Raw genomic sequence first — 115,343 nt, 5'->3', positions numbered from 1 at the left:
AGTTACATGAACCGCAATCATTTTCTTTGAAATACCGATTTGCGGAGCCGCTAATCCGATTCCGGGGCGTAAATTATATTTTTCAGCCATTTCAGGGTCCTGGCTATTTATTACAAATTCAATCATTTCTTTAAGAGTATTTGTATCTTCCTCGCTAGCAGGTAAGGAGACCTCTTCTGCGACGTCGCGCAAAATAGGATTTCCTTCACGAATTACCTCATTCATTGTAAGCATATGTAATCTCTCCTTTCTCCTTTAGTCTACCAAAGGAGATAAAAAAAGTCATCGGCAAGTAAGGAAGAGCTACTTGGAAACAAATCTTCTACAGATAAGTTATGTAATAAAAAGAAAAGACGGCAAAGCCGTCTGTTTCTTTCCATAGTTGTTTCATTTTACATTAATTAGCGAATGCAAGCAGCACCAACGATAATTAAAAGGATAAACAACACAACGATTAAGGCGAAGCCGCTTCCAGATCCGCCACAAGAACCGCCATAACCGTAGGAAGGATATGAACAAGTTGTTGGATAGCAATATGAGTATCCGTACATGAGATGACCTCCTTTATCATTTCCCGCTAATACTGCGGTTACTATAATGTATGGAGGAATGATCAGAAATGTATAGGTATTTACCTATAAAAGGAAGAAGTGTTTGTATAATTTTCTTGAGAAGAGAGAAAAACTAAGGAGAATTAAATCGTTTACATATTATTCTAAGAGAAAAAATAAGTTAAAAAGGGAATAATATAACAGCGGGTTATTGCTTACTAATACAGATGTGAAAAATAAAAACACGTTTGTGTAGAGGAAACCGGCATATTATTTATAAAAAAACGTATTCAAAGTAATTGACATCGTAATTAGAATAGTTGTAAACTAAAAAACGTGATCAAGATTGTATTAATATGTTTTTGAAAAAACATTAGTACAGATTGTTAGGTACACAAAATTATTCTCAACCGACAAACAAATTTGTTGGTTTACATTGTTGCGCTTTCAGTCTAGCTAATAGATAGTGAAAGCGTTTCAGAATATGGTTCAAGAGAGGAAGAGGTGAACGGAATGGGTACTAAAACAAAAAAGACCCTATTTAATGTTGATGAGCAAATGAAAGCTATCGCAGCTCAATTTGAAACATTACAAATTTTAAATGAAAAAGGCGAAGTTGTGAATGAAGCAGCTATGCCTGAATTATCTGATGATCAATTAAAAGAATTAATGCGCCGTATGGTGTATACTCGCGTACTAGATCAACGTTCTATTTCTTTAAACCGTCAAGGACGTTTAGGTTTCTACGCACCAACTGCTGGACAAGAGGCTTCTCAATTAGCAAGTCATTTCGCACTTGAAGCAGAAGATTTCATCTTACCAGGATATCGTGACGTTCCACAATTAGTGTGGCACGGTCTACCATTATACCAAGCATTCTTATTCTCTCGTGGACATTTCATGGGTAACCAAATGCCTGAGAATGTAAATGCACTTGCTCCACAAATCATTATCGGTGCGCAAATCATCCAAACTGCTGGTGTTGCGTTAGGTATGAAATTACGTGGTAAAAAATCTGTTGCAATTACTTACACTGGTGACGGTGGTGCTTCACAAGGTGACTTCTACGAAGGTATGAACTTTGCGGGTGCATTCAAAGCTCCAGCAATCTTCGTTGTACAAAACAACCGTTATGCAATCTCTACTCCAGTAGAAAAGCAATCTGCAGCTAAAACTGTAGCACAAAAAGCAGTAGCAGCAGGTATTTACGGAATTCAAGTAGACGGTATGGATCCATTAGCTGTATACGCAGCAACTGCTTTCGCTCGTGAGCGCGCAGTAAATGGCGAAGGTCCTACTTTAATCGAGACTTTAACATTCCGTTATGGTCCACATACAATGGCTGGTGATGACCCAACTCGTTACCGTACAAAAGATATCGAAAACGAATGGGAACAAAAAGATCCAATCGTACGCTTCCGTGCATTCTTAGAAAACAAAGGCCTATGGTCTCAAGAAGTTGAAGAGAAAGTTATCGAAGAAGCAAAAGAAGATATCAAACAAGCAATTGCTAAGGCTGACCAAGCTCCAAAACAAAAAGTTACTGATTTAATGGAAATCATGTACGAAAAAATGCCTTACAACTTAGCTGAACAATATGAAATTTACAAAGAAAAGGAGTCGAAGTAAGCCATGGCTCAAATGACAATGATTCAAGCAATCACTGATGCTTTACGCGTTGAAATGAAAAATGATCCTAACGTACTTGTGTTTGGTGAAGACGTTGGTGTAAACGGCGGAGTATTCCGTGCTACTGAAGGTTTACAAGCTGAATTCGGTGAAGATCGTGTAATGGATACTCCACTTGCAGAGTCTGGTATTGGTGGACTTGCAGTTGGACTTGCACTTGAAGGCTTCCGTCCAGTTCCAGAAATCCAATTCTTCGGTTTCATTTTTGAAGTAATGGATTCAGTTTCTGGTCAATTAGCTCGTATGCGTTACCGTTCTGGTGGACGTTGGACTGCTCCAGTAACAATTCGTTCTCCATTCGGTGGTGGTGTTCATACTCCTGAACTACATGCTGATAGCTTAGAAGGATTAGTGGCACAACAACCTGGTCTAAAAGTTGTTATTCCATCTACTCCATACGATGCAAAAGGTCTTTTAATCTCTGCGATTCGTGACAACGATCCAGTTATCTACTTAGAGCATATGAAATTGTACCGTTCATTCCGTCAAGATGTACCAGAAGGTGATTACACAATTGATTTAGGCAAAGCTGACATCAAACGTGAAGGTACAGATGTATCTGTTATCGCTTATGGTGCTATGGTTCATGCTGCATTAAAAGCTGCTGAAGAACTTGAAAAAGAAGGTATCTCTTTAGAGGTTGTTGACTTACGTACAGTTCAACCATTAGATATCGAAACAATCATCGCTTCTGTTGAAAAAACAGGCCGCGTAGTTGTAGTTCAAGAAGCTCAAAAACAAGCTGGTATTGCAGCTAACGTTGTAGCGGAAATTAACGACCGTGCAATCTTAAACTTAGAAGCTCCAGTTGTACGTGTTGCAGCTGCTGATACAGTATTCCCATTCTCTCAAGCTGAGAGCGTATGGTTACCAAACCATAAAGATATTGTTGAAGCTGTTAACAAAGTAATGAACTTCTAATTTTTAGTTTTTCATGTGCAAAAGAAATCAGCACATGCTGGTTTCTTTTGTACATATTCCATAATAATGAAATGAATCAGGGGGCTGAATTCCGTGGCATTTGAATTTAAACTACCAGATATCGGTGAAGGTATCCACGAAGGTGAAATCGTAAAATGGTTTATTAAACCAGGCGATGAAGTAAATGAAGATGATGTACTTCTTGAAGTACAAAATGATAAAGCAGTAGTGGAAATCCCTTCTCCTGTTAAAGGTAAAGTACTTGAAGTACTTGTAGAAGAAGGAACAGTTGCAATTGTAGGAGATACATTAATTAAATTTGATGCTCCTGGATACGAAAACCTTAAATTTAAAGGTGACGATCATGATGAAGCTCCAAAAGCTGAAGAAGCAGCAGTAGAAGCTCCAGCAGCGGAAACTACTCCAGCAGCAACTGCAGAAGTAGTAAATGAGCGTGTAATCGCTATGCCATCTGTTCGTAAATATGCTCGTGAAAAAGGTGTAGATATTCATAAAGTAGCTGGTTCTGGTAAGAACGGCCGTGTTGTGAAAACTGACATCGATGCATTTGCAAATGGTGGACAAACTGTAGCAGCAACTGAGGCTCCAGCAGCAGTAGAAGCTACTCCAGCAGCAGCAGCGAAAGAAGAAGCACCAAAAGCACAACCAATCCCAGCTGGTGAATATCCAGAAACTCGTGAGAAAATGAGTGGTATCCGTAAAGCGATTGCGAAAGCAATGGTTAACTCTAAGCATACAGCTCCTCACGTAACATTAATGGATGAAGTAGATGTAACAGAACTTGTTGCTCACCGTAAGAAGTTCAAAGCTGTTGCAGCTGACAAAGGTATTAAATTAACTTACCTTCCATACGTTGTAAAAGCTTTAACATCTGCATTACGTGAATTCCCAATGTTGAATACTGCTTTAGACGATGCTTCTCAAGAAATCGTTCATAAACATTACTTCAACATCGGTATCGCAGCTGATACAGACAAAGGTCTATTAGTACCAGTTGTTAAAGATACAGATCGTAAATCTATCTTTACTATTTCTAACGAGATCAATGAACTTGCTGGTAAAGCACGTGATGGTCGTTTAGCTCCAACTGAAATGAAAGGTGCTTCTTGCACAATTACAAACATTGGTTCTGCAGGTGGACAATGGTTCACTCCAGTTATCAATCACCCAGAAGTAGCAATCCTTGGTATCGGCCGTATCGCTGAGAAACCAGTTGTGAAAAACGGTGAAATCGTTGCAGCTCCAGTATTAGCATTATCTCTAAGCTTTGACCATCGTTTAATTGACGGCGCAACTGCTCAAAAAGCATTAAACCAAATTAAACGTCTATTGAATGACCCACAATTATTAGTAATGGAGGCGTAATAACAATGGTAGTAGGAGATTTCCCAATTGAATTAGATACAGTCGTTGTTGGTGCAGGTCCTGGTGGATACGTTGCGGCAATTCGTGCAGCACAATTAGGTCAAAAGGTAGCGATTATTGAAAAATCTAACCTTGGTGGCGTATGCTTAAACGTTGGATGTATTCCTTCAAAAGCGTTAATCAATGCAGGTCATCGTTATGAGAATGCAATGCATTCTGATGACATGGGTATCACTGCAGAGAACGTAAAAGTTGACTTTACAAAAGTTCAAGAATGGAAAAACGGCGTAGTTAAGAAATTAACTGGCGGTGTTGAAGGCCTTCTTAAAGGTAACAAAGTTGAAATCATTCGCGGTGAAGCTTACTTCGTAGATGCTAACACATTACGCGTAATGACTGAAGATGCAGCACAAACTTATACGTTTAAAAATGCTGTTCTTGCAACTGGTTCTACACCAATCGAAATTCCAGGATTCAAATACTCTAAACGTGTTATCAACTCTACAGGCGCTTTAAGCTTACCTGAAATTCCTAAAAAACTTGTTGTAATCGGCGGCGGTTACATCGGTATGGAATTAGGTACTGCATATGCTAACTTCGGTACAGAAGTTACTGTAGTAGAAGCTGGCGACGAAATCTTAGCTGGTTTCGAAAAAGCTATGAGCTCTGTTGTTAAACGTGCTCTACAGAAAAAAGGTAACGTAAATATCCATACAAAAGCTATGGCTAAAGGCGTTGAAGAAACAGAAACTGGCGTAAAAGTTAGCTTTGAAGTTAACGGTGAAATCCAAACTGTAGAAGCAGATTACGTATTAGTAACTGTAGGTCGTCGTCCAAACACTCAAGAAATCGGTCTTGAGCAAGTTGGAATTAAAATGACTGACCGTGGCATTATCGAAATTGATGAGCAATGCCGTACAAATATTTCAAACATCTATGCAATCGGTGATATCGTTCCTGGACCACCATTAGCTCACAAAGCTTCTTACGAAGGTAAAGTAGCTGTTGAAGTAATTAGTGGTCATGCATCAGCAATCGATTACATCGGAATTCCTGCAGTATGCTTCACTGATCCAGAATTAGCATCTGTTGGTTACACTAAGAAACAAGCTGAAGAAGCAGGAATGACAGTAGCTGTATCTAAGTTCCCATTCGCTGCAAACGGTCGTGCGTTATCATTAAACAGCACTGACGGTTTCTTACAACTTGTAACGCGTAAAGAAGATGGTCTTCTTGTAGGTGCACAAGTTGCAGGTGCAGGTGCTTCTGATATTATCTCTGAGATTGGTTTAGCTATCGAAGCTGGAATGACAGCTGAAGATATCGCTCAAACAATCCATGCTCACCCAACATTAGGTGAAATCACAATGGAAGCAGCTGAAGTTGCTCTTGGAATGCCAATTCACATTGTAAAATAATTTAAGTAATGTAAATACCCCATCTCTTATTTAAAGAGATGGGGTATTTTTATTTTCATAAAATGACTTGCAAGGTCTTTATATGTACTTGTCGAATGAATATATAATACTTTAAATGAACCGTTAGCATATATGCCGTTATATAATATGTAATTGATTCAAACTTAATCCCATATATTAATAAAATAGAGCATGTCAAAGGAGAAGGTTCCATGAGAATATTACATGTTATATTTTATCATTTTCTATTATGGAGTGGTTTTTCCATTGTATTAACATTATCGAATGGTGATAAGTTTCATTATAAAGTAATTCTCTTTTTCGTATTTCTTTATTTGGCATATGTGATTGCATGTTTTGTATTACACGTAAGAAAGCAGGCATTATTCCTTACGTGTTCAAATTGCATACTTTTTTTAATCATATTCTCTATTTTTTAAATTAACGTTTATAGAAATACATTGTTCTTCCATTAAATAGTTGTAACTCTCCTTCTAATTTCTTCGCTAGAAAACGGCTAAATTCATTTGCTTTTCCTTTATCACCAAATGTTGCTGTAGTAGGCAAAGAAACCTGAATAAAAGATTGTTCCTTTTCTATTCCAATCCCAACATAAATAGAATCATATCGATCGTGACTCGATTGGAGTTTTAATGTTGTTGCTGATGTATCTAATATTTCATAAGGAAAAGCTGTATTTGTATAAGCATAATTAATTTGATCACCAGTCTTGGAAGTAACGGTTTTATAGTTATGAAAAAGGTGTTTAACATCTTCTATTGAAACAGATTGTTGATTGGATTTAGGTACAAGTGTGATAAAGGCGTGTTGCATACAAATTCCTCCTTAGCTTAGTAGAATAATATCATTCTACATCCTACTGAATTTTTTGACAATTAAAAGGAGTATTACTTTTTTTGTTTAATATATTAATGAGTAGGAAGTGTTATTTAGAAAGGTGGAAACTCATGTTTGAAAAATTGTATGATGAGCATGAAAGTGTGAAGGTACGATTTTTAGGATTTATGACGCATGATACACGTTATGATTTTGGAGTTATTTATACAAATATGTTTTTTGGAAAGCCACTTATTGTTTGTATGCAAACAGGGAGATCTACTTTGCTTGGGAGAGATGATGTAGAAAATGTTCCATATATACAGGAAACTTTTAAGTTAGGATCGGAAGAGGAGGCGGAGGAGTTAGCTCAGTTTTTTAAATTTCTTGTTCCGTCTACTTCTTTGCATGCGGAGTATGAAGAATAATTAACAAGAAACAGTCGTACGTATGAGATATGGCTGTTTTTTTGTGTTAATATCGCATACTAATTTAATTTTAAAATATTTAATGTGTTATACTAAAAACCTATTGACGTAAAAAGTATAACATATTAAAATAAAGACAGAAAGTTAAGCGGTTACAAAAGTTTTTGGGATTATAAACTTAGGGGGAAATGAAAAATGGGAACAATCGTATGTCAAGATTGTGAAGGTACAATTGCACACTTCGAGGATGAGAAAGTAACGGTACTTTACGGGAAATGTGGATCTTGCGGATGTGATCACACAGAACATACAAAAGCCCAATAATTGATAGGAAATTGACAGCTAAAAGTTTTTAGGACCATAAACTTAGGGGGAAATGAAAAATGGGAACAATCGTATGCCAAGTTTGTGAAGGAACAATCGGACATTTTGAAGATGAGAAAACGACAGTACTTTATGGGAAATGTGGTTCCAATTGTGACTGTGCTAGTAGAGAAAATGCGAAAGCTTAATCATATATAAGTAGATTATTCTTTAAACTCAGGGGGAAATGAAAATGGGAACAATCGTATGCCAAGTTTGTGAAGGAACAATCGCACATTTTGAAGATGAAAAATCAACAGTACTTTATGGGAAATGTGGATCTCATTGCGAATGTGACCATACAGAACATACAAAAGCTTAATAATTAAGAAAAAACGCCTACACATGTAGGCGTTTTTTTAATAGATTGTAGTTGTATGCCCGACTGTTGCAACAATTGCATCATCTCTAATAGGAATAAATCCTATTGATGTTTGTGGCGTGTTAGGAGGGGCATATTGACTCATCATACGGCTATCAATACGAGTAATAAAATCGGTTAAATAAGCTGAAATAAAAGCATAAGGAATCCTTCGTTCATTTAATGAATAAATAATTTCCTCTTTCGTTTTTACGCCTACGCCATGTCCGTAAAAAAAGAAGTTTCCTAGATAGATTGTATTTTCTCCTTGCCACTCAATCGTAGCTGGATTAACTTGTGGATTTTTAAAGTAAACGAGGTCACCTGGAACGATATCGCCACTCGTTTTTGTTATGAGCTTTAAGTCGCGATCGTAGTCCCATGTATAAAGTAAGAGGTTTGCGAATAGACGGTTGAAAGTTTTTTCCTCATATAATGATAGTAATGCTTTGTAAAAAATGATAATCATTGCGGTGGCACATTCAGTTCCATATAGTTTTCCGTTTTTAAAAATATCTTGGATGGCAATGGAAGGGGCTATGTTTGGGAGTAGTTGAAATCCGCCAAGTGATGTTCTTTCCCAAAACTGAGGATTGCAAAAAGATTGTTGAAACGTACGAAACTGAAATCCACTTTGAAAAAGTTCTAGCGCGGAAGTAATAATATTAACTCGTAAATTAAGATCAAAGCTGAGTTCATCGGCTGTTCGGAAGGAATAAACTTCTTGATTTCCCGCCATTATGGATAAAATCTGTTGTTTTTCAGCTGCAAATGGCTCATATTCATTTGTGATATAAGGGTGTACAATAGAACGGCCTATCACAATCATAATGGTATCCCCACCTATACGTTACAGATTTCGCGATACGGGAAAGCCTATATTGGACTTTAGACATAGGATGAAAGTATCGCTTTTTCATAGAAAACATTTATCCCGCTATTTGCGGGCAGTAAGAATTCCACCTCAAAATTCGGCTGGAGCCCTGCTACCCGTAAACGCCCGATTGGTGAAGGCTAATAATCAGTGGGGATGAACAAAACCCCACTGATTAAAGTTTCACTTTATATTTTGGTAGACTTTAACTACAGACAAGTACAAGTCTTTAAAACGCCAATGTGTTCTTTGAAAAAAGATAGCATAGGGAGTTCGATAGCCGAATTCAAGCTATCGGTAAAATGATATGTGTCGTCAAGAACAAGACGCTAAAACACCTGAACACGAATCTGTACGGTATGGTATAAGTACCGTAGCTCACGAACCTATACGGTCTGTTGTGAGAGTGGTGATGGCACACCGCAATCTTGCACGTCAGCGATACCAGAAATGGACTTCGCCTTAGGTAGCAAGAATTCCACTGATGTTAGTCAGCTTGCCCCATTAGGGTGGGAATGTCAAATTCTTTAGTATCGTATGAAAAAAAGAGAAAAAAGGTGAAAGAAAAGCCTATCAACTGATAGGCTTGTACTCTTTAATAACACGTAATGTTTGTAATGTCATATCTTCAGGACCTTGTACAGGTAACCCAGCTTCTAAATTTTTAAGAATATACTCTAAGTTATCTTGTGTAATAATTTCCCCCGGAGTAAAGATTGGAATCCCTGGCGGATAAACCATAACAAAATCAGCTATAATACGACCTGCTGCGTTTTCAAATGGAATGACTTCTGTTTCTGAATAAAAAGCATCTCTAGGAGAAAGTGCTAGCACAGGTATTTCAGGTATTTCTACTTGTACTTGAACACCTTTGTCTGCTCTATTTCTATATGTTGCTGCTAAATCTTGTAATGCTGTAATAAGTGTATCTGTTTCACTTTCTGTATCTCCAAATGTGATAAGACAAAGTATGTTATATAAATCAGAGAGTTCTACTTCAATGTTGTAATGTTCTCTAAGCCATACTTCAGCCTGATGGCCTGTAATACCTAAATCTTTTACAGATACAATTATCTTTGTAGGATCATAGTTAAAAGTAGCATCTGTTCCTAGCATTTCTTTTCCAGGACAATAAAGATGCTCAATAACATTTATAGCATCACGAACATGCTCAGCTAATTGTATTGTTTGTTCTATGAGAGCTGTTCCTTCTGTAGCAAGACGTTTTCTAGCAACATCAAGGGATGCTAACAAAATGTAAGAAGTTGATGTAGTCGTAAGCATGCTAATAATGGATTGGACATGCTTTACGTTCACAAGACCTTCTTTTACATTAAGAATAGAGCTTTGGGTTAAAGACCCACCTAATTTGTGAACACTTGTTGCTGCCATATCTGCACCTGCTTGCATAGCTGATATTGGTAGTTCATCATGAAAATGGATATGAACACCGTGAGCCTCATCAACAAGTACAGGAATATCGTAAGAATGAGCTAATTCTACAATCTGCTCTAAATCTGCAGCAAACCCAAAATATGTTGGATTTATAACAAGTAAGCCTTTCGCATCTGAGTGCTCTTCAAGAGCCTTTTTGACAGATTGAATTGTGATCCCATGTGAAATACCGAGCTTCGGATCAATCTCAGGATGCATGAAAATTGGTTTTGCACCTGAGAAAATAATAGCTGACATTACTGATTTATGCACATTCCGTGGCACGAGGATTTTATCCCCAGGACCGCACACGCTCATCACCATTGTCATAATTGCACCACTTGTACCTTGAATAGAAAAGAAAGTATGATCTGCACCGAAAGCAGCGGCTGCTAAATCCTGTGCTTCTTTAATCATACCTTTTGGATGATGTAAATCATCGAGCGGCGCAATATTAATTAAATCAATTGCTAATGCATTATGCCCAATAAATTCGCGAAATGTAGGATCCATGCCCTGTCCTTTTTTATGACCAGGAATATGGAATTGAACTGGATTTCGCTTACTGTGCTCAACTAAAGCGGTAAACAATGGTGTTTCGTATTGGGACAATCTATACACCCCTTCTTCTTCGTAATATTTATTAGAGTTTGTTTTATATGATTTCATCTCATTCTAAAAGGAAATTAAGATGACAAACTTTTAGAACTTGACTTGTTTTTCTGCCATTCGCAAAAGCCTTTTTGGGGATGGTAGTCTCACTTTATTCTCTATAAAACAAAAGCATTATATCACCAATAATTATAGATGTATAGAAAAATCGCATTTTCAAGGTGAGTATGTTTAATAGTTATATTTTAAATACTGCAAAGAGGAAGACAATTCCATTGAAATGGATAAATGGTGTATAATGCAGAGTGGCTATAGTGAAGAATAAAAAGTTGTCTTAAAGGTAGCATAATGGAAAAAGAAAGAATACTGAATGAGGTGCAAAAATGGAATATCAATATCCACTTGATTACAATTGGTCAAATGAAGAAATGGTAGCAGTTGTAAAGTTTTATGAAGCGATTGAAAAGGTATACGAAAAAGGAGTTTTGAGAGAAGATTTGATGGAATTATATCGTCGTTTTAAAGAGATTGTGCCATCGAAGGCAGCGGAGAAAAAAATTGATAAAGAATTTCAAGAAGTAAGTGGATATTCTATATATCGTACGATTCAAAAAGCAAAGGAAGTAGCAGAAAAAAAGATTGTTAAAATGTAAAAATATTTTGAAAAATAAAATATGAAGTGCTATAATGTGATAACAACTAAAAACGGACAATATAAATTGTCCGTTTTCTACTATCGATTACAAAGTGCATATAAAGGAAGGAGTGGTTGCATCGTAGATTCAATCTTAGCAAGGAATTGTTCGTTGGTCATTGCTGAAAACTCCTCTGGTGATATATGAATACCGACTAATAACTCTGCTTTTTTCACAGTAGCTAAACGTTCAATCATCTTTTGTAAGTCTTCCGTTTCAAGCGTTTTATGTAGTTTTACACCTGGTTTAGTATGGTCAATGGACCAAACGAAGTCATTTGGAATATTTGTTTTTAAATCATTTAAATGTTCTAAGAAGGCGTGAGCCGTCTCCACTTTTTGTGGACACTCATAGATTAAACCAAAGTATATGAAGGCGTGAGTACCCCATAAACCAATTTGAAAGTGTGGTAACATTTTATATCCACGTTTATTTGTTGAAAAAGCAACCCAAGTATCGTTTGGTGGATTGACTTTGCGGCGTGCATGTTTTGCTACATGGTAGAAAAAGTTTTCATCAGTTTGTTGTGATAAATATTCTGCAAATTGTTCCCCTAAAGCTTCTAGCTTAGGATGAATATTCGTTTTAATTGCGCTCATTCGTTCTTCAAGACCATCAACAGTAAAGACTTCAAAATCAGTTGATGTGAATGTTTGTAGTGTCATGATTGTTCCTCCAACTCCTATTTTGTTTTAATTTTAGCATAGCTTGTACTATTCATAAAAAAAACAGCACAAAAAAATTTAAATAAAAAAATATAATTTTGTTGCATAGATGATTTATCCAACATAGTATAGTATAAAACAAAAAATCAGAAAATTGAATCAATTCTAGTCCGAGGGCAGACGAATATTGGGAGGAGGCAAAAAAATGAGACAGGTGATTAATGCGTTAAAGAGAACAGATGCTGAAAAGAGAATTCCGGTGCTACGTTTGGAGCTAGATTATGAATTAGCAACTTTATATGATGCTATGATGGATAACGACAAACAGAAAAAAGAAGAGTGCGTACAAAAATTAGAAGTGTTAAGACTTGAAATGATCCGTTTAGAAGCGTAATAATAGTATATGTATAAATAATTAGTTGGTGCGAACCTTATAAAGGGTTCGTTTTTTCTGTGAACAGTATAGATCGGAGTGTTTAAACATGCAAGAAGTATGGAAAGACATCGATACACACGCGAAACAGTGGATTCGAGAAGCCGGAGAACATTTAATGGCATCACTGAAAAAAACACTTATTATAGAAACAAAGTCAAATGCAGCTGATTTAGTAACAAACATGGACCGAGAAACGGAGCAGTTTTTAATTGGGAAAATTAAAGAAACATTCCCGGCTCATAATATTTTAGGAGAAGAAGGCTATGGAGATGAGATTACCTCTTCTAATGGGGTTGTTTGGTTAATTGATCCAATTGATGGCACGATGAACTTTGTTCATCAAAAAAGAAATTTCGCAATCTCAATCGGGATTTATGAGAACGGTATCGGAAAGATTGGTCTTATTTATGATCCAGTTCATGACGAACTATATCATGCGGTAAAGGGAGAAGGGGCTTTTTGCAATGATTTAGCTATTCCCATGTTGGAAAAAGGAACGGTAGAGCACGGAGTTATAGCTTTGAATGCGATATGGCTTACTGATAATCCATTGCTTAATATGGAAAAAATGATGATGCTCGTTAAGAAGGCGAGAGGTACGAGGTCATATGGTTGTGCAGCGTTAGAAATGGTATATGTTGCCACGGGAAGATTAGACGCATATGTAACACCGCGCTTATCGCCATGGGACTTTGGCGGGGGACAGATTATTGTAGAGGAAGTTGGCGGTAAAGTGACAACGTTCTTGGGAACGCCTCTTTCTATTGTAGAGAAAAGCAGTGTGTTAGTTGCAAAACCAGGAGTATACGAAGAATTATTACCATTTGTATCGCAATAATGAAAAAAAGTAAGAGGCATAAAGAAGCTTCTTACTTTTTAATGTTATTGCGATTTACGCATTTTTCTTTTTGTTACAAAACCGTATCCAACTGTAACAAATGTGCCGATTATGCAAATAATAATGCCGATGGGACTATTTTCAGCAATCATAATTCCGATACCAATTAAGAAGATAACACCGATAATTGCTGTTAATAAAAAGCGATATTGAATGTGTTCCATTTCTTCACCCTCCAATCTTATTTTACTTTCACAAAAGTAAGAATACAACTATATTTTCATTCTTGATTTTATTTTGATTGCCATTGTATCCCCTTCGCTCTTATAATAGAGAAGGATTAAAAAGACATTAGGAGTTGGACATGTTGAAAAAACGACAAGATTTACGAAATATAGCAATTATTGCCCACGTTGACCATGGTAAAACAACACTTGTTGACCAGTTATTACGTCAAGCGGGGACGTTCCGTGCGAATGAACATATTGAAGAACGCGCAATGGACTCAAATGATCTAGAAAGAGAACGTGGTATTACAATTTTAGCGAAGAATACTGCGATTCACTATGAAGATAAAAGAATTAACATTTTAGATACACCTGGTCACGCTGACTTCGGTGGAGAAGTAGAACGTATCATGAAAATGGTTGATGGTGTTCTACTTGTAGTTGATGCATATGAAGGTTGTATGCCACAAACACGATTTGTTTTAAAGAAAGCTCTTGAGCAAAACTTAACTCCAATCGTTGTTGTAAACAAAATTGACCGTGACTTCGCTCGCCCTGATGAAGTAGTTGATGAAGTAGTTGACTTATTCATCGAACTTGGTGCAAACGAAGATCAATTAGAGTTCCCAGTTGTATTTGCATCAGCAATGAACGGAACAGCAAGCTTAGATTCAAATCCAGCAAATCAAGAAGAGAATATGAAATCATTGTTTGACACAATCATTGAACATATTCCAGCACCAATTGATAACAGCGAAGAGCCACTTCAATTCCAAGTAGCACTTCTTGATTACAATGACTATGTTGGTCGTATTGGGGTTGGACGCGTATTCCGCGGTACAATGAAAGTAGGACAACAAGTTGCATTAATGAAAGTTGACGGAAGTGTAAAACAATTCCGTGTAACTAAATTATTTGGTTACATTGGATTAAAACGTCAAGAAATTGAAGAAGCAAAAGCTGGAGATTTAGTAGCTGTTTCAGGTATGGAAGACATTAACGTAGGTGAAACAGTATGTCCGGTTGAGCATGAAGAGGCTTTACCATTATTACGTATTGATGAGCCAACATTACAAATGACATTCCTTGTAAATAACAGCCCATTTGCAGGTCGTGAAGGTAAATTCATTACTTCTCGTAAAATTGAAGAGCGTCTTCGTTCACAATTAGAGACAGATGTAAGTTTACGTGTAGATAATACAGATTCTCCTGATGCATGGATCGTATCTGGACGCGGAGAGTTACATTTATCTATCTTAATTGAAAACATGCGTCGTGAAGGTTATGAACTACAAGTATCTAAGCCTGAAGTAATTATTAAAGATGTCGATGGCGTAAGAAGTGAGCCTGTAGAGCGCGTACAAATCGATGTTCCTGAAGAATACACTGGTTCTATTATGGAATCAATGGGCGCACGTAAAGGTGAAATGTTAGATATGGTGAATAACGGAAACGGTCAAGTTCGCCTTACTTTCATGGTTCCAGCACGTGGGTTAATTGGTTACACAACAGAATTCCTAACATTAACTCGTGGTTATGGTATTTTAAACCACACATTTGATTGCTACCAACCAGTACATGCTGGACAAGTGGGTGGACGTCGTCAAGGTGTTCTAGTTTCACTTGAAGCAGGAAAAGCATCACAATACGGTATTATGCAAGTTGAAGACCGTGGTGTAATCTTCGTTGAACCAGGTACAGAAGTATATGCTGGTATGATCGTTGGAGAACATACACGTGAGAATGATTTAACAGTTAACGTTGTAAAAATGAAACAACAAACGAATATTCGTTCTGCAACGAAAGATCAAACTTCAACAATGAAAAAACCACGCTTAATGACTTTAGAAGAGTCATTAGAGTACTTAAACGATGATGAGTTCTGTGAAGTAACTCCAGAATCAATTCGTCTACGTAAAAAGATTCTTGATAAGAGTGAGCGCGAAAGAGCTGCTAAGAAAAAGAAATCTGTAGAAGCGTAAAAATAAAAAAACAACTACCTTTATAAAAGGTAGTTGTTTTTTTATTTTGTTTATTTTTAGAATATTTATTCTTTTTTGTGGACAGTATTTTTTTTGCGAGTTACTCTTGTATTAAGTACATAAAGAAAATTTGTTTTTATGAGAAGGGAGGAAAGATAGTGTTAGAAAGAATGTCATTTTTCGCGAAATTGTGCAAAGTTGATGAAAATCCAGAACTAGGGATGTGGTTACTTTATGGAACAATTATTATATTGAGTGCACTTGTATATAATTTAGGATTTGCAAGGAAGCTATCAGTGCTAAAAAATATAGTAATATACATATCTTTAGCAATTGGATGCACGGTATTAACTTTCTTTGCAGTTTTTTTACCAGTTGGAGAGGGGCTCGTTGTAGCGGCGATTGTACTTGGAATTTATAGATTACGTTTACGTCAAGCGAAACAACAAAAGGCAGGGTGAAAAGGGGGAGTTTCATGCGCTCGGTACAAGATGCACTATATAATTGGTTAACAATTAAAACTGTTGCGGAAGCGCGTCCAGATGATAGAGCTGCAGAAGAAACGTATGTATTATTTCAAAATATGATATATGAAGAGCATAAATTACGAAATGTAGAAGTTGAAAAGAACGAGGAAATGTATTTGATTACATATGAAATTGATGGAGAAATAAGGTGTGCAAGATTTCCGGTAGAAGCCATTGATTGTTTTTTGGATCAGATGAATCGTGAACCAGAAAAATACAAATAAGTCCTTATCTATATGATTAAGGACTTATTTCCGGTTTACCAATCGTCTTCTACTTTTTTATCACGATATAATCGGAAATTACCACTCGCATGGCGTTCCATAGTACGCTCTGCAATTCGTTCCGTACATTCCATGCACATATATGTATGAATAGGGCGATTACGCAGTTTTTTTGCCATAGGATTTTCGTCATCTAACATATCTTTTTTATCACAAATCATACATCTGACTCTCATTTCGTCACCTCAATACGAATTCTATCAGTATAAGTATATCATGGAAGCATAATGTTTTTGAATAATAGCGGGAAAAAATAATATTTTCGCAATTCGAAAAATAGGTTATGATAAGGATATATAAATAATATTTGGAGGTGGAAATATGGCGAATGTAGTTGAGCCTACATTGACAGGTGATTTAGTACAATCTTTGCGTAAAGAGTGTATCGTTATGATAGCAACAACAGATTTCGAAAAACAAATTCCTAACGTAAGTGCTATTTCTTGGGTATATGCAGTGAGTGAAACTAGTATTCGATTTGCGGTAGATCAACGCTCACGTATTGTGGGGAATATACGGCATAGTGCAGGGGTTGTATTGACTATAATGGCGAATGAATCCGTATTTTCCATAAGTGGTGAAAGTGAAATTTTAACAGATAGAATGGAAGGGATTCCTCTAAAATTAACGGTAGTAGAAGTGAATGTACAAGAAGTTCGTGATGTTATGTTTTATGGTGCGAAACTTGCTACTGAACCAACATATGAAAAAACATATGATCTTCGAGCAGCTAAAAAGCTTGATAACCAAGTATTAGTAGGAATGAAAGAATTATAAAGGAGATGAATAGGAACATCGTTCATAAACTTTTACAAGTGAGTATTGTGATTTAATGTGAAAAATTATAATAAAAAGTAATATATTGAATAGAAATGAATAAAAAATAAAGAAAAGGTTTAATTTCTATGAATTTCGATTCTACCTCGTTTTTACGGTACATATAATTATAACAATGGTTCGTCCATATTTTATGGATGAAACCCTTGTTCTACAAATTTAAAAGTGGAGTCAGGGGGTAACAGGTTGGATAAAATTTATGTGTTAGATACGAATGTACTTTTGCAGGATCCTTTATCTATTTTTTCATTTGCAACAAATGAAGTAGTGATTCCAGCAGTTGTATTAGAAGAGGTTGATTCGAAAAAACGTTATATGGATGAAGTAGGACGAAATGCTCGCTATGTATCTAAGTTAATCGACAAATTTCGCGAAATAGGAAAGCTGCATGAAAGTATTCCGTTAGAAAACGGCGGTACATTTCGTATTGAATTAAATCATCGCTCATTTGTTCAACTGCAAGATATTTTTGTAGAAAAAACAAATGATAATCGAATTTTAGCGGTAGCGAAAAACCTCTCTTTAGAAGAACAAGAAAAAGAGGACGGGAAATCAGTTATTTTAGTAAGTAAAGATGTACTCGTAAGGGTAAAAGCTGATGCAATCGGATTGCAGGCCGAAGATTATTTAAGTGACCGAGTAATCGAAGTGGAAAATATATATTCAGGATTTTTAGAAGGGTATATATCAAAAGAACAGTTAGATTATTTTTATGAAAAAGGTGAACTACCTTTATCTGAAATCGCAAATCATCCTTTTTATCCAAATCAGTTTGTTGTAATGAAAGATGCACTAGGGGGTTCTAGTTCTGCACTTGGGATTGTGGATCATTTAGGTAAGAAGGTAAAAAAACTTATTTTTCACAATGAACAAGTGTGGGGGATACGCCCACGAAACGTGCAGCAAATTATGGGATTAGAATTGCTACTTCGGGAAGATATTCCACTTGTAACGTTAACAGGGAAAGCCGGTACAGGAAAAACGTTACTTGCATTAGCTTCGGGACTAATGCAAACGGAAGATTTAGGGTTATATAAAAAACTACTTGTCGCGAGACCAATTGTACCGGTAGGGAAAGATATAGGCTATTTACCAGGAGAGAAAGAGGAAAAATTAAGACCGTGGATGCAGCCGATTTTTGATAATCTAGAGTATTTATTCAATACGAAAAAGCCTGGGGAGCTAGATGCTATTTTAGCTGGAATGGGTTCGATTGAAGTAGAAGCGCTTACCTATATACGCGGGAGAAGTATTCCAGACCAGTTCATTATAATTGACGAGGCACAAAATTTAACGAAGCATGAAGTAAAGACGATATTAACAAGGGTAGGCGAAAAAAGTAAGATTGTATTAATGGGGGATCCTCAGCAAATTGATCACCCGTATTTAGATGAATATAATAACGGTTTAACATATGTTGTAGAGAAGTTTAAAGAACAACGTATTAGTGGTCATGTAAAGTTTGTTAAAGGAGAGCGTTCTAATTTAGCACAACTAGCAGCGGATTTATTATAAAAAGGAGTGAGCTTAAGCTCACTCCTTTTTTGCTTTTTAATTATACAATTTAAATGATTGTAAATTTACGGATGTTACGAATCGGATTTTGTCTATTAGATCCATCATGGAAATATAGATGAACAGGCCCGTCTTCTCGTAATGGTTTACCTTCTTTTGAAAAACCGAGAATAGCTTTATGGGCTGTTTCTAACGGAAGTGTAATTGTATTGTTTGTGGTTTCAATTTCGACATGAGTAGCATCTTCTAAAATTTCAGCATTTTTTAGAAATGGATGAAGTGGTATGCCAAAGGTCCCGTTAATAAGCTGTTCTTTTTTATATTTCTTTACACTTTGTTGTATTGGCGGGAAGGCAGCACCATCACGGATTTCGCGATCCCAATGCTCTGAAGTATGTTTTAAGTATGTTTCTAATTCGGATGATGCTTCTCTAGTTTCATCAAAGTAGGTTGTCAAATCTATTTTTCGATCATCGAAAATCCATACAGTTGGATCGATAGTGATTGGAAAACGAACTTTTCCATTAATAAATAAAATTTCGCTCATTGTTGTTCCCCCATTTGTGTTATACTCCCACTTTTCAGTATAATAGTATTAGGCACTGTTGTCACAAAAAATGTTTCTATTGCAATTTATTAAAACTATCGCTAATATTAATAGATATGAGAGAGTAGGACGGAAACGGAGGGAATCAATTTGGCGTCTGAGACAGTATCAAATCATCAGGAAAAGGCACTAGCCCTTCTACAAGCGGATGCAGAGAAGATTTTAAGACTTATTAAGGTACAAATGGACAATCTTACAATGCCGCAATGTCCATTATATGAAGAAGTTTTAGACACACAAATGTTTGGACTATCCCGCGAGGTCGATTTTGCGGTTCGCCTTGGTCTTATTGGAGAAGAACAAGGGAAAGCAATGTTAGGAGAGCTCGAACGTGAGTTGTCTGCACTTCATGAAGCATTTACAAACAAACAACAATAACGGGTTCAAATATGGGGGCTCAAACTGAAATAGTTTGGGCTTTTTATTTGTATAATAAAGAAGGAAGAACCTATATACATATGGAATACAACAATAATTAAATTGAAACAGAAAGAGGAAATGAAATGAAAAAAGTATGGAAATCGATGGATTATTCCTTATTACTTCCTCTTGTTATCTTATGTGTGCTGGGAGTAATAATGGTATATAGTTCTAGTTCCATTGTTGCGATTTCGAAGCATGGGAAACCAGCGGATTTCTTTTTTAATAGGCAAGTATTAATTCTAGCTGTTGGAGCGATAATGTTAGCGATTATCATTGCTATTCCTTATAAACTTTGGAGGAAGCGAATAGTTTTAATAGCAATGGGAATAGGTAGTATTGGTTTATTAGCAGCAGCCTTGTTTTTCGGTAAGGAAGTAAACGGTGCAAAAGGGTGGATATTAGGTATACAGCCCGCTGAATTTGTTAAAATATCGATTATTATTATATTAGCTCGTTTTTTTGCGAGAAGACAAGAGACAGATACTCCTGTTTTTAAAGGATCGGGACTTACGCTTGGTTTTGTTGGATTGGCAATGTTTTTAATTTTAAAGCAAAATGACTTAGGTACCGATTTATTAATTGCGGGAACGGTTGGAATTATGTTTCTTTGCTCGGGGGTACGGATTAATTTATGGATAAAACGAATCGTTTTAACTGCCATAGTGTGGATTCCCGCACTATATTTTCTCGGGAATTATGCATTAAGCAAGTATCAAAAGGCACGTTTTTCCGTTTTTCTTGATCCATTTAATGATCCTCAGAATGATGGATTCCAATTAATAAATTCTTTTATTGGAATTGCTTCAGGAGGGCTAAATGGTCGAGGATTAGGGAACAGTGTGCAAAAATATGGATACTTACCAGAACCGCAAACAGATTTTATTATGGCAATTATATCTGAAGAGCTTGGTTTTATAGGTGTAGCTGTCATTTTAATCTGTTTATTACTTATTATTATTCGGGCATTTAGAATTGCACAAAAGTGTAAAGATCCATTTGGAAGTTTAATTGCAATTGGAATTGCAAGTTTGTTTGGAGTTCAAACTTTTGTTAATGTCGGTGGTATGTCTGGGTTAATACCGCTTACAGGGGTGCCATTACCATTTGTTAGTTATGGTGGGAGTTCTTTGTTAGCTAATCTGCTTGCAATGGGTATACTGTTAAATATTGCTAGTTATGTAAAACGACAAGAGAAACAACAAAACAAATTGACTAACGAAATAGAACAAGGTGGACCGCATCTTGTTGTTGTAAAATAAAAAACACATTGAGCTCTAGAGTTCAATGTGTTTTTTATTTTGTTAGATTTTAAATGTGATACAATATTGATTGTTTTAAAACGAAAAGTATATTACATTTAAGTGAATGTGATATACAATATTGTTGTTAGAAAAGGAAGAGGTATGCTATACTATTTTTGTGAAACAAATTGATCAGAAAACTTATCATTTGTTGAAAAATAAGGTATGATGGATAAAAATAAAGTGAAGCTTTCTAAGTATAATATAATGTAGAAAGTGAAGAACTTCACGCTCTTTAGAGTGTGTATGTATTTTATCTCTAGAGTGGTAGGAAAATAGAGGGGGAAAATCATGACAAAGCTGCAACGTATTCAAAAAGTATTGGTAGCTAACCGTGGAGAGATAGCAATTCGTGTGTTCCGAGCATGTTCAGAACTTGGATTAAACACAGTTGCGATCTATTCTAAAGAGGATAGCGGTTCTTATCATCGCTATAAAGCCGATGAGTCCTATTTAGTTGGGGAAGGGAAAAAGCCAATTGATGCTTATCTAGATATTGAAGGCATTATTGAGATTGCGAAAAGTAATCATGTAGATGCAATCCACCCTGGATATGGTTTCTTGTCAGAAAATATTCAATTTGCAAAACGTTGTGAAGAAGAAGGGATTATCTTTATCGGTCCAAAAAGTAAGCATTTAGACATGTTTGGAGATAAAGTTAAAGCAAGAACACAAGCGCAGCTAGCACAAATTCCAATTATTCCTGGTAGTGATGGTCCAGTAAATTCAATAGAAGAAGTTGAAGAATTTGCTGAAAAGTATGATTACCCGATTATTATTAAAGCATCCCTTGGTGGCGGCGGTCGCGGTATGCGTATTGTACGTGCTAGTGAAGAATTAAGAGAATCGTATAATCGCGCGAAATCAGAAGCAAAAGCAGCCTTTGGTAATGATGAAGTGTACGTTGAAAAATTCGTTGAAAAACCTAAACATATAGAAGTACAAATTTTAGCAGATGAAGAAGGTAATGTTGTTCATTTGTATGAGCGTGATTGCTCTGTACAACGACGCCATCAAAAAGTAGTTGAAATTGCACCGAGCGTGTCGCTTTCAGATGATTTGCGTCAGCGTATTTGTGATGCTGCAGTAAAGTTAACGAAAAATGTAAATTATTTAAATGCTGGAACGGTAGAATTCCTTGTAAAAGGTGATGAGTTTTACTTCATTGAAGTAAACCCACGTGTTCAAGTTGAACATACGATTACAGAGATGATTACAGGAGTGGATATCGTTCAATCGCAAATTTTAATAGCTGATGGACATGCATTACATAGCAAAATGATAGGTGTTCCTAAGCAAGAGGAAGTGGTTGTGCATGGATTTGCAATCCAATCTCGTGTAACGACAGAAGACCCACTTAATAACTTTATGCCTGATACAGGAAAAATTATGGCGTACCGATCAGGCGGTGGTTTTGGTGTTCGTCTTGATACAGGTAATAGTTTCCAAGGTGCAGTTATTACACCGTACTACGATTCTTTACTTGTAAAAGTTACTACTTGGGCACTTACTTTTGAACAAGCCGCTGCAAAAATGGAACGTAACTTAAAAGAATTCCGTATTCGTGGTATTAAAACGAATATTCCATTCCTAGAGAATGTAGTAAAACATAAAAACTTCTTATCAGGAGAATATGACACTTCATTTATTGACGCGTCACCTGAACTATTCTTGTTCCCGAAACGTAAAGACCGCGGAACAAAAATGTTAAATTATATTGGTACAGTAACAGTAAATGGCTTCCCAGGAGTAGGGAAAAAAGAGAAACCAATTTTCCCAGATGCTCGTATACCAAATGTGATACACTCAGAGCCAATGCAAAATGGAACGAAACAAATTTTGGATGAGCGTGGAGCGGATGGATTAGTAAAGTGGGTACAAGATCAAAAGCGTGTACTTTTAACTGATACAACATTCCGTGATGCACATCAGTCATTACTTGCAACTCGTGTTCGTACAAAAGATTTACATCACATTGCAGAGCCGACAGCGAGAATGTTACCAAACTTATTCTCAGCAGAAATGTGGGGCGGTGCAACGTTTGATGTTGCATATCGTTTCTTGAAAGAAGATCCATGGGAACGATTACTAGATCTTCGTGAAAAAATGCCAAACGTTTTATTCCAAATGTTACTTCGTTCTTCAAACGCAGTTGGATACAAAAACTATCCAGATAATTTAATTCAAAAATTTGTAGAATGTTCCGCGCAAGCCGGAATTGATGTGTTCCGTATTTTTGATAGCTTAAATTGGGTAGAAGGCATGAGAGTTGCAATTGATGCTGTACGAGATACTGGTAAGATTGCAGAAGCAACAATGTGTTACACAGGAGACATTCATGATCCGTTACGCAGTAAATATGATTTAAATTATTATAAAAATTTAGCAAAAGAGTTGGAAGCATCAGGAGCTCACATTTTAGGAATTAAAGATATGGCGGGCTTACTAAAGCCAAACGCAGCATATGATTTAGTTTCAGCATTAAAAGAGACGGTGTCGATTCCAATTCACCTGCACACACACGATACGAGCGGAAATGGTATTTTAACGTATACAAAGGCAATTGAAGCGGGTGTTGATATTGTCGATGTAGCGGTGAGTTCAATGGCTGGTCAAACGTCACAACCAAGTGCGAATACACTATACTATGCGTTAGGTGGAAACGAAAGACAGCCAGATGTTAATATAGACTCATTAGAAAAACTATCTCATTATTGGGAAGATGTACGAAAATATTATGCTCCATTTGAAAGTGGTATGAATGCTCCTCACACAGAGGTATATATGCATGAAATGCCGGGTGGACAGTATAGTAATCTTCAACAACAAGCAAAAGCGGTTGGCTTAGGAGATCGCTTTGATGAAGTTAAAGTGATGTATCGCCGTGTTAATGATATGTTTGGCGACATTGTAAAAGTAACACCATCATCTAAAGTTGTCGGTGATATGGCATTATTTATGGTTCAAAATCACCTAACAGAACAAGATATTTTAGAACGTGGACATGCTATGGACTTCCCAGGATCTGTTGTTGAAATGTTCTCTGGAGATTTAGGACAACCATATGGTGGTTTCCCGAAAGAATTACAAAAAATTATTTTAAAAGGGAAAGAGCCATTAACAGTAAGACCGGGTGAATTATTAGAACCAGTAGATTTCGATGCTTTAAAAGAAGAGTTATTCCACAAACTTGGACGCGAAGTAACAATTTTTGATGTAGTCGCATATGCATTGTATCCAAAAGTATTTATGGACTACGAAAAAGTTGCTGGGATTTATGGAAATGTATCTGTGCTTGATACACCGACATTCTTCTATGGTATGAGACTTGGTGAAGAAATTGATGTGGAAATCGAGCAAGGTAAAACATTGATGGTTAAACTAGTTTCCATTGGGGAGCCACAGCCAGATGGAAATCGTGTACTTTACCTGGAGTTTAATGGACAACCGCGTGAAATCGTAGTGAAAGATGAAAGCGTGAAATCAACTGTTGCACAGCGTGTGAAGGGGAATCGTGAAAATCCAAATCATATTAGCGCAACGATGCCGGGAACTGTTATTAAAGTAGTTGTAAAAGAAGGCGATGAAGTGAAAAAAGGTGATTCCATGGCAATTACAGAAGCTATGAAAATGGAAACGACGGTTCAAGCGCCATTTAGTGGTAAAGTGAAAAAAGTATATGTAAATGATGGGGATGCAATTCAAACGGGAGATTTACTCATTGAATTAGATCATTAAAATAAAGAAAAAGAGCTGTGCGAAAGCAGCTCTTTTTTGTGTGTAAATAATACCTTGCCGAATTGGCAAGGTATTATAGTTTTACTTTGTTTGCTTAGAAGTTGATTCAGTTTCTTTTGCATTGACTGTACTTCTTGTACCTATCATAACTAAATAGCATAGTACAGCAAACAGGCAAGAAATGAAGAGCGAATGTAATAATGCCATTGCTAAACTAGCATTTGTAAATACGACTAAAATCCCTACTATAGCTTGAAGTGTAACAAGGATAAATGAAATAATCCATCCCCAGTATACTACACGCTGCTGCTTGTAATGGCGAATAGCGATAATCATCGCATATAGTATCCAAGCGAAAATTAACATCGCTGCAACTCTATGTCCCATTTGAACCCACTCATGTAGTTGAGTTGGCATAGGTCTATTTTTGCTACATAAAGGGAAGTCTGGACAGGCTAAGGTAGCTCGTTCGTGACGTACTAAAGCTCCTGTGTAGACAACGATATAACTGTAAATTGTTACACCATAAATATGAAATTTCATTTTTTTGTCCATAATAAGTGAACGTGCATCAAATTTCTGATCAATTTCAAAAATAAGACACGTTAACAAGATGACAGAAGCAAATGAAATTAAGGAAATACCGAAATGAATAGCTAATACAGCAGGCATTTGACCCCAAACAACCGCCGCCGCCCCCATTAATGCTTGTGCAACTAAAAATACGAAGGATAAAATTGCTAACGTCTTTGTTTCGCGCACATGTTTATAATATTTCCAGGACAAGATACAAAGAAGAGTAACAAGGATTCCTGCTGATCCAGATGTTAAGCGGTGACTTAGCTCAATAATAGTCTCCATTGATAAATTAGATGGAACAAATTCACCGTTACAAAGAGGCCATGATTTGCCGCATCCTTGGCCTGAACCCGTTTTTGTAACTAAAGCGCCTCCTAGTAAAACTACTAATAAATCGAGACTTGTAATGACTGCTAACCATTTAATAAAGCGTTGCAATCTCTTTCACCATCTTTCTGCTATGAAGTTATTGCGAAATATTTTCATTCCATTATGTATAGAATAAAACGTGCTACAGTCCTATGATATATAAAAAATAATAAAATAGCAAAGAAATGGAGGGCGAGGACAACGTACGTATTATAAAGAAAAAAATGGGATTTTAAATACATATTTTAGGAGGAATTTAGGCTATTTTGAAAAGAAATGGGGAGAATACATGCTAAATATGACAAAATAGTTTATTATAGAAGATAACATCATGTTATGATAAGGATAAATTAGAATAAAGTTTTTTAACGTTCGACACAAAAAGTTCATGTTTTCTTCACAAAATGTTCGGGAAATGTGATTTAATATATTGGAGTATGGGCGTAGATTAGTAGTAGAATGGGTTAACAATATTTCTACTGTAATAATATTGCTATATAGAAGCGAAATATTTCACATGAAATATATGCTTAGAAAGATGATAGGTTTAAGAGGGGGTTAAAGTGATGAACCATGCAACAAGTGAGCTGCATGATGAGTCAGCTGTTTCAATTGTACCGGAAACAACTCGGTTACAAGATTTATCAGCGCTCGTTAAAATGGGGATTGTAAACTCAAATACACTTACTGTATTTACAGGATTTTGGTTGGCTTTACATTTTAATGGATTGAGTGTTATGGACAATCTAGATAAGTTATTTTTCACAATCGTTGGTTCGGCATTAATTATGGCAGGGGTATGTTGTTTAAATAACTACATTGACCGAGATATCGATCCATTAATGGAAAGAACAAAAAACCGTCCAACGGTAACAGGTAAATATAAACCTGGCTTTGCACTTGCATTTGGACTTGTAATTTTACTTCTTGGCTTTGCATTTTTATTACTTACTACACCGATGGCAGTGTTAATCTCATTTATTGGTGCCTTCACATATGTTGTTTTATATACGTTATGGACGAAGAGAAAATATACGTTAAATACTGTTGTAGGTAGTATATCAGGAGCAGTTCCACCTTTAATTGGATGGGCGGCAATTGATCCGTCTTTAAATCATCCAATTGCTTGGATGTTATTTTTAATTATGTTTATTTGGCAAATCCCACATTTCCTCGCATTAGCGATGAAGCGTGTTGATGAATATCGAAATGCAGGAATCCCAATGCTTCCTGTTGTACAGGGATTTGATATTACGAAACGTCAGATTATGATTTGGACAGTATGTTTATTACCACTACCATTTTATATGAGTGGACTTGGAATAACATTCATGGTAATTGCAACATTGCTTAACATCGGATGGATCGCATTAGGGCTTTATGGCTTCCGTCAGCAAGATGACATCAAGTGGTCCGTAAAAATGTTTGTTTATTCCCTGAATTACTTAACAATCTTATTTGTGTCAATGATTGTAGTTACATTCTTCTAAGACAACGACATGATTGGATTTCTTTACGTTGAGATTTACTTTACTTAACTATAAAGTACAATCTAATTCACAAAGAAAGTGGGGGTTGTTTGTATGAAGAAACAGTGGCGACTGCTTTCGTTCGTTTCACTGCTGGCTTTACTGTTAGGGGGATGCGGTAAAGCTTTTCAGTCTACTTTAATTCCGCAAGGGGAAGTAGCAAAAATGCAATATGATTTGCTCTTACTAGCGAGTGCAATCATGGTAGGAGTAGTACTTGTAGTTACTATTATTTTCTTATATGTAATTGTGCGTTTCCGACAAAAAAAGGGTGAGGAAGATTATATTCCAGAGCAAGTTGAAGGAAATCACAAACTAGAAATTATATGGACAGTCATTCCGATTATTCTTTTGTTAATCTTGGCTGTTCCGACTGTTACATATACATTCAAGCTTGCTGATGTAAGTGCGATGGAGAAAAAGAATATTGATAAAGATACTATCGTTGTTGATGTAACAGCGAATCTTTATTGGTGGGAATTTTCTTATAAATCAGAAAAAATAGTAACTTCTCAAGATTTAGTTATCCCCACAGGTAAGAAAGTGTATTTGAATTTGAAGGGTGCCGATATTAAACATTCGTTTTGGGTTCCATCTTTAGCTGGGAAAATGGATACAAATACAGATAATGTAAACAAAATGTGGTTAAAGGCAGATAAATCGGGCACTTATAATGGTTTTTGTACAGAATTTTGTGGCCCATCACATTCTTTAATGCAGTTCAAAGTGAAAGCTCTGGATGAAAGCGAGTACAAAAAGTGGCTTGCTGACATGAAGAAGATTGATGGAAAAAAAGAAGTAGCTTCTACAAAGGCGCAAGAGGGTCAAGAAATATTTAATAAAAGCTGTATTGGTTGTCATGCAGTTGGATCAAATGATAGTAGACCACCTTCTGCTCGTATCGCACCGAACTTAGCAAACTTCGCAGATCGCGATATGGTTGCTGGTATTGCCGAAAATAATGAAGAGAACTTAAAAAAATGGCTCAAAGATCCTGAAAATATGAAACCAGGTAATAAAATGACTGGTAAATATGGCAACTTAACGGATGATCAAATTAATGCATTAAATGCATATTTACAAACGTTAAAGATTGAAAAATAAAGAGGGATCATTTGCGAAGGGGAGGTTGAAAACGTGAGTTCTGTAGCAAAAAAACAGGGGATGGGTGCTGTCATATGGGATTATTTAACGACAGTAGACCATAAAAAGATTGCCATTCTCTATTTAATTGCAGGTGGATTGTTTTTTGTAATAGGTGGAATAGAAGCACTATTTATTCGCCTGCAGTTAGCGATTCCTAACAATGCTTTTCTTGTTGGGGATGCTTATAATCAAGTATTAACGATGCACGGTACAACAATGATTTTCCTCGCAGCTATGCCACTCGTGTTTGCATTTATGAACGCCGCTGTACCACTTCAAATTGGAGCACGTGATGTGGCGTTCCCGTTTTTGAATTCGCTCGGATTTTGGTTATTTTTCTTTGGTGGATTATTTTTAAATTTAAGTTGGTTTTTAGGAGGAGCGCCTGATGCAGGGTGGACATCGTATGCATCTTTAGCTTTAGCTTCTAAAGGACATGGTGTTGATTTTTATGTACTCGGCTTGCAAATATCAGGTATTGGTACATTAATTGGAGGTATTAACTTCCTTGTTACAATTATTAATATGCGCGCGCCAGGGATGACGTACATGCGCATGCCGATGTTTACATGGACAACATTTGTAACATCTTCACTTATTTTATTTGCATTTCCACCATTAACTGTAGGATTAGGACTTTTAATGTTAGATCGTTTATTTGGCACAAGTTTCTTTAATCCGGCACTAGGTGGGAACACGATTATATGGGAGCATTTATTCTGGATCTTCGGTCATCCGGAAGTATACATTCTTATACTCCCAGCTTTCGGAATATTCTCAGAAATCTTCGCCACATTTTCGAAAAAACGATTATTCGGTTATTCCTCTATGGTGTTCGCGACAGTATTAATAGGGTTTTTAGGATTTATGGTATGGGCGCATCATATGTTTACTGTTGGTCTTGGGCCTGTTGCAAATGCTATCTTCTCGGTTGCAACAATGGCGATTGCAGTTCCAACGGGTATTAAAATATTTAACTGGCTCTTTACAATGTGGGGTGGAAGTATTAGGTTTACAACACCAATGATGTGGGCGGTAGCTTTTATTCCATCCTTCGTTATGGGTGGAGTTACAGGTGTTATGCTTGCTTCTGCACCAGCTGATTATCAGTTTCATGATAATTATTTCGTAGTAGCACACTTTCATTATGTAATTGTTGGTGGTGTTGTATTTGGTTTACTTGCAGGTGCGCATTATTATTGGCCACTTATGTTTAATAAAGTATTAAATGAAACATTAGGTAAGATAACATTTTGGTTATTCTTTATCGGTTTCCATTTAACATTCTTTATTCAGCATTTCCTAGGTCTAATCGGTATGCCGCGTCGTTACTACACATATCTTGAGGGCCAAGGGTTGGAAATGGGGAATATGATTAGTTCTATCGGAGCTGTGTTTATGGCTCTTGGAACGATTGTTCTTTTATTCAATGTAATAAAAACAACGGTATCAAAAGAGAAGGCTGGCCGTGATCCATGGGATGGACGTACATTAGAATGGACAATGCCAGCACCTACACCGGAATACAATTTTAAGCAATTGCCATTTGTTCGCGGGTTAGATCCGTTTTGGATTGAAAAACGTGAAGGTAATAAAGAGATGACAGCAGCGGAACCGGCCGGTGATATTCATATGCCAAATGCTTCATTTTCACCATTTATCATTTCTCTAGGCTTATTCATAGCAGCATTCGGTGCGATGTATATGCAGGGTGGCAAAGATAAATTTTGGTTATTAGTAGCGATTATCGGTTTAATCATTACGTTTGGTACAATGTTCCTTCGTTCAGTAATTGATGATCATGGATATCATATTCATAAGGAAGATTTAGATGATAAGGGGGGCAAGGCGTAATGCATGTAGATGAGAAATTAACGAATGAAACATTTCCAGCAGAGCCTGAAAAAGCAACCCTTGAGGGGAAAAATAAGTTTGTTGGTTTTTGGTTATTTCTTGGAGGCGAAACAGTGTTGTTCGCTTCCTTATTTGGCACATATTTAGCGTTAAAGAACTCTACAAATGGTGGACCAACATCTCAAGAGATGTTTCAAATGCCACTCGTTTTCATTATGACGATGCTTTTGTTAACAAGTAGTTTAACGAGTGTATACGCAATGTATCATATGAAAAATTTTAACTTTAAGAAAATGCAACTTTGGTTACTTGTAACAGTGTTGCTTGGCTTAGGATTTTTGGGGTTTGAAATATATGAGTTTTATCATTATACGCATGAATTTAAGCATACTATGAGAAGTAGTGCATTTGGTTCTGCATTTTATGCTCTTGTTGGTACACACGGGCTCCACGTGTTGTTTGGATTATGTTGGATTTTAACATTAATCTTTAGAAACGCGAAGAGAGGCTTAAATTTATACAACGCACCAAAGTTTTATGTTGCATCAATTTATTGGCACTTTATTGACGTAGTTTGGGTGTTTATTTTCACTGTAGTATATTTGATGGGAATGGTGGGATAAACAATGGCGGTTAAGCAAACGAATAATCCTAAGGTGGATCTTGTTTATCGGAAGAGAAAAAGTGCAGAGGAAATGAAGCACCAAGTTGTTACATTTTCACTAATGATTTTTTTAACATTAGTTGCATTTGCAGCGGTGGCATATCCGAAAACATTTAGCCCGATTTTTTCGGTTCCATTTATATTATTGTTAGCAGTCATTCAAGTTATATTTCAGTTATATTATTTCATGCATATGAGTCATAAAGGGCATGAAGCGGCGAGTTTCTTCTTGTACTCTGGATTGTTAATTGGTTTATTAACAATATTAGCCTTTATGACAATTGTGTGGATTTAAACAGTGATAGTAGGGGGCTCTGATATATCAAAGCCCTCTTTTTATATGAAATATAAGAATTTTGAAAAGGTAGGTGTGGAAATGGAAAACTTATGGGTATTTGGTTTTCAAGCTTTATGGAGTCCAATTTTTTTATTATTTATGATCTCGATTCTTATTAGTTATTTTTTAATTATTGGACCGTATAGAACGCGATTTGAAAATGCGACGAAGGTAAGTAAGAAGCAAATTTTTTATTTTACGACCGGGATTGTTCTTTTGTATGTTGTAAAGGGAGGACCTATTGATTTAATTGGTCATATCATATTTAGTGCACATATGTTTGAGATGGCAGTAATGTATATTGCGGTGCCTCCGTTATTACTGCTTGGTATACCTGTTTGGTTATATCGTTATATTACTTCTTTTAAGTTCGTTCAAATTGTGATAAAGTTTTTTGCTAAGCCGCTTATTGCGTTGTTTGTATTTAATGGCCTGTTTTCCTTTTATCATTTGCCAATTGTTTTTGATGCAGTAAAACAAAGTCAAATAGCGCATCCTATTTGCCTTGCTATATTGTTTTTTGCAGCAATGATGATGTGGTGGCCGATGTTAAATCCACTGCCAGAATATCAAACTTTAAGTGATATTAAGAAGCTTGGTTACATGTTTGCTAATGGTATTTTATTAACGCCAGCTTGTGCGTTAATAATTTTTGCGACTGCACCATTATTTGCAACATATACAGATTCGGCCGCTTGGATGAAGGCAATGGAACTCTGTGTACCGGCGGGTACTTTATCAGATTTAAATATAACTGGACCAGAATTTTTACATTGGATGCCGGTAGTACAAGACCAGCAAACAGGTGGTATTATTATGAAAATTGTCCAGGAAATAGTGTACGGTACGATTATCGGTTATGTGTTCTTTAAATGGGCACGTAGAGAGCGTGAAAAGGATAAAGAGCAGCTGCAAGAGTTACCTCCTTATTTGCAGACGAAATAAAAACTAGCGCATCGTGTTAATGCGCTAGTTTTTTTGTTATTCAATAATTTGAAATTCTTTTAACTCTTTTTCAATATTTTGTAGGAGTTGTTCGCTTTTTTGAAGTACATTCGTTGGGAAAATCTCATCATCGCCATATTCAACGCCATGAGGATAATAATGTTTTCCTAATAAGGGTGGCAATAGTTTTACTTGAGCGTGTCTGCCGCCGATGTCACCTTCAACAGCAAATCCTTGTACACGTAAATAATAAATATCCTTTAATATTTCAAATTTATAATCATATGTAACGCGTTCGTAATCCCATTGTCCGGCAAGTACAAAATGATTGTTTTCCATAATCTCAGTTAAAAGAGTTAGATCAACGACTGCATCAGTAAAGTTTGTATTTGTAAATTGCATAGAATACCTCCTTATTTTAATGTTAGTTCATTATTTTTATAATAGTACGAATAATAAGAAAGTGCAATTCATATTGCGAGAAAAGGGATAATCCAGACTTTTTTCGTGAAAATATGATATAGTGAAAAGAGTACGGTACACACAAAAAAAGGAAATAAAAGGATTTGTGTATATCTCGATTTTATGCTTTGTTCAGGAGGTATATCGTTTGAAGAAATTATTGCGTATCGTAATGATTACATTTTTAATTTTAGCTGTTGATTTATACGGGAAGTTACTCGTGTCACAATATATATTAACTCCATCTCACTCTAAGCAAGAAAATAAAATTGTGAAAAAGAAGAAGCAAGTAAATGAAGAATCCACAGACACTGTTTTAAATATGATTGGTGGGGACTCTGAGAATTTATTAGCGAAGTGGGGCGAACCATCTCGAATAGAGCCGTCTGCTTATGGATATGAATGGTGGGTGTATAATCAAGATTTAGCTCAGTATGTTCAATTTGGGGTTGCTGAACGTAAAGTTGTAACGGCGTATGTTGCTGGTGAGCAAGTTAAGGTGGCTCCCTATTATATAAATGAAAAGTATGAAGAGGTATATAAAAAGAATCCACTTTCACATGAGATTTCATTAAAAAGAGGAAAGAATAGTTATCAATTTGAGTTATCTGATACGGAAGTAATGGAACAACCGCTAGTACCTGTAGAAGATGGATGGGCACAATTATACTTTGATCACTTTACACATGAGCTTGTTGGTCTTCGTTATATGGATGATGAAACGTTATTACGACAAAGACCATATCAACTTGTTTATTCAGGTGAATTAATAGCGGAACAGCCGCTGACGCCAGAAAAAATGAAGCAAGTAGAAAATGGAAATATGCAACAAATTCTCGATTTAACAAATATTATTCGGAGTCGTCATCAATTACCGTTGTTAACATTGGATCAACAAACTGCAGATGTTGCATTTGGCCATAGTAAAGATATGAAGGATAATAATTATTTTTCGCACGATTCACCTACTTTTGGTACGTTAGGAGATCGCTTGCAACGTGGGCAAGTGGCTTTTCAACTTGCTGGTGAGAATATAGCGGCGCAACATAGTGATGGAATTGCGGCGGTACAGGGTTGGTTAAATAGTGAGGGGCATAGAAAGAATTTATTAAACGAACAATTTACTGGATTAGGTGTTGGGGTATATGATAAATTTTATACTCAAAACTTTATCCGAAAATAAAATGAAACTTTAATCAGTCGGGGCATCCTTCATTGATTATTAGTCTTCACCAATCGGGCTTTAATTGTCCACAAATAGGAAGATAAAAAGGTGCATGAATCGTCTAAAAATAGGCGAACCATGTGCCTTTTTTTTCTTACAATATAGTAGATATACATGAAGAGGTGAGGATTATGCCAACAACAAAAGGGCCGTTACATCCATCGGTTCAACAGTTTAAAGAGTTTGTAAACCATCACCCTAAAATGGTTCATGAGGTTAGAGGTGGTCAAAAAACTTGGCAGCAATTTTATGAAGAATGGTACTTACTTGGTGAAGAAGATCAAATATGGACAGCATATAGACCTGATGGAGCACCTGCTTTTTCTTCGGTAAAAGAAAATAAAGAAGAAAAAGAAAATCGAACAGAAGAGGAAAAAACTGCTGATGTGATGGGGCAAATGCTTTCTTTCTTTAAAAAGCTAGATGTAGAACAAATGCAACATCATTTAGCAAATGTAACGAGTGCGATTGGTAGCGTGCAACAAGTTATTCAACAATTTCAAGGAAACCGTGCGCAGCAAGAACAAAGTACTTCTGAAAATAATCCTTTTTTCTTTCAAAAGGATTAGGGGGAAAGAGAATGAGAGCAGAGCTTATGGAGTTTATAAAAGCTGATGAGGATTTAGCTCGCTATATTCGGGAACAGCCATACTGGTACCGGAAATTGACGCGTAACCCAGAAGAAAAAGAAGCTTTTGAGTTAGCTGCCATGCAGCATTTCAAAAAAACGATACCAGATAAAGTGGAAAAATTTCAAAATCAATTGGCCGTTGCTTCAATTATGATTGATATGTTCCAGTATATGAAGCAGCAAAATACGACGTAATTGGAAGGGAAAACTATGTCCGTTATGCAAAACTTTTGTTACAATAGAATCGGATTATTTAAAAAAGGAGTTGCAGCATGACGGAAATTTGTTTAGTACGACATGGACAAACTGATTGGAACTTTCAAGAGATTATTCAAGGGCGCGAAGATATTCCACTCAATGAAGTTGGGAAGAAGCAAGCGAGTCAAAGTGCAGCTGCCTTGCAAGCGGAATCGTGGGATATAATTATAAGTAGCCCGTTAATTAGAGCGCAAGAAACAGCTAAGGAAATTGCTGGGGCTATTGGATTACCATCTATTTTATTAGATGAGCGATTTATGGAACGTAATTTTGGGGAAGCTTCTGGGAAACCAGTTGCGGCCGTTAGAGAGTTAATTACAGAAGGTAATGTAGAAGGAATGGAACAGGATGAAGAAATCGTAGAGCGTTGTTTTACGGCTTTACAACAGGTTGCAGCAGCACATGGAGATAAACGTATTATCATTGTTGCGCATTCACATGCAATAAAAGCTATTTTACACGCAATTGCACCAAATGAAATTACATTTAAAACGCCGTTAAAAAACGCATGTATTAGCTACGTGAAAGAGAATAGCGGGAAATGGGATGTTCTTAAATATAATATTGCGGAGCATATTAGTGTATAAGAGTGCAAGGAGATTGTATGAAAAGTAATTAGAATCATATCTTTCTTTTAGGTGAGACACTTCAATTAGTAGTTCTGTTCCAAATGTGTTATGATGAATACTCGGAGGTGTCTCTCATGATTGTAGCGACGCTGGAAAGCGTATTGATTTTAGATAAGGCAGAGCAGCTTGCAAAAGCGATCATCTGTTCAGATATAGCAGAAGATTACCGTAAGTATTATAAGGATTTACAAGAAGATATAGAAGTCCAGACGCTAATTCAGCAATTTACAGCGATGAAAGAGCGATACGAAGAAGTGCAACGTTTTGGTAAATATCATCCTGATTATACTTTCGTTTCGACGAAAATGAGGGAATTAAAGCGTTCTGTAGATATGCATGATAAGGTTGCAACTTTTAAAAGAGCAGAAACAGCTTTACAGAAGTTATTAGATGAAGTTAGTGTAGCAATTGGTTCTGAGGTATCTTCTTCCGTTAAAGTTCCAACAGGAAATCCGTTTTTTGATGCGGGTGGCTGTGGCGGTGGTTGTGGTACCGGAGGCGGTTGTGGTTGTAAAAAAACGGGGTAATTTACCCCGTTTTTTAGAATATAGAAGAAAACGTATACAGAGTTTGTTCTTTAATGTCATAAATTTATGATTGGTTTTCATAAAATATAAGAATATAAGTTTTTAAAAGGAGAAGATGGAGAAGATTATGTTCGGGCAACGACAAAGTATGATTGTTTATTTACATTCATTGAAACATGCCAAGATTTTAAGGAAATATGGTAACATTCATTACATATCAAAACGTTTGAAATATGCCGTTGTATATTGTGATATGGAACAAGTTGAGCATATGATGCAAAAATTGAATAAACTTCCTTTTGTAAAAAAAGTAGAACAGTCGTATCGCCCATTTTTAAAAACGGAATTCGAAAATTCGCGTCCTGATCGGGCAAAAGAATACGATTATAGCTAAGTAAAAAAATCCCCTGCTAAATTTAGCAGGGGATTTTTTACTTGAAATAACGTGTTATTTCATTGGAGGAATGAAATTGTTCATTCGTAAAATACCGATTAGATGATTAAAAAATAGTTCTTTTTCAGGGAAAGTTGTTGATGGTTTTACAGTAAAGGGAGTAACTTTTTTCCCTATTTGTTCCGCCATTTCTTCAAATAAAACGACACGTTTACTTTTTTTATTTTCAAGTACAGGAATGCCTTCACGACATATGTATAATGGTTGGAAGTCACCAGTAGTTGTCGGTTTTAGTATTACAACAAGTGAACACACTTTTTTTTCGTTTTTTACAGTTTCGAATTGTAACATATGTGTTACACGTTCTTGGTTTGTTTTGGTAATTTCAAGTAATTCATATAAGTCAGAGTAGCCTTCTCCGAGTTCTATAAAGCGTTGAATCATATTTTTTCCTCCTCTTTCTTTTACTGTACCACCTCACTTTTTAAATGAAAAGTAGACAAATAAAAAAAACCCTGCAAAGCAGGGTCCTTCTAATACTAGTATGTACTACTAGTAAGAAGGCAAAGGGAGAGGAGAAACCGGAGGAAGAACTTATGGGGAAACGTAAGTCTTCTCCGCGGTTGGCAACAACATCGAAAATGATGTTGTTATATTTATTTATGTCCAATCTAAAATGAAGATATACATAATGAAATTTAAATTTATGTTAGGCTTTTTATTTTTCTTTTTTTTATTTTATGATAGGATAAAAAAGGTAAAGTGGAACTGATGTACATAGAGGGTTGTTGCTTGCAAATAGTGAAATGGATATGAAAGAAATAGCGAGCGATTATTTTAACTGAGGTTTTCAATTAGTTAAATAACAGATTAATGAAAAAATGTATGAAATAGTATGAATCGGTAGCGGTTACCGAATTGAAATGAATTTGCTGTAATCGCTCTATAGATTGAAATAAAGGTAGTGACAACAGATGAGAGTAGTTTCAGGAAAATGTAAAGGGCACCCACTTAAAGCGGTACCTGGTAATACAACGCGTCCAACGACAGATAAAGTGAAAGAATCTATTTTTAATATGATAGGTCCTTATTATGATGGTGGTATCGCTCTTGATTTATTTGGTGGTAGCGGTGGTCTTGGAATTGAGGCCATAAGTAGAGGGATTGATAAAGCGATTTTTGTTGACCGAGATAGTAAAGCGATAAAAGTCATTCATCAAAATTTAGAAAGCTGTAGACTACAAGAACAAGCTGAAGTGTACCGAAATGATGCAGAGCGTGCGGTAAAGGCGCTTATAAAGCGTGAAATATCATTCGATCTTATACTAATAGACCCTCCATATAAAGCTCAAAAAATTGTGTCTTTAGTTAGTGTAATGGATCAACATGGATTGTTAAATAAAGATGGCATCATTATGGCAGAGCATGGGGATGACGTGGTTTTACCTGATTCTATAGGAGAACTTGTAAAAGTACGGGCAGAAAACTACGGGATTACAGCAATTTCGATTTATAAGTATGAAGGTGAGGGGACAGAATGACAAGTATAGCTATTTCTTCAGGGAGTTTTGATCCAATTACCCTTGGACATTTGGATATTATTAAAAGGGGAGCAAAAGTATTTGATGAAGTATATGTAGTTGTTTTAAACAATTCATCAAAAAAACCATTCTTTTCGGTAGAAGAACGCCTAGAGTTAATTCGGGAGGCGACAAAGGATATTCCGAATGTAAAAATTGATTCACATAGTGGATTATTGGTGGAATATGCAAAAATGCGTAATGCAAATGCAATATTACGTGGTTTACGAGCAGTTTCTGATTTTGAATATGAGATGCAAATTACTTCAATGAATCGAAAACTAGACGAAAGTATCGAAACCTTCTTCATTATGACAAATAATCAATATTCATTTTTAAGTTCAAGTATTGTGAAAGAAGTTGCGAGATATGGTGGGAGTGTAGTAGACCTTGTTCCTCCGATTGTAGAGCGTGCTTTAAAAGAAAAGTTTAAAACCCCGTTAAAGTGAACGGGGTTTTTCTTTATGAATGCGTAAAAATAATAAGATGACATACAAATATAAACAAAATAAGGTGAAGATTGGTCCGTAGTGTATAAATGATGTCCAAATATCAGTTAGTGTATAAGAATGATTCAATAAAAATACCGGAAGATCTTCTTGCGTAGGCGAGAAAGAATGAACTTTTTCATAAAATGGTCCCCAAAATATAAAAGTGAAAATAGGAGCGAGAATACTTTGGATAATTCGAGCTAAAAAATATGGTTTAAAGCGGATATCTGTCTCCGCTAATATGCTTGCTACTTGTGCCTGAATAGAAAGACCGCTAAATGCTAAAATGAAGCTTGTTACCATCGCTTGTTGAAGAAGTGTTGATTCATTAATTTGACTAATCATTTGGCTTCCGAGCGTCATTTCAAAAATACCGGATAATATCGGAATACTAAATTGGGATGTAAGTTGGAAGAATGATAAAATATGTTGCATAATAAAAGAAAGCGCTTCTGTAATTTTGAAAACAGTAATCATTTTATTTAAAACAGAGAATAAAATAATAAACCCACCAATCATGAGCAATGTTTGAATAGAAGAAACGATAGCGTCACCGAGTAGTTTTCCGATTGGTCTTTTTTCTTGCATACGTGTTTGGTGGAGGATGGAAAAAGGGTTTTGAAAGGCACGCTTTTGATTCGTATGTTTGTCTTTTATGTAAGTATCGTTATTACCATAAAAGCGCATAAGTAATCCGACGATAAAGTTACTTATATAATGTGCTGCTGCTAATACGAGTCCTAATTTCGGATTATTGAAAAAACCAATAGAAACCGCTCCGAAAATAAAAAGTGGATTAGAAGAATTTGTGAAAGATACGAGTCGTTCCGCTTCAATTTGTGTTAGTTGATTGCTCTTGCGTAGTCTAGCGCTTAATTTGGCGCCAGCGGGGAATCCTGAAGCCATTCCCATTGCCCAAACAAATCCGCCTACCCCTGGAACACGAAACAGTGGACGCATTAGTGGTTCTAATATAACACCGATAAATTTTACAATACCAATACTGATTAGAAGTTCCGCAATGATGAAAAACGGTAGTAGTGAAGGGAATACAACTTCCCACCATATATTTAACCCGCGAATTGAAGCTTGCAAAGCATCTTGGGGGTGAAGTACAAGAGAAAAGGTTAAAAACAACATTGATATGGTAAGAAAAGCAGTTTTCCATTTTTCGTACATGTAAGAAAATCCCCCTTTGTCCCAAAAACGTTCATTTCAGTATACGTGGATATGTGGTGAATTTAGACCATAAGTATGAAAAAGGAATGAAAAAAATTAAAGGGTGAGAAAAATGAAGGAACCAAAAATCGGTTTAGCGCTTGGATCCGGAGGTGCAAAAGGTTTTGCTCACATAGGGGTAATAAAAGTGTTAAGGGAAGCTGGCATCCCTATTCACATGATAGCAGGTAGTAGTATAGGAGCGTTAATTGGTACATTTTATGCAGCGAGTTGTGACGTTGAAAGACTGTATAGATTGGCCGCTGTTTTTAAAAGGAAATATTATTTGGATTTTACAGTTCCTAAAATGGGATTTATTGCTGGAAAACGTATTAAAGATATGATTAAAATGTTTACATATAATAAAAATTTAGAAGAGTTAGATATCCCGACAGCTGTTGTGGCTACTGACATTTTGAAGGGGGAGAAAGTTGTTTTTACAAGTGGTCCGATTGCGGAGGCGGTTCGAGCTAGTATATCTGTACCAGGGGTGTTTGTTCCAGAAAAAATAGATGGCCGCTTATTAGTGGATGGAGGGGTAATTGACCGTATTCCCGTATCGGTTGTAAAAGATTTAGGTGCTGATATTGTTATTGCTGTTGATGTATCTCCAATTAAGGTGAATGGAGAGGTTACATCGATTTATGATGTAATTATGCAAAGTATTGAAATTATGCAACATGAACTTGTGATGAATCGGCAAATAGCATCAGATTTAATGATGCGGCCAGCAGTGGAACAATTTAGTTCGCGTGCTTTTACACATATTGAAGACATTATTAGGGTCGGAGAAGTGGAAGCGGAACAACATATTTCAAACATTTATTTACTAATTGAGCAGTGGAAGGAGAAACATAATGTTTAAGCGTTTTCGGTTTATATATGCAATTTTAATAGGGGTTATATTGGCGATGCTACTTGTTTATGTGCGCTTGCCGTATTATGTGACAAAACCAGGTATGGCCGCGAAATTAGCGCCGTACGTGCAAGTTGACGGTGGAACTAAAGAGTCTGGTGATTTCATGCTTGTCACTGTCTCAATGGGACCTGCTAATGTGGTGAACTTAATAGCCGCGCAATTTAATAAATATACACACGTTTCGAAGGCGGAAGAAATATTGCAAAAAGGCGAGAGTGATGAAGAATATCAATTTCGCCAAAATTATGCAATGAAAGATTCGCAAAATGCAGCAATCTATAATGCTTATAAACGTGCAAATCGCTCTGTTTCTTTTGAAAATAAAGGTGTACTAGTTGCTGGTGTAGCAAAGGGTATGCCGTCAGAGGGAAAGCTTAAGCTTGGAGATGTTATTATAGCTGTCGATGGAAAAATATTCGACAAGACGGAACAATTTATTGAGTATATGACAGGGAAAAAAGAAGGGGACACAGTAAATATTGAATACAAGCGGGGCGGAAAACAGTTTAAAGAAAATTTAAATGTAAAGACGATCCCTAATGGGAATGGACGCGTCGGTATAGGGGTCTCTATCGTTACGGAAAGAGAGTTAGTAGTAGATCCGAAAGTGAAAATTGATTCCCATGAAATAGGCGGTCCATCAGCGGGGTTAATGTTTACACTAGAAATTTATAATCAGCTCGTTGAAGAAGATTTAACAAACGGACATGAAATAGCTGGAACAGGTACAATCAATGATAAAGGAGAAATTGGTCCAATTGGTGGTATTCAGCAAAAAGTAGTAGCTGCTAGTGATGCGGGAGCTGAAGTGTTTTTTGCGCCAAATGAAAAAGGTGTAGAGAAATCGAATTATAAAGATGCTCTTGAAGCTGCGAAAGATATTAAAACGAAGATGAAAATTGTACCGGTGGACACACTGGATGATGCATTAACGTATTTGGAAAAAATGGGTGAAACAAAGTAAACCTCTCTGAAGAAGAGAGGTTTTTCTTATAGGAATTTTTTCGTTATTTCATCATAACGAATTGGATGATGCGTTGCGTCTTGTTTTAGCAGTTGTGTCCGCAAAGGTTCTTGCATTATGGAGAAATATACAGCATTTGATTTTCGTTCTATGTCTAAAGTTGGATGTTCGAATGTTTTTGTATGAGTAAGGATTGGGAGTTCTATTTTTTTCTTATTTCTAGAAAGATAAGTTTGTCCTTTTTGTGACATTCCGAGAAGACGGATATACGGCGCATGTTGCTCTATATTTGCTTTGTGTATTTCTTCCTTCGTTGTATTTGTTAAAATATGTGTACAAGCTCTTTGCAATCTAGTCCATGTATAACGTTTTGTTTTTAATGCTTCCATGAATGAATAGAAAGATGAACTGTTTTGTATTTTTGATAAAATACGATGCTCTAAACCTTCTTCCATTTCATATATATGTTGTAAGTCCTCTGAAGACATCGTCATAAGTTTGTATTTAAAAAATGAAAAGTATTTTTCCCAGTTATGTAACGTCCCGTAGTTTTGCTTGTAGTTTTCTAAAAGAGAAGCAGTCATTTTCGGGATAAAAGGCTCAATAGTTGTAGAGGAACTGTTTTCATTAAATAGCTGTTTGCGAATACTTGTTGCACTCGCAATATGTTGATCGTGAAATGTTTCATCATGATAATGAGAGGCGAATCTTTTTATAGTTTGTGCTTGCATCGAACTGTTTTGTAAGAGAATTGCTTTAATGTACTGTAAGCCTAAAATGTTATTTGGTTGTGACATATCCACGTTTTTTTCGGGTGGTAAGATGTGTAGAAAGGCTTCAGATGTAGCTTTCGCATAACTATTACCTGCATTCATAAGTTGCTTCACAAGACGATTAAAAGTCTCTTCTTCATTTTTTTGTATAGCGATGGTATTGTAGAAATTTTCAGCTTGTCCATCTTCACTACCGAAACAAATTTCAGAAACACCAAGGGCGTTTAAAATCGAAATTGCGCCATTTGCGAAAGTTTCGGCCTTTTGTGTTGCGAATGCATATGGAAGCTCTACAACGAGGTCTACGCCGTTTGTTAAGGCCATTTTGGTACGATACCATTTGGAGATGAGTGCGGGCTCACCACGCTGCAAAAAAGGACCACTCATAACGGCGATAATAATATCAGACTGTGTTAACTTTTTTGTTTGTTGCACATGATAAGCATGACCGTTATGAAAAGGGTTATATTCAACAACAATACCACTGGATTTTATGGTAATCTCTCCTTTCGATGTAGCATCTTTTTGGAAAACGTGATAGTCTATATATTATTTCCTATGATGACTTCATTATAGTGTAAAGAAAAAACATTGACAAATATAAAATGGCTAGCTATAATTTTGTTTGTTGCCTTGAGGTGATATGATATGAAATGGTCCATCCATCAATTGAATAAATTGAGAAATAAAGGATTGACATTAAATGAAATGGTAGATGTAAGTGAGCTAAAAGAGGTCGAGAAAGATATTCGTGAAATTAATCCTGCTCATGTAACAGGAAGAGTTGATTTTGGCTCCGGTAAGTTTACGTTTCATCTACATATAACTGGAAGCATGGTTTTACCATGTTCTCGCTCTTTAGTAGATGTGACATTACCATTTGACATTAAAACAACTGAGGTGTTCCAAACTTCGGAAGAAGAATTTGAAACAGAAGCTGAAATTCATTGTTTAGAAGGAGAAGTACTTGACTTACTGCCCGTAATCAAGGAAAATATACTTTTGGAGATTCCAATGCAAATTTTCAGTGATGATGTTTCTGGTGGAGCACCGATGCAAGGTCAAGACTGGCAAGTGATTTCGGAAGAAAACAAAGAAAAGACTGTTGATCCACGATTAGCAGGACTTGCAAAGTTTTTTGACAAATAATCGGAAGACTGGTTTAGGCCTTCATATGAAAATAACTATTTCTTTTAAGGAGGTGGGAAGAATGGCTGTACCTTTTAGAAGAACTTCTAAAACAGTAAAAAGAAAGCGTCGTACGCATTTCAAATTATCAGTACCTGGTATGGTAGAGTGCCCAAGCTGTGGTGAAGCGAAATTAGCTCACCGTGTATGTAAAGCATGCGGTACTTACAAAGGTAAAGAAGTAATCAGCAAGTAATTGCGGGAAAATAAACGTAGAAGATATCTTCTACGTTTATTTTTTTTGTCTTATTCTTTATTTGTTGTATTCTATCTTTTCTAGTAACTGCATATGCTTAATAAAAAATGCATAGGGAGGACTAGAGAGATGGCGACAACAAGACAAGACGCTTGGACTGATGATGAAGATTTGCTTCTGGCAGAAGTGGTACTCCGGCATATTCAAGAAGGTGGAACGCAACTTTCTGCCTTTAAAGAAGTGGGGAGACATTTGTCTCGCACACCAGCAGCATGTGGATTTAGGTGGAATTCTTATGTTAGAAAGCAATACAAAGAACGTATTGAAGAAGCAAAGCAACTTCGTAAAGTAGAAAATTATGAAGTGAAAGAGACAAAGGTATTAGAGCCTACATCAATTACATTGAATGATGTTATTGAATTTTTGCGAAATTATAAAGATGAAAGCTCTTTAATGGTGTTGCAACAACAAATTGAATCGTTGCAAACAGAGAAAGAACATCTTCTGGAGCGATTATCAGTATATGAGGAAGAATATAGAACATTACTTGATTATATCGATCAAAAAAGAAGTGTAATGGTAGCGGAAAGAAATGGCGCTCGCTCGAATGGAGAATTAGAAAAATTAAAGAAATAAAAACAGCTGCGTAACAGCTGTTTTTTTTGTTTCTTATGCAGATTCTTCGTTTGTAATCGCATTCGAATTTGTTTCTGGATGCCAAATATAAAAATCACCATCAGTTACTGATACTGGCTGGAAACTTAATTTATCCCAAAAACCAGATGACTGGATACGTGCTATCGTTTTAATTGGGAATTTTAGTTGTTTCGCATAATTAACAAGCATTTGTCCGAATCCTTGTTTTTGAAAAGTCGGCAATACTTCAAGTTTATAAAGTTCTAGGTAAGTACCTGTAATTTCAAATGGTTCTCCACCGTTCCTTTTCATATATAGACTCATACGTGCGATTAGCGATCCACCATAATAAATACCGTAAAATGGAGACTCACTATCATTTTCAATAATGTTTGCTTGTAATTCTTCCAACATGGATAGTTCTTGAGCTCCGCACCCTTTAAATTTTTTAAATTCATCTAATGTTTTATAATTGATGAGCAAGCGTTCAACTTTTGGGAATCCCATTACATCACGTCCTTTTCTTATCTTGTTGAATGCAGAAAAGTTAAAATATTTATAATAATATTATAACTCATTTTTAAATTTTTATGAAGAAGATAGAATATTTCTTTCATTATTTTTTTGAGGATTTGCTAAACTAAGAATAGAACTATGTATATAGGTAGTATATACGTAGTGAAAGAAGAGGTTGCATTTGTTAAAAGATAATTGAATCCTCAACTATGTAATTGTAATTTAATAAGATATAAAGGGGGAAAGGCAAGGGAACTTATATCACTTGTTAATATGAGTTCTTTGTGTGAAGATGAAAATTGGAATTGTTGGACCGGGAGCTATTGGTCTCCTATATACATTTTATTTACAAAAAAGTAATCAAGATGTTACGTTGTTTACAAGAAACGATAAGCAAGCAGAAGAATTAAACTTAACGGGTGTAACTTGTATTAGGAATGGAGAACGTGAAACGGTATTTCCATCTATTTTACCGATAGAAAGTATGCTGGATAAACAGTTAGATTATATATTTATTGCTGTAAAGCAATATCATGTAACTGATATATTACCTTTTGTGCAGGGAGAATCGTCATTAATCTTTTTGCAAAATGGAATGTCACATCTTCACGTTATGCGGAAAATAGGAAATGAACGTATAGCAGTCGGGATTGTGGAGCATGGTGCAAAAAAAGAGGATGGACATACAGTTCGTCATACTGGAATAGGTGTTACAAAGTTTGGTGTAGTGCGTGGTCAATCTAGTTGTTTTAAAAAGGTATTTAATTGTTTTCCTTTTGATTATTTTCCGATTCAGATAGAAGATGATTGGAAGGGGATTATGCGTAATAAATTAGTAGTCAATGTATGTATTAATCCGTTGACGGCATTATTGCGGGTTGAGAACGGGGAGTTAATTTCAAACCCGCTTTTTTATCAAATGATGGAGCAAGTATTTCAGGAAGTTGCATTTCTTGTTAAAGAAGAAGATAAGGAAATGCTATGGAAAATGGTATGCCAAGTATGTGAAAAAACATCCCATAATACTTCATCTATGTTAGCGGACGTAAGAGCGAATAGACAAACGGAAGTTAATGCGATTGTTGGATATGTATTAGAAGAAGCTAAGGAACAACAACAATCTGTTCCGACACTTCAATTTTTGTTCAATGCAATAAAAGGAATGGAATTATAAGTGTTTTTCTTTGCTTTTACGTGAAACATTGAATACAATGTGGGTTGGTGAGAGAACAGGATACGAAAGGAAGAATTATATGGAGATAAAAGAAATCTCTGTTCCACTACAAGGTGTTGTAGCGGACTATATGAACGGTAAAAAAGAGATACAGTCATGTTTTGATTATCTGTTAACAGAGGATGCTTTTAAACAGCGTTTACATGATTTACGTGAGAGAGAGTTTTTCCGTCAAGATTTAGTAACGCATTTATTAGAATATAATACACAATTGCAAGCGGGAGAATTTACAATTCAAAATATAAAAGCGCTTGAAGATGAAAATACATATGTAGTTATAGCTGGACAACAAGCTGGGTTATTAACTGGTCCGCTTTATACAGTTCATAAGATCATTTCAATTTTACAGCTTGCAAAAGAAAAAGAAGAGAGCTTAGGGGTTCGGGTTGTTCCTGTCTTTTGGATTGCTGGTGAAGACCATGATATGGATGAAATTAATCATACATTTGTAATGAAAAATAAAAAAATAAAAAAGACCATTTTTCATGATCGTTATCCGAAAAAGGCGAGTGCTTCTGAGTCTGAGTTTTCTATTGAAGACTGTAGAAAATGGGTCGAAGAGATTTTTAAAACATATCCGGAAACGAATTTTACAAAGGATGTATTACAATTTGTTGATGATGCTTTAGGTAAATCGCATACATATGTAGATTTCTTTGCGCACCTTATTACGAAAATGTTCGCAAATTCTGGTTTAATTCTTGTAGATTCACATCATCCTGCATTAAGAAAATTAGAAGTGCCGTTTTTACAACAAATTATAAGTAAATATAAAGAAATTCAAGTAGGACTTCGTAATCAACAGGAAGTACTTAAGGAATTAGGATTTAAACCGATTATTGAAACGAAGACAAATGCAGTGCATATATTTATGGAAATTGATAATGAGCGAGTATTGCTTGAAGAGAATCAAGGGAAGTTTATTGGAAAAGATGGAGTGCATTCATTTTCGTATGAAGAATTGATGGAAGAGATGGAAAGAAGTCCAGAACGTTTTAGTAATAATGTTGTAACGCGCCCTCTTATGCAAGAATATGTGTTTCCTACGTTAGCGTTTATTGGCGGTCCAGGGGAGTTAGCTTATTGGAGTGAATTGCAACAAGTGTTTCATACGGTAGGTTTCCAAATGCCACCTGTTGTTCCGCGGCTTACAATTACTTATATGGAGCGAGATATAGCGACAGATTTATATGATTTAGATTTGCAAGAAATTGATCCATTTCTAAATAATATAGATAATCTGCGTGACAATTGGCTTTCTAATCAAATAGAGGAACCGATAGACGAGCGATTTATAGAAGCGAAAAAAGAAATAATGGATATTCATACATCATTACAACAATTCGTGAAAAAAATAGATCCAGGGTTAAATGAGTTTGCGGGGAAAAATGAACTGAAAATTAATGAGCAAATTGAACTGTTAGAAAAAATGTTGAAAAGAAATGTTGAGAAGAAACATGAGGTTCAACTGAATAAATTCCGCCGTTTACAATTCGCGCTTCGTCCATTAGGAGCACCGCAAGAACGTGTGTGGAATGTGTGTTATTATTTAAATCAGTTCGGCCTTGATTTTGTTGACCGGGTAATGGAACAATCTTTTTCGTGGGATGGAAAACATCATGTAATAAAACTATAGAATCTTGCTCTTTTGAGCAGGATTTTATTTTTATTCTGTTGAATTAACTGTGAAGTGAAATATTTCTGAATTATCCATCTTATGTTAATGTAATGAATCGCTATGTATCAGGTATATATATATGACAAAATAGCACAAAATGTAAACGGATTAATATCTTTTTCGACAGGTTTTTGTTTAAATTCCCGCAAAAAATGATAAAATTTAGTATATAATAAAATAAAATAGCGATTTGTATAGCGTACTACCTTGTTGGAAGTTAAATGAGTCGTTCTTTAGTAGCATTTCATCCTCTAGTAGTAAATTGTGTTTGTAGAGTGAGAAATGTATTTAACATAATTAATTGGAAAAAGAGTAGGTGCAGCAATGTTCAAACACGTAACAGTACTTTTGAAAGAAACAGTAGATGGCTTAGATATAAAACCGAGTGGTACATATGTAGATTGTACACTGGGTGGAGGAGGACATAGTTCTTATTTATTATCTCAGCTAACAGATGGTGGAAAGTTAATAGCATTTGATCAAGATGAAATAGCGATTCAAAATGCGAAGGAAAAATTTTCTTCTTATGGTGAACAATTTGTAACAGTGAAGAGCAACTTCCGTTATTTATCTGAAAAACTACATGAATTAGGTATCACAGAAGTAGACGGGATTTTATTCGATTTAGGTGTTTCATCCCCACAATTAGATACACCAGAGCGTGGCTTTAGTTATCATCATGATGCACCGTTAGATATGCGGATGGATCAAGATGCCCCATTAACAGCATATGATGTTGTGAACAGCTGGTCATATGAACAACTCGTAAGAATTTTCTTCCAATACGGAGAAGAAAAATTTTCAAAGCAAATAACAAGGAAAATTGAAGCTTATCGCGAGAATAAGGCTATTGAAACGACAGGAGAATTAGTGGAATTAATTAAAGAAGGTATTCCAGCTCCGGCACGTAGAACAGGTGGACATCCTGCGAAGCGAGTATTTCAAGCGATTCGTATTGCTGTAAATGATGAATTAAAAGTATTTGAAGAAGCGTTGGAATCTGCAATTGATATGGTCAAGCCTGGTGGAAGAGTTAGTGTTATAACATTCCATTCTTTAGAAGATCGTATTTGTAAAACGACGTTTAAGCGAAATAGCACAACGCCGCAATTACCACAGGGACTACCGATTATTCCGGATGAATTTAAGCCGAAATTAAAGCTTATTACAAGGAAACCGATTTTACCTTCTGACATTGAATTAGAAGAAAATAATCGAGCGCGTTCTGCGAAGTTGAGAATCGCTGAAAAACGATAAAAAGGAGAGAGAGGTATGACTAATTTAGCTGTAAAGTATAAACAACAGGCGCAAGAAGAGGTACAAATTCAAGCGCCGCCACAGCAGATGGTTAAGCCAAAAGTTAAAACGAAAATTACAAGAATTGAAAAGCTATTGTACGTAACGTTTATTGGATTTTTATTATATGCTTGTGTAGCTTTTATTGGGAATAAAGCGGGTCTATATCAAGTTAATGTAGAAGCAGCGACGATAGAAGAACAAATTGTGAAAAAACAAAAGGAAAATCAAGAATTGCAGGCTGAAGTAGAAAAGTTAAGTCGTTATGAACGTATCGCTGAAGTTGCAAAAAAACACGGGCTAGAAATTAATGCGAATAATGTGAAAGGCCTAAAGTAAGGCAAATAGGTGTGAAGAAAAGATGAAGAGAAATATGACTAAATTTCATACCAATAAGGGAGCAGGTTATTTTATGATATTTTTCCTCCTGCTCTTTTTGCTGTTATTAGCCCGATTTTTTTACATACAAGCAACAGGAACAGTGGACAATCATGATTTGAAGAAACTTGCTGAGCAGAAACATAGTAAAAAAGGAGTTCTCGAAGCGAATCGAGGAACAATTTATGATCAAAATGGTCATGTACTAGCGCAAGACGCAAATTCTTATAAACTTGTAGCCGAGTTAAAAGGAGCTAACGCCGTTAAGGATAAAGAGGATACTGCAAAGAAAATCGCAGGAGTACTCGGAAAAGATGAAGATAAAATTTTAGCTACTTTAAATAAAGAAGGCAAAAGTCAAGTGGAATTTGGAACATTGGGTAAAGACTTGACGAAAGAAAAGAAAGAACAAATAGAAGCATTGAAATTGCCGGGAATATCTTTTATTACCGAAAATGCGAGAGTGTATCCAAACGGTGATTTCGCATCTTACGTCATAGGTCATGCGAAACCTGATGAAAATGGAATCTCAGTCGGTCAATTTGGCTTAGAAAAGAGTTTGGATAAATATTTAGGTGCTTCTAATGGTGAGGTAGCTTATACAGGTGACCGTAAAGGAGTATCTCTTGACGGTGGGAAAGTGAATGTAAAGGCACCTAAAAATGGAGATAATGTGTATTTAACGCTTGACCAACGTATTCAAAGTTATTTAGAAGACGCAATGAAAGAAGCGAGTAAACATTATGAACCAGAAAATTTAATAGGGATTGTTGCGGATCCGAAGACAGGGAAAATATTAGCGATGTCTAGTAAACCTAGTTATGACCCTAATGATCGTCAAATTAAATATTTCTTCAACGACGCCATTGCAAATGCGTTTGAACCGGGATCAACAATGAAGATTTTCACATTAGCGGCGGCCATTAATGAAGGTGTATACAATGGGCAAGACTTTTATCAGTCTGGTACATATCAAGTTGGTAATCGCAAAATAAAAGATCATAACGGCGGCGCCGGATGGGGTTCTATTACTTTTGATGAAGGGGTAGAGCGATCTTCAAACGTAGCGTTCGCAATTTTAGGGGATCAAAAACTTGGTCCAGAGCGTTTTCGAAAATATATTCACGGTTTTGGATTAGATGAAAAAACAAACATTGATTTATCTGGTGAAGGGTCAAATACAATTTTATTTGATCAACAAATACAACAAGTAACAACGGCATTTGGACAAGGTTCTACAGTTACACCAATTCAACTTGTACAAGCTGCAACAGCAATTGCAAATGATGGTAAAATGATGAAACCTTATACAATTGATAAAATTGTGGATCCAATAACAGGTAAAGTACAGCTAGAGCATAAACCAGAAGAAGTAGGAAAACCTGTTACCAAAGAGACAGCCGCACAAGTAAGGCAATTACTAGAACGTGTTGTTACATCACCGAAAGGAACAGGAACTGCATATAAAGTTGATGGGTATTCAGTCGGGGGGAAAACAGGTACAGCACAAATTCCTGACGGGAAAGGTGGCTATATGACGGGAAGAGAGAATTATATATTCTCATTCTTAGGTATGGCACCGATGGACGATCCGCAACTTGTTGTGTATGTGGCCGTTAAACAACCAAAATTAAAAGATGATGAAAACGGGGCTAAACCTTTAGCTGATATCTTTAAATATGTAACGAAAAATAGCTTAGAGTACTTAAAGATTAAGCCGAATGAAGTAAAAGACCCGAAAAAATATGTGAAAGAACAACAAACTGTCGTTCCAGATGTAACCGGAAAAACGATGGAAGAAGCGAAAAAAACAATTGATAAAGCAAAACTTCGTCCAATCGTATTAGGTGAAGGTAAAGTGCAGCAGCAAGTGCCAAAAGCAACTGAACAAACATTAAAGGGTGATCGAGTCTTCTTAGTAGGAGATAAGCCTACAATGCCAAATATACAGGGATGGGCACTGCGTGATGTTATGAATTTAGCAAAAACATTAAAGCTTAACTTAAAACCTTCTGGTACAGGGTATGTAACGGAACAAAGTGTGGCGGAAGGGACATTGTTGCAACCTGGTACAGAATTAGGTGTAACACTCGTACCACCACTTGAACCGCAACAAGAAGCAGAAAAGCCATAATGGTAATAGGGAAGAAGTTCTAATTAAATAAGTACAAGCATATATTGGAACAAGCTAGGCGTAAGGGAGGCTTGTTCCAATATGCGTGTATCAAATGTAACAGTTAGAAAACGACTTATTTTTATACTTATATCGGGTATACTCATTTTCACCATTATCGATATTCGTCTTGGATATGTGCAATTTTTTCTTGGAAATATGTTAACGGATCGTGCGAAGGATTCATGGAGTCGTAATATTACTTTTGAACCAGAGCGAGGGAAAATTTTAGATCGAAATGGTGTGGAGCTTGCTACGAATAAAAGTGCACCGACCGTCTTTGTTGTGCCGAGGCAAATTGAAAAACCAGCAGAGACTGCAGAGAAGTTAGCTGCAGTATTAGGTGTGGAAAAAGATGATGTTTATAAGCGGATTACAAAAAAAGAATCGATTGTAAGGCTTGATAAAGGCGGAAGGAAAATATCGCATGACAAAGCGAAAGAAGTACGCGGATTAAGTTTAAAGGGTGTCTACATTGCAGAGGATTCTATCCGGTACTATCCATTCGGTAATTTTTTATCACACGTATTAGGATTTGCGGGCAGTGATAATCAAGGGCTTATGGGACTAGAGAAATATTATGATAAAGAGCTAAATGGTGATAAAGGTCATGTGCGATTTTTTGCAGACGCGAAAGGACAGAGAATGCCTAACGTTGGAGATGATTTCAAAAAACCAGAAGCCGGCTTGAATTTAGGATTAACAATTGATTCACGCATTACGAGGATTATGGAAAGAGAAATGAATATTGCGGAATCAACGTATAATCCTGACGGTATGATAGCAATTGCAATGAATCCGAAAAATGGTGAAATTTTAGGTATGTCAAGTCGACCAAGTTTTGATCCAGCAGATTTCCAAAGTGTTTCTCCGGAAGTATATAACAGAAACTTACCTGTATGGAGTACGTATGAGCCGGGGTCAACATTTAAGATTATTACATTAGCTGCAGCCTTGAATGAAAATTTAGTAGACTTAGAGAAAGATACATTTTATGATGATGGGGCAGCTGAAGTTGGCGGAGCTAGATTGCGGTGTTGGAAAGCTGGAGGCCATGGTAGCCAAACGTTTTTAGAGGTAGTTCAAAACTCTTGTAACCCAGGATTTATTGAACTCGGTGATCGTCTTGGTAAAGATCGATTGTTTAAATACATTCGCAATTTCGGGTTTGGACAGAAGACCGGAATTGATTTACAAGGTGAAGGTAGCGGTATTTTATTTAATTTAGATAAAGTTGGTCCAGTCGAGCAAGCGACGACTTCATTTGGGCAAGGTGTTTCTGTTACACCGATTCAACAAGTAGCAGCTGTAGCGGCCGCTGTAAATGGTGGAACTTTGTATCAGCCATATATAGCGAAGGAATTTATTGATCCGAAGAATAATCAAGTTGTCAGCAAAAAGACACCTGTTGCGAAAAGGGAAGTTATTTCCAAGGAAACTTCAGAGAAAGTTCGTTACGCATTAGAGAATGTTGTAGCGAAAGGTTCGGGTAAAGGGGCTTATATTGATGGATATCGTGTAGGTGGAAAAACTGGAACTGCTCAAAAGGTGAAAGATGGAAAATATTTAGATAATAACTATATTGTATCATTTATCGGTTTTGCTCCAGCTGACGATCCGCAAATTGTTGTTTATGTAGCAGTGGATAATCCAAAAGGAGTCACTCAATTTGGTGGAGTTGTAGCAGCACCTATTGTTGGGAATATTCTTCGTGACGCACTTCCTGTAATGGGAGTGGAACCGAGAAAAGAGCAAGTTGAGAAAGAATATAAATGGGGCGATACACCAACTGTGGAAGTTCCGAATTTAATTGGTATGAAAAAGAAAGATTTACAAACGCAACTTGTAGACTTGAAGCTTGATATAAGTGGTGATGGTGGGAAAGTAATTAAACAATCACCAGAAGCAGGAGCTAAAGTAAAAGAGGGTTCAAAAGTTAGAATTTACTTCGGGAATTAAAGGTAACTGATTGTGTTTTATGGTACAATTGGTGGAAGTGAGTTCTTTATAGAAAAATTGCTTTACTTGAGACGATAAGTGTCTCATTAATAAATAAATCTATTGATTAGACTATAGTAGCACTTACCTCCTATTTTTATATAACTAGGAGGTAACGTGTTACTTGCTAAAATAAGAGATAAATAAACAATGTAGAGAGGGTTTAGTGAAATGAAGTTGCATACACTTGTATCATGTTTGCATGATTTTCCAGTTGTTCCAACAGAAAATCCAGAAATAACATCTATTGAAGCGGATTCACGTAAAGTGAAAGAGGGAAGCTTATTTATATGTATGAAAGGATATACGGTTGATAGCCATGACTTTGCTAAGCAAGCAGCCGCACAAGGAGCGGCTGCTATTGTTGCGGAAAGACCAATTGATGTTGACGTTCCAGTTGTACTTGTGAAAAATACTTTTCGTTCGCTAGCGGTTTTAGCTGATTATTTTTATGGCCAACCAACGCACAAGTTACATTTAATCGGTATTACAGGTACAAATGGAAAGACAACAACATCGCATATTATGGATGAAATTATGCGCGCATATGGTCATAAAACAGGGCTAATTGGAACGATTAATATGAAAATCGGTGATGAAACATTTGAGGTGAAAAATACAACACCAGATGCACTAACACTTCAACAGACATTTTCAAAAATGGTTGAACAAGGTGTGGATAGCACAGTAATGGAAGTTTCGTCTCATGCTTTAGATCTTGGCCGTGTACACGGGTGCGATTATGATGTTGCAGTATTTACGAATTTAACACAAGATCATTTAGACTATCATAAAACGATGGAAGAATATAAACATGCGAAAGGGTTGCTTTTCGCACAGCTTGGCAATAGTTATCATCATAATCGTGAAAAATACGCTATATTAAACAGTGATGATCCAGTAGCAGAAGAGTATATGAGAAGTACAGCAGCTACTGTTGTAACATACGGTATAGATGTTGCAAGCGACATTATGGCACGAGATATCGTAATGACGAGTGGCGGTACAACATTTACACTTGTAACACCGTATGAAACTGTAAATGTTACGATGAAATTAATTGGTAAGTTTAATGTATACAACGTGTTAGCTGCTACAGCAGCAGGTCTTGTTTCAGGAGTGAGCTTACAAACAATTATTGATGTAATTAAAGAGCTTGCTGGCGTTCCTGGACGTTTTGAAGTTGTTGATGGTGGACAAAATTACACAGTTATTGTTGACTATGCGCATACACCTGATAGCTTAGAGAACGTACTAAAGACAGCAAAACAGTTTGCAAAAGGCGATGTATATTGTATCGTTGGTTGCGGTGGTGATAGAGATAGAACGAAAAGACCAATAATGGCAAGTGTCGCAACCGAATATGCAACTCATGCAATTTATACATCAGATAATCCAAGAAGTGAAGATCCGAAGGCTATTTTAGATGATATGGTAAATGATGTGAATGGGAATAATTATGAAGTAATTGTCGATCGAAAAGAAGCGATACGTTCCGCTATCTCGAAAGTAAAAGCAGAAGATATTATTATTATTGCTGGTAAAGGGCATGAAACGTATCAAATTATTGGTAAAGAAGTTCATCATTTTGACGATCGTGAAGTTGCTAAAGAAGCAATCACGGAGCGTTTAAACAACGAAGTGTAACAGCATGAGAGGAGGACTACATGTGCTTGAACAAGGTTTATTAGTAACGGCTGGGGTAGCATTTTTAATTTCTGTTGCCCTTTCGCCATTATTTATTCCATTTTTAAGAAAGTTAAAGTTCGGACAGAGTATTCGTGACGAAGGACCGAAGTCACACCAAAAGAAATCAGGGACACCAACGATGGGTGGTATTGTCATATATGTATCTATGATGGTGACTACGCTTATTATGGCGATTAAATTTAACAATTTAGGTGCAGAAGTATCATTGTTATTATTAGTTACATTTGGGTACGGATTAATCGGATTTTTAGATGACTACATAAAAGTAGTAAAGAAAAGAAATCTTGGTTTAACATCAAAACAAAAATTGATTGGTCAACTTGTAATTGCTATTGCGTTCTTTTTAATTGGAAAAGGGCAAGCATTTCACACGTATATCATGATTCCAGGAACTGATGTTAAATTTGAATTAGGCTGGGCGTATTTTGTTCTCGTATTATTTATGCTTATTGGTGGATCAAATGCGGTTAATTTAACAGATGGTTTAGATGGTTTATTATCAGGAACAGCTGCTATTGCATTCGGAGCATTTAGTATTATTGCTGTAGCTCAAGAACAATTTGGGGTAGCGATTTTCTGTATGGCAGTTGTAGGAGCTGTACTTGGATTTTTAGTATTCAATGCGAATCCAGCGAAAGTATTTATGGGGGATACAGGTTCTCTAGCTTTAGGTGGTGCTATCGCAGCTGTAGCGATTTTGTTAAAACAAGAATTGTTACTCGTTATTATTGGCGGTGTATTCGTAGCGGAAACGTTATCTGTTATTATCCAAGTTATTTCGTTCAAAACAACAGGAAAGCGTGTTTTTAAAATGAGTCCATTACATCATCATTATGAATTATGTGGTTGGTCAGAGTGGCGCGTTGTTGTAACGTTTTGGTCTGTAGGATTTTTATTAGCTGTGCTAGGAATTTATATCGGGGTGTGGATGTAATTGAAAACTGTAACTGAATATCAAAATAAAAATGTTCTTGTATTAGGTATTGCTAAAAGTGGTTATGCAGCAGCTACTTTATTAAAAAAGTTAGGGGCAAACGTCATTGTAAATGATGGGAAACCATTAGCGGGTAATGTGCTTGCAGCTGAGTTACAAGCGGAAGGAATGGATGTTGTGTGTGGTGGGCATCCATTAGAATTGCTGGAGAGAAACATTTCACTTGTCGTAAAAAATCCAGGAATTCCATATTCTAATCCACTCTTAGTGGCGGCGAAAGAAAAACAAATTCCAATTGTAACTGAGGTTGAATTAGCATATTCCATTTCAGCAGCACCGTTTGTTGGGATTACGGGATCTAACGGTAAAACAACAACGACAATGTTAACGTTTGAAATGTTAAAAGAAGGACAAAAGCACCCAGTTATTGCGGGGAATATAGGTACTGTAGCTTGTGAAGTTGCACAATTGGCGAAGGAAAATGAAGTTGTCGTTACGGAACTTTCATCGTTTCAATTGATGGGAGTGGAATCGTTCCAACCAAAAATTGCAGCCTTTTTAAATTTATTTGAAGCGCATTTAGATTATCACGGGACGAAGAAAGAGTATGGTTTGGCAAAAGCGAATATTTTCAAAAACCAAACTGAAGCAGATTATAGTATAATTAACGCAGATGATGCAGATGTCATGGCGTTATCGGCATATAGTAAAGGACAGAAAGTATTATTTTCGACGACGAAAGAAATTGAAGATGGTGCGTATATAAAAGATAACGCTCTTTATTTTAAAGGCGAAAAAGTAGTTAAAGTAAGTGATATTGTTTTACCTGGTAAGCACAATTTAGAAAATATTTTAGCAGCAATGAGTATTGCTAAATTACTAGGTGTTTCTAATGAAGCAATTACTGCTGTGTTAAAAATTTTTACAGGTGTAAAACATCGCTTAGAATATGTAACAACGATTAATAATCGTAAATTTTATAATGATTCAAAAGCGACGAATATGCTAGCGACAGAAAAAGCATTATCTGCATTTACACAACCGATTGTATTATTGGCTGGTGGACTTGATCGTGGTAATGAATTTGATGATTTAATTCCATATTTTAAACATGTCAAAGCGATTGTGACATTTGGACAAACTGCACCAAAATTAGTAAGAGCGGCAGAAAAAGCAGGATTAGATGTAATTGAAAGTGTCGATACTTTAGATGATGCAGTAGTGAAAGCTTATGCTCATTCTACCGATGGTGATGTAATTCTTCTTTCACCAGCATGTGCAAGCTGGGATCAATTTAAAACATTTGAAGAAAGAGGAGACATTTTTATACAAGCTGTGCATAAACTTATATAAAGTAAATCAAAACATCAGTAGGCTAACACCTACTGATGTTTTGTTACATAGGGCAAAGGTTCTGCCCAAAGAGGTGGTGTTCATGGGTAATGAAGAAAACGCCTGATTTTATTCTCATCATCGTTACACTTGCGTTGTTAACAATCGGAATGATTATGGTTTATAGTGCGAGTGCGGTTTGGGCCTCTTATAAAATGGGGGATTCATTCTTTTTTGCAAAAAGACAATTGTTATTTGCAAGTCTTGGGGTAGTAGCTATGTTTTTTCTGATGAAAATTGATTATTGGGTATGGCGTACGTATTCAAAAGTAATTTTACTAGTTTGTTTCGTTCTTCTTATTCTAGTTCTTATTCCTGGAGTAGGTCTCGTTCGTGGAGGGGCGCGAAGTTGGATTGGAATCGGGGCATTTTCTATCCAACCGTCAGAGTTTATGAAATTCGCGATGATTATTTTCTTAGCAAAATTTTTAGCGGAACGACAAAAATTAATTACATCTTTTAAACGAGGTTTACTACCGGCTCTTAGTTTTGTATTTCTTGCTTTTGGGATAATTATGTTACAGCCAGATCTTGGTACGGGAACGGTAATGATTGGGACATGTATTATTATGATATTTATTTCGGGAGCAAGGGTCTTTCACTTTGCAATGTTTGGTTTGCTTGGTGCAGCGGGATTTGTAGGGTTAATTGCATCAGCGCCATATCGAATGAAACGCATCACATCATATTTAGATCCGTGGTCGGATCCGCTCGGAAGTGGATTTCAAATTATCCAATCGTTACTCGCAATTGGACCTGGTGGTTTATTTGGGCTTGGACTTGGACAAAGTAGACAAAAATTTCTTTATTTACCTGAACCACAAACAGACTTTATATTTGCAATCTTATCCGAGGAATTAGGTTTTATTGGTGGTTCATTTGTGTTATTATTATTTAGTCTATTATTATGGCGTGGGATTCGTATAGCATTAGGAGCGCCAGATTTATATGGTACGTTTTTAGCAGTAGGTATTGTGGCGATGATTGCGATTCAAGTAATGATTAATGTTGGTGTTGTAACAGGACTGATGCCTGTTACCGGTATTACTTTGCCATTTTTAAGTTATGGTGGATCAAGTTTGACCTTAATGTTAATGGCAGTAGGTGTATTATTGAATATAAGTCGCCATTCTCGCTATTAAACCCTGTTTAAAAGACAGGGTTTTTCGTGTGTGTGTGAAAATACAATATGTATATAGAAATAAATACGATTGAATAAGAACAGGGAAGTGGAGGAATCAGTAGTGCGAGTATTAGTAAGTGGTGGGGGTACTGGAGGACATATTTATCCAGCTCTTGCTTTAATTAGAGAAATAAAAAAACTAAATCCGGAAGCAAGATTTTTATACATTGGTACAGAGAATGGATTAGAGAGTACCATCGTACCGAAAGCGGGTATTCCGTTCCAATCTATTGTTATAAGTGGATTTAAACGAAAAATATCTCTTGATAATGTAAAAACAGTGATGCGTTTCCTAAAAGGTGTTCAAGATAGTAAACGATATATTCGTCGTTTTAACCCTGATATTGTGATTGGTACGGGTGGATACGTATGTGGGCCAGTTGTATATGCTGCGGCTAAATTAGGTATTCCGACTATTGTCCATGAACAAAATAGTGTACCTGGTGTAACGAATAAATTTTTAAGTCGTTATGTCGATAAAGTTGCAGTTTGTTTTGAAGCAGCTGCAGAACATTTTCCACAGTCAAAAGTGGTTATGACAGGTAATCCACGTGCATCAGAAGTAATGGACCAAAATGGAATGAAAGGAAAACGTTCGGTAGGACTATCCCTTTCTAAAAAATCCGTGCTTATTTTTGGTGGGAGCCGCGGGGCTAGACCGATTAACGATGCTTTTGTAGAAGCGATTGAACAATTTGGGAATAAAAGTTACGAAGTATTATATGTAACAGGCGAAGTACATTATGATAAAGTTATGGAAGTCGTGAAACAAAAAGGGAATCCGAATAATGTTATTATTAAACCTTTTATTCATAATATGCCAGAGGTACTGACGGGTGTAGATCTTGTTGTTTCAAGGGCAGGGGCTACAACGCTTGCAGAATTAACAGCGTTAGGAAAGCCGAGTGTATTAATTCCAAGTCCGTACGTAACAAATAACCATCAAGAAAAAAATGCACGATCAGTTGTTGATAAAGGAGCAGCTAAAATGCTACTTGAAAAAGATTTAACATCTGAAACGCTTATTCGTGACATTGATGAGATTTTATTGGATACACAAACATTACAAAATATGAAACTGGCTACTAAGCAACTTGGTATTCCAGATGCAGCAAATAAGCTATATGAAGTAATGAACAAGCTTATTAAAAAATAACATTAGGTGAACGCCCCGCATATTACTGTAATAAGGAGACTTGATATGGGGGAGATTGTCTATGGAACAATTAGTAAAAGAGCTTTTAGAAGCAAATGTTGGTCGCGTGTTAGTTAATGAACCGTTAGCGCGTTACACGACTATGAAAATAGGCGGACCAGCTGATATTTTAATTGTACCAAAGCATGTTGCTGGTATTGAGAAGACTCTAGAGTTAGTAAAGAAGTACAAGACAAGGTGGACTGCAATTGGTCGTGGTTCAAATCTTCTCGTATCTGATCAAGGTATAGAAGGTGTGGTTATTCGTTTAGGAGAAGGATTAGACCATTTAGAAGTCGAAAAACATAGAGTAAGAGTCGGTGCTGGATATCCCCTTATTAAATTATCAACTTTACTTAGTCGACAGGGATTAGCGGGCCTGGAATTTGCAAGTGGTATTCCAGGAAGTGTTGGCGGTGCAGTGTATATGAATGCAGGCGCTCATAAGTCCGACATATCGAGTGTATTAACGAAAGCTCGTATTTTGTTTGACAATGGAACAATTAATTGGTTGACGAATACCGAAATGGGCTTTTCTTATCGCACATCTGTATTGCAAATGAAACGCCCTGGTATTGTTTTGGAAGCTGAATTCCAATTGGAGGTAGGCGAACGCGAGGAAATTGTAAGAAGCATGCAAAAGAATAAAGAGTATCGCCGTGAAACGCAGCCTTGGAATCACCCTTGTGCAGGAAGTATATTTCGAAATCCAGTCCCCTATTTTGCAGGAGATTTAATAGAAAAATCAGGGCTTCGTGGTTATACAATAGGTGGAGCTCAAATTTCTGAAATGCATGGGAATTTTATTGTTAATACTGGTGTGGCCTCAGCGCAAGATGTATTAGACTTAATCGCATTGGTAAAGCGTACAATTAAAGATAAATTTGGTGTTGATATGCATACAGAAGTAGAAATAATTGGAAGATAACGGTTGTTCGTTCCGCTCATTATCATTTATGTTATAATAAGAAGATAAGAACGGCATGAGGAACATGCCGTTCTTTATGTTACATAGGGGGATCGTACATGAAAAATAGTAAAGTGATTAAACTACAAGATCGTGTACCAAAATTAAAGAATCAAAATAAAAAAAATAAGAAACCTGTTAATCATCGGTTAATTTTATACATATCGATTTTATTTTTATTAGTACTCTTTTTAATTTATTTTCGGTCTCCGCTTAGTAATATAAAAAAGATAAGTGTCTTTGGAAATCATTATATGACAGATGAACAAGTTATGAAGGAATCAGGTGTGACATATGATACGAGTTATTTCCGAGTAACAGCACATAAAGCAGAAGAAAACTTAACGAAACGAAAAGAAATTAAAGAGGTAAATGTAAAAAAACGTTTCCCAAACAAAATTGATGTTCATATCGAAGAATATTTAACAATTGGCTATATAAACAAAGATGGGAAATTACAACCGTTATTAGAAAATGGGAAAACACTCGATGTACTTCCGAACGGAAAGCTTCCAGTTGCAGCACCAATTTTTGAACCATTTAAAGAGGAAAAAATGAAGGAATTAATTGCAGAACTAGAAAAATTAACGCCAACTATTTTAAGGTCTATTTCTGAAATTCGTTATACACCAACGAACGCAAATGAAGATCATCTTACTTTATATATGAATGAAGGATATGAAGTGAGCACCACTATTCAAAATTTCGCAAAGCGAATGGAAGCTTATCCACTTATTTTAAAAACAATTGAACCTGGTAAGAAGGTTTTAATTGACTTAGAAGTGGGTGCATATACGAAGGAACTAGGTGCTGAAGAAAAGAAAGAATAGAATGATAGTTTTTACTGCGTTATTACGTATGAAATGAAACAAACGTTCTTTTATATGGATGCTAATTTGCAAGAATGCTTAATTTGATGAAAAAAATGTAAATTTTCTTAGATTCATACTAGGATTGGTACAAGTTTCACTTTTCTACAAGTACATCTTAGTGTAGACTTATACTTGGCGGTAATCTTTACACTTGAAATATAATTATTTCAAGATAGAGCAGTTATTCACAGGTTACTGCGATATTCTTAAATGAATGTTAAATAAAAATAAGAAAAATATAGGGTTAAAAAAGGGAAACGTACAAAGACGTTGAATATTTTTCTTATAAATAGTAAAGTTGCGATTGTTGTTCCATATATTGAGTTGTATGGTATAAATAAAGAAGGAGGTGCCAAAGAATGAACAGCAATGAAATATATGTTAGTCTTGACATCGGTACATCCAATGTTAAAGTCATCATTGGTGAAATGGTTAATGATAGCTTAAACATTATTGGTGTTGGAAACGTAAAATCAAATGGTTTGAAAAAGGGATCGATAGTTGATATAGATGAAACTGTTCGATCAATTAAAAAAGCAATTGAACAAGCTGAGCGCATGGTGGGTATCCACATTGAGCAAGTTGTAGTAGGTGTCAATGCAAACCAGGTACAGTTGCTCCCGTGTCACGGAGTAGTCGCTGTTTCAAATGAAGATCGTGAAATCGGGAATGAAGATGTCTTACGCGTTCTAGATGCAGCGCAAGTTGTGTCAATTGCTCCTGAACGTGAATTTATTGATGTGGTACCTCGACAGTTCATTGTAGACGGTCTTGACGAGATTAACGATCCACGCGGGATGATCGGTGTAAGATTAGAAATGGAAGGTACACTTATTACAGGCTCGAGAACTTTACTACATAACCTACTTCGTTGTGTAGAAAAAGCAGGTCTTGAAATTGTTGATATTTGTCTGCAACCTTTAGCGGCAGCGACAGTTGCGTTATCTTCGGATGAAAGAAATAGAGGGGTAGCCCTTGTTGATATGGGTGGAGGATCTACAACCTTATCTATTTTTAAAGATGGAGAGTTGCAAGCAACGAGCGTATTGCCATTAGGTGGAGATCATATAACGAAGGATATAGCGATTGGGCTGAAAACTTCAACAGAAAATGCAGATCAAATTAAGCTGAAATATGGACATGCTTTTTATGATACAGCATCTGAAGAAGAGATGTTTACGGTTCCTATTATGGGAAGCGATCAAACAGAACAATATTCTCAGTTGGAATTATCGGATATAATAGAGGCTCGTGTAGAGGAAATTTTAATGTTTGTTCAAGATGAAGTGCATAAGTTAGGAGTAAAGCAAGCTGCTTCTGGATATGTACTAACTGGTGGGATAGCTTCTATGCCAGGTGTTCTTGATCTTGCATACGATATTTTACATGAAAATGTTCGTATAGCAACTCCTGATTATATTGGTGTTCGTGAGCCTCAATATACAAGTGGAGTTGGATTAATTAAACATTCTTATCAAAAAGCTAAATTACGTGGGAAAAATGTGCAGGAAAAGCAAGAACATTTTGAACCAGTACCAGCACCAATGCCGGTACAACAGCAACCTGCGAAACAAAAAACTCGTAATCAAAACAATACTAATCAAAATGATGACCGCATGATGTCAAAAGTAAAACGTGCATTCCGTTATTTATGGGATTAAAATTGGACACGAAAAATGAGGTTCTAGGGGGATTTCGACATGTTAGAGTTTGATACTACTCAAGATCAATTAGCGAATATAAAAGTTATCGGTGTCGGCGGTGGCGGAAACAACGCTGTAAACCGTATGATTGAACACGGTGTACAAGGTGTAGACTTTATCGCTGTGAATACTGATGCACAAGCATTAAATCTATCAAAAGCTGAAACGAAAATGCAAATTGGTGGAAAATTAACGCGTGGACTTGGTGCAGGCGCAAACCCTGAAGTAGGGAAAAAAGCTGCAGAAGAAAGTAAAGAACAGATTCAAGAAGCGCTTCGTGGCGCGGATATGGTCTTCGTAACTGCTGGTATGGGCGGCGGAACTGGAACTGGTGCAGCTCCAGTTGTTGCTCAAGTTGCAAAAGAACTAGGCGCGTTAACAGTTGGTGTTGTAACACGTCCATTTACATTTGAAGGGCGTAAACGTGCAACTCAAGCTGCATCTGGTATTGCGTCATTTAAAGAAAATGTAGATACACTTATCGTAATTCCAAATGATCGCTTATTAGAGATTGTTGATAAAAATACGCCAATGTTAGAAGCGTTCCGTGAAGCAGATAACGTATTACGTCAAGGTGTTCAAGGTATTTCTGATTTAATTGCTACACCAGGTCTAATTAACTTAGACTTTGCAGATGTAAAAACAATTATGTCTAATAGAGGTTCTGCTTTAATGGGTATCGGTTCTGGTAATGGTGAAAATCGTGCTGCTGAAGCTGCGAAAAAAGCGATTTCTAGTCCATTACTAGAAACATCTATTGATGGAGCTCAAGGTGTTATTATGAACATTACGGGCGGCGCAAACTTAAGTTTATATGAAGTACAAGAAGCAGCAGACATTGTAGCTTCAGCTTCGGATCCAGAAGTAAATATGATCTTCGGTTCTGTTATTAATGAAGGATTAAAAGATGATATCGTTGTCACTGTAATTGCAACTGGTTTTGATGATAGTGCTTCGACACAACCACCAAAACCAATTATCCGTCCGACTGCGAATCACACACAACAGCAACAACAACCAGTAGCTCAACCTTCAAAACAACGTGAAGTTAAGCGTGAAATGAAACGTGAAGAGCCGGTTGTGCATGATCGTCATACAGATTCAGATGACATCGATATTCCAGCATTCTTACGTAACCGTCGTAGACGATAAAAGAAAAGGAGCTTTCATGCTCCTTTTTTTTGTTGTCTAAATGGAAAAGATCTGCTAATCAGATCTTTTTTTATTATTTTGCATATGGAGAGCCCAGTCCTATTTTTAAGCCATAAGCTGTGATAAATTGAAACTTTAATTAATCGGGGGTGTTCATCCGAAAATGATTGTTAGCCCGACTCCCACTTAACTTCTGTACTTTTTTATAGTTGAATTTTGAGGCAGGGTCTTACTGCCCGCAAATAGCAAGATAAACTTTGTATATATATAATTCAATTATTATGTATACAAGTAAGAAATTTATATTATTCTATGAAAAATACATTTTTATTTTTTACCGACAGATTATGTCTAGAAATCACAAAATAACAAAAAAACCCCTCCACCAATTGACACACTTTCCTATTGGATATGCATTATACTAGTCTCAACTTAAAAAAAGAGGTGAATTGTTTGGTTGTTTACGCCGACATTGTCTGGTTGTTAAACGCCTGCATTGATTTTCTTTTACTTTTATTAACAGCCACCGTGTTAAAAAAGAGAATCAAAAGATGGAGGCTTGTGTTAGGGGCATTTATAGGTTCAACTATTGTTATTTTCGCCTTTACGCCTTTTGCTTCTATGATGGTACATCCAATTATGAAACTATTGTACTCGTTACTTATTGTGTATACAGCATTTGGGTTTTCGACATTTAGAAATTATACACAAACTGTTTTTACTTTCTATTTTGTAACCTTTATGGTTGGTGGAGGATTAATTGGAACGCATTACTTTTTGCAAACGAACGAAATGGTAAATGGATTAGTTCAATCTAAATCAGTTTCTTACGGTGATCCAATTAGTTGGGTATTTGTTATTTTTGGTTTTCCAGTAATTTATTATTTTTCTAAAAAGCGTATAGAAAGCGTAGAGGTCACAAAGATACACTATGATCAAATCGTGAAAGTGGAAATTCAATTAGCTGGAGAGGAACTAGAATTAGCAGGTCTAATTGATAGTGGGAACCAACTTTATGACCCGTTAACGAAAACACCCGTTATGATTATGCATATTTCATCATTAGAACATTGTTTGCCAGCTTGGTTAACAGAACAAATTTATTCCAAAACAGAAATTCCTCAAATACCAGAAAATGATTCTGGATGGGCGACGAAACTACGTTTAATTCCTTTCCGAGCAGTAGGAGTAGAGAATCAATTTTTATGGGCAATTAAGCCAGATTGTGTGCGAGTTTATCATGAAGGTAGTTCGGTTGTTGTAAACAAAGTACTGATTGGATTAAATACACAACAATTATCTACTAATGGAGAGTATCAATGCATTGTACATCCGAAAATGTTGATTTTGCAAAAGATGGTAATTGCTTAATTATGAGAGGCGGGATAATATGGTGAAATTTAAATTTTATTTGGTATACCTTTGGTATAAAGTATTGCTGAAATTAGGAATTAAGACCGATGAAATTTATTATATTGGTGGAAGTGAAGCGTTGCCACCGCCGTTAACGAAAGAAGAAGAGGCAGTTCTTTTGAATAAATTACCAAATGGAGATCAAGCTGCGAGGTCGATGCTTATTGAACGTAACCTAAGGCTTGTTGTATATATAGCAAGAAAATTTGAAAATACAGGGATCAATATTGAGGATTTGATTAGTATAGGAACAATTGGTCTTATTAAGGCAGTGAATACATTTAATCCAGAAAAGAAAATTAAATTAGCAACATATGCATCTCGTTGTATAGAAAATGAAATTTTAATGCATTTGCGTCGAAATAATAAAAATCGTTCGGAAGTTTCTTTTGATGAACCGCTTAACATTGATTGGGACGGAAATGAACTGTTACTATCAGATGTTTTAGGTACAGATGATGACATTATTACAAAAGATTTAGAAGCTACTGTAGATCGTCATCTTTTAATGAAAGCATTGCATCAATTAAATGACCGTGAAAAACAAATTATGGAGCTTCGGTTTGGACTCGCTGGTGGCGAAGAGAAGACACAAAAAGATGTGGCTGATATGCTTGGAATTTCACAGTCTTATATTTCTCGTTTGGAAAAAAGAATTATAAAAAGATTACGAAAAGAATTTAATAAAATGGTGTGAAGAATAAGACCAGTCGGTATCTAGACTGGTCTTATTCTTTTTTTGTGCATTAGGAAATATGATATTTGTGAAAAATGATGGAAAAACCGTATGCATAAAATCCCCTTCAAAGGAAATACTTTACACTGTACAGCAACTCCCGATAGGAGGGAACACTTTGACGAGAAACAAAGTAGAAATTTGCGGTGTTGATACAGCTAAACTTCCAGTACTAAAAAATGAAGAGATGCGTAAATTATTTCGTGAAATGCAAAGTGGAGAGATAAGCGCCAGAGAGAAATTAGTAAATGGAAACTTACGTCTTGTACTGAGCGTCATCCAAAGATTTAATAACAGAGGAGAATATGTTGATGATTTATTTCAAGTTGGTTGCATTGGACTTATGAAATCCATTGATAACTTTGATTTAGGCCAAAATGTAAAGTTTTCAACGTATGCTGTGCCGATGATTATTGGAGAAATACGTAGATATTTGCGTGATAACAATCCAATTCGTGTATCTCGCTCATTACGAGATATTGCGTATAAAGCGTTGCAAGTAAGAGAAAAATTGATTGCTGAAAATTCAAAAGAACCAACAGCAATGGATATTGCGAAAGTTCTTGAAGTGACACATGAAGAGATTGTTTTTGCACTAGATGCGATTCAAGATCCGGTTTCATTATTTGAACCGATTTATAACGATGGAGGAGATCCTATCTTTGTTATGGATCAATTAAAGGATGAAAAACAAAAGGACGAGCAGTGGGTTGAAGAACTGGCGTTGAAAGAAGGAATGAAGCGTTTAAATGATCGTGAAAAAATGATTATTCGAAAACGTTTCTTTCAAGGAAAGACGCAGATGGAAGTTGCCGAAGAAATTGGGATTTCTCAAGCGCAAGTATCACGTTTGGAGAAGTCTGCTATTAAGCAAATGAATAAGACGATTCAAGGATAAGCTCCTCACCAGTTATGGTGAGGTCTTTTTTATATATAATATTTTGCGCTCATAGTAGATTGGGTAGGTTCATATAATGAAAATAAAATGGATGTTCTATTAGTAGCGGTTATATACTGTTTATCCGCTTCGAAATTAGGCTGAAGTAAAAAGTTAGATGGAAGCGGGACTGCCCGTAAAAGTCCGATTGGCATGGGTTAATAATCAGTAGGGATGGGGATAATCCCACTGATTAAGGTTTCACTTTATTTGAGAGCGTACTTACGATTCATGATATAAGGGAGAGGATGAATATGATACGGATTTCGGAGTTTCAAATGAAGGATGTTGTAAATGTTTCAGATGGAAAGAGGCTTGGGAATATTGGAGATATTGATATTGATATAGACACAGGAAAGATTAGGGCGGTTATTATTTCTAAGCAGGCACGAATGCTTGGACTCTTTGGGAAGGAAGTAGAATTTGTGATTCCTTGGGAGCAAATTATGAAAATTGGAGAAGATGTCATACTTGTAAAAGTAGATCATGTTAATTCTGTAACAGAATCAATACAAACACCGACAATTTCATAAAGAATATTACAAATTCCTCTTTTTTTTCTGTTGTCATTATGAAAAAATAAAAGTATGGTAAAATAGACAGGAAGTACCATACTTTTTTCTGTTATTTTAATTAAAAGGAGTCGCTTTATGAGAGAACCATTTAAATATGCGGACGGTATACTGTATTTACAAGCGTGGAAAGAACTTGGAAACATTACTGTTGGATTTACGACAAAAGATGGTGGAGTAAGTACAGGCTCCTTTCATGCGATGAATTTAGGATTACATGTGAATGATATCGTGGAGAATGTTCATGAAAACAGACGCATTTTAGCGAATAAGTTACAAAAACCATTAGAAAAATGGATTTGCTCTGAACAAGTTCATGACCATCATGTTGAGAAAGTAGGACTGCAAGAAAAAGGGAAAGGCGTTTATTCATATGAAGACGGTATTCCAAAAACGGATGGCATTTATACGACTAACAAAGATGTTCTCTTAACATCTTGTTACGCTGATTGTGTTCCGCTCTATTTTTATGCACCATCACATGATATGATAGGACTTGCGCATGCTGGGTGGAAAGGGACTGTAACAGAGATTGCGAAAGAAATGATTCAAAAGTGGAATGCAGAAGGTGTTTCAAGTGATGAAATTCATGTCGCAATTGGTCCTGCAATCGGATCATGTTGTTATGTTGTTGATGATCGTGTATTAACAGCAGCACAGCAAGTAGTAAACGGATCTGTTCCTCATAAAGTAATTTCTGATGGTCAGTATGCAATTAATTTAAAAGAAGTTAATCGTATATTATGTGTACAAGCAGGCATAAAAGAAGAACATATTGTAATGTCATCTCTTTGTACAAGCTGTGAAGAACAATTATTTTTCTCTCATCGTCGTGATCAAGGTAAGACGGGGAGAATGTTGAGTTTCATAGGTTTTAAGGAGGAGTGAAGTAAGTGACAGTGCAAGGGAATTTAGCAGATGTAAACGAAGTAATTAAAGAATCTTGTGTACGAGCTGGACGTTCGATGAAAGATATTAAGCTCGTTGCAGTTACAAAAACTGTAGGGATTGAAAAAACAAGCGAAGTAATTGAAACAGGAATTATTGATTTAGGTGAAAATAGAAATGAAGGTTTCTTACAAAAATACGAGCATTTCGGTTCAAAAGTGAATTGGCATTTTATTGGATCATTGCAAACGAGAAAAGTAAAAGAAATCATTAATGAGATTGATTATTTACATTCATTAGATCGTCTTTCGCTTGCAAAAGAAATTCAAAAACGTGCTGATAAGAAAGTTAAATGCTTTATTCAAGTGAAAACATCATCTGAAGAATCAAAGCAAGGATTGGCGATAGAAGAAACAATTTCTTTTATTCAAAGTTTGCAAGAATTGGATAAGATTGAAGTGGTAGGATTGATGACAATGGCTCCGTTTACAGGAGAAGAGGAAGAGATTCGTCGCTGCTTTAAGGAATTGCGCATGCTACAAACAGAGGTGCAGGAGCTAGAATTATTACATGCACCATGTAAAGAATTATCAATGGGAATGTCAAATGATTACACGATTGCAATTGAGGAAGGCGCTACATATATTCGTTTGGGAACGGTTTTAGTAGGAAAAGCGTAGGAGGAAGGAGAAAGTTATTATGAGTTGGTCAAAAGTAAAATACTTCTTTTTTGACACACCGGAAGAAAAAGAAGCAGCTCAATATAGTTATGAAAAGGAGCAAACAGACATGAAAAAGCAACAAGATCCCCCAGAACAACAAGATGTTCCGTTTGCGAAAGTGCAACCGAAGCAAAATGTAGTGAGTATTGAAACAGCGAAGCAATCTTCAAAAGTTGTTTTACTAGAACCACGTACATATTCGGAAGCGCAAGGCATTTCGGATCACTTAAAAGGTAGACGAGCTGTTGTAATTAATTTGCAAAGAATGTCTACAGATCAAGCTGTACGTATCGTTGACTTTTTAAGTGGTACTGTATACGCTATAGGCGGGGATATTCAAAAAATAGGCCCGAAAACATTTATGTGTACACCTGAAAATGTTGATATCGTTGGTGCGATTTCAGAGTTATTCGGTGAAGAAGAAGAGACAAATATAAAGAGGTGGTAATACGCCATGACAACAGTTTTAACAGTGTTACTTACTGCTATCGAGATTTACTCGTGGGCACTAATTATTTACATTCTCCTATCATGGTTTCCTGGCGCAAAGGAATCAGCTTTTGGAGATTTTCTTGCGCGTATTTGCGAACCGTATTTAGAGCCGTTTAGAAGGTTTATTCCACCATTTGGTATGATTGATATTTCTCCACTTGTTGCTATTGTTGCCTTGAAACTTGCTAGAGGTGGTTTAGTGAGTTTATTCAACTATTTTTTATAGTGTGAGGTTAAATACATGAGCATCTATGAGCATTTTAGACCTGATGAAGAGGTCTTTGTGGATAAAGTATTAGAGTGGAAACAGGCTGCTGAGTACCATCAAGTTAAGTTAACAGATTTTCTTGATCCAAGACAGCAACAAATTGTTTCTATGGTAATAGGGCAAGGAGATGTAGCTGTACGGTTTGATGGTGCGATGCCTGAAGCCGAACGGAAAAGAGCACTAATTTATCCAGATTATCTAGAATTAAATGAAGAGGAATTTCAAGTAGAAGTATTAGAAATTGACTATCCTTCCAAGTTTTTTACGCTAGAACATAGGAAAATATTAGGTGCATTCATGTCGCTTGGTTTAACAAGGGAAAAATGTGGTGATATTTTGCTTCAAGAAGACCGTGCCCAAATTGCAGTTGCCAAAGAAGTTGTATCGTATATTGAAATGAACTTACAATCAATAGGGAAAATGAAAGTCACACTCTCTCCTATACAAGTAGAGAAAATTTTGCGTGTAGGTGAAAAATGGGGAGAAAAATCTGGGACTGTTTCGTCACTTCGTCTAGATGTTTTATTAGCTGAAATGCTACATATATCTAGGCAGAAGGTACAGCCTCTTATAAAAGGTGGCTTAGTAAAAGTCAATTGGAAAACAGTAGAGCAAACTTCGTATGAATGTTTTCCGGGGGATGTTTTCTCGGTTAGAGGGTATGGACGAAGTAAATTATTTTCTGTAGAAGGTAAAACGAAGCGCGACAAATGGAGAGTTTTGTATGGTATACTAAAATGATTGGTTTTTTAGAAGGAAATTCTCTTATTTTGTCGAAGAAAAGATATAATTGAAAGAGGAAATTTAGATAACTACTTGGAGGTGGCGTTGTGCCGTTAACACCATTAGATATTCATAACAAAGAATTTGGTCGCGGGTTTCGTGGCTACGATGAAGATCAAGTAAATGAGTTTCTTGATCAAATCATCAAAGATTATGAATTAGTCATTCGTGAGAAAAAAGCTTTAGAAGAAAAGGTTGCACAATTAGAAGGAAAGTTAGATCATTTTTCTAATATTGAAGATACGCTGAACAAATCTATCATTGTCGCACAAGAAGCTGCTGAAGAAGTGAAGCGTAATGCACAAAAAGAAGCAAAATTAATTGTACGTGAAGCAGAAAAAAATGCAGATCGTATCATTAATGAAGCGTTAGTGAAATCAAGAAAAGTTGCTTTTGATATTGAAGAGTTGAAGAAACAAGCGAAAGTATTCCGAACTCGTTTCCGTATGTTATTAGAAACACAACTTGAAATGTTAAACAACGATGATTGGGATAAACTAATTGAATTAGAAGACGAAGTGGACGAACTGTTGAAAAAAGAAGAAACAGTGTAAGCTTGACGTTTTTCTCATTATTACATATAATTTTAAACAGCATATTTATTAAGAAAAACGAAGATAGGGATAAGTACCTTTTTCATACCTTATATAGCGAACTGAGGATGGTGTAAGCTCAGGATAAGGAGATAATGGGAATATCACCCTGGAGTTCCGCGCTGAACAAATTTAGTAAGCGTAGGCGTATATTCGCGTTAAGAATATAAAGAGGACCTTATGCATTTGTATATGGTCTACTAGGGTGGTACCGCGGGAGACTTTCTCGTCCCTTTTTGGGGATGAGAGGTCTCTTTTTTATTCCTTTTTTTAAGGTCTGTCGTTTATATATTTAAGGAGGAATTGAGCATGGAGTACAAAAATACATTACTAATGCCAAAAACAGAATTCCCGATGCGTGGGAATTTACCGAAACGTGAGCCTGCAATGCAAGAAAAATGGGCTGAAATGAATATTTATGAAAAGGTACAAGAACATACGAAAGGCCGTCCTTTATTTGTACTACATGATGGACCTCCATATGCAAATGGTGACATCCATATGGGACACGCACTAAATAAAGTGTTAAAAGACTTTATTGTTCGTTTTAAATCAATGACTGGATACTGTGCACCATATGTACCAGGTTGGGATACACACGGTTTACCAATTGAACAAGCTTTAACAAATAAAGGTGTAAAGCGTAAAGAAATGACAGTTGCTGAGTTCCGTAAGTTATGTGCAGAGTATGCATATGAGCAAGTGGAACGTCAACGTGAACAATTTAAGCGTTTAGGTGTACGTGCAGATTGGGATAATCCATATATTACTTTAGAGCCAGCTTATGAAGCACAACAAATTAAAGTGTTTGGTGACATGGCGAAAAAAGGTTATATCTATAAAGGACAAAAACCAGTTTACTGGTCTCCAACAAGTGAATCAGCTTTAGCAGAAGCTGAAATTGAATATCAAGATAAAAAATCAGCATCTATTTACGTAGCATTCCCTGTAAAAGATGGAAAGAACGTATTAGAAGGTGATGAGAAATACATTATTTGGACAACAACGCCTTGGACGTTACCTGCAAACTTAGGTATTTCTGTTCACCCAGAACTTGAATATGCTATTGTGAAAGTAAATGATGAGAAATATATCATCGCTTCTGAACTATTTGAGACAGTTGCAAAAACGTTAGAGTGGGAAAATGCTGAAGTTGTGAAAACGGTAAAAGGTAGCGAACTTGAGTATACAGTTGCAAAACATCCATTCTACGATCGTGACTCATTAGTTATGCTAGGAGAGCACGTAACAACAGATGCAGGTACAGGTTGTGTTCATACAGCACCAGGACACGGGGAAGATGACTTCGTTGTTGGTAAAAAGTATGGCTTAGAAGTACTTTGCCCAGTTGATGATAAAGGTGTATTAACAAATGAAGCACCTGGATTTGAAGGCTTATTCTATGATAAAGCTAACAAGCCAATTACGGAAAAATTAGAAGAAGTAGGCGCGTTACTGAAACTAACATTCATTACGCATTCATACCCACATGATTGGAGAACGAAAAAACCAATTATTTTCCGTGCGACAGCGCAGTGGTTTGCATCTATTGAAGCGTTCCGTAAAGAATTATTAGAAGCTGTTGCGGAAACAAAATGGGTACCAGCATGGGGAGAAACTCGTCTTCATAATATGGTTCGTGACCGTGGTGACTGGTGTATTTCTCGTCAGCGTGCATGGGGTGTGCCAATTCCTGTATTCTATGCAGAAAATGGTGATCCAATTATTACAGATGAAACAATTAATCATGTAGCAGATTTATTCCGTGAGCACGGTTCTAACGTATGGTTCGAGCGTGAAGCGAAAGATTTATTACCAGAAGGATTTACACATACAGGTAGCCCAAATGGTGAATTCCGTAAAGAAACAGACATCATGGATGTATGGTTCGATTCAGGTTCTTCTCACCAAGCGGTATTAGAAGAGCGCGAAGACTTACAACGTCCAGCTGATTTATATTTAGAAGGATCTGACCAGTATCGTGGTTGGTTTAACTCTTCATTATCAACAGCAGTTGCTGTAACTGGTAAAGCTCCGTATAAAGGCGTACTAAGCCATGGTTTCGTACTAGATGGTGACGGACGTAAAATGAGTAAGTCGATTGGAAACATCGTCGTACCGAAGAAAATTATGGATCAATTAGGCGGAGACATTTTACGCTTATGGGTATCTTCTGTTGACTATCAATCTGATGTACGTATTTCAGATGATATTTTAAAACAAGTAGCAGAAGTGTATCGTAAAATCCGTAACACATTCCGTTTCTTATTAGGAAACTTAGATGATTTTAATCCAAGTGAAAATACAGTAGCGGTAGCTGAACTTCGTGAAGTAGATCGTTACATGTTAGTGAAGTTAAATGACTTAATTACAAAAGTAAAAGATGCATATGAAACATATGACTTTGCTGCTGTATATCATGCAATTCACAACTTCTGTACAATTGATCTAAGTTCATTCTACTTAGACTTTGCAAAAGACATTTTATACATTGAAGGTGCAGATCACGCGGATCGTCGTGCAATTCAAACTGTATTATATGATGTTCTTGTTGCATTAACGAAACTTGTAACGCCAATCTTACCTCATACAGCTGATGAAGTATGGCCATATGTTCCTGGTGCAGAAGAAGAAAGCGTACAGTTAACTAATATGCCAGAAGCTACAGAAGTAGAGGGTTCAGAAGCGTTAAGAGCAAAATGGGATGCATTTATGACATTACGTGATGACGTTTTAAAAGCGTTAGAAGTAGCTCGTAATGAGAAAGTAATTGGTAAGTCATTAAATGCGAGCATTACGCTATATCCGACTGCAGAAATGAAGGCTATGTTAGAGTCTATTAGCGAAGACTTAAAGCAATTATTCATCGTCTCTGAGTATAAACTTGGTGGTACAATTGAAGAAGCACCAACAGATGCACCAAAGTATGAGCATACAGCTGTAGTTGTAGCACAGGCGACAGGTGAGACGTGTGAACGTTGTTGGGTTGTTTCAGAAACAATTGGTAAAGATGCAGAACATGAAACATTATGTGAGCGTTGTGCAACGGTTGTTAAAGAAAATTATGTAAAATAATGAAAAAAAGCTGACTGCTCATAATAGCAGTCAGTTTTTTGTTGATGATATATCAAAATAACTTTCACTCTCTTTCCTATGAAGGAAAAATGTGTGTGAGGTAAGCGTGGAAATTTCGGACACACTAATTGTACATTGCAGCTGGGAGGAATGTACACGTGAATGAAATTTATATGGAAATAAAAGAAGAATTACAATTGATGAGAAAAGAGTTGCAAGATAGATTGGCGAAAGAAGTAATGCACACATACTATATGGAATTTGGGCAAGAACTTGGATACGAAATAAAGGAAGAGACAAAGAAAAAATTACTATTACATGATATAAAAGAGGATTTAAAAGATGTAGAACGTGCATTGTTTAAAATGGAAATAGATATGTACGGTATTTGTGAAGAAACTGGAAGAGCGATTTCTACAAAACAAATGAAAACAATGCCGACTGCTCGTACTATTCATGAATTTTTCTATGAAAAGGTAAATGTATGAATACGCACAACGATATTATGTTACCTTTTTTTAATTTATTTTATTCTTCTACAAAGGTTCATTGTGAAAAGGTAGCAGCTATGCTAAAATTTTGAGGTACACTGTCTTTGTGGGGGAAATGAAAATGATATATTATGTAATAGCGTTATTTGTCATTGCCATCGATCAAATATCGAAGTGGCTAATTGTAAAGAACATGGAATTGGGTACGAGCATTCCGATTATCGATAATGTATTATACATAACATCTCATCGAAATAGAGGAGCTGCCTGGGGTATTTTAGAAAATAAAATGTGGTTTTTCTACATTATTACAGTCATTTTCGTAGCATTTATCGTATTTTATATGAAAAAATATGCGAAAACGGACAAGCTTCTAGGTATTTCATTAGGTCTAATTTTAGGCGGAGCAATTGGCAATTTTATTGATCGTGTATTTAGACAAGAAGTAGTGGATTTCATTCACGTGTATATTTTCTCGTACAACTATCCGGTATTCAATATAGCTGACTCAGCATTATGTATTGGAGTTGTATTAATTATTATTCAAACAGTATTAGAAGGAAAGAAAGCGAAGGAGTAATTGAATGAGTGAAGTAGTACAAGTAACAGTTGCAGAAGAACAAAAAAGCGAGCGAATTGATAAATTCGTTGCAGAAATAAACAGTGAATGGTCACGTTCACAAGTGCAGCAATGGATTAAAGATGCTGTTGTGACAGTAAATGGGAAATCAGTTAAAGGGAATTATAAAGTAAAAGGAAATGATGAAATTACAGTAACAATTCCCGAGCCAGAAGAGTTAGATATTCAACCGGAAGATATGAATTTAGAAGTTTATTATGAAGATGCCGATGTACTAGTTGTAAATAAGCCGCGTGGCATGGTAGTACATCCAGCACCAGGGCATACGAAGGGTACGCTTGTAAACGGACTTATGCATCATTGTACAGACCTATCAGGTATTAACGGTGTAATGCGTCCTGGTATAGTACACCGTATTGATAAGGATACATCTGGATTATTAATGGTTGCTAAAAATGATATGGCGCATGAATCACTTGTAAATCAACTTGTAGCAAAAACGGTAACAAGACGTTATAAAGCGATTGTACATGGTGTAATTCCACATGATAAAGGAATAATTGACGCTCCAATTGGTCGTGATAAAAAAGAACGTCAAAGTATGACTGTTGATGAAAATGGTAAGAATGCAGTTACACATTTCCAAGTGTTAGAGCGATTTAAGGATTTCACACTTGTAGAATGCCGCTTAGAAACGGGACGTACACACCAAATTCGTGTTCATATGAAATATATTGGTTATCCACTTGCAGGGGATCCAAAGTATGGTCCGAAGAAAACATTAGATATGAATGGACAAGCACTTCATGCAGGGATTTTAGGTTTCGATCACCCTCGTACTGGTGAATATATTGAGTTTGAGGCACCGATTCCAGAAGTGTTTGAAGAAGCGCTAAATATTTTACGGAAATAGTATTGACAAATCATAAGAAAACTGAGATACTGACAACAGTTAAATAATGATCCTTTAACACAGCCCCGTGAGGTTGAGAAGGTAACGCTTTGAAATACTTAGGGTATGTTGTACCCTTTTTCAAAAGTCCTCTCGCACACGCTGAGAGGACTTTTTTTATACCATTCTCTCACGCAAGAAAAAAACTTGGAGGTGTAGAGCATGCAAGAGAAAGCTATCGTTTTAGATGACCAAATGATTCGCCGCGCTTTAACACGAATTAGTCATGAAATCGTGGAACGAAATAAAGGTGTCGATAATTGTGTTCTTGTCGGAATAAAAACACGTGGAATTTTTATTGCACAACGTTTGGCAGAACGAATTGGTCAAATTGAAGGAAAAGAGATGGAAGTAGGAGAGTTAGATATTACGTTATATCGTGATGATTTAACACTACAATCGAAACATAAAGAACCACTTGTAAAAGGTTCTGATATTCCTGTAGATATTACGAAGAAAAAAGTTATCCTTGTGGATGATGTGTTATATACAGGTAGAACAGTTCGAGCAGCAATGGATGCTCTTATGGATTTAGGTAGACCATCACAAATCCAATTGGCTGTTCTTGTTGATAGAGGTCATCGTGAATTACCAATTCGCGCTGATTATGTAGGAAAGAACATTCCAACATCTAGTGAAGAGCGTATCGAAGTTGATTTGCAAGAGACAGATCAACAAGATCGAGTAAGCATATACGATAAGTAAAGCCCTTTTAAATGTAGTCCTGTGAGGCTGCCAAAGGGTCTTGGCTTTCATATGTCAAATTTGGCATACGAAAGTGTAGGACTCTTTGTGCACAGGCACAAAGAGTTTTTTTATTGCAAAAATTAAAACTGAAGGAGGATGTAACAATGGAGCAAAAGCCAGTGTTAGACATTCATGAAGTACCGAAACCGGGAAAATGGTTATTATTAAGTATACAACATTTGTTCGCGATGTTTGGATCAACAGTGCTTGTTCCGTTTTTAACAGGACTGAATCCATCAGTAGCTTTAATATCAAGTGGATTAGGAACGCTAGCGTTTCTTCTAATAACGAAAGGTCAAGTACCAGCATATTTAGGATCATCATTCGCCTTTATTGCACCAATTATTACAGCGAAAACAGCAGGTGGACCTGGAGCAGCGATGCTTGGAGGAATGCTTGCGGGACTTGTTTACATCTTAATCTCACTCGGAATTAAGAAATCTGGGTCAGAATGGATTATGAAATTACTTCCGCCAATCGTAGTTGGGCCAGTCGTAATGGTAATCGGTTTATCTTTAGCACATACAGCAGTGAACATGGCGATGAACGGTGCGGATGGTAAGTATAGCATTACACACTTTTCAGTAGCATTAGTAACATTAGCAATTACAATCATTTGCTCCATATTCGGGAGAGGATTTTTCAGTATCATACCAGTGCTACTTGGAATCATCGGCGGGTATATATTCGCTTACTTCCAAGGGCTAGTAGATTTAAAGCCAGTAGCTGAGGCAAAATGGTTTGTCATACCAGACTTCACAGTACCGTTTGTAACATATACTCCGGAGTTTTCATGGAAAATTGTACTCTTAATGGTGCCAGTTGCACTTGTAACAATTTCAGAACATATCGGACATCAAATTGTACTTGGAAATGTTATTAAAAGAGATTTAATTGAAAAACCAGGTTTACATCGTTCAATCTTCGGTGATGGGATAGCAACATTGATCGCATCACTAATAGGAGGACCACCGAATACAACGTACGGTGAAAACATCGGTGTGCTAGCAATTACGAGAGCATACAGTGTATACTTATTCATCGGTTCAGCAGTGTTCGCAATCATGTTTGGATTTATCGGGAAGATTTCAGCACTGATTCATTCGATTCCAACACCAGTTATGGGTGGTGTATCAATCTTACTCTTCGGTGTAATCGCATCAAGTGGTTTACGTATGATGGTAGACGATAAAACAGACTTAGGTGACAAACGAAACTTAATGATTGCATCAGTTATACTAGTAATCGGTATTGGCGGAGCGGTACTGCACGTAGGTGAATCGTTCCAAGTAGAAGGAATGGCGCTAGCAGCAATTGTAGGTGTACTATTAAATCTACTACTACCAGAGACAAAACAAACAAATAAAACAAAACAATCTAAGCAGATTGCTTCATAAAAATAACCTTTTAATTCAGTCCTGTGAGATAGAAAAGGGTGGCTACTTTAACGCACCCTAGTCTCAAAGACTAGGGTATTTTTATACAGTTATTGTTATATAAATTCAATGGTGTTATCATAAAAAACAGAAAGATGAGGGATGACGATGAGCCATTTGTTAACGATGAGTGAATTATCGGAACAAGAAATTTCAGAAATCCTAAAAGACGCAGAAGATTTCGCGAATGGAAAAGAGAGAAAAACGACAGAGCAAACATTTGTTGCGAACTTGTTCTTTGAGAATAGTACGAGGACGAGATTTAGCTTTGAAGTTGCTGAGAAGAGATTAGGACTTGAAGTATTAGACTTTTCCGCAGATGCATCTAGCGTACAAAAAGGAGAAACTTTATACGATACGATAAGAACACTAGAATCAATCGGAACAAAAGCGGTAGTCATCCGCCATGAGCAAGATCGTTACTTCGATGAATTAAAAGATCAGGTGAATATCCCTATCTTGAACGCTGGAGATGGATGTGGAAATCATCCAACGCAATGTCTACTCGATCTTCTAACAATTAAACAAGAGTTTGGAAGATTTGAAGGTTTGAAGATTGCAATAGTTGGGGATGTTCGTCATAGCCGAGTAGCACGTTCTAATGCAGAAGCATTAACGAAACTGGGCGCGACAATTTACTTTGCAAGCCCAGAAGAGTGGAAAGATGAAGAGAACACATTTGGAACGTACAAGAGTTTAGATGAACTTGTTCCAGAAGTGGATGTGATGATGTTACTTCGTGTACAACATGAGCGTCATGACCATTATGAAACAGACATTATGAAAGAGTATCACGAGCAACATGGGTTAACAGTTGAAAGAGAACAACGTATGAAAGAAGGAAGCATTATTATGCATCCAGCCCCTGTAAACCGTGATGTTGAAATTGCGAGTGAACTTGTCGAGTGTGAACGCTCACGCATATTCAAGCAAATGGAAAACGGGGTCTACGTAAGAATGGCTGTACTAAAACGCGCATTACCAAATGTATTAGGAGGAATGAAACATGAATTATTTGTTTAAAAATGGTCGTTATATGAATGCAGAAGGAACAATTGTAGCAACAGATCTTCTCGTACAAGACGGTAAAATTGCGAAGGTAGCAGAAAATATTACGGCAGATAATGCTGAAGTAATCGATGTAAATGGAAAGTTAATCGCACCTGGATTAGTAGATGTACACGTTCATCTTCGTGAACCAGGTGGTGAACATAAAGAAACAATTGAAACAGGAACACTTGCAGCAGCAAAAGGTGGATTTACTACAATTTGCGCAATGCCAAACACACGCCCAGTACCAGATTGTAAAGAACATATGGAAGACCTGCAAAAGCGTATTAAAGAAAAAGCACATGTAAATGTATTACCATATGGAGCAATTACAGTACGTCAAGCAGGTTCTGAAATGACCGATTTTGAAACGTTAAAAGAACTTGGAGCGTTTGCTTTCACTGATGATGGCGTAGGCGTGCAAGATGCAAGCATGATGTTAGCTGCAATGAAGCGTGCATCGAAATTAAATATGGCAGTTGTTGCACACTGTGAAGAGAACACACTTATTAATAAAGGATGTGTACATGAAGGGAAGTTTTCTGAGAAACACGGATTAAACGGTATCCCATCAGTATGTGAATCCGTACATATTGCCCGGGACATCTTACTTGCGGAAGCTGCAAATTGTCACTACCACGTATGTCATGTAAGTACAAAAGGATCTGTACGTGTAATCCGTGACGCGAAACGTGCTGGAATTAAGGTGACAGCAGAAGTAACACCGCATCACTTAGTATTATGTGAAGATGATATCCCATCGGCTGATCCTAACTTTAAAATGAATCCACCGCTTCGAGGAAAAGAAGATCATGCAGCGTTAATTGAAGGACTATTAGATGGAACAATTGATATGATCGCAACTGACCATGCACCGCATACTGCAGAAGAGAAAGCGCAAGGGATTGAAAGAGCACCGTTCGGAATTACTGGTTTTGAAACAGCATTCCCGCTTTTATATACGAACCTTGTGAAAAAAGGAATCATTACATTAGAGCAACTGATTCAATTCTTAACAGAAAAACCAGCTGACACATTCGGTTTAGAAGCAGGGCGCCTAACAGAAGGTAGAACAGCTGATATTACAATTATCGATTTAGAACAAGAAGAAGAAATTGATCCAACAACATTCTTATCAAAAGGAAAAAACACACCATTCGCAGGTTGGAAATGCCAAGGTTGGCCGGTTATGACAATCGTTGGTGGTAAGATCGCATGGCAAAAGGAGAGTGCATTAGTATGAAAAGACAACTTATCTTAGAAGATGGAACAGTATTAATTGGAAAAGGTTTCGGAGGAGAAATAGAAAAGTCAGGTGAGGTTGTATTTACAACTGGGATGACTGGATATCAAGAAACTTTATCTGATCCATCATACTGCGGTCAAATCGTAACATTTACGTATCCATTAATCGGGAACTACGGCATTAACCGTGATGATTTTGAATCAATTCACCCATCTGTAAATGGTTTAATCGTAAACGAAATTTGTGATCACCCATCAAACTTCCGTAATGAAATTTCGCTAAATGATTACTTGAAAGAAAGAAATATCCCAGGATTAGCAGGAATTGATACGAGAAAATTAACAAGAAAAATTCGTCAATATGGAACTTTACGCGGACGTCTTTGCAATATGGATGTGGATGTAGAGGACATCGTTAGCCAATTGAAAGCAACTGTCTTTACAGATCATGTGAAACGCGTATCAACAAAAGATCCATATCCAAGTCCAGGCCGTGGACACCGAGTTGTACTTGTAGACTTCGGAATGAAACATGGTATTTTACGAGAATTAAATAAGCGTGATTGTGATGTAATTGTTGTACCTTACAATACAACAGCAGAAGAAATTCTACGCCTTAGCCCAGATGGAATTATGTTAAGTAATGGACCTGGGGACCCAAAAGATGTACCAGAAGCAATTGAAATGTTAAAAGAAATTATTGGTAAAGTTCCTTTATTCGGGATTTGCCTAGGACATCAATTGTTCGCCCTGGCATCTGGTGCGAATACAAGTAAGTTAAAATTCGGTCACCGTGGTTTAAATCATCCAGTAAAAAATCTTGCAACTGGAAAAGTAGCAATTACATCTCAAAACCATGGTTACGCAGTAGAAGAAGAATCAGTTGGAAATACAGAACTGGAAATTACACATGTTGCTTTAAATGATGGAACAGTAGAAGGTCTTCGTCATACGAAGCTCCCAGCATTTACAGTGCAATACCATCCAGAAGCTTCTGCAGGACCAGAAGATGCAAATGATTTATTCGAAGATTTCTTAGCAATGATTGAAAACTTCAAGAAAGAAGGGGAAGAGTTATGCCAAAACGCCTAGACATTAACACAATTTTAGTAATCGGATCAGGACCAATTGTAATTGGGCAAGCAGCAGAGTTTGATTACTCTGGTACACAAGCTTGTCAATCTCTTAGAGAAGAAGGTTACAAAGTAATCCTTGTTAACTCTAACCCAGCAACAATTATGACAGATACTGCAACAGCAGATAAAGTATATATAGAACCATTAACATTAGAATTCGTAAGCCGTATCATTCGTAAAGAACGTCCAGATGCACTCCTACCAACATTAGGTGGTCAAACAGGCCTAAACATGGCTGTTGAACTTGCGAAATCAGGCATACTTGAAGAGTGCGGAGTTGAAATTTTAGGAACAAAATTATCAGCAATCGAGCAAGCCGAGGATCGTGATTTATTCCGTACATTAATGCAGGAATTAAATGAACCAATTCCATCTAGCACGATTATTCATACGCTGGAAGAAGCACATGAATTTGTAAAAGAAATTGGTTATCCAGTTATTGTTCGCCCAGCATTTACAATGGGGGGAACAGGTGGCGGAATCTGTAATAATGAAGAAGAACTAATTGAAATCGTATCAGGTGGATTAAAACATAGTCCAGTAACACAATGTTTATTAGAAAAGAGTATTGCCGGTTGTAAGGAAATTGAATATGAAGTAATGCGTGATTCGAATGATAACGCGATTGTAGTATGTAACATGGAAAATATCGATCCGGTTGGGGTTCACACAGGTGATTCTATCGTTGTAGCACCGAGCCAAACATTAAGTGACCGTGAGTATCAAATGTTACGAAACACTTCATTAAGAATTATTCGTGCATTAGGAATTGAAGGTGGATGTAACGTTCAGCTTGCACTTGATCCACATAGCTTCCAATACTATGTAATCGAAGTAAACCCGCGTGTGAGTCGTTCGTCTGCACTAGCATCTAAAGCAACTGGATATCCAATTGCGAAGCTAGCGGCGAAAATTGCAGTCGGTTTAACATTAGATGAAATTATAAACCCAGTAACACAAAAAACATATGCTTGCTTCGAGCCAGCATTAGACTATGTTGTTTCAAAAATTCCACGTTGGCCATTTGATAAGTTTGAATCAGCAAACAGAACACTTGGTACACAAATGAAGGCAACTGGTGAAGTTATGTCAATCGGACGTAACTTAGAACAATCATTATTAAAAGCGATTCGTTCTTTAGAGCTTGGCGTTTATCACCTAGAGTTAGACCACTTAAAAGAGCTTGATAAAGAAACGATGAAAAAGCGTATTATAAAAGCTGATGACGAGCGTCTGTTCGTTGTAGCAGAAGCAATCCGTCAAGGTGTAACGAAAGAAGAAATCAACGAATGGTGTGAAATGGACTTCTTCTTCTTACAAAAAATTGAAAATATCGTAAACATGGAACGCGAAGTAAAAGCGAATGTAGGAAATATGGAAGTGTTACAATCTGCTAAAGAAATGGGCTTCAGTGACCATTACATCGCCAATGCTTGGAACAAAACAGAGCGTGAAATTTACGATATGCGTAAAGAAAGCAATATGACTCCTGTTTATAAGATGGTAGATACTTGTGCGGCAGAGTTTGAATCTGCAACACCATACTACTACAGCACATATGGTGACGAGAATGAATCGATTGTAACAGATCGTAAGAGTGTAGTTGTACTAGGATCTGGTCCAATCCGTATTGGTCAAGGTGTTGAGTTTGATTATGCAACAGTTCACTCTGTATGGGCAATAAAAGAAGCTGGATATGAGGCAATCATTGTTAATAACAACCCAGAAACAGTTTCAACAGACTTCAGTATTTCTGACAAATTATACTTTGAACCATTAACAATCGAAGATGTAATGCACATTATCGATTTAGAAAAGCCAGAAGGTGTTATCGTCCAATTCGGCGGACAAACGGCAATTAACTTAGCGGCTAAATTAGAAGCACACGGTGTGAAAATCTTAGGAACATCACTTGAAGATTTAGACCGTGCAGAAGATCGTGATAAGTTTGAAGCAGCTTTAACAAAGCTTGGTATCCCGCAACCAGTTGGTAAAACAGCAACGACTGTAGAGCAAGCAGTAGCGATCGCTGACAAAATTGGTTACCCAGTATTAGTAAGACCATCTTACGTACTAGGTGGACGTGCGATGGAAATCGTATATCGTCAAGAAGAATTACTGCACTACATGAAAAATGCGGTTAAAGTTCACGCAGATCACCCAGTATTAATCGACCGTTATATGGTTGGTAAAGAAATTGAAGTAGATGCAATTTCAGACGGTGAGAATGTATTCATTCCAGGTATTATGGAACATATCGAACGCGCTGGAGTTCACTCTGGGGATTCAATTGGAGTATATCCACCACAGAGCTTATCTGAAAAACTAAAAGAACAAATTATTGAACATACAATTGGGCTTGGAAAAGGTTTAAACATTGTTGGATTACTAAATATTCAGTTTGTAGTATTCAAAGATGAAGTGTATGTAATTGAAGTAAATCCACGTGCGAGCCGTACAGTACCATTCTTAAGTAAAATTACAGGCGTACCGATGGCAAATATCGCAACGAAAGTTATTTTAGGTCAAAATCTTGTAGAACAAGGATATGGAACTGGCTATCACCCAGAAGAGAAGGAAGTGTATGTAAAAGCACCGGTATTCTCATTTGCGAAACTACGCTCAGTTGATACAACATTAGGGCCTGAAATGAAATCAACAGGGGAAGTAATGGGTAAAGATTTAACGCTTGAAAAAGCATTATATAAAGGACTTGTTGCTTCAGGAATTAACATTCCAACGCACGGATCAGTAATCATCACTGTAGCGGATAAAGATAAAGAAGAAGCACTGGAAATTGCAAAACGCTTCCATGAAATCGGCTATAACTTATTAGCAACAGCAGGAACAGCACAATCGCTAACAGAACAAAACATTCCGGTGCAAGTTGTAAACAAAATTGATTCTGAAGACTACAACTTACTTGATATTATCCGTCAAGGGAAAGCGCAGTTTGTAATCAATACATTAACAAAAGGAAAACAACCAGCGCGTGATGGTTTCCGCATTCGCCGTGAATCAGTAGAAAATGGTGTGGCTTGCTTAACATCACTTGATACAACGAGAGCAATCTTGAGAGTATTAGAATCTATGACATTCTCAGCTCATTCAATGAAAGAAATTACGCAAACGAAGCGTCACGAGGTGGTACATGCATGATGCAAAAGCAAAATATGATCGTCGTTAACCAAAAAGAAATCGCAAAAAACATTTACGAATTAGTGCTTCAAGGGGATTTAGTGCAGCAAATGAACGATCCAGGGCAGTTTGTACACATTAAGGTAGCAGAGGGCATTACGCCCCTTCTGCGCCGCCCAATTAGTATTTGTAATGTCGATCAAGACAAGAACGAATTTACAATGCTATATCGTGCGGAAGGACAAGGGACAAAAACATTAGCGAAAAGAAAACAAGGTGAACTTGTAGATGTGTTAGGACCACTTGGTCATGGATTTCCTGTAGAAGAAGCGGAATCTGGACAAACGGCTCTATTAGTTGGTGGGGGAATTGGTGTACCACCACTATATGAATTGTCACAGCGTCTTGTAGCAAAAGGAGTACGCGTTATTCACATCTTAGGTTTCCAAACGAAAGATGTTGTCTTCTATGAAGAGAAATTCGCAGAACTTGGTGATACGTATGTTGCAACAGTTGATGGTACACATGGTACAAAAGGGTTTGTAACAGATGTAATTGATAGCTATGGAATTGACTTTGACATTCTCTACTCATGTGGACCTTTAGCGATGCTTCGTGCATTAGAAGGACGCTATAAGGAGAGAAAAGCCTACATTTCATTAGAAGAACGTATGGGCTGTGGTATCGGAGCATGTTTCGCATGTGTATGCCATTTGCAAGCAGATCCGAGTGGACATTCTTACAAGAAGGTGTGTAGCGACGGACCAGTATTTCCAATCGGGGAGGTTGTACTATGAACAGATTGCAAGTTGAATTACCAGGGTTATCATTAAAAAATCCAATCATCCCAGCATCTGGTTGCTTCGGATTTGGTCGTGAGTATGCACAGTTCTATGATTTAAGTGTACTTGGATCAATTATGATTAAAGCGACAACAGAACAACCTCGTTATGGAAACCCAACGCCTCGTGTTGCTGAAACACCAGGCGGAATGCTAAATGCAATCGGGCTTCAAAATCCTGGATTAGAAAAGGTAATGAATTCTGAATTACCTTTTCTCGAGCAATTTGATCTTCCGATTATTGCAAACGTTGCGGGTTCACAAGCTGAGGATTACGTAGCGGTTGCGAAGGCGATTTCAAAGGCACCTAATGTTCATGCACTAGAATTAAATATTTCTTGTCCAAACGTAAAAACGGGTGGTATCGCTTTTGGTACAAATCCTGAAATTGCTGCTGATTTAACGAAGCGAGTAAAAGAGGTTTCTGAAGTACCGGTATATGTGAAATTGTCACCGAACGTGGCAAACATTGTGGAAATTGCAAAAGCAATTGAAAATGCGGGTGCGGACGGTTTAACGATGATTAATACATTGCTTGGTATGCGTCTAGATTTAAAAACTGCAAAACCAATTTTAGCAAACCGTACGGGCGGACTATCCGGGCCTGCGATTAAGCCAGTAGCAATTCGTATGGTACATGAAGTAAGTCAAGCTGTTAACATTCCGATCATCGGAATGGGTGGTATTGAAACAGCGGAAGATGTAATTGAATTCTTCTATGCTGGCGCAAGCGCGGTTGCAGTTGGAACGGCGAACTTTATCGATCCGTTCGTATGTCCGACAATTATTGAAGAATTACCAGCATTACTAGATGAATTAGGATTTGATCATATTTCGGAATGTCAAGGAAGGAGCTGGAAGCAAACATGTCACAGTCGTTAATCGTTGCACTAGATTTTCCAGGGAAACAAGAGGTAGAACAATTCTTACACCACTTTGAAGGGGAAGAGTTATTTGTCAAAGTTGGTATGGAGTTGTTTTACAAAGAAGGTCCTGCAATTATTACGTACTTAAAAGAAAAAGGACATAAAATCTTCCTAGATTTAAAACTTCATGATATTCCGAATACGGTAAAAAGCGCTATGCGTAGCCTAGCTAGTCTAGATGTAGATATGGTAAATGTTCATGCTGCTGGGGGAAGCAGTATGATGAAAGCTGCGATTGAGGGATTAGAGGAAGGTAAGCAAGAAGGAAAAGAGAGACCGATTTGTATTGCCGTTACACAATTAACAAGCACTTCGGAAGCTATGATGAAAAAAGAGATTGGCATTGAGAAAACGTTAGAAGAAGCGGTTGCTCATTATGCAAAATTAACGAAAGAAAGTGGACTTGATGGAGTTGTTTGTTCAACACTTGAAGTACCAAAATTACGTGAAGTATGCGGAAATGAATTTGTAACAGTAACACCGGGGATTCGTCTTGCAAGCGATGATGTAAATGACCAAGTGCGCGTAGCAACACCGAAACGTGCGAGGGAACTTGGTTCAAGCTACATCGTAGTTGGACGTAGTATTACAAAAGCAGAAAATCCGCTTGAAGCGTATAAAACAGTAAAACAACAGTGGGAAGGTGTAACAGTATGAAAAAAGAAATCGCATCGCATTTATTAGAAATTGGAGCAGTATTTTTACAACCGAATGACCCATTTACTTGGTCTTCTGGTATAAAATCACCAATTTATTGTGATAATCGTTTAACTTTATCTTATCCAAAAGTACGCCAAGCGATTGCAGCTGGATTAGAAGAGTTAATTAAAGAGCACTTCCCAACTGTAGAAGTTATTGCAGGAACAGCAACTGCTGGTATTGCGCACGCTGCATGGGTAAGCGATCGTATGGATTTACCAATGTGCTACGTGCGTAGTAAAGCAAAAGGTCACGGTAAAGGGAACCAAATCGAAGGAAAAGCTGAAAAAGGTCAAAAAGTAGTAGTAGTAGAAGACTTAATTTCAACTGGCGGTAGTGCAATTACATGTGTAGAAGCACTTCGCGAAGCTGGCTGTGAAGTATTAGGAATCGTATCAATCTTCACATACGAGCTTGAGTCAGGAAAAGAGAAACTAGAAGCAGCAAACGTAGCATCATATTCTTTAAGTGATTACAGTGCATTAACTGAAGTTGCAGCAGAAAAAGGTATGATCGGACAAGCTGAAACGAAAAAATTACAAGAGTGGCGTAAAAATCCAGCAAACGAAGCTTGGATTACAGCGTAACACGAAAAAAGACGACCGCGGGGGAACGTGGTCGTCTTTTTTATATCATTGCTAAAATTTTATGTAAAGTTCCATCGATATCAAAGAAAATCATATTACAATCTCCTCACTAATAACTACTTATTGTTTTCTGCAACTTCATATCCTCTCACAAACAATAGAGTCATATAAGAAATAATAAATGAGAAGATACTATACATACCGACCCAAAAGAAAAACTTTGGAGGGAAGGCGATAGCACCTACTATTAAAAAACTAGCAAACGTTACAATTGGCATTACATAGTACGTTCTCGTTCTACGTGTTCCAATAACAGAAACGATAAAGATAAGTAATGGACAAATTAATAAGACAAAAATCAATTCATTCATAGTTATGTCCCCTTTTCTAATTGAAGTAATCTGTTTCTCGTAAACGTTTTGAAATAAATACTCTCCTAATATAACTTCGCTAACATATACATAATCCCTTTTGAAAGTCAGTAATAAATGATTGATTTCACAATAAAAAACGTAAGCAAGAGAATACTCGCTTACGCTATAGAATAAACATCGCAACGATCGTGGTGACGATTAAGCCAATCACAACTGGTAAAAAGTTTCGGCGCGCAAGTTCAAACGGATCTACTTTGCATATGGCAGCGGCAGGAATAAGCGCCCAAGGAATTAAAGTGCCACCGCCGGTCCAGATTGCTGCAATTTGCCCAAGTGCTGTTAATGTAGCGGTTCCATGCCCAAGTGCTGTTCCGAAAAGGTTTGCAATCGAACCAGCAAGTGATATACCGGAAAAACCAGATCCATCTAAGCCTGTTATGACACCAACAATAGTTAATGTTCCTGCCGATACATATTGATTTAAAGGTACAGTTTGGGATAAGGCGATTCCTAAGTCGTTAATGATTCCATGTGAACCTTTCGGTAAATAGTCTCCGATAATTTTTATAAAGCCGCTATCTCCTAAATAAAAGAGTGCAGCAATTGGGATAACTGGACCAAAGATTTTAAATCCAAATTGGAGCCCTTCTATAAAATAATCGGTCGTTTTATTCAGTCCATTACCTTTGTAGGCGATGAGAGAAATGATGATAATCATAATAACAGTCGTCCCGCCGATAAGTGCAGTTGCATTGCTTCCTTGTAGTTTAAATTGAATCATGCAAAGAATATCTATGGTATATACGATCGGAATACAAATAGCGAGCCATTTTTTTGTCTGAGGAGATAATGAAGTGAGCGTTTTAGAAGACTCAGTTGATGGAATAGATTCTTGTATAGATAAGCCTGTATGAAATTCTTTTCGTAAGAAGAAAAATGCGACGGAAGTTGTCACAATACCCATAACGATAACGAGGGGAACACTGGCTGAAACAACGCTGGAAACAGGAAGACCAGCAGCATCTGCAGTTAATTTCGGTGCACCTTGAATAACGAAGTCACCAGATAAGGCGATGCCGTGTCCGAATAAGTTCATAGCGATTGCGACTCCAATTGGCGGAAGGCCGACGCGTACAGCGACTGGTAATAAAATGGCCCCCATTAAGGCGACAGCTGGAGAAGGCCAAAAGAAAAAGGAAATTGTCATCATTAAAAGACCGATAATCCAGTAGGCATGTGCAGGTGTCCGAATCATCTTTGTAAATGGTGAAATCATCGTATCATTTATGCCGGTATGAACGAGTAGGTTGCTCATTGATACGATAATGGAGATGATTAATATAGTTGGTAATAGTTCGGTAATGGCGTAAATGAAACTTTGAAAGATACCACTAATGGCAAGAGGGATAGAACTTGTAGCGGTTAATGCTAATAAAAAGATAAAAACGATACAAATGATCGTCGTATCTTTTCTAAAAATAAAAAAGGTAATAATAGTGAGTAAACAAAGAACATAGAGAGCATGTAAAAGCGTTAATTCAACTCCCATAACATTCACATCCTTTAGGCATTCGTGTAGTTCATTGTATGGAAGCAGTGAAAGTATGTGAGTATAGGAAAAAGAAAAAAAGTGAAATTTCATGTACTGTAATGGTAAGAACAATAAATGGATGTTACAATGCAATTAATCCTAAAAATGGAATTAAATGAGGACTTATGCGCAAAGAAATTGGTTTTTGGGGATTTATCATATCTTGTAGTCTATTAATCATTTTAAATCTGCTTACAAACAATGAATGGATAAGTATCATACCTGTTTTTGGGTTTGTTTTTATACTGTTATATCGTTGGGATGACATGAAACAACATGGTAAGAAAAGTATTGGAATTATGATAGGTATCATTGTTGTTTGTTCATTTGTCGTAGGGGTTATTTTAATAGAGGGCGAAAAGAAAATGGAGAAAATGTCTATGTTTCAAGATTGGATGTCTTCTGCAAAAGGTCTTTATCTTGTAATTATAGTCGTTATGTTTCTAAGAGTCATGATAAGAATAGGGAGTTACATATTAAAGAGAGGGTAGAATGGAGGTAGTACGAATGAGAGAGAAAATAGGGTATTACGGTGTGCTCGCTTGTTTACTATTATCAGTTATTTCAGGGCAATTTCTTAAAAGTGAATGGGTACCAGTTATATTATGTATAGGAGTATTGATTTTTGCACCTATGTATCGCTGGAATGAATGGAAAGCATATAGTCGAAAAAAGAAAATTATTTTTAGTATTGAGTTTGTCATTATAATTAGTACGATCCCGTTTTTGCTAATAAAAGGTTATGAACAAATAAATGAAATAGCGATTTTTCAAGGGTGGTTACTTTTGACAAAATGGTTATATTTAATATTCATTTTAATAGCGGTAACAGTGGTCGCTAAAAAAGTAAACGGAAAAATATTTGCGAATGAGTAGAAGAAAGTGCCACCGGATAAGGTGGCACTTTCTTATTTCACTGCATGAACTTTTTGCATCTTCTTAATCAAACGAATTTGTCCGCGGTGATTGATCTCATCTTCAAATACGTGAAACCATTTGAAATAATTGTTAGCTGGTTTGTCATACCAAAAATCTGTCGTTTTAAATAACCATTCATCGGGTAACGATTGAAAAGTTTCAATTGTTTTAGAGCGTACTTCTTGTAATGTATTGATGTAAAATTCTATAGAGTTTCCTTTTATTTTCTCACGTCCAAGATTCCCTAGTTCAACAGCAGGTAACCACCGCTCTAATTCAGCATCTGTCGGTTCACGATCTTCAAAGGTATGAATTTGGTAGTAAAATTCAATAGCAGCCATGTGATATAATAGCATGCCAATTGAATTTGCTTCATCATCATATAAATAATCAAGTTCTTCAATTGTTAAACCTTCCACCGCTTGCATCGTTGTGTAACGAGCGTAATTCATCATGGAAACAAGTTTTGAAAATTCAACTTGTAAACCATCTATTTTATCAATTACAAAATTCAATTAAAATTCCCCCTCTTTAAACGAATACTCCAGAGAAAGAATTCTATGTGCAGGGAAAAAATCCTGTTAAAAATTTTATAATATTAACAAGGAATAACAATTAGCTCTCTATTTGATTTTGTAATAACTTCATATCCTTCTTTTGTAATTACGATATCGTCTTCAATTCTACAACCGCCCCAGTTTGGTATGTAAATACCTGGTTCAACTGTAACAACCATACCTTCTTCTAAAGTAGCTTTACTTTCTTGGGATAGGCGAAGAGGTTCATGTATTTCTAAGCCAAGACCGTGCCCTGTAGAGTGACCAAAATATTGACCATATCCATGTTCTGTAATGTAATTTCTCGTTACATCATCGATACTTTTCGCAGTTTCTCCAGGTTTAATCGCTTCAGTTCCACGCTTTAATGCTTCTAAGACAACATTATATATTTTTTTAAATTCTTCTGATGGCTCGCCGATTGCTACAGTACGTGTAATATCGGAACAATATCCATTATAAAGGGCACCGAAATCTAATGTAACGATATCGCCGCGTTCGATTATTTTATTCGATGCGACTCCATGAGGAAGGGAAGAACGAACACCAGAAGCTACAATGATTTGAAACGACGAAGATGCAGCTCCTTTTTTTCGCATGAAAAATTCTAATTCGTCTCGGACAGCAGTCTCACTTATTCCTGGTTTTAGAAACTGAAGGATGTGGTGAAATGCTTCGTCAGCGATATTAGCTGCAATTTTCATTGTTTCTATTTCAGGTGTGTCTTTAATAAGGCGAATATTTTCAATGATTTCGCAAACTGGAACCATTTCCGTATGTATATATTTTTGTAGTTTCTTAAATTGTTGCAGAGTTATATTGTTTTCTTCAATTCCAAGTTTTTGGATATTTAATTTTGATACTTGATTGGCAACTTCCTTTTCTAAATTCCCATTATGCATAATGATTTCAGCTTTTTTTATTTGTGATTTTGCTTGATCTACATAGCGGAAATCGGTTATAAAAACAGCTGTATCCGCAGAGATTAAGACGACGCCAGCACTACCTGTAAATCCTGTTGCATATTGGCGATTTTCTTTTTTTGTAATGAGTAACCCGTCAATCCCATAGTTTTGTAGTTGTTTTTGGATTTTATTAATTTGTAAAGTCATGTTAATTCCTCCCCCTATTCACAGTATTGAATAAAGCAAATAGCATGCCAAAAAATATCTTTAGAGAAAAGATAGTGGGAATTACATATGTTTTAGAGAAAATAAGAAATTTAGCCCATTATTTGTGGGCGGTGGGCTGTTCGTGAAATACAGATTCCTTCAATTAGCAGTGGGAGAATGAAAAAAACATCAACTCAAGACTCAATTTCTTTACACACTGTAAAAAAATTTATACAAATACGAAATAGAACTGTCAAATTTTTTGATAATATTGAAGTTAGGAAAGGAAAATATAAGCGACTTTTAGATTAAATATTTGAAAAGTATATTATTTGTTTTATTTGAATATAAAATTAAATGTATAAGGAAATGATGATTATTGATACAATAGGTAATTGTTGGGTTTCTCTCGAAGATAGGGATACGTAACGAATAAATAGGATTAAGGAATGTGAGTATATGAAAAAATTAAGTAAAGTAATGTCATTTTGCTTGGTAGTTAGTATGTTTGTTCTAGCAGGTTGTGAAAAAAGTGAAAACAAAGTTCAAGTAAATGAAAAGATTGAACAGCTTGATGAAGCACCAGAAGTGACAGGAAAAGAAGCGAAAAAGATTGTACGAAAGAGCGTAGATAGGATAGCAAACGCTTTTAGTGAGATGGAAAAAGAAAATGGATGGAGCCGAAATAATCCTGAAGATATGGAGACAGCGAAAAAAGGAGTTAAGGGATTAGTTACAGATAAGTTTGTAGAAAATCAGCTTCCTAAGTCGCTTGACACATTTAATAGGTCTAGAGAGACGGATATGTTGCCATTCCCAATTCATATTGAGCCAGACGTGAGAATAACTTGTTCACAGAAAAATGATGTTTTAAAGATTGAGACGCTTATCCTTGCAAATGATATGGGGAATGAAGCGGAGACGTGGGAATTTGTTTTAGTTTATACCGATGGAAAATGGTTAATGGATAAATGGTCATCAAATACGCCAGTAGATTTAAAGTTAACTAAAGAAGAAGCTAACGAAATTCTTAGAGTTCAAGGTTTCAAGAATGTCTCTTTCGTTAGAGAAGAGAATAGTGGAAATAAGAAATATATTTTTAAAGAAAGTAACGGAGTAGTTGCTGTGGATGCCCAAACATCTGTTATTACTCACAATGTAGATGATGAAGAGCAAGAGAAGGTAACGAAACAGGATTTTATTCAAGAGCAAGAAACAGCTAAGGGAAATGATTCCAGTACGTATACTAGTTCAAAAGAAGAGAAGCAGCCAAAAAAAGAATCTTCTTCAGTATTAGGTAAAACTAAGGCTCTAAATGAGTTAGTTGCTCTAGAAAACGAAGAAAAACATACAAATGTTATGTCAACAAATGACATAGTAAATGAAATAGAAGGAAATTATCAACTATGGGATAATAAACTAAATGAAATTTACAGTACATTAAAAAATACGATGTCAGCTGATGCATTTCAGTCATTAAAAACAAAACAGATTGCATGGGTTAAAGAAAAAGAAAGTAAAGTTATAGCGATTGGTACAGATCTAAATAATGGAACGATGAGACGTATAGAGGCTTCGGAAGAGAAATATAAGATGACAAAAGAAAGATGTTACGAATTAGTTAATGGATATATGAACTAAATTAAAGAATGCGTTGCTAGCAAGCAACGCATTTTTTAATTTACGCTTTTAATTTCATTACTGTATCAGCATCTGGTGTTACATATAATGTTTGTTGATTGTCATATGTAACAAATCCAAGTTTTGCACCGCTCGGTTTTTTGACATGGCGTACCTTTGTGAAATCTACAGGAACAGAACTAGAATCTTTTGCTTTACTGTAATAAGCAGCGATTTTAGCGGCCTCTTGTAAAGTCTCTTCCGTAGGTTCAAGAGAACGAATGACAACGTGGGACCCAGGTATGTCTTTCGTATGTAACCAAATTTCATCACGACGGGAGAATTTCGTTGTTAAATAATCATTTTGCTTATTGTTTTTACCGACGAAAATTTCTGTGCCATCACTAGCTAAATATTTGTCCAATACTGGTTTTGTCGGTTTTTTCTTTGAGTTTTTCTTCTTACGATTACGTACATAACCTTCTTCGGTCAGTTCTTCACGAATCTCTTCAATATCTTTTGAAGAAGCAACCTCCATTTGTTGAAGTAAGCTATCGAAATAAAGAATTTCTTCATTTGTTTTTACGATTTGTTCTTCTACAATAGCAACTGAATTTTTCGCTTTTTGGTACTTTTGGAAATAGCGTTGTGCATTTTCAGATGGTGTTTTTAAAGGATTTAATGTGATTTTTACAGTCCCACCATTTTCGTCGTAATAGTTAACGACTTCTATCTCTTTATCACCTTTTTTCAAAGCGTACATATTGGCTGTAAGTAGCTCTCCAAATAGTTGATATTTATCTGCTTTTCCGGCATCTTGTAATGTTTTTTCTAGTTTAATTAGCTTCTTTTCGTTTTTTGTTTTTTCATTTTGCATAAAGCGTTCTAAATCGTGAGCTTGTTGTTTTACACGATCGCGCTCTGCTTTACCAAAGAAGAAACGATCTAATAATTCACTAACAGATGAAAATGTTTTTTCGTTTCCTTGTAAGTGAGAAAGAGGGAATAGGTAAAAGAACTCTTTTCCATTTGCTGTTATCATTGCTGGCACGTACTGATGTGTTAGCAAAGGTTTTTGCAAGCTGAAGAAAGCTTCAGATAATGCTTTTTCATTTGCCATACCTGCTTTTTTTACAACTTCTTTTGCAAATAATGGGGAAATTCCCATGAATGCTCCGACAAGTTGTTTGTCCATGTTGCCAGATAAAAAGTCTAGCGGTTTAATAAAATCATCTTCTGTTTCGATAAGAAGCGGATTAACTTTATGTTGTGCCGGTGGGGCAACATATTCAGCTCCAGCATATACAGTACGATGTCGGTTTACCGCTAAAGAAACGTGTTTTAAGCTATCTAAAATAACATTTGTTTTCGTATCTACTAAGATAATATTACTGTGTCGTCCCATTATTTCGATTACTAATGTTTTTACTGATTCGTCACCGATTTCATTGCGACTGCGGACTGTAATTTGAATAATACGTTCTAAGTCAATTTGTTCAATTTTTTCAATAAATCCACCTTCTAAATGTTTGCGAAGAAGCATACAAAACATCGGCGGTAGCGCTGGTGAATTGTAGTTTTGATTTGTTAAGTGCATACGCGCATATGTAGGGTGAGATGAAAGAATTAGTTTTTGGTTTTTTCCGTTTGCTCGAATATGTAATAAAACTTCATATTTTGAGGGTTGATATATTTTTGAAATTCTTCCTGTTTGAAGAGAATTTGCAATTTCATGTGTAATTGCTCTTGTAAATAATCCATCGAATGCCATGAATGAACACTCCTTTCTAACTAAAAGTTAATTATAGCATTTTTTTGGACGAGGCTGAATAAGCTTTCATTAGAGTATGTCTGGAATCAGGAGGTCGATGGCAGGATGAACTGGTATGAAATGCGAGCACATGAAGTGGAGGAAAGAACGAATACGAATGTGGAGGTAGGTCTTACAGAGCAAGAAGCAGAGGGCCGATTAAAGAAATTTGGCACAAATGAATTGCAAGAAGCAAAGCGGCCTTCTGCGCTTATGGTGTTTTTAGCGCAATTTAAAGATTTTATGGTACTTGTTTTATTTGGTGCTACAATTATTTCAGCTTTTTTAGGAGAGTATATTGATTCGATTGCAATTGTTGCAATTGTTATTATTAATGGTGTCCTCGGTTTCTTCCAAGAGAGGAAAGCTGAAAAATCGTTGGAAGCTTTAAAAGAATTGGCAGCTCCTCAAGTTACTGTACTAAGAAATGGGAAGTGGATAAAAGCGCCGTCAAAAGCGCTTGTACTGGGTGATATTATTAAATTTTCTAGTGGTGACCGTATTGGCGCGGATGTTCGCCTTGTGGAATCTTCAAGTTTATATATTGAAGAATCGGCTCTTACAGGAGAGTCATTGCCTGTACAAAAGAAGGTAGATGCGTTACAAGGTCAAGATGTTTCAATTGGTGATCAAAAAAACATGGCATTTATGGGGACGATGATAACGAGAGGTGCTGGAACAGGGGTAGTCGTAGCAACTGGAATGAATACAGCTATGGGGCAAATTGCAAATATGTTGCAAAATGCTGAGCAGATGGAAACGCCATTACAAAGAAGATTAGAACAGCTTGGAAAAATTTTAATTATTGTTGCTCTTATTTTGACGGCTCTTGTTGTACTAGCTGGTGTATATCAAGGGAATGAAGTGTATCACATGTTTTTGGCTGGGGTTTCGCTTGCTGTTGCAGCTATTCCAGAAGGATTGCCAGCTATCGTTACGGTTGCGCTATCACTTGGTGTACAGCGTATGATTAAAAAGAGGGCAATTGTGCGAAAGTTGCCAGCTGTAGAAACGTTAGGCTGTGCTTCTGTTATTTGCTCAGATAAAACAGGAACAATGACACAAAATAAAATGATGGTAACACATATGTGGTCAGGCGGAGAATTGTGGAAAGTAACAGGTCAAGGCTATGAGCCAACAGGTTCGTTTATGAAAGGTGAAGAAGTAATTGACCCTACTAAGACGAAATCACTGTATCAACTACTTACATTTGGCTGTTTATGTAATAATGCGAATGTTATTCAAAAGAAAAAGACGTATGTGTTAGATGGAGATCCAACAGAGGGAGCTCTCGTTGCTGCTGCAATGAAGGCGGGAATATCACGTGAAGCTCTTAAAGGAAAGTTTGAAGTCATTCGTGAATTTCCTTTTGATTCAACTAGAAAAATGATGAGCGTTATCGTTCGTGATCGTGAAGGTAAAAAATTTGTTATTACAAAAGGAGCACCAGATGTTCTTTTGCAGATGAGTCAAACAATTTTGTGGGGAAATAAGCAGCAGCCTTTAAGTGAAATGTATCGAAAAGAAGTGCAGGCAGCGATTCATAGTTTAGGAAGTCAAGCTTTACGAACGATTGCAGTGGCATTTAAACCGTTAAAAGCTACAGATTCAATTGAACATGAAAGAGAAGTCGAGCAGGATTTTATGCTTGTTGGAATACAAGGAATGATAGATCCGCCAAGACTAGAAGTGGCGCAAGCGGTGAAAGAGTGTAAGGAAGCTGGTATTAGAACGGTAATGATTACGGGAGATCATAAAGTGACGGCAATGGCAATTGCGGAACAGCTAGGGGTTTTACCGGCGGGTGGACGCGTTGTTGAAGGTGTAGAACTTGCGAATATGGATGTAGAGGCATTAGAAGATATTGTAGAAGATACGTATGTATTCGCTCGTGTGTCTCCTGAGCATAAATTGAAAATCGTTAAGGCACTGCAAAATAAGGGACATATAGTAGCTATGACAGGTGATGGAGTGAACGATGCTCCAGCTATTAAAACAGCTGATATAGGGATTGCGATGGGAATTACAGGGACAGATGTTGCAAAAGAAGCTTCTTCACTTGTGTTGTTAGATGATAACTTTGCTACGATTAAATCGGCGATTAAAGAAGGTAGAAACATATATGAAAATATTCGGAAGTTTATTCGGTATTTGTTAGCATCTAACGTTGGTGAAATTTTAGTTATGCTATTTGCGATGTTACTTGCACTGCCATTGCCGATGGTTCCAATTCAAATTTTATGGGTGAACTTAGTTACTGACGGTTTACCAGCGATGGCATTAGGTTTGGATAAGGCTGAAGGAGATGTGATGAAGAGAACACCACGCCATCCGAAAGAAGGGGTGTTCGCTAGAGGGCTTGCGTGGAAAATTATAAGTCGTGGTTTTTTAATCGGAGCAGTGACATTAGTAGCGTTTATTATTGCATTTAACCAGCATCCGAATGAATTGAAGTATGCACAAACGGTAGCCTTCGCAACATTAGTACTGGCTCAGCTTATTCATGTATTTGATTGTCGTAGTGAACATTCTATATTTCACCGCAACCCGTTTGGAAATATATATTTAGTAGGGGCGGTTATTATTTCTTTACTGTTAATGCTTGTAGTTATATATTATCCACCATTACAGCCGATTTTTAGCACAATGCCGATACAAGCACGAGATTGGTTGTTAATTGGAGGATTATCATCTATTCCGACCTTCTTATTAGTAGGATCCTTATTAACAAGAAAAAAGGGGAAAAAGAAAAAGCCGCTGTTATATAAGAAGGGATTAAACTTGAAATAGTCAATGATATGAAAATATGATATAATTTACAGAAGGTAGTAGAGCCTTGTCTCTATTGCCTTTTTCATTGAGTTATTTCATGGCTTGGATGTGATAAAGATGATTTGTAGTATGACAGGATTTGGAAGATCGAAGGTAGAAAACGATACTTTTCAAATAACAGTAGAAATGAAGTCGGTGAACCATCGTTTTTTAGAAATGAGTATTCGGCTTCCGAAGCAAATGATGGCGTTTGAAGACAAGATTCGTAAAATAATTGCAAAGCAAGTTCGCCGTGGACGTATTGAAGTGTCTATTAGTATAACAGGCGAAGGGCTTGTTGAAAGAAAATTAACTGTGAATTGGGAACTTCTCAAGCAGTACCAATCCATTATGGAAGATATAAAAGGGAAATTTCAATTACAAGATTCTATTACACTCGGGCAACTAATGGGAATGCCAGAAGTAACGGCAGTTGAAGAAATAGAAAATGTAAATGAACAATTTGAAACCGGTTTATATGAAGCTGTTCGCCAAGCTGCTCATATGTTGAAAACGATGAGAGATGGCGAAGGAGAACGATTACATAAAGATATAGCATATCGTTTGCAAGAGATTCATAATTGTGTAAATGCAATTATTCCACATGCACCAATTGTTACACAAAAATATCGTGAACGATTAGAAAATCGCTTAAAAGAATTACATAACCAAGATTTAGATGAACAACGATTGTTGACAGAAGTAGCAATATTTGCAGAGCGTTCAGATATTCACGAAGAATTAGTTCGATTACAAAGTCATTTAGATCAATTTCGTGAAGCACTGCAAATTACAGAGCCTGTTGGAAGGAAAATGGACTTCATCGTGCAAGAGATGCATAGGGAAGTTAATACGATAGGTTCTAAGGCAAATGACTTAACAATTTCAAAATATGTCGTAGAAATGAAAAATAACCTTGAAAAAATTCGTGAACAAGTACAAAATATTGAGTAGCTTTCAAAAAATATATAAAGTTATACGTGGTGGAGAAATCGGATAGACTTACTAGGAGGCGCAAACTATGGCCATGCGGTTTTTAAATATTGGATACGGAAATATTGTATCTGCTCATCGAATTATTGCTATTGTAAGTCCGGAGTCAGCTCCTATTAAACGGACAGTACAGGAAGCACGTGAACATAATGCTTTGCTTGACGCTACGTATGGGAGAAAAACAAGGGCGGTTATTGTTATGGATGATGGGCATGTAGTATTAAGTCCAATTCAGCCAGAGACGATTGCACATCGTTTGAATAATAAAGAAGATTTAAGTGAGGAAGGGTAGGTTTTACATATTTATGAGAAGTAGAAGAGGATTGCTCATCGTTCTTTCGGGACCTTCTGGTGTCGGGAAAGGAACGGTTCGAAAAGAGCTGTTTAGCCATGAAGACACACGTTTTCAGTACTCTATTTCAGTAACGACACGTAAACCGCGTGAAGGTGAAGTAGATGGTGTGGATTATTTCTTTAAAGAGAGAGAAGAATTTGAAGAAATGATTCGTAATGAAAAGTTACTTGAATGGGCTGAGTTCGTTGGTAATTATTACGGAACACCGATTGATTATGTTGAAAAAACGTTACAAGAAGGAAAAGATGTGTTCTTAGAAATTGAAGTGCAAGGAGCAATTCAAGTTAAGAAAGCCTTCCCAGCAGGTGTATTTATTTTCTTAGCACCTCCAAGTTTATCTGAACTAAAGAACCGAATTGTCGGCCGTGGTACAGAAACTGAAGATGTTATTGAAAATCGTTTAACTGTAGCGAAAGAAGAAATCGAAATGATGGACGCTTATGACTATGTTGTAGAAAACGATCAAGTTGAATTAGCTTGCGACCGAATTAAAGCAATTGTGGTTGGTGAACATTGCCGCCGCGAAAGAGTGGCAAAATACTATAAAGAAATGACGGAGGGTCTATAATTATGTTAAATCCATCAATTGACTCATTATTAACAAAAATCGATTCTAAATATACACTTGTAACAGTAGCTGCAAAGCGTGCACGTGAAATGCAAATTGCTGACAATTGTGTTATTGAAAAGCCTGTTTCTCATAAATGTGTAGGTAAATCATTAGAAGAAATCGATGCAGAAGTATTAAAATATGTACCAAGCGATGACACAATAATTGATTAAGACATTCTTTTCGACAAATTAAAACATAGACTTTATAATTTTCTATGTAACGGTAACAACCTATTTACAAGTAGGTTGTTATTTTTTTATGATAGGGAAGAAATAATCGTAAAAAGGTGGAACAACATATTGGTACTGACGAGCTGAAAATTCTATTTCAGTAGAATAAGTTTGAAAAAGAAAGAGGACGAGTCATATGCTAAAAGGGAAAAAGATACTTCTATGTGTAACAGGAGGCATTGCAGTTTTTAAGGCAGCTGCGTTAACGAGTAAATTGACACAAGCGGGTGCTACTGTAAAAGTAATGATGAGTGAATCGGCAATGAAGTTTGTTACACCTCTTACATTTCAAGCGCTTTCTCGCCACGATGTATATACGGATACGTTTGATGAAAAAGACTCAGCAGTTATCGCTCACATTGATTTAGCGGATTGGGCAGATGTTGTACTTGTGGCACCTGCTACAGCGAATTGCATTGGGAAGTTAGCGAATGGTATTGCGGATGATATGATTACAACTACTTTGTTGGCTACTACAGCTCCAGTTTGGATTGCGCCTGCTATGAATGTGCATATGTATGAAAATAAAATTGTTCAAAAAAATATGATGACGTTAAAAGCGTTAGGATATACATTTATTGAGCCTGGCGAAGGCTTTTTAGCATGTGGTTATGTAGCTAAGGGAAGACTGGAAGAACCTGAAGTGATTATTGGAAGGTTAGAAGAGGTTTTCTCAGAACAAAAACCATTGCAAGGAAAGCGAATATTAATAACGGCTGGCCCGACACGTGAAAAGATTGACCCAGTCCGTTTTATGACGAATTTTTCTTCTGGAAAGATGGGGTATGCGATTGCAGAAGTTGCAGCAAGCTTAGGTGCTGATGTCGTACTTGTGTCAGGACCGACAGCATTAGAGTCACCATTACATGTCACAACAATACAAGTAGAATCTGCACAAGATATGTTAGAGGCAGTCCTTCAGCATTATCAGAGTGTGGATGTTGTCATCAAAACAGCAGCCGTTGCAGATTACCGTCCGAAATATGTTCATGATAATAAAATGAAAAAGAAAAATGGCGATGCTGTAATTGAATTAGAAAGAACAGTGGATATTTTAAAAACGTTAGGTGAGAAGAAGGACCGACAGTTACTTATCGGTTTCGCAGCTGAAACGACAAACATAGAGGAATACGCAACGAGAAAATTACGTGAGAAAAATGCAAATATGATTGTTGCGAATGACGTGAAAGCGCAAGGAGCTGGGTTTGGTACGGATACAAATATTGTGACAATGTATAGAAAAGATGGAGAAATCATTGAGCTGCCACTTTTAACGAAGAAAGAAGTGGCTCGTGAAATATTAAAGCAAATAGAAATGATGTTAGAAGATGATTATGTATGAAGTTTGCAAGTGTAATTGTTGATGTACCTGCACGTCAAACAGATCGACCGTTTGATTATATTATCCCTAAAAAATGGGAAGATATCGTGCAAACAGGAATGCGTGTAGTAGTCCCATTCGGTCCGAGGAAATTGCAAGGTTTTATTATTGGCATAAAGGATTCGGTTGAACTAGAAAGTAAAAAGTTAAAAGCGTTGTATGAAATATTAGATGTCACTCCGGTTTTAAATGATGAATTATTAAAACTTGGGTATTGGCTTACAAGTGAAACGTTATGTTATATGATTTCAGCTTTTCAGGTGATGCTTCCGACGGCGATTAAAGCAACATATAAAAAGCGTCTGCAACTTCGTAACCGAGAAGAAGTAGCACCAGAAATTCTTTCTTTATTTCAAGGGAAGGAAACGATAGATTGGGAAGTTATCGAAGCACAGCCGCACCTATATCGCACTATTCAACAAGAAATTAAAAATGGTACGACTGAAGTGGTTTATCAAGTAAAGGATAAAGTGCAGAAGAAGAAACAAAGAGTAGTTCAACCGGAGTTGCCGGCAGATAAATTGGAATTAGCAGCATTTGAACTGAAAAGTAAAAAACAACAAGATGTACTCTATTATTTTGTAGAAAACTACAAAAGTGTACCGTTAAAAAATTTAACAGAAGAATTACAAATAACAGATGCTCCAATAAAAGCACTTGTTAAAAAGGGTCTAATCTCAGAAAAATATGTAGAGGTATACCGGAGTCCGTATGACGATGATGATTTTGAACAAACGAAACCATTTCCGCTTACTGAGGAACAAAAACAAGTAATTACACCGATTTTGTCATCAATTACAAATGAAACTTACAATCCATTTTTACTATATGGTGTTACAGGAAGTGGTAAGACTGAAGTGTATTTACAATCTATAGCAGCGGTGCTCGAGAAAGGAAAAGAAGCAATTGTGCTTGTTCCTGAAATTGCGCTAACGCCCCAGATGGTAGATCGCTTTAAAGGTAGGTTCGGTTCGCAAGTTGCAGTTCTTCACAGTGCGCTTTCTGTTGGCGAGAAATATGATGAATGGCGAAAGATATTAAGAAAAGAAGTGAAAGTTGTAGTTGGTGCGCGTTCAGCTATTTTTGCTCCATTCGAAAATTTAGGAATCATTATTATTGATGAAGAGCATGAATCAAGTTATAAGCAAGAGGATAACCCAAAGTATCATGCAAGAGATGTAGCAGTGTGGAGAGGACAATACCATAAGTGTCCAATCGTTCTCGGAAGTGCAACGCCGACACTTGAATCGTTTGCTAGAGCGAAAAAAGGTGTCTATGGGTTGCTTACAATGGAAAAACGTATGAACAAACAAGCTTTGCCGACTGTAAAAATTGTTGATATGCGTGAAGAGCTTCGTGATGGAAATCGCTCAATGTTTTCAAAGGCACTGCATGAAAAAATAGCAGATCGATTAGAAAAGAAAGAACAAATGGTTCTCTTTTTAAATAGAAGGGGTCATTCTACGTTTGTGATGTGTCGTGATTGTGGGTATGTCGTACAATGTCCGCATTGTGATATTTCGTTGACATATCACAAAATGAACCATCGTTTAAAGTGTCATTATTGTAGTCATGAGGAAAATATGCCAACGGAGTGTCCTGCTTGTAATAGTACGTATATTCGTTTCTTTGGTACAGGGACGCAAAAGGTTGAAGAAGAAATCACAAAACTATTCCCTGAGGCGCGGGTCATTCGAATGGATGTGGATACAACAAGCCGTAAAGGAATGCATGAAAAATTATTAAAGGCGTTTGGTGAAGAGAAAGCAGATATATTACTTGGAACACAAATGATTGCAAAAGGGCTTGATTTTCCGAAGGTGACGCTTGTTGGCGTTTTAACGGCGGATACGATGCTTCATCTACCTGATTTTCGGGCGAGTGAAAAGACGTATCAGCTATTGACACAAGTGAGTGGACGTGCAGGAAGACATGAATTGCCAGGTGAAGTTGTAATTCAAACGTATACGCCGGAACATTACAGTGTAGAATTAGCAAAGAATCAACAATATGATGTATTTTATGAGCACGAAATGCAAATGAGGCAAATGAGACAATATCCGCCATATTACTACGTTGTACTTGTAACTGTATCTCATCCGGAGTTATTAAAGGCAGTCCAAGTGACGGAAAAAATTGTCGGTCATTTACGAACGCATTGTTCAAGGCAAACAATGGTGTTAGGGCCGGTTGCTTCAGCAATTCCAAGGATAAAAGATAGATATCGTTACCAATGCATGATAAAATACAAACGGGAACCAAACTTAAAGAACGTGCTCAAAATGGTAAATGAACATTATCAAGCAGAAATGCAAAAAGAGCTACAAATCTCAATTGATTTTAATCCAACAATGTTAATGTAGCGGAGGGAAATATGGCAGTTTTAGAAATTGTAAAGCATCCAAATGAAGTGTTAGAAACACCATGCGAAAGAGTAATTAACTTTGATAAAAAGTTAGTGAAATTGTTAAAAGATATGCATGAAACAATGTTAATTGCAGACGGAGTTGGTCTAGCTGCGCCACAAGTGGGTGTAAGCTTACAAGTTGCTGTTGTTGATATAGGTGATGATACGGGTAAAATTGAATTAATTAATCCTGTTATTTTAGAAAAACGTGGTGAACAAGTAGGTCCCGAAGGCTGCTTAAGCTTTCCGGGACTTTATGGTGAAGTGGAGCGTGCAGATTACATTAAAGTACGTGCACAAAATCGTCGCGGTAAAATATTTTTATTAGAAGCGGATGACTTCTTAGCGCGTGCAATTCAGCATGAAATCGATCATTTACACGGTGTTTTATTTACATCTAAAGTGAAAAGGTATTATGAAGCAGGCGAATTAGAATAGGTTTAAAAGGAGCGGTTTTTGAATGATGAAAGTAGTATTTATGGGGACACCGGACTTTTCTGTGCCGGTGCTTCGTCGTCTTATCGAGGACGGATATGACGTAGTTGGTGTTGTAACGCAACCTGATCGTCCAGTTGGTAGAAAAAAGGTTTTAACACCTACTCCTGTTAAAGTAGAAGCGGAGAAACATGGTATTCCAGTAGTACAGCCGTTAAAAATTCGTGAAAAAGACGAATATGAAAAAGTATTAGCACTAGAGCCAGACTTAATTGTAACAGCAGCATTTGGACAAATCGTACCGAATGAAATTTTAGAAGCGCCAAAGTATGGATGTATTAATGTCCACGCATCATTACTTCCAGAACTTCGCGGTGGTGCACCAATTCATTATGCGATCATGGAAGGTAAAGAGAAAACTGGTATTACAATTATGTATATGGTAGAAAAATTAGATGCGGGCGATATATTAACGCAAGTAGAAGTAGAAATTGAAGAGCGTGAAACAACAGGTTCATTATTTGATAAGTTAAGCGAAGCAGGAGCACACCTTTTATCTAAAACGGTTCCTTTACTAATTCAGGGTAAACTAGAACCAATTAAACAAAGTGAAGCTGAAGTGACGTTTGCATATAATATAAAACGTGAGCAAGAGATAATTGATTGGACAAAAACAGGTGAAGAAGTATACAATCACATTCGCGGATTGAATCCATGGCCAGTTGCTTATACGACTTTGGCAGGACAAGTTATTAAAGTATGGTGGGGAGAGAAGGTCTCTATTACAGAGAAAGCTGAACCAGGTACAATAGTAGTTCTTGAAGAAGATGGATTTGTTGTTGCAACAGGGAACGAGACAGGCGTTAAAATCACTGAATTGCAACCATCTGGTAAAAAGCGTATGAGTTGTTCACAATTTTTACGTGGAACAAAACCTGAAATTGGTACGAAGTTAGGAGAAAATGCATGAGACAAAATGTTCGTGAGTTAGCTCTTGATGGCTTAATTCAAGTAGAAAAAAGTGGTGCATATAGCAACTTACTTTTAAATAATTTGATTGAAAAAAATACAATTGACAGAAAAGATATTGGTTTATTAACTGAAATGGTATATGGAACAATTCAACGTCGTGACACACTGGATTATTATTTACAACCATTTTTAAGAAAAAAGGTTGAAGCGTGGGTAAGAGTGTTGCTTCGCCTATCTCTATATCAAATGCTATATTTAGACCGAGTTCCAGAAAGAGCGGCTATTCATGAAGCAGTTGAGATTGCAAAGCGTCGTGGGCATAAAGGGATTTCAGGCATGGTGAACGGAGTATTGCGTTCAATTCAGCGAGAAGGTGTACCTTCGTTAGAAGAAATCGAAAATCCAGTAGAACGTCTTGCGATTGCAACGAGTCATCCAATGTGGCTTGTACAAGAATGGGCATCCGAATATGGTTTAGAGACAGCAGAGAAAATGTGTGAAGTAAATATGTTGCCACCTGTACCAACAGCACGTGTAAATGTTGATAAAGTAACGGTAGAAGAAGCGGTTGCGTTATTAGCTGATGAGGGTATAGAAGCAAAACGTGGCGAATTGTCAGAGGATGCAATTCAAATTGAAAGAGGTAATGTCGCACATACAGAAGCGTTCAAAAAAGGTTTCCTTTCTATTCAAGATGAAAGCTCAATGCTTGTAGCACGTGCTTTAGAACCGAATAAAGGAGATACAGTTCTAGATAGTTGTGCTGCTCCTGGCGGAAAAACAACTCATATTGCAGAGCGTTTGGACGGAACTGGTAAGGTAATGTCGCTTGATTTACACGCACATAAAGTACGTTTAATTGAACAACAGGCGAAGAGACTTGGTTTAGAAAATGTAGAAACGATGGCTTTAGATGCTAGAAAAGTTCAAGAGCATTTTGCAAATGAATCTTTTGACAAAATATTAGTAGATGCACCATGTTCTGGATTTGGTGTTATTAGACGTAAACCTGATATTAAGTTAGGTAAAGATAAGGGCGATAGTGAAAGGTTATCAACGATTCAACTTGCGATACTAGAAAAAATAGCACCATTGTTAAAACAAGGTGGTCGCCTTGTTTATAGTACGTGCACAATTGAAAAAATAGAAAATGAACAAGTAATAAAGCAATTTTTACAAGAGCATCCTGAATTTGAATGGGATACTACGATAAAAGATCGCATGCCAGAAAAGTTAAATCCGTATATTGATGAAGGTCAAGTACGAATTTTACCGCATTATTTTGCAACAGATGGCTTTTATATTGCTTGTTTAAGAAAGAAGGTGTAGCATCATGGAAACGACTGTAAAAAAACAAAAGAAAAATCTAGAAACAAAGAAACCATCAATTTATTCTTTACAACTTCATGAAATGCAAGATTGGTTAAAGGAACAAGGAGAACCTAAGTTCCGTGCAGGACAAATTTTTGATTGGCTATATAAAAAACGTGTAAAAAATTATGAGGATATGTCAAACCTTGCTAAAGGATTGCGCGATAAATTGTCGAATTCCTTTGATATTACTACTTTAAACACTTTAGTAAAACAAACGTCTTCGGATGGAACGATTAAATTCCTATTCCAGTTATACGATGGATACTCTATTGAAACTGTACTAATGCGACATGAATATGGAAATTCCATTTGTGTAACAACACAGGTGGGTTGCCGCATTGGCTGTACGTTCTGTGCTTCTACACTTGGTGGGTTAAAACGAAACTTAGAGGCTGGAGAAATTGTAGCGCAAGTAGTAGAAGTTCAGCGTGCGCTTGATGAAACAGAAGAACGTGTAAGTTCTCTTGTTGTTATGGGAATTGGAGAGCCATTTGATAATTATGATAACTTAATGTCATTCTTACGCATTGTAAATCATGAAAAAGGAATTCATATCGGTGCAAGACATATGACAGTTTCAACAAGTGGAATTGTTCCAAAAATTTATAAGTTCGCTGAAGAAGATATGCAAATTAATTTTGCGATTTCATTGCATGCTGCAAATACAGAGATACGTTCAAAATTAATGCCGATCAACCGTGCTTATAAGCTACCTGATTTAATGGAAGCTGTTAAATACTATGTAAATAGAACAGGGCGTCGTATTACATTTGAATATGGCTTATTTGGAGGAGAAAATGACCAAGTTGAGCACGCTGAAGAACTTGCTGCGCTCTTAAAAGGTGTAAAATGTCATGTAAACTTAATTCCGGTAAACTACGTGCCAGAACGTGATTATGTACGTACGCCACGAGAGCAAATTTTCTTATTTGAAAAGACGCTAAAAGATCGTGGAGTGAATGTAACCATTCGCCGTGAACAAGGTCATGATATTGATGCAGCCTGCGGTCAGTTGCGTGCAAAGGAGCGCAAAGAAGAGACGAGGTGACTAGATGAAAGCCGTGTTTCTATCGGATAAAGGAAAAGTTCGTCAACATAATGAAGATAGTGCAGGAGTTTTTCGCAATTTAGATGGAAATATTTTAGCGGTAGTAGCAGATGGAATGGGAGGTCATCGAGCTGGCGATGTAGCTAGCTCGATGGCTATTCAATTATTCCATGATTATTGGAAGCAAACGCATAATATGAATGAGCCTAAAAAGGTAGAAAAGTGGTTACATACTAACGTTGGAATTATTAATGAGCGCATATATGCTTACTCTCAGCAGCATGCAGAATGTAATGGCATGGGAACAACACTTATAATAGCCATTTGTACATCGAATTTTGTGACGATAGGTCATATAGGAGATAGTCGTTGTTATATGGTATCAGAGGGGAAAATGACGCTTGTAACGGAAGATCATTCGCTTGTAAATGAACTTGTAAGACATGGCGAAATTTCAAAGGAAGATGCAGAATATCACCCGAAAAAGAATGTTTTGTTAAGAGCATTAGGAAATGAAGAAACAGTTGGATTAGATGTTAAAACATTGGTACTTGAAGAAGATGATCAATTACTTCTTTGCTCGGATGGATTGTCTAACAAAGTTTCTATTGCTGATATGCAACAAATTTTACAATTGAATGAACAGCTCGAGGCGAAGGGAGAGCATCTCATTCAATTAGCAAATGATCGTGGTGGAGAAGATAATATTACCCTCGTTATTATTGATTATACGGATTCGACAAACGAAAGTAGGTGAAGTGCAACGTGCTGATTGGAAAACGCTTAAATGACCGTTATAAGCTGCTGAAAATGATTGGCGGTGGAGGAATGGCCAATGTATATTTAGCTCATGATGATATACTCGGCCGAGATGTAGCGGTAAAAATATTAAGACTCGACTATTCAAATAATGAAGAGTTTATTAAACGTTTCCATCGAGAAGCGCAATCTGTTACAACGTTGTCGCATCCAAATATTGTGAATATGTATGATGTTGGGGAAGAGGATGATATATATTATCTTGTAATGGAATATGTACCTGGACGAACATTGAAGCAATACATAATTGATCGAGGGATGTTACCGATAGGAGAGGCTCTTGATATAATGGAGCAGTTAACGTCCGCTATGGCACACGCCCATCATTTTGAGATTGTACATCGTGATATTAAACCGCACAATATTTTGATTCGAGATGACGGAGTGGTCAAAGTAACAGACTTTGGAATTGCGACAGCTACAAGTGCAGCAACGATTACACATACAAATTCGGTGCTCGGTTCGGTGCATTATTTATCACCAGAACAAGCGCGCGGCGGTATAGCGAATAAACAATCAGATATTTATTCACTTGGGATTGTTATGTTTGAATTGTTAACAGGAAGACAACCGTTTTCTGGTGAATCTGCTGTTGCAATTGCGTTAAAACATTTACAAAATGAAATGCCATCTCCAAAAAGATGGAATGAAAATATTCCACAAAGTGTTGAAAATATTATATTAAAGGCAACTGCGAAAGATCCGTTCCATCGATATCAATCTGCTAACGCGATGAAACGAGATATTGAAACAGCACTATACCCAGAACGAATAAATGAACAACCATTTTACATACCAGAAGATATGGAAGCAACGAAAGCGATTCCAATTATTCAACAAGAACAACTATTTCAAAATGTAAGTGATGAAACGATTGTATTAAAAGGAAGTAAAGTGGATGAACAAGTAAGAAAAGAAGAGACCAAATCAGGTAAGAAGAAAAAGCGAAATAATAAATGGCTGAAAGTTTTAATTACAACATTTTTACTTTTAGCGATAGGGATAACATTAGCACTTACTGTTATTCCAGGCTTCTTTATTCCGAAAGATGTGAAGGTTCCTGATGTGGCTGGTATGAAATATACGACAGCTGTAAATACGTTAGTTGAAAAAGGTTTTGAAGTTACTGAACCTAATCTTGTATATACAGATGATGTTGAAGCCGGAAACGTGATAAAAACAGATCCTATAGCAGGAAGAGTAGTGAAAGAAAACTCTAAAATTACTATCTATCAATCAGGTGGGAAAAAGAAAAGTAAGATGCGTGATTTGACAGGAAAAGATTTCGAGAGTATAAGAGCTGAGTTAGAAGAAGAATATAAACAAGTTACAATAAATTATATTGAAAATGATAAGCCGAAAGGTGAAATTGTAGAGCAAATACCAACGCCTGATCAAATGGTTATAGAGACAGAACAAGAGCTGAAAATTTGGGTAAGTAAAGGACCTTATCAAATAAGACCAGGTGATTTTTCAGGATGGACTGAAAATAGTGTAAAAGGTTATTTAAATGAAAGAAAGCTTGTTTCTGATATACAAAGAGAGTATTCAGATAAGGTTGATAAAGGTCTTGTTATTTCACAGTTACCAAAGCCTGGGACACCTTTAAAAGAAGGAGATAAAGTATCGATTGTTATCTCCGATGGTCCGAAGCCTAAAGTGACGAAAACGGTAAAAGTGGATAACATTTCTATCCCATATGAAGCTTCTGCAACAGGTGAGAAAAAGCCGCAAACAATAGAAATTTATAAAGAAGATATGCAGCAAAAAATGGATAAACCAGTTGAAACGAGAACAATTACTGAGTCAGCGATTATTTCTTTAGAATTTGTAATTCAAGAAGGTGCAAAGGGACACTATAAAATTGTCCGAGATGGAGTAACGATTATGGACAAGGAAGTACCATATCCAGCTCAATAATAGTGAATTCCATCGTCCTTATATAGAAGATGGAATTTATTACTCTTGCCTGTTATGCTGTCTACATCGTGGACTGTATAACAGGCAAAAATATATGATTCAAAAAGCTGTAAAAGTGATACTGTTGTAAATAATATTTCAAATTTGATGGTAGATTAAATATATGAACCTGGATATATATTTGGTGGGCTTTGAACTAATTGTTTAAAGAACGCTAGTCTATTCATATTTAATTGCAGTTTCATTTTATACAAAATAAAGGAGAATTATATGCCAGAAGGAAAAATTGTAAAAGCTCTAAGTGGGTTTTATTATGTGCAGAATGAGGAAGGGATTACACAATGTCGTGGGCGTGGTGTATTTAGAAAGAATAAAATTACGCCACTTGTAGGAGACCAAGTTGTTTTTCAAGCGGATAATCCGAATGAAGGTTATGTGTTAGAAGTATTTGATCGGAAAAATGAACTTGTTAGACCTCCTATTGCTAATGTTGATCAAGCTATTCTTGTTTTCTCTGCGGTAGAACCAGATTTTAATCCAGGACTGTTAGATCGATTTTTAGTATTAATTGAATATCATAACATTAAACCAATTATTTGTATTAGTAAGATGGATTTAGTAGATGAAAAAATGAGAGAAACTGTTGAATCTTATGCAAATGATTATCGTGAAATGGGTTATGATGTGTTGTTTACTTCTATAAATACATCGGAAAGTATTGATATTCTGAAACCATTCTTAGAAGGTTGTATTTCCGTCGTTGCAGGCCAATCTGGTGTTGGGAAATCTTCAATGCTAAACGTATTACGTCCAGATTTAGAATTGAAAACTAATGATATTTCTTCACATTTAGGACGTGGAAAGCATACGACAAGACACGTAGAATTAATTACAGTTGGAAGCGGACTTGTTGCGGATACACCTGGTTTTAGTTCGCTTGATTTCATAGATATAGAGGTAGAAGATCTTACATATTGTTTTCCAGAGTTGAAAGAAGCGAGCCAATACTGTAAATTTAGAGGGTGTACACACCTTGCTGAACCGAAATGTGCGGTGAAAGCTGCGGTTGAAGAAGGAAAGATTACCGAATATCGTTATAAGAATTACAAACAATTCGTAGAAGAAATTAGAGAGAGAAAGCCGAGGTATTAGTCATGATTAAAATTGCACCATCGATTTTATCAGCAGATTTTTCAAGATTAGGGGAAGAGATTAAAGATGTAGAAAAAGGCGGAGCTGACTACATTCACGTCGATGTAATGGATGGGCATTTCGTACCAAATATTACGATTGGACCATTAATTGTAGAAGCAATCCGTCCGATTACATCATTACCGTTAGATGTACATTTAATGATTGAAAATCCTGATAACTATATCCCAACTTTCGCAAAAGCGGGAGCGGATATTATTACTGTTCATGTAGAAGCGTGTCCTCATTTACATCGTACAATTCAGTTAATTAAATCTCATGACATTAAAGCAGGGGTTGTATTAAATCCGCATACTCCAGTTTCAACGATTGAGCATGTATTAGAAGATATAGACATGGTATTACTTATGACAGTAAATCCTGGATTTGGCGGGCAGAAGTTTATTCATTCTGTATTACCGAAAATCAAACAAGTTGCAGAAATGGTTAAAGAGCGAAATCTAGAAGTGGAAATTGAAGTTGATGGTGGTGTCAACGCTGAAACGGCAAGACTTTGTATTGAAGCAGGAGCGAATGTTCTTGTAGCGGGATCAGCAGTATACAATCAAAAAGACCGCGGTGAAGCAATTCGTGTAATTCGCGGATAAAGAATGAACGAACCTTTATCCTAGTGAAGCTTCTAGTTCATTAAGACTTCACTATTTATACATGTTAGAGTGGCAAATAAGGAGAAAGGCAATCTACCGAATGGCAGATTGCCTTTTTACAATAGAAGGGGAAGGAAAAATGATTATTCATATTTTAGCGGGAGGACCTGCAGAATACTGCGCAGATTTTTCGCGGTATGAAAATGAAGAAGTAGTTTGGGCGGCCGTTGATAGAGGAGTGTACCGTTTGTTGAAAAGAGGAATCACTCCGGCTGTTGCGTTTGGGGATTATGATTCAGTTACTGATGAGGAATTAGCATGGATGAGGCAACAAACAAATGAATTACATATCGTCCCGCGAGAAAAAGATCAAACAGATTTAGAAATTGCAATTAGCTGGGCTTTAGAACAGAAGCCAAAATTAATTCGTATTTTTGGTGCTACTGGTGGAAGACTTGATCATGGTTTAGCAAATATTCAGATGCTTTTAAAGGGATTAGAAGTAAATATAGAAATGTGTATTGTGGACAATAAAAATGAAATAATGGTGAAAAAGTTTGGTATGTATATAATTGAAGGAAACGAACATTTTCCATACGTATCATTTGTACCAGTTACTGAAAGGGTAGAAGGTATTACACTTCACGGTTTTAAGTATCCCCTTACTAATAAAACAATAGAGTGGGGATCGACACTTTGTATTAGTAATGAACTCGTTGAGGAAAAAGGTACTTTTTCATTCACTTCTGGCATATTAATGATGATAAGAAGCACTGATTGAAGAAACAATTTTGCTCCTTGCATCATATAGTGAACAAGTGGAGTAATGGGGATTAGGAGGGAAACCATGAGATTTTATACAATTAAGTTACCTAAATTTCTTGGTGGAATTGTTCGTGCGATGTTAAATACCTTCAAAAAAGACTAAAAAAAGCACCTATTACCGGTGCTTTTTCCAATGGTATAATAAAAAAAGAGCCTAGCGGCTCTTTTTTTTATTATTAAACACGTTCGATTTTGCCAGATTTTAATGCTCTAGCAGAAACGTAAACA

The 115,343-nt window shown here is 36.6% G+C and carries 119 protein-coding genes and 1 other annotated feature (2 of these 120 cut by a window edge); of the genes, 98 read left to right on the top strand and 21 right to left on the bottom strand.

Going from position 1 to position 115,343, the window contains the following annotated elements; translation table 11 throughout:
* Together def (MKY90_RS20215) and MKY90_RS20210 are read right to left on the bottom strand one after the other, a co-directional pair.
* Positions 1 to 234 carry the 5' end (the start) of a peptide deformylase gene (gene def / locus MKY90_RS20215; RefSeq protein WP_002014846.1) on the bottom strand. 321 nt of this gene lie to the left of the window's left edge, so only the first 234 of its 555 coding nucleotides appear in the window; the start codon lies at positions 232 to 234; the stop codon falls past the left edge of the window.
* 167 nt (positions 235 to 401) lie between these two features.
* Positions 402 to 551 (bottom strand): YjcZ family sporulation protein, encoded by a 150-nt coding sequence (locus MKY90_RS20210; RefSeq protein ID WP_002014847.1) that lies wholly within the window; start codon positions 549 to 551, stop codon positions 402 to 404.
* A 513-nt stretch (positions 552 to 1,064) separates the two neighbouring features.
* Here MKY90_RS20210 and pdhA point away from each other — a divergent pair.
* The 5 genes from pdhA (at position 1,065) to MKY90_RS20185 (ending at position 6,405) form a co-directional block, all read left to right on the top strand.
* The gene (pdhA, locus tag MKY90_RS20205) at positions 1,065 to 2,180 is read left to right on the top strand and encodes a pyruvate dehydrogenase E1 component subunit alpha (protein WP_000536893.1); all 1,116 of its coding nucleotides are present in this window, start codon (positions 1,065 to 1,067) and stop codon (positions 2,178 to 2,180) included.
* Positions 2,181 to 2,183: 3 nt separating this feature from the next.
* Positions 2,184 to 3,161, top strand: coding sequence for a pyruvate dehydrogenase complex E1 component subunit beta (pdhB, locus tag MKY90_RS20200; RefSeq protein WP_002033837.1), 978 nt, complete (start codon positions 2,184 to 2,186; stop codon positions 3,159 to 3,161).
* Positions 3,162 to 3,254: 93 nt separating this feature from the next.
* Complete coding sequence (gene pdhC, locus MKY90_RS20195; protein ID WP_002033838.1) at positions 3,255 to 4,547, top strand: pyruvate dehydrogenase complex dihydrolipoyllysine-residue acetyltransferase; 1,293 nt, start codon at positions 3,255 to 3,257, stop codon at positions 4,545 to 4,547.
* Positions 4,548 to 4,552: 5 nt separating this feature from the next.
* Positions 4,553 to 5,965 carry a dihydrolipoyl dehydrogenase gene (gene lpdA, locus MKY90_RS20190; RefSeq protein WP_002014851.1) on the top strand — a complete coding sequence of 471 codons (1,413 nt, stop codon included), beginning with the start codon at positions 4,553 to 4,555 and terminating at the stop codon, positions 5,963 to 5,965.
* Positions 5,966 to 6,177: 212 nt separating this feature from the next.
* Positions 6,178 to 6,405: a hypothetical protein gene (locus MKY90_RS20185; RefSeq protein WP_002088334.1), complete on the top strand. Its 228-nt coding sequence runs from the start codon at positions 6,178 to 6,180 to the stop codon at positions 6,403 to 6,405.
* 1 nt (position 6,406) lies between these two features.
* Here MKY90_RS20185 and MKY90_RS20180 read toward each other — a convergent pair whose 3' ends face one another.
* Positions 6,407 to 6,799, bottom strand: a complete 393-nt coding sequence (locus tag MKY90_RS20180; protein ID WP_002014853.1) for a DUF1885 family protein — start codon at positions 6,797 to 6,799, stop codon at positions 6,407 to 6,409.
* Positions 6,800 to 6,933: 134 nt separating this feature from the next.
* Here MKY90_RS20180 and MKY90_RS20175 point away from each other — a divergent pair, with 134 nt between their 5' ends.
* The 4 genes from MKY90_RS20175 to MKY90_RS20160 all read left to right on the top strand — a co-directional run bounded on the left by MKY90_RS20175 (position 6,934) and on the right by MKY90_RS20160 (position 7,915).
* On the top strand, positions 6,934 to 7,230 hold the full coding sequence (locus MKY90_RS20175) for a DUF3055 domain-containing protein (RefSeq protein ID WP_000462037.1): 297 nt from the start codon (positions 6,934 to 6,936) through the stop codon (positions 7,228 to 7,230).
* Positions 7,231 to 7,425: 195 nt separating this feature from the next.
* Positions 7,426 to 7,554 (top strand): GapA-binding peptide SR1P, encoded by a 129-nt coding sequence (locus MKY90_RS20170; RefSeq protein ID WP_000536778.1) that lies wholly within the window; start codon positions 7,426 to 7,428, stop codon positions 7,552 to 7,554.
* A 59-nt stretch (positions 7,555 to 7,613) separates the two neighbouring features.
* Entirely contained in the window at positions 7,614 to 7,742 is a 129-nt protein-coding gene (locus MKY90_RS20165; protein ID WP_002146000.1) for a GapA-binding peptide SR1P, read from the top strand.
* Positions 7,743 to 7,786: 44 nt separating this feature from the next.
* On the top strand, positions 7,787 to 7,915 hold the full coding sequence (locus MKY90_RS20160) for a GapA-binding peptide SR1P (protein ID WP_002142969.1): 129 nt from the start codon (positions 7,787 to 7,789) through the stop codon (positions 7,913 to 7,915).
* A gap of 37 nt (positions 7,916 to 7,952) precedes the next feature.
* Here the strand turns inward: MKY90_RS20160 and MKY90_RS20155 are convergent, their stop codons facing one another.
* Both MKY90_RS20155 and speA read right to left on the bottom strand, forming a co-directional pair.
* A complete protein-coding gene (locus tag MKY90_RS20155; RefSeq protein ID WP_002066931.1) occupies positions 7,953 to 8,783 on the bottom strand; it encodes a protein-glutamine gamma-glutamyltransferase in 831 nt (276 codons plus the stop codon).
* Positions 8,784 to 9,401: 618 nt separating this feature from the next.
* Entirely contained in the window at positions 9,402 to 10,874 is a 1,473-nt protein-coding gene (gene speA, locus MKY90_RS20150; RefSeq protein WP_002142966.1) for an arginine decarboxylase, read from the bottom strand.
* Between the two features lie 383 nt (positions 10,875 to 11,257).
* Between speA and MKY90_RS20145 the strand changes: the two genes are divergently transcribed.
* Positions 11,258 to 11,527, top strand: coding sequence for a UPF0223 family protein (locus tag MKY90_RS20145; protein WP_002066915.1), 270 nt, complete (start codon positions 11,258 to 11,260; stop codon positions 11,525 to 11,527).
* 80 nt (positions 11,528 to 11,607) lie between these two features.
* Here MKY90_RS20145 and MKY90_RS20140 read toward each other — a convergent pair whose 3' ends face one another.
* Entirely contained in the window at positions 11,608 to 12,234 is a 627-nt protein-coding gene (locus tag MKY90_RS20140; protein WP_002014864.1) for a YktB family protein, read from the bottom strand.
* A 205-nt stretch (positions 12,235 to 12,439) separates the two neighbouring features.
* On the opposite strand from MKY90_RS20140, the gene MKY90_RS20135 reads away from it, so the two are divergent.
* Both MKY90_RS20135 and MKY90_RS20130 read left to right on the top strand, forming a co-directional pair.
* Positions 12,440 to 12,628, top strand: a complete 189-nt coding sequence (locus MKY90_RS20135) for a hypothetical protein (RefSeq protein ID WP_002121995.1) — start codon at positions 12,440 to 12,442, stop codon at positions 12,626 to 12,628.
* Positions 12,629 to 12,716: 88 nt separating this feature from the next.
* On the top strand, positions 12,717 to 13,508 hold the full coding sequence (locus MKY90_RS20130) for an inositol monophosphatase family protein (protein WP_060749584.1): 792 nt from the start codon (positions 12,717 to 12,719) through the stop codon (positions 13,506 to 13,508).
* Between the two features lie 44 nt (positions 13,509 to 13,552).
* Here the strand turns inward: MKY90_RS20130 and MKY90_RS20125 are convergent, their stop codons facing one another.
* Entirely contained in the window at positions 13,553 to 13,732 is a 180-nt protein-coding gene (locus tag MKY90_RS20125) for a DUF5325 family protein (RefSeq protein WP_000400127.1), read from the bottom strand.
* A 140-nt stretch (positions 13,733 to 13,872) separates the two neighbouring features.
* On the opposite strand from MKY90_RS20125, the gene typA reads away from it, so the two are divergent.
* From typA to MKY90_RS20110, 3 genes are all read left to right on the top strand, one after another.
* The gene (typA, locus tag MKY90_RS20120) at positions 13,873 to 15,717 is read left to right on the top strand and encodes a translational GTPase TypA (RefSeq protein WP_002014867.1); all 1,845 of its coding nucleotides are present in this window, start codon (positions 13,873 to 13,875) and stop codon (positions 15,715 to 15,717) included.
* A gap of 158 nt (positions 15,718 to 15,875) precedes the next feature.
* Complete coding sequence (locus tag MKY90_RS20115) at positions 15,876 to 16,178, top strand: YlaH-like family protein (protein ID WP_000893662.1); 303 nt, start codon at positions 15,876 to 15,878, stop codon at positions 16,176 to 16,178.
* A gap of 14 nt (positions 16,179 to 16,192) precedes the next feature.
* Entirely contained in the window at positions 16,193 to 16,468 is a 276-nt protein-coding gene (locus tag MKY90_RS20110) for a hypothetical protein (protein WP_063219147.1), read from the top strand.
* Positions 16,469 to 16,503: 35 nt separating this feature from the next.
* Here MKY90_RS20110 and MKY90_RS20105 read toward each other — a convergent pair whose 3' ends face one another.
* Positions 16,504 to 16,704, bottom strand: a complete 201-nt coding sequence (locus MKY90_RS20105) for a YlaI family protein (protein ID WP_002094429.1) — start codon at positions 16,702 to 16,704, stop codon at positions 16,504 to 16,506.
* A gap of 145 nt (positions 16,705 to 16,849) precedes the next feature.
* Here MKY90_RS20105 and MKY90_RS20100 point away from each other — a divergent pair, with 145 nt between their 5' ends.
* Both MKY90_RS20100 and MKY90_RS20095 read left to right on the top strand, forming a co-directional pair.
* Positions 16,850 to 17,305, top strand: coding sequence for a pyridoxamine 5'-phosphate oxidase family protein (locus tag MKY90_RS20100; RefSeq protein WP_002014791.1), 456 nt, complete (start codon positions 16,850 to 16,852; stop codon positions 17,303 to 17,305).
* Between the two features lie 246 nt (positions 17,306 to 17,551).
* Entirely contained in the window at positions 17,552 to 18,880 is a 1,329-nt protein-coding gene (locus MKY90_RS20095; RefSeq protein WP_002088317.1) for a PhoH family protein, read from the top strand.
* Between the two features lie 49 nt (positions 18,881 to 18,929).
* On the opposite strand, the gene MKY90_RS20090 is transcribed toward MKY90_RS20095, so the two are convergent.
* Positions 18,930 to 19,427: a hypothetical protein gene (locus MKY90_RS20090; protein ID WP_098167414.1), complete on the bottom strand. Its 498-nt coding sequence runs from the start codon at positions 19,425 to 19,427 to the stop codon at positions 18,930 to 18,932.
* A gap of 150 nt (positions 19,428 to 19,577) precedes the next feature.
* Between MKY90_RS20090 and MKY90_RS20085 the strand changes: the two genes are divergently transcribed.
* From MKY90_RS20085 to pyc, 3 genes are all read left to right on the top strand, one after another.
* A complete protein-coding gene (locus MKY90_RS20085) occupies positions 19,578 to 19,865 on the top strand; it encodes a YlaN family protein (protein WP_002088314.1) in 288 nt (95 codons plus the stop codon).
* 125 nt (positions 19,866 to 19,990) lie between these two features.
* Positions 19,991 to 21,169, top strand: coding sequence for an FtsW/RodA/SpoVE family cell cycle protein (locus tag MKY90_RS20080; protein WP_016096193.1), 1,179 nt, complete (start codon positions 19,991 to 19,993; stop codon positions 21,167 to 21,169).
* Positions 21,170 to 21,502: 333 nt separating this feature from the next.
* Positions 21,503 to 24,949 (top strand): pyruvate carboxylase, encoded by a 3,447-nt coding sequence (pyc, locus tag MKY90_RS20075; protein WP_078204451.1) that lies wholly within the window; start codon positions 21,503 to 21,505, stop codon positions 24,947 to 24,949.
* An 81-nt stretch (positions 24,950 to 25,030) separates the two neighbouring features.
* Here pyc and ctaA read toward each other — a convergent pair whose 3' ends face one another.
* Positions 25,031 to 25,966 (bottom strand): heme A synthase, encoded by a 936-nt coding sequence (gene ctaA, locus MKY90_RS20070; RefSeq protein WP_002014781.1) that lies wholly within the window; start codon positions 25,964 to 25,966, stop codon positions 25,031 to 25,033.
* A 497-nt stretch (positions 25,967 to 26,463) separates the two neighbouring features.
* Here ctaA and cyoE point away from each other — a divergent pair, with 497 nt between their 5' ends.
* The 6 genes from cyoE (at position 26,464) to ctaG (ending at position 32,372) form a co-directional block, all read left to right on the top strand.
* Complete coding sequence (cyoE, locus tag MKY90_RS20065) at positions 26,464 to 27,387, top strand: heme o synthase (RefSeq protein WP_002033731.1); 924 nt, start codon at positions 26,464 to 26,466, stop codon at positions 27,385 to 27,387.
* 93 nt (positions 27,388 to 27,480) lie between these two features.
* Entirely contained in the window at positions 27,481 to 28,530 is a 1,050-nt protein-coding gene (gene coxB / locus MKY90_RS20060) for a cytochrome c oxidase subunit II (RefSeq protein ID WP_002088304.1), read from the top strand.
* A 60-nt stretch (positions 28,531 to 28,590) separates the two neighbouring features.
* Positions 28,591 to 30,426 (top strand): cytochrome c oxidase subunit I, encoded by a 1,836-nt coding sequence (gene ctaD / locus MKY90_RS20055; RefSeq protein ID WP_176126945.1) that lies wholly within the window; start codon positions 28,591 to 28,593, stop codon positions 30,424 to 30,426.
* Positions 30,426 to 31,049 (top strand): cytochrome c oxidase subunit III, encoded by a 624-nt coding sequence (ctaE, locus tag MKY90_RS20050; RefSeq protein ID WP_000557861.1) that lies wholly within the window; start codon positions 30,426 to 30,428, stop codon positions 31,047 to 31,049. Before ctaD ends, ctaE begins: the two co-directional genes overlap by 1 nt.
* Before the next feature lie 3 nt (positions 31,050 to 31,052).
* Positions 31,053 to 31,385 carry a cytochrome c oxidase subunit IVB gene (gene ctaF, locus MKY90_RS20045; protein ID WP_002014776.1) on the top strand — a complete coding sequence of 111 codons (333 nt, stop codon included), beginning with the start codon at positions 31,053 to 31,055 and terminating at the stop codon, positions 31,383 to 31,385.
* Positions 31,386 to 31,466: 81 nt separating this feature from the next.
* The gene (gene ctaG, locus MKY90_RS20040) at positions 31,467 to 32,372 is read left to right on the top strand and encodes a cytochrome c oxidase assembly factor CtaG (protein WP_012261616.1); all 906 of its coding nucleotides are present in this window, start codon (positions 31,467 to 31,469) and stop codon (positions 32,370 to 32,372) included.
* A 36-nt stretch (positions 32,373 to 32,408) separates the two neighbouring features.
* On the opposite strand, the gene MKY90_RS20035 is transcribed toward ctaG, so the two are convergent.
* Positions 32,409 to 32,774: a YugN family protein gene (locus MKY90_RS20035; protein WP_002014773.1), complete on the bottom strand. Its 366-nt coding sequence runs from the start codon at positions 32,772 to 32,774 to the stop codon at positions 32,409 to 32,411.
* A 208-nt stretch (positions 32,775 to 32,982) separates the two neighbouring features.
* Between MKY90_RS20035 and MKY90_RS20030 the strand changes: the two genes are divergently transcribed.
* The 6 genes from MKY90_RS20030 (at position 32,983) to MKY90_RS20005 (ending at position 36,498) form a co-directional block, all read left to right on the top strand.
* Complete coding sequence (locus MKY90_RS20030) at positions 32,983 to 34,017, top strand: CAP domain-containing protein (RefSeq protein WP_002088298.1); 1,035 nt, start codon at positions 32,983 to 32,985, stop codon at positions 34,015 to 34,017.
* Between the two features lie 173 nt (positions 34,018 to 34,190).
* Positions 34,191 to 34,628, top strand: coding sequence for a YlbD family protein (locus MKY90_RS20025; RefSeq protein WP_002014771.1), 438 nt, complete (start codon positions 34,191 to 34,193; stop codon positions 34,626 to 34,628).
* An 11-nt stretch (positions 34,629 to 34,639) separates the two neighbouring features.
* Entirely contained in the window at positions 34,640 to 34,885 is a 246-nt protein-coding gene (locus tag MKY90_RS20020) for a YlbE-like family protein (RefSeq protein ID WP_002014770.1), read from the top strand.
* 77 nt (positions 34,886 to 34,962) lie between these two features.
* Positions 34,963 to 35,535: a histidine phosphatase family protein gene (locus MKY90_RS20015; RefSeq protein WP_002014767.1), complete on the top strand. Its 573-nt coding sequence runs from the start codon at positions 34,963 to 34,965 to the stop codon at positions 35,533 to 35,535.
* Between the two features lie 116 nt (positions 35,536 to 35,651).
* Positions 35,652 to 36,104, top strand: coding sequence for a YlbF family regulator (locus tag MKY90_RS20010; RefSeq protein WP_002014765.1), 453 nt, complete (start codon positions 35,652 to 35,654; stop codon positions 36,102 to 36,104).
* A gap of 127 nt (positions 36,105 to 36,231) precedes the next feature.
* Positions 36,232 to 36,498, top strand: coding sequence for a YlbG family protein (locus tag MKY90_RS20005; RefSeq protein WP_063219220.1), 267 nt, complete (start codon positions 36,232 to 36,234; stop codon positions 36,496 to 36,498).
* Between the two features lie 54 nt (positions 36,499 to 36,552).
* On the opposite strand, the gene MKY90_RS20000 is transcribed toward MKY90_RS20005, so the two are convergent.
* On the bottom strand, positions 36,553 to 36,942 hold the full coding sequence (locus MKY90_RS20000) for a DUF7147 family protein (RefSeq protein WP_341092413.1): 390 nt from the start codon (positions 36,940 to 36,942) through the stop codon (positions 36,553 to 36,555).
* Between the two features lie 530 nt (positions 36,943 to 37,472).
* Between MKY90_RS20000 and rsmD the strand changes: the two genes are divergently transcribed.
* Positions 37,473 to 38,039 (top strand): 16S rRNA (guanine(966)-N(2))-methyltransferase RsmD, encoded by a 567-nt coding sequence (rsmD, locus tag MKY90_RS19995; RefSeq protein WP_001266992.1) that lies wholly within the window; start codon positions 37,473 to 37,475, stop codon positions 38,037 to 38,039.
* A complete protein-coding gene (gene coaD / locus MKY90_RS19990) occupies positions 38,036 to 38,527 on the top strand; it encodes a pantetheine-phosphate adenylyltransferase (protein ID WP_063219151.1) in 492 nt (163 codons plus the stop codon). The genes rsmD and coaD overlap by 4 nt, the downstream gene beginning before the upstream one ends.
* On the opposite strand, the gene ylbJ is transcribed toward coaD, so the two are convergent.
* On the bottom strand, positions 38,519 to 39,748 hold the full coding sequence (ylbJ, locus tag MKY90_RS19985) for a sporulation integral membrane protein YlbJ (protein WP_002033736.1): 1,230 nt from the start codon (positions 39,746 to 39,748) through the stop codon (positions 38,519 to 38,521). The genes coaD and ylbJ overlap by 9 nt on opposite strands.
* A gap of 112 nt (positions 39,749 to 39,860) precedes the next feature.
* Between ylbJ and MKY90_RS19980 the strand changes: the two genes are divergently transcribed.
* Together MKY90_RS19980 and MKY90_RS19975 are read left to right on the top strand one after the other, a co-directional pair.
* On the top strand, positions 39,861 to 40,652 hold the full coding sequence (locus MKY90_RS19980; protein ID WP_002138096.1) for a patatin-like phospholipase family protein: 792 nt from the start codon (positions 39,861 to 39,863) through the stop codon (positions 40,650 to 40,652).
* The gene (locus MKY90_RS19975) at positions 40,645 to 41,670 is read left to right on the top strand and encodes a SepM family pheromone-processing serine protease (RefSeq protein ID WP_002142950.1); all 1,026 of its coding nucleotides are present in this window, start codon (positions 40,645 to 40,647) and stop codon (positions 41,668 to 41,670) included. The genes MKY90_RS19980 and MKY90_RS19975 overlap by 8 nt, the downstream gene beginning before the upstream one ends.
* 26 nt (positions 41,671 to 41,696) lie before the next feature.
* On the opposite strand, the gene MKY90_RS19970 is transcribed toward MKY90_RS19975, so the two are convergent.
* A complete protein-coding gene (locus MKY90_RS19970; RefSeq protein ID WP_165689459.1) occupies positions 41,697 to 42,938 on the bottom strand; it encodes a nucleotidyltransferase in 1,242 nt (413 codons plus the stop codon).
* Positions 42,939 to 43,091: 153 nt separating this feature from the next.
* Between MKY90_RS19970 and MKY90_RS19965 the strand changes: the two genes are divergently transcribed.
* From MKY90_RS19965 to MKY90_RS19955, 3 genes are all read left to right on the top strand, one after another.
* Positions 43,092 to 43,592, top strand: a complete 501-nt coding sequence (locus tag MKY90_RS19965) for a YceD family protein (protein WP_002014753.1) — start codon at positions 43,092 to 43,094, stop codon at positions 43,590 to 43,592.
* 61 nt (positions 43,593 to 43,653) lie between these two features.
* Positions 43,654 to 43,827, top strand: coding sequence for a 50S ribosomal protein L32 (rpmF, locus tag MKY90_RS19960; protein ID WP_001984764.1), 174 nt, complete (start codon positions 43,654 to 43,656; stop codon positions 43,825 to 43,827).
* Positions 43,828 to 43,956: 129 nt separating this feature from the next.
* Positions 43,957 to 44,463 carry an RsfA family transcriptional regulator gene (locus MKY90_RS19955; protein ID WP_061674434.1) on the top strand — a complete coding sequence of 169 codons (507 nt, stop codon included), beginning with the start codon at positions 43,957 to 43,959 and terminating at the stop codon, positions 44,461 to 44,463.
* Positions 44,464 to 44,496: 33 nt separating this feature from the next.
* Here the strand turns inward: MKY90_RS19955 and MKY90_RS19950 are convergent, their stop codons facing one another.
* Positions 44,497 to 44,970, bottom strand: coding sequence for an N-acetyltransferase (locus MKY90_RS19950; RefSeq protein WP_063219155.1), 474 nt, complete (start codon positions 44,968 to 44,970; stop codon positions 44,497 to 44,499).
* A 295-nt stretch (positions 44,971 to 45,265) separates the two neighbouring features.
* On the opposite strand from MKY90_RS19950, the gene panE reads away from it, so the two are divergent.
* From panE to pyrE, 39 genes are all read left to right on the top strand, one after another.
* The gene (gene panE / locus MKY90_RS19945) at positions 45,266 to 46,153 is read left to right on the top strand and encodes a 2-dehydropantoate 2-reductase (protein WP_061689327.1); all 888 of its coding nucleotides are present in this window, start codon (positions 45,266 to 45,268) and stop codon (positions 46,151 to 46,153) included.
* 79 nt (positions 46,154 to 46,232) lie between these two features.
* The gene (gene bshC, locus MKY90_RS19940) at positions 46,233 to 47,849 is read left to right on the top strand and encodes a bacillithiol biosynthesis cysteine-adding enzyme BshC (RefSeq protein ID WP_341092409.1); all 1,617 of its coding nucleotides are present in this window, start codon (positions 46,233 to 46,235) and stop codon (positions 47,847 to 47,849) included.
* A gap of 366 nt (positions 47,850 to 48,215) precedes the next feature.
* Positions 48,216 to 49,148, top strand: a complete 933-nt coding sequence (rsmH, locus tag MKY90_RS19935; protein ID WP_002014746.1) for a 16S rRNA (cytosine(1402)-N(4))-methyltransferase RsmH — start codon at positions 48,216 to 48,218, stop codon at positions 49,146 to 49,148.
* Positions 49,149 to 49,163: 15 nt separating this feature from the next.
* Positions 49,164 to 49,526, top strand: coding sequence for a cell division protein FtsL (gene ftsL / locus MKY90_RS19930; protein WP_002014745.1), 363 nt, complete (start codon positions 49,164 to 49,166; stop codon positions 49,524 to 49,526).
* 22 nt (positions 49,527 to 49,548) lie between these two features.
* On the top strand, positions 49,549 to 51,699 hold the full coding sequence (locus MKY90_RS19925) for a penicillin-binding protein (protein ID WP_098167420.1): 2,151 nt from the start codon (positions 49,549 to 49,551) through the stop codon (positions 51,697 to 51,699).
* A gap of 81 nt (positions 51,700 to 51,780) precedes the next feature.
* Positions 51,781 to 53,697, top strand: coding sequence for a stage V sporulation protein D (locus MKY90_RS19920; protein ID WP_002014741.1), 1,917 nt, complete (start codon positions 51,781 to 51,783; stop codon positions 53,695 to 53,697).
* Between the two features lie 210 nt (positions 53,698 to 53,907).
* Positions 53,908 to 55,383 (top strand): UDP-N-acetylmuramoyl-L-alanyl-D-glutamate--2,6-diaminopimelate ligase, encoded by a 1,476-nt coding sequence (locus MKY90_RS19915; RefSeq protein ID WP_098167421.1) that lies wholly within the window; start codon positions 53,908 to 53,910, stop codon positions 55,381 to 55,383.
* Positions 55,384 to 55,405: 22 nt separating this feature from the next.
* Positions 55,406 to 56,380: a phospho-N-acetylmuramoyl-pentapeptide-transferase gene (gene mraY, locus MKY90_RS19910; RefSeq protein WP_002014738.1), complete on the top strand. Its 975-nt coding sequence runs from the start codon at positions 55,406 to 55,408 to the stop codon at positions 56,378 to 56,380.
* On the top strand, positions 56,381 to 57,733 hold the full coding sequence (murD, locus tag MKY90_RS19905; RefSeq protein WP_098167422.1) for a UDP-N-acetylmuramoyl-L-alanine--D-glutamate ligase: 1,353 nt from the start codon (positions 56,381 to 56,383) through the stop codon (positions 57,731 to 57,733).
* 89 nt (positions 57,734 to 57,822) lie between these two features.
* On the top strand, positions 57,823 to 58,914 hold the full coding sequence (spoVE, locus tag MKY90_RS19900; protein ID WP_002014736.1) for a stage V sporulation protein E: 1,092 nt from the start codon (positions 57,823 to 57,825) through the stop codon (positions 58,912 to 58,914).
* A 102-nt stretch (positions 58,915 to 59,016) separates the two neighbouring features.
* Positions 59,017 to 60,111 carry an undecaprenyldiphospho-muramoylpentapeptide beta-N-acetylglucosaminyltransferase gene (gene murG, locus MKY90_RS19895; RefSeq protein WP_063219157.1) on the top strand — a complete coding sequence of 365 codons (1,095 nt, stop codon included), beginning with the start codon at positions 59,017 to 59,019 and terminating at the stop codon, positions 60,109 to 60,111.
* Positions 60,112 to 60,172: 61 nt separating this feature from the next.
* On the top strand, positions 60,173 to 61,078 hold the full coding sequence (murB, locus tag MKY90_RS19890; RefSeq protein ID WP_063219158.1) for a UDP-N-acetylmuramate dehydrogenase: 906 nt from the start codon (positions 60,173 to 60,175) through the stop codon (positions 61,076 to 61,078).
* Between the two features lie 98 nt (positions 61,079 to 61,176).
* Entirely contained in the window at positions 61,177 to 61,947 is a 771-nt protein-coding gene (divIB, locus tag MKY90_RS19885) for a cell division protein DivIB (protein WP_002014733.1), read from the top strand.
* 401 nt (positions 61,948 to 62,348) lie between these two features.
* A complete protein-coding gene (ftsA, locus tag MKY90_RS19880; RefSeq protein WP_002014731.1) occupies positions 62,349 to 63,650 on the top strand; it encodes a cell division protein FtsA in 1,302 nt (433 codons plus the stop codon).
* Positions 63,651 to 63,689: 39 nt separating this feature from the next.
* Complete coding sequence (gene ftsZ / locus MKY90_RS19875; protein WP_002014730.1) at positions 63,690 to 64,844, top strand: cell division protein FtsZ; 1,155 nt, start codon at positions 63,690 to 63,692, stop codon at positions 64,842 to 64,844.
* Between the two features lie 453 nt (positions 64,845 to 65,297).
* Complete coding sequence (gene spoIIGA / locus MKY90_RS19870) at positions 65,298 to 66,215, top strand: sigma-E processing peptidase SpoIIGA (protein ID WP_141506900.1); 918 nt, start codon at positions 65,298 to 65,300, stop codon at positions 66,213 to 66,215.
* Positions 66,216 to 66,234: 19 nt separating this feature from the next.
* Positions 66,235 to 66,954 (top strand): RNA polymerase sporulation sigma factor SigE, encoded by a 720-nt coding sequence (gene sigE, locus MKY90_RS19865; RefSeq protein WP_002128857.1) that lies wholly within the window; start codon positions 66,235 to 66,237, stop codon positions 66,952 to 66,954.
* Between the two features lie 157 nt (positions 66,955 to 67,111).
* Positions 67,112 to 67,891: an RNA polymerase sporulation sigma factor SigG gene (gene sigG, locus MKY90_RS19860; RefSeq protein WP_002014725.1), complete on the top strand. Its 780-nt coding sequence runs from the start codon at positions 67,112 to 67,114 to the stop codon at positions 67,889 to 67,891.
* A gap of 293 nt (positions 67,892 to 68,184) precedes the next feature.
* Positions 68,185 to 68,463, top strand: a complete 279-nt coding sequence (locus tag MKY90_RS19855) for a YlmC/YmxH family sporulation protein (RefSeq protein WP_012261605.1) — start codon at positions 68,185 to 68,187, stop codon at positions 68,461 to 68,463.
* 117 nt (positions 68,464 to 68,580) lie between these two features.
* On the top strand, positions 68,581 to 69,390 hold the full coding sequence (gene pgeF, locus MKY90_RS19850) for a peptidoglycan editing factor PgeF (RefSeq protein WP_002128855.1): 810 nt from the start codon (positions 68,581 to 68,583) through the stop codon (positions 69,388 to 69,390).
* A 5-nt stretch (positions 69,391 to 69,395) separates the two neighbouring features.
* Positions 69,396 to 70,070, top strand: coding sequence for a YggS family pyridoxal phosphate-dependent enzyme (locus MKY90_RS19845; protein ID WP_002033757.1), 675 nt, complete (start codon positions 69,396 to 69,398; stop codon positions 70,068 to 70,070).
* Positions 70,071 to 70,089: 19 nt separating this feature from the next.
* Positions 70,090 to 70,560 carry a cell division protein SepF gene (locus MKY90_RS19840; RefSeq protein WP_002014721.1) on the top strand — a complete coding sequence of 157 codons (471 nt, stop codon included), beginning with the start codon at positions 70,090 to 70,092 and terminating at the stop codon, positions 70,558 to 70,560.
* A gap of 6 nt (positions 70,561 to 70,566) precedes the next feature.
* Positions 70,567 to 70,830 carry a YggT family protein gene (locus tag MKY90_RS19835; RefSeq protein ID WP_002014720.1) on the top strand — a complete coding sequence of 88 codons (264 nt, stop codon included), beginning with the start codon at positions 70,567 to 70,569 and terminating at the stop codon, positions 70,828 to 70,830.
* 15 nt (positions 70,831 to 70,845) lie between these two features.
* Positions 70,846 to 71,613, top strand: coding sequence for a YlmH family RNA-binding protein (locus MKY90_RS19830; protein WP_341092402.1), 768 nt, complete (start codon positions 70,846 to 70,848; stop codon positions 71,611 to 71,613).
* An 89-nt stretch (positions 71,614 to 71,702) separates the two neighbouring features.
* Entirely contained in the window at positions 71,703 to 72,209 is a 507-nt protein-coding gene (gene divIVA / locus MKY90_RS19825; RefSeq protein WP_001131609.1) for a septum site-determining protein DivIVA, read from the top strand.
* Between the two features lie 51 nt (positions 72,210 to 72,260).
* Positions 72,261 to 72,485, top strand: a binding site (T-box leader).
* 72 nt (positions 72,486 to 72,557) lie between these two features.
* Positions 72,558 to 75,323: an isoleucine--tRNA ligase gene (gene ileS2, locus MKY90_RS19820; protein ID WP_061689331.1), complete on the top strand. Its 2,766-nt coding sequence runs from the start codon at positions 72,558 to 72,560 to the stop codon at positions 75,321 to 75,323.
* 158 nt (positions 75,324 to 75,481) lie between these two features.
* The gene (locus tag MKY90_RS19815) at positions 75,482 to 75,811 is read left to right on the top strand and encodes a hypothetical protein (protein ID WP_002014715.1); all 330 of its coding nucleotides are present in this window, start codon (positions 75,482 to 75,484) and stop codon (positions 75,809 to 75,811) included.
* Between the two features lie 124 nt (positions 75,812 to 75,935).
* On the top strand, positions 75,936 to 76,394 hold the full coding sequence (gene lspA / locus MKY90_RS19810) for a lipoprotein signal peptidase LspA (RefSeq protein WP_002128849.1): 459 nt from the start codon (positions 75,936 to 75,938) through the stop codon (positions 76,392 to 76,394).
* A gap of 4 nt (positions 76,395 to 76,398) precedes the next feature.
* Complete coding sequence (locus MKY90_RS19805; RefSeq protein ID WP_002033761.1) at positions 76,399 to 77,307, top strand: RluA family pseudouridine synthase; 909 nt, start codon at positions 76,399 to 76,401, stop codon at positions 77,305 to 77,307.
* 201 nt (positions 77,308 to 77,508) lie between these two features.
* A complete protein-coding gene (pyrR, locus tag MKY90_RS19800; protein WP_341092400.1) occupies positions 77,509 to 78,051 on the top strand; it encodes a bifunctional pyrimidine operon transcriptional regulator/uracil phosphoribosyltransferase in 543 nt (180 codons plus the stop codon).
* Between the two features lie 146 nt (positions 78,052 to 78,197).
* Positions 78,198 to 79,490, top strand: coding sequence for a uracil permease (gene uraA, locus MKY90_RS19795; RefSeq protein WP_002014712.1), 1,293 nt, complete (start codon positions 78,198 to 78,200; stop codon positions 79,488 to 79,490).
* A 147-nt stretch (positions 79,491 to 79,637) separates the two neighbouring features.
* A complete protein-coding gene (gene pyrB / locus MKY90_RS19790; RefSeq protein WP_063219160.1) occupies positions 79,638 to 80,552 on the top strand; it encodes an aspartate carbamoyltransferase in 915 nt (304 codons plus the stop codon).
* A complete protein-coding gene (gene pyrC / locus MKY90_RS19785; protein WP_002088243.1) occupies positions 80,536 to 81,822 on the top strand; it encodes a dihydroorotase in 1,287 nt (428 codons plus the stop codon). The genes pyrB and pyrC overlap by 17 nt, the downstream gene beginning before the upstream one ends.
* A complete protein-coding gene (locus tag MKY90_RS19780; protein ID WP_063219161.1) occupies positions 81,819 to 82,916 on the top strand; it encodes a carbamoyl phosphate synthase small subunit in 1,098 nt (365 codons plus the stop codon). The genes pyrC and MKY90_RS19780 overlap by 4 nt, the downstream gene beginning before the upstream one ends.
* Positions 82,901 to 86,119, top strand: coding sequence for a carbamoyl-phosphate synthase large subunit (carB, locus tag MKY90_RS19775; RefSeq protein ID WP_002128845.1), 3,219 nt, complete (start codon positions 82,901 to 82,903; stop codon positions 86,117 to 86,119). Before MKY90_RS19780 ends, carB begins: the two co-directional genes overlap by 16 nt.
* The gene (pyrK, locus tag MKY90_RS19770; protein ID WP_002088239.1) at positions 86,116 to 86,895 is read left to right on the top strand and encodes a dihydroorotate oxidase B electron transfer subunit; all 780 of its coding nucleotides are present in this window, start codon (positions 86,116 to 86,118) and stop codon (positions 86,893 to 86,895) included. Before carB ends, pyrK begins: the two co-directional genes overlap by 4 nt.
* A complete protein-coding gene (pyrD, locus tag MKY90_RS19765) occupies positions 86,892 to 87,821 on the top strand; it encodes a dihydroorotate oxidase B catalytic subunit (protein WP_002088238.1) in 930 nt (309 codons plus the stop codon). The genes pyrK and pyrD overlap by 4 nt, the downstream gene beginning before the upstream one ends.
* Positions 87,806 to 88,522, top strand: a complete 717-nt coding sequence (gene pyrF, locus MKY90_RS19760; RefSeq protein ID WP_000083510.1) for an orotidine-5'-phosphate decarboxylase — start codon at positions 87,806 to 87,808, stop codon at positions 88,520 to 88,522. The genes pyrD and pyrF overlap by 16 nt, the downstream gene beginning before the upstream one ends.
* The gene (gene pyrE / locus MKY90_RS19755) at positions 88,519 to 89,151 is read left to right on the top strand and encodes an orotate phosphoribosyltransferase (RefSeq protein ID WP_002137968.1); all 633 of its coding nucleotides are present in this window, start codon (positions 88,519 to 88,521) and stop codon (positions 89,149 to 89,151) included. The genes pyrF and pyrE overlap by 4 nt, the downstream gene beginning before the upstream one ends.
* 116 nt (positions 89,152 to 89,267) lie before the next feature.
* Here the strand turns inward: pyrE and MKY90_RS19750 are convergent, their stop codons facing one another.
* Both MKY90_RS19750 and MKY90_RS19745 read right to left on the bottom strand, forming a co-directional pair.
* On the bottom strand, positions 89,268 to 89,522 hold the full coding sequence (locus tag MKY90_RS19750) for a YbeF family protein (protein ID WP_002033769.1): 255 nt from the start codon (positions 89,520 to 89,522) through the stop codon (positions 89,268 to 89,270).
* A gap of 166 nt (positions 89,523 to 89,688) precedes the next feature.
* Positions 89,689 to 91,074, bottom strand: coding sequence for a hypothetical protein (locus MKY90_RS19745; protein ID WP_341092396.1), 1,386 nt, complete (start codon positions 91,072 to 91,074; stop codon positions 89,689 to 89,691).
* A 167-nt stretch (positions 91,075 to 91,241) separates the two neighbouring features.
* Between MKY90_RS19745 and MKY90_RS19740 the strand changes: the two genes are divergently transcribed.
* Positions 91,242 to 91,607 carry a YoqO family protein gene (locus MKY90_RS19740; protein ID WP_063219164.1) on the top strand — a complete coding sequence of 122 codons (366 nt, stop codon included), beginning with the start codon at positions 91,242 to 91,244 and terminating at the stop codon, positions 91,605 to 91,607.
* 16 nt (positions 91,608 to 91,623) lie between these two features.
* Positions 91,624 to 91,992: a YoqO family protein gene (locus MKY90_RS19735; RefSeq protein ID WP_063219221.1), complete on the top strand. Its 369-nt coding sequence runs from the start codon at positions 91,624 to 91,626 to the stop codon at positions 91,990 to 91,992.
* Positions 91,993 to 92,024: 32 nt separating this feature from the next.
* Here MKY90_RS19735 and MKY90_RS19730 read toward each other — a convergent pair whose 3' ends face one another.
* Positions 92,025 to 92,549, bottom strand: a complete 525-nt coding sequence (locus MKY90_RS19730; protein WP_341092394.1) for a DinB family protein — start codon at positions 92,547 to 92,549, stop codon at positions 92,025 to 92,027.
* An 83-nt stretch (positions 92,550 to 92,632) separates the two neighbouring features.
* On the bottom strand, positions 92,633 to 93,703 hold the full coding sequence (locus MKY90_RS19725) for a M24 family metallopeptidase (protein ID WP_063219166.1): 1,071 nt from the start codon (positions 93,701 to 93,703) through the stop codon (positions 92,633 to 92,635).
* A 459-nt stretch (positions 93,704 to 94,162) separates the two neighbouring features.
* On the opposite strand from MKY90_RS19725, the gene MKY90_RS19720 reads away from it, so the two are divergent.
* Positions 94,163 to 95,344 (top strand): lysozyme inhibitor LprI family protein, encoded by a 1,182-nt coding sequence (locus MKY90_RS19720; RefSeq protein WP_098167427.1) that lies wholly within the window; start codon positions 94,163 to 94,165, stop codon positions 95,342 to 95,344.
* 40 nt (positions 95,345 to 95,384) lie between these two features.
* Here the strand turns inward: MKY90_RS19720 and MKY90_RS19715 are convergent, their stop codons facing one another.
* A complete protein-coding gene (locus tag MKY90_RS19715; protein WP_002128838.1) occupies positions 95,385 to 97,094 on the bottom strand; it encodes an Rqc2 family fibronectin-binding protein in 1,710 nt (569 codons plus the stop codon).
* Between the two features lie 105 nt (positions 97,095 to 97,199).
* On the opposite strand from MKY90_RS19715, the gene MKY90_RS19710 reads away from it, so the two are divergent.
* The 17 genes from MKY90_RS19710 to spoVM all read left to right on the top strand — a co-directional run bounded on the left by MKY90_RS19710 (position 97,200) and on the right by spoVM (position 115,218).
* Positions 97,200 to 99,923, top strand: coding sequence for a calcium-translocating P-type ATPase, SERCA-type (locus MKY90_RS19710; RefSeq protein ID WP_002014490.1), 2,724 nt, complete (start codon positions 97,200 to 97,202; stop codon positions 99,921 to 99,923).
* A gap of 99 nt (positions 99,924 to 100,022) precedes the next feature.
* Positions 100,023 to 100,898: a YicC/YloC family endoribonuclease gene (locus tag MKY90_RS19705; RefSeq protein WP_002088227.1), complete on the top strand. Its 876-nt coding sequence runs from the start codon at positions 100,023 to 100,025 to the stop codon at positions 100,896 to 100,898.
* A gap of 67 nt (positions 100,899 to 100,965) precedes the next feature.
* Entirely contained in the window at positions 100,966 to 101,229 is a 264-nt protein-coding gene (remA, locus tag MKY90_RS19700; protein ID WP_001251456.1) for an extracellular matrix/biofilm regulator RemA, read from the top strand.
* A 13-nt stretch (positions 101,230 to 101,242) separates the two neighbouring features.
* The gene (gene gmk / locus MKY90_RS19695; protein ID WP_002014492.1) at positions 101,243 to 101,860 is read left to right on the top strand and encodes a guanylate kinase; all 618 of its coding nucleotides are present in this window, start codon (positions 101,243 to 101,245) and stop codon (positions 101,858 to 101,860) included.
* Between the two features lie 2 nt (positions 101,861 to 101,862).
* Positions 101,863 to 102,075 (top strand): DNA-directed RNA polymerase subunit omega, encoded by a 213-nt coding sequence (gene rpoZ, locus MKY90_RS19690; protein ID WP_016100710.1) that lies wholly within the window; start codon positions 101,863 to 101,865, stop codon positions 102,073 to 102,075.
* Between the two features lie 196 nt (positions 102,076 to 102,271).
* Positions 102,272 to 103,477: a bifunctional phosphopantothenoylcysteine decarboxylase/phosphopantothenate--cysteine ligase CoaBC gene (gene coaBC / locus MKY90_RS19685; protein ID WP_063219170.1), complete on the top strand. Its 1,206-nt coding sequence runs from the start codon at positions 102,272 to 102,274 to the stop codon at positions 103,475 to 103,477.
* Positions 103,474 to 105,879, top strand: coding sequence for a primosomal protein N' (priA, locus tag MKY90_RS19680; RefSeq protein ID WP_341092388.1), 2,406 nt, complete (start codon positions 103,474 to 103,476; stop codon positions 105,877 to 105,879). The genes coaBC and priA overlap by 4 nt, the downstream gene beginning before the upstream one ends.
* Before the next feature lie 11 nt (positions 105,880 to 105,890).
* Complete coding sequence (def, locus tag MKY90_RS19675) at positions 105,891 to 106,361, top strand: peptide deformylase (protein WP_002014496.1); 471 nt, start codon at positions 105,891 to 105,893, stop codon at positions 106,359 to 106,361.
* Positions 106,362 to 106,383: 22 nt separating this feature from the next.
* Entirely contained in the window at positions 106,384 to 107,328 is a 945-nt protein-coding gene (gene fmt, locus MKY90_RS19670; RefSeq protein ID WP_151305211.1) for a methionyl-tRNA formyltransferase, read from the top strand.
* Positions 107,325 to 108,659 (top strand): 16S rRNA (cytosine(967)-C(5))-methyltransferase RsmB, encoded by a 1,335-nt coding sequence (rsmB, locus tag MKY90_RS19665; protein WP_002128834.1) that lies wholly within the window; start codon positions 107,325 to 107,327, stop codon positions 108,657 to 108,659. The genes fmt and rsmB overlap by 4 nt, the downstream gene beginning before the upstream one ends.
* Positions 108,660 to 108,663: 4 nt before the next feature.
* Complete coding sequence (gene rlmN, locus MKY90_RS19660) at positions 108,664 to 109,752, top strand: 23S rRNA (adenine(2503)-C(2))-methyltransferase RlmN (RefSeq protein ID WP_002014500.1); 1,089 nt, start codon at positions 108,664 to 108,666, stop codon at positions 109,750 to 109,752.
* A 4-nt stretch (positions 109,753 to 109,756) separates the two neighbouring features.
* Positions 109,757 to 110,509, top strand: coding sequence for a Stp1/IreP family PP2C-type Ser/Thr phosphatase (locus MKY90_RS19655; RefSeq protein ID WP_002066780.1), 753 nt, complete (start codon positions 109,757 to 109,759; stop codon positions 110,507 to 110,509).
* Positions 110,510 to 110,517: 8 nt separating this feature from the next.
* Positions 110,518 to 112,491 (top strand): Stk1 family PASTA domain-containing Ser/Thr kinase, encoded by a 1,974-nt coding sequence (gene pknB, locus MKY90_RS19650; protein ID WP_078184343.1) that lies wholly within the window; start codon positions 110,518 to 110,520, stop codon positions 112,489 to 112,491.
* A gap of 270 nt (positions 112,492 to 112,761) precedes the next feature.
* Positions 112,762 to 113,643 carry a ribosome small subunit-dependent GTPase A gene (gene rsgA, locus MKY90_RS19645; RefSeq protein ID WP_002014503.1) on the top strand — a complete coding sequence of 294 codons (882 nt, stop codon included), beginning with the start codon at positions 112,762 to 112,764 and terminating at the stop codon, positions 113,641 to 113,643.
* 2 nt (positions 113,644 to 113,645) lie between these two features.
* The gene (gene rpe / locus MKY90_RS19640) at positions 113,646 to 114,290 is read left to right on the top strand and encodes a ribulose-phosphate 3-epimerase (RefSeq protein ID WP_002014505.1); all 645 of its coding nucleotides are present in this window, start codon (positions 113,646 to 113,648) and stop codon (positions 114,288 to 114,290) included.
* Positions 114,291 to 114,390: 100 nt separating this feature from the next.
* A complete protein-coding gene (locus MKY90_RS19635) occupies positions 114,391 to 115,071 on the top strand; it encodes a thiamine diphosphokinase (protein WP_002014506.1) in 681 nt (226 codons plus the stop codon).
* 66 nt (positions 115,072 to 115,137) lie between these two features.
* Positions 115,138 to 115,218 (top strand): stage V sporulation protein SpoVM, encoded by an 81-nt coding sequence (gene spoVM / locus MKY90_RS19630; protein WP_001213599.1) that lies wholly within the window; start codon positions 115,138 to 115,140, stop codon positions 115,216 to 115,218.
* A 73-nt stretch (positions 115,219 to 115,291) separates the two neighbouring features.
* Here the strand turns inward: spoVM and rpmB are convergent, their stop codons facing one another.
* Positions 115,292 to 115,343: the 3' portion of a 50S ribosomal protein L28 gene (gene rpmB / locus MKY90_RS19625; RefSeq protein WP_000124776.1), read on the bottom strand. 137 nt of this gene lie beyond the right edge of the window; 52 of the gene's 189 nt are visible here — the last part of the coding sequence; its start codon lies beyond the right edge, outside the window; it ends in the stop codon at positions 115,292 to 115,294.

The sequence above is a fragment of the Bacillus sp. FSL P2-0099 genome (assembly GCF_038007445.1).
GTDB lineage: Bacteria > Bacillota > Bacilli > Bacillales > Bacillaceae_G > Bacillus_A > Bacillus_A mycoides.
This window is presented reverse-complemented; position numbering and strand designations above follow the sequence as displayed.

What these genes read in the sequence shown, in the direction of transcription:
- MKY90_RS20210 (WP_002014847.1), bottom strand. Translation starts at nt 551, where the DNA reads ATGTACGGATACTCATATTGCTATCCAACAACTTGTTCATATCCTTCC.
- pdhA (WP_000536893.1), top strand. Translation starts at nt 1,065, where the DNA reads ATGGGTACTAAAACAAAAAAGACCCTATTTAATGTTGATGAGCAAATG.
- pdhB (WP_002033837.1), top strand. Translation starts at nt 2,184, where the DNA reads ATGGCTCAAATGACAATGATTCAAGCAATCACTGATGCTTTACGCGTT.
- lpdA (WP_002014851.1), top strand. Translation starts at nt 4,553, where the DNA reads ATGGTAGTAGGAGATTTCCCAATTGAATTAGATACAGTCGTTGTTGGT.
- MKY90_RS20185 (WP_002088334.1), top strand. Translation starts at nt 6,178, where the DNA reads ATGAGAATATTACATGTTATATTTTATCATTTTCTATTATGGAGTGGT.
- MKY90_RS20180 (WP_002014853.1), bottom strand. Translation starts at nt 6,799, where the DNA reads ATGCAACACGCCTTTATCACACTTGTACCTAAATCCAATCAACAATCT.
- MKY90_RS20175 (WP_000462037.1), top strand. Translation starts at nt 6,934, where the DNA reads ATGTTTGAAAAATTGTATGATGAGCATGAAAGTGTGAAGGTACGATTT.
- MKY90_RS20170 (WP_000536778.1), top strand. Translation starts at nt 7,426, where the DNA reads ATGGGAACAATCGTATGTCAAGATTGTGAAGGTACAATTGCACACTTC.
- MKY90_RS20165 (WP_002146000.1), top strand. Translation starts at nt 7,614, where the DNA reads ATGGGAACAATCGTATGCCAAGTTTGTGAAGGAACAATCGGACATTTT.
- MKY90_RS20160 (WP_002142969.1), top strand. Translation starts at nt 7,787, where the DNA reads ATGGGAACAATCGTATGCCAAGTTTGTGAAGGAACAATCGCACATTTT.
- MKY90_RS20155 (WP_002066931.1), bottom strand. Translation starts at nt 8,783, where the DNA reads ATGATTGTGATAGGCCGTTCTATTGTACACCCTTATATCACAAATGAA.
- MKY90_RS20145 (WP_002066915.1), top strand. Translation starts at nt 11,258, where the DNA reads ATGGAATATCAATATCCACTTGATTACAATTGGTCAAATGAAGAAATG.
- MKY90_RS20140 (WP_002014864.1), bottom strand. Translation starts at nt 12,234, where the DNA reads ATGACACTACAAACATTCACATCAACTGATTTTGAAGTCTTTACTGTT.
- MKY90_RS20135 (WP_002121995.1), top strand. Translation starts at nt 12,440, where the DNA reads ATGAGACAGGTGATTAATGCGTTAAAGAGAACAGATGCTGAAAAGAGA.
- MKY90_RS20130 (WP_060749584.1), top strand. Translation starts at nt 12,717, where the DNA reads ATGCAAGAAGTATGGAAAGACATCGATACACACGCGAAACAGTGGATT.
- MKY90_RS20125 (WP_000400127.1), bottom strand. Translation starts at nt 13,732, where the DNA reads ATGGAACACATTCAATATCGCTTTTTATTAACAGCAATTATCGGTGTT.
- typA (WP_002014867.1), top strand. Translation starts at nt 13,873, where the DNA reads ATGTTGAAAAAACGACAAGATTTACGAAATATAGCAATTATTGCCCAC.
- MKY90_RS20110 (WP_063219147.1), top strand. Translation starts at nt 16,193, where the DNA reads ATGCGCTCGGTACAAGATGCACTATATAATTGGTTAACAATTAAAACT.
- MKY90_RS20105 (WP_002094429.1), bottom strand. Translation starts at nt 16,704, where the DNA reads ATGAGAGTCAGATGTATGATTTGTGATAAAAAAGATATGTTAGATGAC.
- MKY90_RS20100 (WP_002014791.1), top strand. Translation starts at nt 16,850, where the DNA reads ATGGCGAATGTAGTTGAGCCTACATTGACAGGTGATTTAGTACAATCT.
- MKY90_RS20090 (WP_098167414.1), bottom strand. Translation starts at nt 19,427, where the DNA reads ATGAGCGAAATTTTATTTATTAATGGAAAAGTTCGTTTTCCAATCACT.
- MKY90_RS20080 (WP_016096193.1), top strand. Translation starts at nt 19,991, where the DNA reads ATGAAAAAAGTATGGAAATCGATGGATTATTCCTTATTACTTCCTCTT.
- pyc (WP_078204451.1), top strand. Translation starts at nt 21,503, where the DNA reads ATGACAAAGCTGCAACGTATTCAAAAAGTATTGGTAGCTAACCGTGGA.
- cyoE (WP_002033731.1), top strand. Translation starts at nt 26,464, where the DNA reads ATGAACCATGCAACAAGTGAGCTGCATGATGAGTCAGCTGTTTCAATT.
- coxB (WP_002088304.1), top strand. Translation starts at nt 27,481, where the DNA reads ATGAAGAAACAGTGGCGACTGCTTTCGTTCGTTTCACTGCTGGCTTTA.
- ctaD (WP_176126945.1), top strand. Translation starts at nt 28,591, where the DNA reads ATGGGTGCTGTCATATGGGATTATTTAACGACAGTAGACCATAAAAAG.
- ctaE (WP_000557861.1), top strand. Translation starts at nt 30,426, where the DNA reads ATGCATGTAGATGAGAAATTAACGAATGAAACATTTCCAGCAGAGCCT.
- ctaF (WP_002014776.1), top strand. Translation starts at nt 31,053, where the DNA reads ATGGCGGTTAAGCAAACGAATAATCCTAAGGTGGATCTTGTTTATCGG.
- ctaG (WP_012261616.1), top strand. Translation starts at nt 31,467, where the DNA reads ATGGAAAACTTATGGGTATTTGGTTTTCAAGCTTTATGGAGTCCAATT.
- MKY90_RS20035 (WP_002014773.1), bottom strand. Translation starts at nt 32,774, where the DNA reads ATGCAATTTACAAATACAAACTTTACTGATGCAGTCGTTGATCTAACT.
- MKY90_RS20025 (WP_002014771.1), top strand. Translation starts at nt 34,191, where the DNA reads ATGCCAACAACAAAAGGGCCGTTACATCCATCGGTTCAACAGTTTAAA.
- MKY90_RS20020 (WP_002014770.1), top strand. Translation starts at nt 34,640, where the DNA reads ATGAGAGCAGAGCTTATGGAGTTTATAAAAGCTGATGAGGATTTAGCT.
- MKY90_RS20015 (WP_002014767.1), top strand. Translation starts at nt 34,963, where the DNA reads ATGACGGAAATTTGTTTAGTACGACATGGACAAACTGATTGGAACTTT.
- MKY90_RS20010 (WP_002014765.1), top strand. Translation starts at nt 35,652, where the DNA reads ATGATTGTAGCGACGCTGGAAAGCGTATTGATTTTAGATAAGGCAGAG.
- MKY90_RS20005 (WP_063219220.1), top strand. Translation starts at nt 36,232, where the DNA reads ATGTTCGGGCAACGACAAAGTATGATTGTTTATTTACATTCATTGAAA.
- MKY90_RS20000 (WP_341092413.1), bottom strand. Translation starts at nt 36,942, where the DNA reads ATGATTCAACGCTTTATAGAACTCGGAGAAGGCTACTCTGACTTATAT.
- rsmD (WP_001266992.1), top strand. Translation starts at nt 37,473, where the DNA reads ATGAGAGTAGTTTCAGGAAAATGTAAAGGGCACCCACTTAAAGCGGTA.
- coaD (WP_063219151.1), top strand. Translation starts at nt 38,036, where the DNA reads ATGACAAGTATAGCTATTTCTTCAGGGAGTTTTGATCCAATTACCCTT.
- ylbJ (WP_002033736.1), bottom strand. Translation starts at nt 39,748, where the DNA reads ATGTACGAAAAATGGAAAACTGCTTTTCTTACCATATCAATGTTGTTT.
- MKY90_RS19980 (WP_002138096.1), top strand. Translation starts at nt 39,861, where the DNA reads ATGAAGGAACCAAAAATCGGTTTAGCGCTTGGATCCGGAGGTGCAAAA.
- MKY90_RS19975 (WP_002142950.1), top strand. Translation starts at nt 40,645, where the DNA reads ATGTTTAAGCGTTTTCGGTTTATATATGCAATTTTAATAGGGGTTATA.
- MKY90_RS19965 (WP_002014753.1), top strand. Translation starts at nt 43,092, where the DNA reads ATGAAATGGTCCATCCATCAATTGAATAAATTGAGAAATAAAGGATTG.
- rpmF (WP_001984764.1), top strand. Translation starts at nt 43,654, where the DNA reads ATGGCTGTACCTTTTAGAAGAACTTCTAAAACAGTAAAAAGAAAGCGT.
- MKY90_RS19955 (WP_061674434.1), top strand. Translation starts at nt 43,957, where the DNA reads ATGGCGACAACAAGACAAGACGCTTGGACTGATGATGAAGATTTGCTT.
- MKY90_RS19950 (WP_063219155.1), bottom strand. Translation starts at nt 44,970, where the DNA reads ATGGGATTCCCAAAAGTTGAACGCTTGCTCATCAATTATAAAACATTA.
- bshC (WP_341092409.1), top strand. Translation starts at nt 46,233, where the DNA reads ATGGAGATAAAAGAAATCTCTGTTCCACTACAAGGTGTTGTAGCGGAC.
- rsmH (WP_002014746.1), top strand. Translation starts at nt 48,216, where the DNA reads ATGTTCAAACACGTAACAGTACTTTTGAAAGAAACAGTAGATGGCTTA.
- ftsL (WP_002014745.1), top strand. Translation starts at nt 49,164, where the DNA reads ATGACTAATTTAGCTGTAAAGTATAAACAACAGGCGCAAGAAGAGGTA.
- MKY90_RS19925 (WP_098167420.1), top strand. Translation starts at nt 49,549, where the DNA reads ATGAAGAGAAATATGACTAAATTTCATACCAATAAGGGAGCAGGTTAT.
- MKY90_RS19920 (WP_002014741.1), top strand. Translation starts at nt 51,781, where the DNA reads ATGCGTGTATCAAATGTAACAGTTAGAAAACGACTTATTTTTATACTT.
- MKY90_RS19915 (WP_098167421.1), top strand. Translation starts at nt 53,908, where the DNA reads ATGAAGTTGCATACACTTGTATCATGTTTGCATGATTTTCCAGTTGTT.
- spoVE (WP_002014736.1), top strand. Translation starts at nt 57,823, where the DNA reads ATGAAGAAAACGCCTGATTTTATTCTCATCATCGTTACACTTGCGTTG.
- murB (WP_063219158.1), top strand. Translation starts at nt 60,173, where the DNA reads ATGGAACAATTAGTAAAAGAGCTTTTAGAAGCAAATGTTGGTCGCGTG.
- divIB (WP_002014733.1), top strand. Translation starts at nt 61,177, where the DNA reads ATGAAAAATAGTAAAGTGATTAAACTACAAGATCGTGTACCAAAATTA.
- ftsA (WP_002014731.1), top strand. Translation starts at nt 62,349, where the DNA reads ATGAACAGCAATGAAATATATGTTAGTCTTGACATCGGTACATCCAAT.
- ftsZ (WP_002014730.1), top strand. Translation starts at nt 63,690, where the DNA reads ATGTTAGAGTTTGATACTACTCAAGATCAATTAGCGAATATAAAAGTT.
- sigE (WP_002128857.1), top strand. Translation starts at nt 66,235, where the DNA reads ATGGTGAAATTTAAATTTTATTTGGTATACCTTTGGTATAAAGTATTG.
- MKY90_RS19855 (WP_012261605.1), top strand. Translation starts at nt 68,185, where the DNA reads ATGATACGGATTTCGGAGTTTCAAATGAAGGATGTTGTAAATGTTTCA.
- pgeF (WP_002128855.1), top strand. Translation starts at nt 68,581, where the DNA reads ATGAGAGAACCATTTAAATATGCGGACGGTATACTGTATTTACAAGCG.
- MKY90_RS19840 (WP_002014721.1), top strand. Translation starts at nt 70,090, where the DNA reads ATGAGTTGGTCAAAAGTAAAATACTTCTTTTTTGACACACCGGAAGAA.
- MKY90_RS19835 (WP_002014720.1), top strand. Translation starts at nt 70,567, where the DNA reads ATGACAACAGTTTTAACAGTGTTACTTACTGCTATCGAGATTTACTCG.
- MKY90_RS19830 (WP_341092402.1), top strand. Translation starts at nt 70,846, where the DNA reads ATGAGCATCTATGAGCATTTTAGACCTGATGAAGAGGTCTTTGTGGAT.
- ileS2 (WP_061689331.1), top strand. Translation starts at nt 72,558, where the DNA reads ATGGAGTACAAAAATACATTACTAATGCCAAAAACAGAATTCCCGATG.
- lspA (WP_002128849.1), top strand. Translation starts at nt 75,936, where the DNA reads ATGATATATTATGTAATAGCGTTATTTGTCATTGCCATCGATCAAATA.
- MKY90_RS19805 (WP_002033761.1), top strand. Translation starts at nt 76,399, where the DNA reads ATGAGTGAAGTAGTACAAGTAACAGTTGCAGAAGAACAAAAAAGCGAG.
- pyrR (WP_341092400.1), top strand. Translation starts at nt 77,509, where the DNA reads ATGCAAGAGAAAGCTATCGTTTTAGATGACCAAATGATTCGCCGCGCT.
- uraA (WP_002014712.1), top strand. Translation starts at nt 78,198, where the DNA reads ATGGAGCAAAAGCCAGTGTTAGACATTCATGAAGTACCGAAACCGGGA.
- pyrB (WP_063219160.1), top strand. Translation starts at nt 79,638, where the DNA reads ATGAGCCATTTGTTAACGATGAGTGAATTATCGGAACAAGAAATTTCA.
- pyrC (WP_002088243.1), top strand. Translation starts at nt 80,536, where the DNA reads ATGAATTATTTGTTTAAAAATGGTCGTTATATGAATGCAGAAGGAACA.
- MKY90_RS19780 (WP_063219161.1), top strand. Translation starts at nt 81,819, where the DNA reads ATGAAAAGACAACTTATCTTAGAAGATGGAACAGTATTAATTGGAAAA.
- carB (WP_002128845.1), top strand. Translation starts at nt 82,901, where the DNA reads ATGCCAAAACGCCTAGACATTAACACAATTTTAGTAATCGGATCAGGA.
- pyrK (WP_002088239.1), top strand. Translation starts at nt 86,116, where the DNA reads ATGATGCAAAAGCAAAATATGATCGTCGTTAACCAAAAAGAAATCGCA.
- pyrD (WP_002088238.1), top strand. Translation starts at nt 86,892, where the DNA reads ATGAACAGATTGCAAGTTGAATTACCAGGGTTATCATTAAAAAATCCA.
- pyrF (WP_000083510.1), top strand. Translation starts at nt 87,806, where the DNA reads ATGTCACAGTCGTTAATCGTTGCACTAGATTTTCCAGGGAAACAAGAG.
- pyrE (WP_002137968.1), top strand. Translation starts at nt 88,519, where the DNA reads ATGAAAAAAGAAATCGCATCGCATTTATTAGAAATTGGAGCAGTATTT.
- MKY90_RS19750 (WP_002033769.1), bottom strand. Translation starts at nt 89,522, where the DNA reads ATGAATGAATTGATTTTTGTCTTATTAATTTGTCCATTACTTATCTTT.
- MKY90_RS19745 (WP_341092396.1), bottom strand. Translation starts at nt 91,074, where the DNA reads ATGGGAGTTGAATTAACGCTTTTACATGCTCTCTATGTTCTTTGTTTA.
- MKY90_RS19740 (WP_063219164.1), top strand. Translation starts at nt 91,242, where the DNA reads ATGCGCAAAGAAATTGGTTTTTGGGGATTTATCATATCTTGTAGTCTA.
- MKY90_RS19735 (WP_063219221.1), top strand. Translation starts at nt 91,624, where the DNA reads ATGAGAGAGAAAATAGGGTATTACGGTGTGCTCGCTTGTTTACTATTA.
- MKY90_RS19725 (WP_063219166.1), bottom strand. Translation starts at nt 93,703, where the DNA reads ATGACTTTACAAATTAATAAAATCCAAAAACAACTACAAAACTATGGG.
- MKY90_RS19720 (WP_098167427.1), top strand. Translation starts at nt 94,163, where the DNA reads ATGAAAAAATTAAGTAAAGTAATGTCATTTTGCTTGGTAGTTAGTATG.
- MKY90_RS19715 (WP_002128838.1), bottom strand. Translation starts at nt 97,094, where the DNA reads ATGGCATTCGATGGATTATTTACAAGAGCAATTACACATGAAATTGCA.
- MKY90_RS19710 (WP_002014490.1), top strand. Translation starts at nt 97,200, where the DNA reads ATGAACTGGTATGAAATGCGAGCACATGAAGTGGAGGAAAGAACGAAT.
- MKY90_RS19705 (WP_002088227.1), top strand. Translation starts at nt 100,023, where the DNA reads ATGATTTGTAGTATGACAGGATTTGGAAGATCGAAGGTAGAAAACGAT.
- remA (WP_001251456.1), top strand. Translation starts at nt 100,966, where the DNA reads ATGGCCATGCGGTTTTTAAATATTGGATACGGAAATATTGTATCTGCT.
- gmk (WP_002014492.1), top strand. Translation starts at nt 101,243, where the DNA reads ATGAGAAGTAGAAGAGGATTGCTCATCGTTCTTTCGGGACCTTCTGGT.
- rpoZ (WP_016100710.1), top strand. Translation starts at nt 101,863, where the DNA reads ATGTTAAATCCATCAATTGACTCATTATTAACAAAAATCGATTCTAAA.
- coaBC (WP_063219170.1), top strand. Translation starts at nt 102,272, where the DNA reads ATGCTAAAAGGGAAAAAGATACTTCTATGTGTAACAGGAGGCATTGCA.
- priA (WP_341092388.1), top strand. Translation starts at nt 103,474, where the DNA reads ATGAAGTTTGCAAGTGTAATTGTTGATGTACCTGCACGTCAAACAGAT.
- def (WP_002014496.1), top strand. Translation starts at nt 105,891, where the DNA reads ATGGCAGTTTTAGAAATTGTAAAGCATCCAAATGAAGTGTTAGAAACA.
- fmt (WP_151305211.1), top strand. Translation starts at nt 106,384, where the DNA reads ATGATGAAAGTAGTATTTATGGGGACACCGGACTTTTCTGTGCCGGTG.
- rsmB (WP_002128834.1), top strand. Translation starts at nt 107,325, where the DNA reads ATGAGACAAAATGTTCGTGAGTTAGCTCTTGATGGCTTAATTCAAGTA.
- rlmN (WP_002014500.1), top strand. Translation starts at nt 108,664, where the DNA reads ATGGAAACGACTGTAAAAAAACAAAAGAAAAATCTAGAAACAAAGAAA.
- MKY90_RS19655 (WP_002066780.1), top strand. Translation starts at nt 109,757, where the DNA reads ATGAAAGCCGTGTTTCTATCGGATAAAGGAAAAGTTCGTCAACATAAT.
- rsgA (WP_002014503.1), top strand. Translation starts at nt 112,762, where the DNA reads ATGCCAGAAGGAAAAATTGTAAAAGCTCTAAGTGGGTTTTATTATGTG.
- rpe (WP_002014505.1), top strand. Translation starts at nt 113,646, where the DNA reads ATGATTAAAATTGCACCATCGATTTTATCAGCAGATTTTTCAAGATTA.
- MKY90_RS19635 (WP_002014506.1), top strand. Translation starts at nt 114,391, where the DNA reads ATGGCAGATTGCCTTTTTACAATAGAAGGGGAAGGAAAAATGATTATT.
- spoVM (WP_001213599.1), top strand. Translation starts at nt 115,138, where the DNA reads ATGAGATTTTATACAATTAAGTTACCTAAATTTCTTGGTGGAATTGTT.